This window comes from Telluria sp. RT2P19 (assembly GCF_059685725.1).
This window is the reverse complement of sequence record NZ_JCASIL010000015.1, coordinates 1-115,343: the sequence shown is the minus strand read 5'-3', so window position 1 is coordinate 115,343 and position 115,343 is coordinate 1. Positions and strand designations below refer to the sequence as shown.

General features: G+C 66.4%; 101 protein-coding genes and 1 riboswitch (1 of these 102 running past the window's edge). Of the genes, 53 read left to right on the top strand and 48 right to left on the bottom strand.

From position 1 onward, the window contains the following. The 8 genes from cheA to flhD all read right to left on the bottom strand — a co-directional run. On the bottom strand, positions 1-543 hold the 5' end (the start) of the coding sequence (gene cheA, locus AC56KW_RS18490) for a chemotaxis protein CheA (RefSeq protein ID WP_497172142.1). It extends 1,635 nt beyond the left edge of the window; the window shows 543 of its 2,178 coding nt (coding positions 1-543); the start codon lies at positions 541-543; the stop codon falls past the left edge of the window. Between the two features lie 48 nt (positions 544-591). Beyond that, positions 592-957 (bottom strand): response regulator, encoded by a 366-nt coding sequence (locus AC56KW_RS18485; protein ID WP_306397472.1) that lies wholly within the window; start codon positions 955-957, stop codon positions 592-594. Between the two features lie 71 nt (positions 958-1,028). Next, positions 1,029-1,577 carry a chemotaxis protein gene (locus AC56KW_RS18480; protein WP_497172141.1) on the bottom strand — a complete coding sequence of 183 codons (549 nt, stop codon included), beginning with the start codon at positions 1,575-1,577 and terminating at the stop codon, positions 1,029-1,031. Between the two features lie 23 nt (positions 1,578-1,600). After that, a complete protein-coding gene (gene motB, locus AC56KW_RS18475; protein ID WP_497172140.1) occupies positions 1,601-2,593 on the bottom strand; it encodes a flagellar motor protein MotB in 993 nt (330 codons plus the stop codon). Between the two features lie 52 nt (positions 2,594-2,645). Then, a complete protein-coding gene (gene motA / locus AC56KW_RS18470) occupies positions 2,646-3,497 on the bottom strand; it encodes a flagellar motor stator protein MotA (protein ID WP_497172139.1) in 852 nt (283 codons plus the stop codon). Between the two features lie 147 nt (positions 3,498-3,644). Continuing rightward, complete coding sequence (locus tag AC56KW_RS18465; protein WP_497172138.1) at positions 3,645-4,412, bottom strand: class I SAM-dependent methyltransferase; 768 nt, start codon at positions 4,410-4,412, stop codon at positions 3,645-3,647. Between the two features lie 19 nt (positions 4,413-4,431). Then, positions 4,432-5,025, bottom strand: coding sequence for a flagellar transcriptional regulator FlhC (gene flhC, locus AC56KW_RS18460; protein WP_497172137.1), 594 nt, complete (start codon positions 5,023-5,025; stop codon positions 4,432-4,434). Positions 5,026-5,079: 54 nt separating this feature from the next. Next, positions 5,080-5,397 (bottom strand): flagellar transcriptional regulator FlhD, encoded by a 318-nt coding sequence (gene flhD / locus AC56KW_RS18455; RefSeq protein WP_137173831.1) that lies wholly within the window; start codon positions 5,395-5,397, stop codon positions 5,080-5,082. A gap of 42 nt (positions 5,398-5,439) precedes the next feature. On the opposite strand from flhD, the gene AC56KW_RS18450 reads away from it, so the two are divergent. The 8 genes from AC56KW_RS18450 (at position 5,440) to AC56KW_RS18415 (ending at position 11,843) form a co-directional block, all read left to right on the top strand. Next, on the top strand, positions 5,440-5,817 hold the full coding sequence (locus tag AC56KW_RS18450; protein ID WP_497172136.1) for a hypothetical protein: 378 nt from the start codon (positions 5,440-5,442) through the stop codon (positions 5,815-5,817). 176 nt (positions 5,818-5,993) lie between these two features. After that, positions 5,994-7,250, top strand: a complete 1,257-nt coding sequence (kynU, locus tag AC56KW_RS18445; RefSeq protein WP_497172135.1) for a kynureninase — start codon at positions 5,994-5,996, stop codon at positions 7,248-7,250. A gap of 11 nt (positions 7,251-7,261) precedes the next feature. Then, positions 7,262-8,110, top strand: a complete 849-nt coding sequence (gene kynA, locus AC56KW_RS18440) for a tryptophan 2,3-dioxygenase (RefSeq protein WP_497172134.1) — start codon at positions 7,262-7,264, stop codon at positions 8,108-8,110. 63 nt (positions 8,111-8,173) lie between these two features. Next, positions 8,174-9,310, top strand: coding sequence for an acyltransferase family protein (locus AC56KW_RS18435; protein ID WP_497172133.1), 1,137 nt, complete (start codon positions 8,174-8,176; stop codon positions 9,308-9,310). Further along, positions 9,300-9,848, top strand: a complete 549-nt coding sequence (locus tag AC56KW_RS18430; RefSeq protein WP_497172132.1) for an RBBP9/YdeN family alpha/beta hydrolase — start codon at positions 9,300-9,302, stop codon at positions 9,846-9,848. Before AC56KW_RS18435 ends, AC56KW_RS18430 begins: the two co-directional genes overlap by 11 nt. Continuing rightward, positions 9,845-10,375, top strand: coding sequence for a GNAT family N-acetyltransferase (locus AC56KW_RS18425; protein ID WP_497172131.1), 531 nt, complete (start codon positions 9,845-9,847; stop codon positions 10,373-10,375). Before AC56KW_RS18430 ends, AC56KW_RS18425 begins: the two co-directional genes overlap by 4 nt. Then, on the top strand, positions 10,372-10,770 hold the full coding sequence (locus AC56KW_RS18420) for a GFA family protein (RefSeq protein ID WP_497172130.1): 399 nt from the start codon (positions 10,372-10,374) through the stop codon (positions 10,768-10,770). The genes AC56KW_RS18425 and AC56KW_RS18420 overlap by 4 nt, the downstream gene beginning before the upstream one ends. A gap of 95 nt (positions 10,771-10,865) precedes the next feature. Further along, complete coding sequence (locus AC56KW_RS18415; protein ID WP_497172182.1) at positions 10,866-11,843, top strand: IS1595 family transposase; 978 nt, start codon at positions 10,866-10,868, stop codon at positions 11,841-11,843. 67 nt (positions 11,844-11,910) lie between these two features. Here the strand turns inward: AC56KW_RS18415 and htpG are convergent, their stop codons facing one another. Beyond that, positions 11,911-13,830, bottom strand: coding sequence for a molecular chaperone HtpG (gene htpG, locus AC56KW_RS18410; RefSeq protein ID WP_497172129.1), 1,920 nt, complete (start codon positions 13,828-13,830; stop codon positions 11,911-11,913). 199 nt (positions 13,831-14,029) lie between these two features. Here htpG and AC56KW_RS18405 point away from each other — a divergent pair, with 199 nt between their 5' ends. Continuing rightward, positions 14,030-14,521, top strand: coding sequence for a VOC family protein (locus AC56KW_RS18405; RefSeq protein ID WP_497172128.1), 492 nt, complete (start codon positions 14,030-14,032; stop codon positions 14,519-14,521). Between the two features lies 1 nt (position 14,522). On the opposite strand, the gene AC56KW_RS18400 is transcribed toward AC56KW_RS18405, so the two are convergent. Continuing rightward, a complete protein-coding gene (locus AC56KW_RS18400; protein ID WP_497172127.1) occupies positions 14,523-15,950 on the bottom strand; it encodes an aminotransferase-like domain-containing protein in 1,428 nt (475 codons plus the stop codon). Between the two features lie 111 nt (positions 15,951-16,061). Between AC56KW_RS18400 and AC56KW_RS18395 the strand changes: the two genes are divergently transcribed. The 5 genes from AC56KW_RS18395 (at position 16,062) to AC56KW_RS18375 (ending at position 20,845) form a co-directional block, all read left to right on the top strand. Beyond that, positions 16,062-16,979, top strand: coding sequence for a DMT family transporter (locus AC56KW_RS18395; protein WP_497172126.1), 918 nt, complete (start codon positions 16,062-16,064; stop codon positions 16,977-16,979). A gap of 72 nt (positions 16,980-17,051) precedes the next feature. Next, a complete protein-coding gene (locus AC56KW_RS18390) occupies positions 17,052-17,513 on the top strand; it encodes a RidA family protein (protein WP_497172125.1) in 462 nt (153 codons plus the stop codon). Positions 17,514-17,678: 165 nt separating this feature from the next. After that, positions 17,679-18,872: an aminotransferase-like domain-containing protein gene (locus tag AC56KW_RS18385; RefSeq protein WP_497172124.1), complete on the top strand. Its 1,194-nt coding sequence runs from the start codon at positions 17,679-17,681 to the stop codon at positions 18,870-18,872. 219 nt (positions 18,873-19,091) lie between these two features. Beyond that, positions 19,092-20,453 (top strand): diguanylate cyclase, encoded by a 1,362-nt coding sequence (locus AC56KW_RS18380; RefSeq protein WP_497172123.1) that lies wholly within the window; start codon positions 19,092-19,094, stop codon positions 20,451-20,453. Then, positions 20,450-20,845, top strand: a complete 396-nt coding sequence (locus AC56KW_RS18375; RefSeq protein ID WP_497172122.1) for a GFA family protein — start codon at positions 20,450-20,452, stop codon at positions 20,843-20,845. Before AC56KW_RS18380 ends, AC56KW_RS18375 begins: the two co-directional genes overlap by 4 nt. Before the next feature lie 4 nt (positions 20,846-20,849). On the opposite strand, the gene AC56KW_RS18370 is transcribed toward AC56KW_RS18375, so the two are convergent. From AC56KW_RS18370 to AC56KW_RS18360, 3 genes are read right to left on the bottom strand one after another with little or no spacing between them, the layout of a single operon-like run. Continuing rightward, positions 20,850-22,424 (bottom strand): FGGY-family carbohydrate kinase, encoded by a 1,575-nt coding sequence (locus AC56KW_RS18370; RefSeq protein ID WP_497172121.1) that lies wholly within the window; start codon positions 22,422-22,424, stop codon positions 20,850-20,852. Between the two features lie 9 nt (positions 22,425-22,433). Next, positions 22,434-24,068 (bottom strand): glycerol-3-phosphate dehydrogenase/oxidase, encoded by a 1,635-nt coding sequence (locus AC56KW_RS18365; RefSeq protein WP_497172120.1) that lies wholly within the window; start codon positions 24,066-24,068, stop codon positions 22,434-22,436. After that, a complete protein-coding gene (locus AC56KW_RS18360; RefSeq protein ID WP_497172119.1) occupies positions 24,065-25,672 on the bottom strand; it encodes an FAD-binding oxidoreductase in 1,608 nt (535 codons plus the stop codon). The genes AC56KW_RS18365 and AC56KW_RS18360 overlap by 4 nt, the downstream gene beginning before the upstream one ends. 88 nt (positions 25,673-25,760) lie before the next feature. Here AC56KW_RS18360 and AC56KW_RS18355 point away from each other — a divergent pair, with 88 nt between their 5' ends. Continuing rightward, the gene (locus AC56KW_RS18355; RefSeq protein WP_497172118.1) at positions 25,761-26,798 is read left to right on the top strand and encodes an AraC family transcriptional regulator; all 1,038 of its coding nucleotides are present in this window, start codon (positions 25,761-25,763) and stop codon (positions 26,796-26,798) included. Between the two features lie 43 nt (positions 26,799-26,841). Continuing rightward, the gene (locus AC56KW_RS18350) at positions 26,842-27,297 is read left to right on the top strand and encodes an ATP-binding protein (protein WP_497172117.1); all 456 of its coding nucleotides are present in this window, start codon (positions 26,842-26,844) and stop codon (positions 27,295-27,297) included. 39 nt (positions 27,298-27,336) lie between these two features. On the opposite strand, the gene AC56KW_RS18345 is transcribed toward AC56KW_RS18350, so the two are convergent. Together AC56KW_RS18345 and AC56KW_RS18340 are read right to left on the bottom strand one after the other, a co-directional pair. After that, positions 27,337-28,293 (bottom strand): hypothetical protein, encoded by a 957-nt coding sequence (locus AC56KW_RS18345; RefSeq protein ID WP_497172116.1) that lies wholly within the window; start codon positions 28,291-28,293, stop codon positions 27,337-27,339. Positions 28,294-28,361: 68 nt separating this feature from the next. Further along, on the bottom strand, positions 28,362-29,135 hold the full coding sequence (locus tag AC56KW_RS18340; RefSeq protein WP_497172115.1) for a YoaK family protein: 774 nt from the start codon (positions 29,133-29,135) through the stop codon (positions 28,362-28,364). Positions 29,136-29,285: 150 nt separating this feature from the next. Here AC56KW_RS18340 and dapC point away from each other — a divergent pair, with 150 nt between their 5' ends. The 7 genes from dapC (at position 29,286) to AC56KW_RS18305 (ending at position 37,337) form a co-directional block, all read left to right on the top strand. Next, positions 29,286-30,500, top strand: coding sequence for a succinyldiaminopimelate transaminase (gene dapC, locus AC56KW_RS18335; protein WP_497172114.1), 1,215 nt, complete (start codon positions 29,286-29,288; stop codon positions 30,498-30,500). 47 nt (positions 30,501-30,547) lie between these two features. Beyond that, positions 30,548-31,372: a 2,3,4,5-tetrahydropyridine-2,6-dicarboxylate N-succinyltransferase gene (dapD, locus tag AC56KW_RS18330; RefSeq protein ID WP_497172113.1), complete on the top strand. Its 825-nt coding sequence runs from the start codon at positions 30,548-30,550 to the stop codon at positions 31,370-31,372. 85 nt (positions 31,373-31,457) lie between these two features. Beyond that, positions 31,458-32,600: a PilT/PilU family type 4a pilus ATPase gene (locus AC56KW_RS18325; RefSeq protein ID WP_497172112.1), complete on the top strand. Its 1,143-nt coding sequence runs from the start codon at positions 31,458-31,460 to the stop codon at positions 32,598-32,600. Positions 32,601-32,745: 145 nt separating this feature from the next. Next, a complete protein-coding gene (locus AC56KW_RS18320) occupies positions 32,746-33,105 on the top strand; it encodes an ArsC family reductase (protein ID WP_497172111.1) in 360 nt (119 codons plus the stop codon). After that, positions 33,102-34,250, top strand: a complete 1,149-nt coding sequence (gene dapE, locus AC56KW_RS18315; RefSeq protein WP_497172110.1) for a succinyl-diaminopimelate desuccinylase — start codon at positions 33,102-33,104, stop codon at positions 34,248-34,250. Before AC56KW_RS18320 ends, dapE begins: the two co-directional genes overlap by 4 nt. Before the next feature lie 22 nt (positions 34,251-34,272). Continuing rightward, on the top strand, positions 34,273-35,166 hold the full coding sequence (prmB, locus tag AC56KW_RS18310) for a 50S ribosomal protein L3 N(5)-glutamine methyltransferase (protein WP_497172109.1): 894 nt from the start codon (positions 34,273-34,275) through the stop codon (positions 35,164-35,166). 155 nt (positions 35,167-35,321) lie between these two features. Continuing rightward, on the top strand, positions 35,322-37,337 hold the full coding sequence (locus tag AC56KW_RS18305; protein ID WP_497172108.1) for an ATP-binding cassette domain-containing protein: 2,016 nt from the start codon (positions 35,322-35,324) through the stop codon (positions 37,335-37,337). Between the two features lie 169 nt (positions 37,338-37,506). On the opposite strand, the gene AC56KW_RS18300 is transcribed toward AC56KW_RS18305, so the two are convergent. From AC56KW_RS18300 to AC56KW_RS18290, 3 genes are all read right to left on the bottom strand, one after another. Next, entirely contained in the window at positions 37,507-38,004 is a 498-nt protein-coding gene (locus AC56KW_RS18300; RefSeq protein WP_497172107.1) for a chemotaxis protein CheW, read from the bottom strand. Positions 38,005-38,110: 106 nt separating this feature from the next. Further along, entirely contained in the window at positions 38,111-40,024 is a 1,914-nt protein-coding gene (locus AC56KW_RS18295) for a flagellar assembly protein A (RefSeq protein ID WP_497172106.1), read from the bottom strand. A 279-nt stretch (positions 40,025-40,303) separates the two neighbouring features. After that, positions 40,304-40,672 (bottom strand): hypothetical protein, encoded by a 369-nt coding sequence (locus tag AC56KW_RS18290; RefSeq protein ID WP_497172105.1) that lies wholly within the window; start codon positions 40,670-40,672, stop codon positions 40,304-40,306. A gap of 200 nt (positions 40,673-40,872) precedes the next feature. Here AC56KW_RS18290 and ompR point away from each other — a divergent pair, with 200 nt between their 5' ends. Next, a complete protein-coding gene (gene ompR, locus AC56KW_RS18285) occupies positions 40,873-41,640 on the top strand; it encodes an osmolarity response regulator transcription factor OmpR (RefSeq protein WP_497172104.1) in 768 nt (255 codons plus the stop codon). Further along, on the top strand, positions 41,640-43,013 hold the full coding sequence (locus AC56KW_RS18280) for a sensor histidine kinase family protein (RefSeq protein WP_497172103.1): 1,374 nt from the start codon (positions 41,640-41,642) through the stop codon (positions 43,011-43,013). The genes ompR and AC56KW_RS18280 overlap by 1 nt, the downstream gene beginning before the upstream one ends. 53 nt (positions 43,014-43,066) lie before the next feature. Here the strand turns inward: AC56KW_RS18280 and AC56KW_RS18275 are convergent, their stop codons facing one another. The 5 genes from AC56KW_RS18275 to AC56KW_RS18255 all read right to left on the bottom strand — a co-directional run bounded on the left by AC56KW_RS18275 (position 43,067) and on the right by AC56KW_RS18255 (position 46,957). Further along, positions 43,067-44,035, bottom strand: a complete 969-nt coding sequence (locus tag AC56KW_RS18275; RefSeq protein WP_497172102.1) for a threo-3-hydroxy-L-aspartate ammonia-lyase — start codon at positions 44,033-44,035, stop codon at positions 43,067-43,069. 113 nt (positions 44,036-44,148) lie between these two features. Continuing rightward, the gene (locus tag AC56KW_RS18270; RefSeq protein ID WP_497172101.1) at positions 44,149-44,679 is read right to left on the bottom strand and encodes a hypothetical protein; all 531 of its coding nucleotides are present in this window, start codon (positions 44,677-44,679) and stop codon (positions 44,149-44,151) included. 8 nt (positions 44,680-44,687) lie between these two features. Next, positions 44,688-45,197 carry a hypothetical protein gene (locus tag AC56KW_RS18265; RefSeq protein WP_497172100.1) on the bottom strand — a complete coding sequence of 170 codons (510 nt, stop codon included), beginning with the start codon at positions 45,195-45,197 and terminating at the stop codon, positions 44,688-44,690. Between the two features lie 91 nt (positions 45,198-45,288). Beyond that, positions 45,289-46,281: a 2-hydroxyacid dehydrogenase gene (locus tag AC56KW_RS18260; protein ID WP_497172099.1), complete on the bottom strand. Its 993-nt coding sequence runs from the start codon at positions 46,279-46,281 to the stop codon at positions 45,289-45,291. Between the two features lie 34 nt (positions 46,282-46,315). Further along, entirely contained in the window at positions 46,316-46,957 is a 642-nt protein-coding gene (locus AC56KW_RS18255) for a helix-turn-helix transcriptional regulator (protein WP_497172098.1), read from the bottom strand. 135 nt (positions 46,958-47,092) lie between these two features. Between AC56KW_RS18255 and AC56KW_RS18250 the strand changes: the two genes are divergently transcribed. Continuing rightward, positions 47,093-47,479, top strand: a complete 387-nt coding sequence (locus AC56KW_RS18250) for a DUF4124 domain-containing protein (protein WP_497172097.1) — start codon at positions 47,093-47,095, stop codon at positions 47,477-47,479. A 2-nt stretch (positions 47,480-47,481) separates the two neighbouring features. Here AC56KW_RS18250 and AC56KW_RS18245 read toward each other — a convergent pair whose 3' ends face one another. From AC56KW_RS18245 to AC56KW_RS18235, 3 genes are all read right to left on the bottom strand, one after another. Beyond that, positions 47,482-50,421, bottom strand: coding sequence for a putative bifunctional diguanylate cyclase/phosphodiesterase (locus tag AC56KW_RS18245; RefSeq protein WP_497172096.1), 2,940 nt, complete (start codon positions 50,419-50,421; stop codon positions 47,482-47,484). A gap of 182 nt (positions 50,422-50,603) precedes the next feature. Continuing rightward, positions 50,604-51,386 (bottom strand): N-acyl amino acid synthase FeeM domain-containing protein, encoded by a 783-nt coding sequence (locus AC56KW_RS18240; RefSeq protein ID WP_497172095.1) that lies wholly within the window; start codon positions 51,384-51,386, stop codon positions 50,604-50,606. Between the two features lie 190 nt (positions 51,387-51,576). Next, entirely contained in the window at positions 51,577-52,413 is an 837-nt protein-coding gene (locus AC56KW_RS18235) for a PhzF family phenazine biosynthesis protein (RefSeq protein WP_497172094.1), read from the bottom strand. A gap of 162 nt (positions 52,414-52,575) precedes the next feature. Here AC56KW_RS18235 and AC56KW_RS18230 point away from each other — a divergent pair, with 162 nt between their 5' ends. From AC56KW_RS18230 to AC56KW_RS18220, 3 genes are all read left to right on the top strand, one after another. Beyond that, positions 52,576-52,968, top strand: coding sequence for a hypothetical protein (locus AC56KW_RS18230; protein WP_497172093.1), 393 nt, complete (start codon positions 52,576-52,578; stop codon positions 52,966-52,968). An 83-nt stretch (positions 52,969-53,051) separates the two neighbouring features. Continuing rightward, a complete protein-coding gene (locus AC56KW_RS18225; RefSeq protein ID WP_497172092.1) occupies positions 53,052-53,339 on the top strand; it encodes an autorepressor SdpR family transcription factor in 288 nt (95 codons plus the stop codon). Then, on the top strand, positions 53,336-53,986 hold the full coding sequence (locus AC56KW_RS18220; protein WP_497172091.1) for an SdpI family protein: 651 nt from the start codon (positions 53,336-53,338) through the stop codon (positions 53,984-53,986). Before AC56KW_RS18225 ends, AC56KW_RS18220 begins: the two co-directional genes overlap by 4 nt. Positions 53,987-53,989: 3 nt before the next feature. On the opposite strand, the gene AC56KW_RS18215 is transcribed toward AC56KW_RS18220, so the two are convergent. Further along, positions 53,990-55,144 (bottom strand): MFS transporter, encoded by a 1,155-nt coding sequence (locus tag AC56KW_RS18215; protein ID WP_497172090.1) that lies wholly within the window; start codon positions 55,142-55,144, stop codon positions 53,990-53,992. On the opposite strand from AC56KW_RS18215, the gene AC56KW_RS18210 reads away from it, so the two are divergent. Together AC56KW_RS18210 and AC56KW_RS18205 are read left to right on the top strand one after the other, a co-directional pair. Then, positions 55,143-55,994: a response regulator gene (locus AC56KW_RS18210; RefSeq protein ID WP_497172089.1), complete on the top strand. Its 852-nt coding sequence runs from the start codon at positions 55,143-55,145 to the stop codon at positions 55,992-55,994. The genes AC56KW_RS18215 and AC56KW_RS18210 overlap by 2 nt on opposite strands. After that, on the top strand, positions 55,879-56,115 hold the full coding sequence (locus AC56KW_RS18205; protein ID WP_497172181.1) for an ATP-binding protein: 237 nt from the start codon (positions 55,879-55,881) through the stop codon (positions 56,113-56,115). Before AC56KW_RS18210 ends, AC56KW_RS18205 begins: the two co-directional genes overlap by 116 nt. A 1-nt stretch (position 56,116) precedes the next feature. Here the strand turns inward: AC56KW_RS18205 and AC56KW_RS18200 are convergent, their stop codons facing one another. Beyond that, positions 56,117-57,010: an alpha/beta fold hydrolase gene (locus AC56KW_RS18200; protein ID WP_497172088.1), complete on the bottom strand. Its 894-nt coding sequence runs from the start codon at positions 57,008-57,010 to the stop codon at positions 56,117-56,119. A 315-nt stretch (positions 57,011-57,325) separates the two neighbouring features. Continuing rightward, complete coding sequence (locus AC56KW_RS18195) at positions 57,326-58,381, bottom strand: glycosyltransferase family 2 protein (protein ID WP_497172087.1); 1,056 nt, start codon at positions 58,379-58,381, stop codon at positions 57,326-57,328. 11 nt (positions 58,382-58,392) lie between these two features. Between AC56KW_RS18195 and AC56KW_RS18190 the strand changes: the two genes are divergently transcribed. From AC56KW_RS18190 to AC56KW_RS18180, 3 genes are all read left to right on the top strand, one after another. Beyond that, positions 58,393-58,602, top strand: coding sequence for a hypothetical protein (locus AC56KW_RS18190; protein WP_497172086.1), 210 nt, complete (start codon positions 58,393-58,395; stop codon positions 58,600-58,602). Positions 58,603-58,771: 169 nt separating this feature from the next. Then, positions 58,772-61,267 (top strand): TonB-dependent receptor plug domain-containing protein, encoded by a 2,496-nt coding sequence (locus AC56KW_RS18185; protein ID WP_497172085.1) that lies wholly within the window; start codon positions 58,772-58,774, stop codon positions 61,265-61,267. Between the two features lie 153 nt (positions 61,268-61,420). Continuing rightward, complete coding sequence (locus tag AC56KW_RS18180) at positions 61,421-63,775, top strand: putative bifunctional diguanylate cyclase/phosphodiesterase (protein ID WP_497172084.1); 2,355 nt, start codon at positions 61,421-61,423, stop codon at positions 63,773-63,775. Here the strand turns inward: AC56KW_RS18180 and AC56KW_RS18175 are convergent. Continuing rightward, a complete protein-coding gene (locus AC56KW_RS18175; RefSeq protein ID WP_497172083.1) occupies positions 63,772-64,668 on the bottom strand; it encodes a LysR family transcriptional regulator in 897 nt (298 codons plus the stop codon). The two genes, AC56KW_RS18180 and AC56KW_RS18175, sit on opposite strands and share 4 nt — an antisense overlap. A gap of 124 nt (positions 64,669-64,792) precedes the next feature. Between AC56KW_RS18175 and AC56KW_RS18170 the strand changes: the two genes are divergently transcribed. Both AC56KW_RS18170 and dkgB read left to right on the top strand, forming a co-directional pair. Beyond that, positions 64,793-65,998 carry an MFS transporter gene (locus AC56KW_RS18170; protein WP_497172082.1) on the top strand — a complete coding sequence of 402 codons (1,206 nt, stop codon included), beginning with the start codon at positions 64,793-64,795 and terminating at the stop codon, positions 65,996-65,998. Positions 65,999-66,020: 22 nt separating this feature from the next. After that, positions 66,021-66,821: a 2,5-didehydrogluconate reductase DkgB gene (gene dkgB / locus AC56KW_RS18165; protein ID WP_497172081.1), complete on the top strand. Its 801-nt coding sequence runs from the start codon at positions 66,021-66,023 to the stop codon at positions 66,819-66,821. A gap of 2 nt (positions 66,822-66,823) precedes the next feature. Here dkgB and AC56KW_RS18160 read toward each other — a convergent pair whose 3' ends face one another. After that, positions 66,824-67,537, bottom strand: a complete 714-nt coding sequence (locus tag AC56KW_RS18160) for a glutathione S-transferase (RefSeq protein WP_497172080.1) — start codon at positions 67,535-67,537, stop codon at positions 66,824-66,826. A gap of 66 nt (positions 67,538-67,603) precedes the next feature. On the opposite strand from AC56KW_RS18160, the gene AC56KW_RS18155 reads away from it, so the two are divergent. From AC56KW_RS18155 to AC56KW_RS18145, 3 genes are all read left to right on the top strand, one after another. Further along, the gene (locus AC56KW_RS18155; RefSeq protein WP_497172079.1) at positions 67,604-67,828 is read left to right on the top strand and encodes a hypothetical protein; all 225 of its coding nucleotides are present in this window, start codon (positions 67,604-67,606) and stop codon (positions 67,826-67,828) included. Between the two features lie 542 nt (positions 67,829-68,370). Beyond that, entirely contained in the window at positions 68,371-69,264 is an 894-nt protein-coding gene (locus AC56KW_RS18150; RefSeq protein WP_497172078.1) for a DUF535 family protein, read from the top strand. A gap of 62 nt (positions 69,265-69,326) precedes the next feature. Then, positions 69,327-69,424, top strand: a riboswitch (TPP riboswitch). Positions 69,425-69,505: 81 nt separating this feature from the next. Further along, positions 69,506-71,647, top strand: coding sequence for a TonB-dependent receptor (locus tag AC56KW_RS18145; RefSeq protein WP_497172077.1), 2,142 nt, complete (start codon positions 69,506-69,508; stop codon positions 71,645-71,647). 524 nt (positions 71,648-72,171) lie between these two features. Here the strand turns inward: AC56KW_RS18145 and AC56KW_RS18140 are convergent. From AC56KW_RS18140 to AC56KW_RS18080, 13 genes are all read right to left on the bottom strand, one after another. Further along, positions 72,172-72,690, bottom strand: coding sequence for an AAA family ATPase (locus AC56KW_RS18140; RefSeq protein WP_497172076.1), 519 nt, complete (start codon positions 72,688-72,690; stop codon positions 72,172-72,174). Beyond that, a complete protein-coding gene (pnuC, locus tag AC56KW_RS18135) occupies positions 72,687-73,289 on the bottom strand; it encodes a nicotinamide riboside transporter PnuC (protein ID WP_497172075.1) in 603 nt (200 codons plus the stop codon). The genes AC56KW_RS18140 and pnuC overlap by 4 nt, the downstream gene beginning before the upstream one ends. Before the next feature lie 92 nt (positions 73,290-73,381). Next, positions 73,382-75,520 carry a S46 family peptidase gene (locus tag AC56KW_RS18130; RefSeq protein ID WP_497172074.1) on the bottom strand — a complete coding sequence of 713 codons (2,139 nt, stop codon included), beginning with the start codon at positions 75,518-75,520 and terminating at the stop codon, positions 73,382-73,384. Between the two features lie 579 nt (positions 75,521-76,099). Beyond that, positions 76,100-76,912 carry an EcsC family protein gene (locus AC56KW_RS18125; RefSeq protein WP_497172073.1) on the bottom strand — a complete coding sequence of 271 codons (813 nt, stop codon included), beginning with the start codon at positions 76,910-76,912 and terminating at the stop codon, positions 76,100-76,102. 39 nt (positions 76,913-76,951) lie between these two features. After that, complete coding sequence (locus AC56KW_RS18120; RefSeq protein ID WP_497172072.1) at positions 76,952-77,929, bottom strand: HDOD domain-containing protein; 978 nt, start codon at positions 77,927-77,929, stop codon at positions 76,952-76,954. Between the two features lie 64 nt (positions 77,930-77,993). Beyond that, positions 77,994-79,400 (bottom strand): efflux transporter outer membrane subunit, encoded by a 1,407-nt coding sequence (locus AC56KW_RS18115; RefSeq protein ID WP_497172071.1) that lies wholly within the window; start codon positions 79,398-79,400, stop codon positions 77,994-77,996. 35 nt (positions 79,401-79,435) lie between these two features. Next, complete coding sequence (locus tag AC56KW_RS18110) at positions 79,436-82,705, bottom strand: efflux RND transporter permease subunit (RefSeq protein ID WP_497172070.1); 3,270 nt, start codon at positions 82,703-82,705, stop codon at positions 79,436-79,438. Then, on the bottom strand, positions 82,702-85,797 hold the full coding sequence (locus AC56KW_RS18105) for an efflux RND transporter permease subunit (protein ID WP_497172069.1): 3,096 nt from the start codon (positions 85,795-85,797) through the stop codon (positions 82,702-82,704). Before AC56KW_RS18105 ends, AC56KW_RS18110 begins: the two co-directional genes overlap by 4 nt. A 46-nt stretch (positions 85,798-85,843) precedes the next feature. Beyond that, entirely contained in the window at positions 85,844-87,220 is a 1,377-nt protein-coding gene (locus AC56KW_RS18100) for an efflux RND transporter periplasmic adaptor subunit (RefSeq protein ID WP_497172068.1), read from the bottom strand. 251 nt (positions 87,221-87,471) lie between these two features. Beyond that, the gene (sppA, locus tag AC56KW_RS18095) at positions 87,472-89,328 is read right to left on the bottom strand and encodes a signal peptide peptidase SppA (RefSeq protein WP_497172067.1); all 1,857 of its coding nucleotides are present in this window, start codon (positions 89,326-89,328) and stop codon (positions 87,472-87,474) included. Positions 89,329-89,357: 29 nt separating this feature from the next. Continuing rightward, positions 89,358-90,824 (bottom strand): sodium:solute symporter, encoded by a 1,467-nt coding sequence (locus AC56KW_RS18090; protein ID WP_497172066.1) that lies wholly within the window; start codon positions 90,822-90,824, stop codon positions 89,358-89,360. 80 nt (positions 90,825-90,904) lie between these two features. After that, a complete protein-coding gene (locus AC56KW_RS18085) occupies positions 90,905-91,336 on the bottom strand; it encodes a hypothetical protein (protein WP_497172065.1) in 432 nt (143 codons plus the stop codon). A 121-nt stretch (positions 91,337-91,457) separates the two neighbouring features. Further along, complete coding sequence (locus tag AC56KW_RS18080) at positions 91,458-92,975, bottom strand: NYN domain-containing protein (protein WP_497172064.1); 1,518 nt, start codon at positions 92,973-92,975, stop codon at positions 91,458-91,460. Positions 92,976-93,211: 236 nt separating this feature from the next. Here AC56KW_RS18080 and AC56KW_RS18075 point away from each other — a divergent pair, with 236 nt between their 5' ends. After that, positions 93,212-95,143, top strand: a complete 1,932-nt coding sequence (locus tag AC56KW_RS18075; RefSeq protein ID WP_497172063.1) for a PAS domain-containing hybrid sensor histidine kinase/response regulator — start codon at positions 93,212-93,214, stop codon at positions 95,141-95,143. Positions 95,144-95,213: 70 nt separating this feature from the next. Beyond that, on the top strand, positions 95,214-95,639 hold the full coding sequence (locus tag AC56KW_RS18070; RefSeq protein WP_497172062.1) for a DUF7684 family protein: 426 nt from the start codon (positions 95,214-95,216) through the stop codon (positions 95,637-95,639). Between the two features lie 14 nt (positions 95,640-95,653). Here the strand turns inward: AC56KW_RS18070 and AC56KW_RS18065 are convergent, their stop codons facing one another. Further along, positions 95,654-96,073 carry a DUF1810 domain-containing protein gene (locus tag AC56KW_RS18065; protein WP_497172061.1) on the bottom strand — a complete coding sequence of 140 codons (420 nt, stop codon included), beginning with the start codon at positions 96,071-96,073 and terminating at the stop codon, positions 95,654-95,656. Between the two features lie 65 nt (positions 96,074-96,138). Here AC56KW_RS18065 and AC56KW_RS18060 point away from each other — a divergent pair, with 65 nt between their 5' ends. The 3 genes from AC56KW_RS18060 to AC56KW_RS18050 all read left to right on the top strand — a co-directional run bounded on the left by AC56KW_RS18060 (position 96,139) and on the right by AC56KW_RS18050 (position 98,212). Next, complete coding sequence (locus AC56KW_RS18060) at positions 96,139-96,360, top strand: DUF3820 family protein (protein ID WP_497172060.1); 222 nt, start codon at positions 96,139-96,141, stop codon at positions 96,358-96,360. Positions 96,361-96,433: 73 nt separating this feature from the next. Continuing rightward, positions 96,434-96,832: a response regulator transcription factor gene (locus tag AC56KW_RS18055; protein ID WP_497172059.1), complete on the top strand. Its 399-nt coding sequence runs from the start codon at positions 96,434-96,436 to the stop codon at positions 96,830-96,832. Between the two features lie 63 nt (positions 96,833-96,895). After that, positions 96,896-98,212: a hypothetical protein gene (locus AC56KW_RS18050; protein WP_497172058.1), complete on the top strand. Its 1,317-nt coding sequence runs from the start codon at positions 96,896-96,898 to the stop codon at positions 98,210-98,212. A gap of 99 nt (positions 98,213-98,311) precedes the next feature. Here the strand turns inward: AC56KW_RS18050 and AC56KW_RS18045 are convergent, their stop codons facing one another. Then, positions 98,312-100,624 carry an ATP-binding protein gene (locus AC56KW_RS18045; protein ID WP_497172057.1) on the bottom strand — a complete coding sequence of 771 codons (2,313 nt, stop codon included), beginning with the start codon at positions 100,622-100,624 and terminating at the stop codon, positions 98,312-98,314. Between the two features lie 241 nt (positions 100,625-100,865). Here AC56KW_RS18045 and ribA point away from each other — a divergent pair, with 241 nt between their 5' ends. From ribA to AC56KW_RS18030, 3 genes are all read left to right on the top strand, one after another. Continuing rightward, the gene (gene ribA / locus AC56KW_RS18040; RefSeq protein ID WP_497172056.1) at positions 100,866-101,555 is read left to right on the top strand and encodes a GTP cyclohydrolase II; all 690 of its coding nucleotides are present in this window, start codon (positions 100,866-100,868) and stop codon (positions 101,553-101,555) included. An 82-nt stretch (positions 101,556-101,637) separates the two neighbouring features. Continuing rightward, positions 101,638-103,107 (top strand): S1 family peptidase, encoded by a 1,470-nt coding sequence (locus AC56KW_RS18035; protein ID WP_497172055.1) that lies wholly within the window; start codon positions 101,638-101,640, stop codon positions 103,105-103,107. A 56-nt stretch (positions 103,108-103,163) separates the two neighbouring features. Further along, on the top strand, positions 103,164-104,135 hold the full coding sequence (locus tag AC56KW_RS18030) for an FHA domain-containing protein (protein WP_497172054.1): 972 nt from the start codon (positions 103,164-103,166) through the stop codon (positions 104,133-104,135). Positions 104,136-104,159: 24 nt separating this feature from the next. Here the strand turns inward: AC56KW_RS18030 and AC56KW_RS18025 are convergent, their stop codons facing one another. Continuing rightward, the gene (locus tag AC56KW_RS18025) at positions 104,160-106,574 is read right to left on the bottom strand and encodes a hybrid sensor histidine kinase/response regulator (RefSeq protein WP_497172053.1); all 2,415 of its coding nucleotides are present in this window, start codon (positions 106,572-106,574) and stop codon (positions 104,160-104,162) included. Positions 106,575-106,676: 102 nt separating this feature from the next. Between AC56KW_RS18025 and AC56KW_RS18020 the strand changes: the two genes are divergently transcribed. From AC56KW_RS18020 to AC56KW_RS17995, 6 genes are all read left to right on the top strand, one after another. Further along, positions 106,677-107,759, top strand: coding sequence for a sensor histidine kinase (locus AC56KW_RS18020; RefSeq protein ID WP_497172052.1), 1,083 nt, complete (start codon positions 106,677-106,679; stop codon positions 107,757-107,759). A 21-nt stretch (positions 107,760-107,780) separates the two neighbouring features. Continuing rightward, entirely contained in the window at positions 107,781-108,506 is a 726-nt protein-coding gene (locus tag AC56KW_RS18015) for a LytR/AlgR family response regulator transcription factor (protein ID WP_497172051.1), read from the top strand. A 79-nt stretch (positions 108,507-108,585) separates the two neighbouring features. Further along, positions 108,586-109,821, top strand: coding sequence for an acyltransferase family protein (locus AC56KW_RS18010; protein WP_497172050.1), 1,236 nt, complete (start codon positions 108,586-108,588; stop codon positions 109,819-109,821). A 434-nt stretch (positions 109,822-110,255) separates the two neighbouring features. After that, positions 110,256-111,701 carry a serine hydrolase domain-containing protein gene (locus AC56KW_RS18005; RefSeq protein WP_497172049.1) on the top strand — a complete coding sequence of 482 codons (1,446 nt, stop codon included), beginning with the start codon at positions 110,256-110,258 and terminating at the stop codon, positions 111,699-111,701. Between the two features lie 549 nt (positions 111,702-112,250). Continuing rightward, positions 112,251-112,889, top strand: coding sequence for a class I SAM-dependent methyltransferase (locus tag AC56KW_RS18000; RefSeq protein ID WP_497172048.1), 639 nt, complete (start codon positions 112,251-112,253; stop codon positions 112,887-112,889). A 531-nt stretch (positions 112,890-113,420) separates the two neighbouring features. Beyond that, a complete protein-coding gene (locus tag AC56KW_RS17995; RefSeq protein WP_497172047.1) occupies positions 113,421-114,092 on the top strand; it encodes a hypothetical protein in 672 nt (223 codons plus the stop codon). 398 nt (positions 114,093-114,490) lie between these two features. Here the strand turns inward: AC56KW_RS17995 and AC56KW_RS17990 are convergent, their stop codons facing one another. Beyond that, positions 114,491-114,802: a hypothetical protein gene (locus AC56KW_RS17990; RefSeq protein WP_497172046.1), complete on the bottom strand. Its 312-nt coding sequence runs from the start codon at positions 114,800-114,802 to the stop codon at positions 114,491-114,493. Positions 114,803-115,343 lie beyond the last annotated feature (541 nt).

Here is a 115,343-nt window from a genome sequence, read left to right as displayed (position 1 = left end):
GCCCATCAGGCCAAGCTCGTCGACCAGGGCATTGATGTCGCGCTGCGCGACCTGCGGCAACTCGATCTTGTAGCGGTGCGCCCCTTCCGTCGAGTGTTCAAGGCGTGGCGGGGCAGTCAGGTAGGACGGCGCCACCACCGGCGCGGCCGGCACCAGGCCCTCGGCCAGGTCGTGCAGGGCCATGCGCACGTTGGCGATGGCTTCGTTGTCGACCGCCGCGCCATGGCGATGGCCGTCGAGCTGCATCTTGAGCCCGTCCTTGGCCGCCAGGAAGGCGTCCACGTGGTTAGCGGTCAGCGCCATCTCGCCTTTGCGGATGCGGTCCAGCAGCGACTCCAGCACGTGGGTCACGTCGCACATGTCGGTCAGCCCGAAAGTCGATGCACCGCCCTTGACCGAGTGGGCGGTACGGAAGATCGCATTCAGGTCTTCCACATCCGGCGCGGCGACATCGACGCCCAGCAGCAGGCGTTCCATTTCGGCGAGCAGTTCTTCTGCTTCGTCGAAAAAGACCTGGTAGAACTGGCTGATGTCGATGGTCATGTGGCCGTCCGCTCGGATGGGGGCAAGGTCAGGGCGTCGCGCATGGCGTCAGCCGATCACTTTTTTGACCACCTCGATCAGGCGCTGCGGATCGAAGGGCTTGACCAGCCAGCCGTTGGCGCCGGCGGCGCGGCCCTTGTTCTTCATCTCGTCCGACGATTCGGTGGTCAGCATCAGGATCGGGGTCTTGGCGTAGCCCGGCAACGTACGCAGGGTCTTGATCAGCTGCAGGCCATCCATTTTCGGCATGTTCTGGTCGGTCAGCACCAGGTCCACGGTCTGCAGCTTCGCCTTGTCCAGGCCGTCCTGGCCGTCAACCGCTTCCACCACGTTGTAGCCCGCCGCCTTCAGGCTGAACGCCACCATCTGGCGCAGCGAACTGGAATCGTCGACCGCGAGAATCGTTTTTGCCATTCTTTGCTCCTGCTGTTTTGTATCCGGCTTCATGCCGGTTGAATTGTTTATTGTTGCGATCCGTGCGGGGCTCAGAACAGCTCGACGTCGCCGCTTTCCAGGTGTTTCTGCTCGACCGAGCGGCGCAGCATGCTGCGCAGTTCGAGCGACTGGATCGCCAGCGCCATGCTGACCTTGCCGAGCCGCTCGACGATTTCGTCGCTGTCGGTCTCGGGGGCGATGTCGGCGCCATGCTCGCTGAGCGTGCCCAGGAAGTCGCGCAGGCCCGTCACGCGTCGCAGTGTACGTTCAATCAGTTGCGCCGTCATGTCCTGGAACTGCATGCTGGTGATCGCCGTGTTCACGTGCGAGCCCACTTCGGACGACATGGACGACAGCAAGGACCGATCGTCAAGCGATAGCGTGCCGCCGTCCAGCAGTCGCCCGATCGCTTCCTGGCGCGCGCCGACCGCGGTGTGCACGGCCATGAAACTGGCGGTCAGCTTGTCGATCGCTTCCTCGAGCAGCAGTTCGGTCTGCAGCAGGTCGGTCTCGACCTCGGTCAGGTGGCGCCGCCCGTGCACGGACACGCCCGACAACAGGCGCTTGACGTGCGATCCCAGTATTTTTTTTCTTGTCATTCTTCTCTCCAGTCCTGACTGGCCTACTTCTTGACCGCGTCCAGCGTCGCCGTGGCCGCCGCTTCGGGAGCGCCCGCCGCGGGAGCGCCCGCCGCAGGAACGCCCGCCGCGGGAACGCCCGCCGCGGCATCTTCCGCCGGCACGTCCAGCGTCGCCGCGTCGCGGCGCACCGCATCCTCGGTGCGCTTGTTCATGACGATGATGCTGATGCGGCGGTTGATCGGGTTGAACGGGTCCTTCGCGTCCAGGTGGGCGGCCGAAGCCAGGCCCACGACCCGCAACACCTTGTCGTCCTGCAGGCCGCCCAGCACCATCTCGCGGCGCGAGGCGTTGGCGCGGTCGGCCGACAATTCCCAGTTGCTGTAGCCCGATTCGCTGTAGTACGGCGTCGAGTCGGTATGGCCCGAGATCCCCAGCTTGTTGGGCACTTCGTTGAGCACCATGCCGATGATGTGCAGGATTTCTTTCGTATACGGCTGCAGGTCGGCCTTGGCCAGCGCGAACATCGGGCGGTTCTTCTCGTCCACGATCTGGATCCGCAGGCCTTCGCTGGTGATATCGAGCAGCAGCTGGTTCTGGTACTTCTTGAGCATCGGGTTGACCTCGATGGCCGACTCGATGCGCGCCTTGAGCATTTGCAGGCGCTCGCCTTCGGCCCGCGCCAGCGCCGCCTTGGCCGCCTGCAGGTCGTACGATCTGCGCTCGGGCGGCGAATCGCCGCGCTTGACCTGGCCGGCGGTGCGGGTCAGGTCTTCGCCGCCGCCCTGGATCACCGACGACGAGTCGCCCGAACCCGAGCCGCCCGCCATTGCCACCTTCAGGGGCGTCTTGAAGTATTCGGAAATACCGACCAGGTCGCCCTTGGCGGTCGAGCCCAGAAGCCACATGAGCAGGAAGAACGCCATCATCGCGGTCACGAAGTCGGCGTAGGCGATTTTCCAGGCGCCGCCGTGGTGGCCGCCGGCCACCTTCTTGATGCGCTTGATGACGATGGGCCGCGCGTTGTCGTCAGCCATGCTCGCCTCCGTTCGGGCGACGGGACGTGAGATCGAATGCGGTCATCGCGGCTTACTTCTTCTTGATGTGCTGTTCGAGTTCGGCGAAGGTCGGACGCTCGGTCGAGTACAGCACCTTACGGCCGAATTCGACGGCCAGCGCCGGGGCATAGCCGTTCAGGCTCGCCAGCAGCGTCACTTTCACGCACTGGAACATCTTGGTCGACTCTTCGAGCTTCTGTTCCAGCACGCTCGCCAGCGGGGTGACGAAGGCGTAGGCCAGCAAGATGCCCAGAAAGGTGCCGACCAGCGCCTTCGCGATCAGGATGCCCAGCTCGGCCGGCGGCAAGCCCACCGATTCCATGGTGTGGACCACGCCCATGACCGCCGCCACGATGCCGAAGGCCGGCAGGCCGTCGCCGATCTTGGCGATCACATGGGCCGGAATGGCGCCCTCGTGATGGCGGGTCTCGATCTCGTTGTCCATCAGGTTTTCGATCTGCATCGCGTCCATGTTGCCGGACACCATCAGGCGCAGGTAATCGGTCATGAATTCGATGATGTGGTGGTCGGCCAGCACCGCCGGGTACTTGGAGAACAGCGGCGACGATTCCGGCGCCTCGATGTCGCCCTCGATCGACATCAGGCCTTCCTTGCGCACTTTCGACAACACGTCGAACTGCAAGGCCATCAGCTCCATATACATATCCTTGGTGAACTTGGAGCCTTTGAACACGGTCGGCAAGGCCTTCATGGTGGCCTTGATCGACTTGCCGTTGTTTCCGACAAAGAAGGCGCCAAAGGCGGCGCCGCCGATCATCAACAGCTCGATCGGCTGCCACAGCGAGGCAAGGTGACCACCCGCGAGCGCGAACCCGCCGAAGACGCAGGCGCAGACGATGATATAACCGACAATCACTAACAAGGAATTTTGCTCCAGAAAAGCTGGTCCAGACCTCGTCCTGAGGCCCCAAAACCAGTAATTTCAGAAAAAGTTTATGCAGGGAACTACTCTAGCTGGAGAATGGCCCACGGGCAAGCAAAACCACCCCGAATACTTGCCGTGTGTCGCCTAAAAGTCCCATATATACAGCGCCGGACCGTCTATGGTCGGATGGATAACACGGCTCGGTGGCCGCTCGTCGATGATGAATTCGTAACTGAAAAGCATCGACCCGGACCGCATCTCGCGCCCGGCCTTGCGCCACAGCGCACTCATCGCGGCCGGCGAGAGATAAGCGAACACGGCGTCATACTCACCCAGGTCGAGTTTTTCATAATCGCCGCGGATGAAACGGGCGCCGCCGTGGCTGGCCAGCGCCCGCAGATAGCTGGCCAGCCACGGCAGCGGCGCCAGCTCGATGCCCTCGATGCGCGACTCAGGCCGGCGGCGTTGCAGGTCGAGCACCAGCCCGCCGACGCCGCTGCCGATATCGATCACGCGCACTGGCCGGTCTTGCGGCAGTGCGGCGGCTACCGCATCCCAAACCCTGCGGCCCGACGGGTAGTACGGCACTTGCGTCCGGTAGGTCGACCAGTACAGCAACAGCAGGAACAGGAAGATGGCGAGGAAGGCGGCCGGCGGGATGGCCAGTTGGCTGGCGCCGAGCAGCGCCAGGGGGAACGCGAACTGGATCGCGCGCCACCAGCTTGCCAGGCCGCGCCACCAGGACAATAGCGCGGCGAGCGCGCCCTGCACCAGCGCCACGTGCCAGTACTGGAACACGGCCCCATTACTGGCGAGCAGGTAGATGATCGCGAGAGTGAGCGGAAAGGCGGCGAGCTGGACCAGGAGCGCCCGGACCGCCGGAAACCGCAGGAAGCGGAAAGAGAGGCGCAAGGAGGTCCGTGCGTCCGACTCAGGCGCTGTCCCGGCCGTCGGCTTCCTCGTCGGCGCCCGACATGGCGCGCTCGGCCGCCTCGCGGGCATCCTTGGCCTTGCGTGTCTTGCCGGCGCGCGAAGGCATGTGGCACAGGCCACACAGGTAGTCGGCATTCAGGTCGAGGGCGTTGACGATGAACTTGCCCTGGCAGCGGCTGCACGGAGCGAGCAACAGCATGCCGCTCTGGAAGAAGCGCACCAGGGTCCAGGCGCGGGTGAGCGAGAGCAGCGGCTCTTCGCCCGGCGCTGGCGGCATTTGTTCGAGATAGAGCTTATAGGCCTTCATGACGGCCTGGATGCCGGCGGCACCGGCATGCTCCACCAGGAATTGGTGGATATTGATGAACAACGAGGAATGGATGTTCGGTTGCCAGGTCAGGAACCAGTCGGTGGAGAACGGGAGCATGCCCTTGGGTGGAGAGACACCCTTGAGTTCCTTGTACAGCTTGAGCAAGCGTTCGCGCGACAGCGACACCTCGGTCTCCAGCAACTGCAGGCGTGCGCCTAAATTGATCAGTTCGATCGCGAGCTGGATTTCCTGCGCTTCGGATACGACGCTTTTTTTGCTCATGTACTACTCCTGCCCTGGTTCGATGCGGCCCCACCAAGTGGCCACTGGCAAGAATTATACGATCTCTTCGACCGGCTGGCCGGCCATCAGGATGGCGGCGTGCGACTGCGCCAGGCTGCGTTCCTTGGTATGGCTGGTCAGCATGCCCAGGATGGCGCTGTCGTCGAAGCGGAAGCGTGCCAGCATCATGTTGCCGCCGGCGAGCTTCAGGATCTGGGCATTGCTCATGCCTTCGATCAGGTCGGCGATCTCGGCCGACACGCCCAGGCGGAAGATGGCGGTGACTTTATCGGCACGGATCATCTGCTGGGCCAGCATCAGGTAGCTCAGGTTTGCATCGCGAATCTCGGCCATCATGTCATTCATCGTCATCTTCTCTCTCCGTTGGTTGGCTCGGCGTTTTTCGTATTGCCGATGAGATACATTCTGACCGTGAGGAAACTTTCCAGGTATTGGATAAAGTCTGTATTTTACATGGGGGAACGGCGAGGGGAAGCCGTAGGAGTTTGTCTGACAAACACCTCTGGCTCCCTATGGAAACCCGGCTGGAAAACGGGCTGCAACGACGCGGGGAAGCGCCTTGATTTTGATCTACGCCAGACAAGTGTTGTCGCAGATTTACTACAGGTTTTACTGAATTTATCTTTGGAAACTCAGTCTTTTGCGTTTCGTGGTGTCGCGGCTGTTGCCGGCAACCGCCTTACTCATCCATTAACGGCGCTGAAAAAGCCGACTTTAGGGTTGTTTGAAAATATTTTTCATTATTTTTTTGACCCCTTGCGCCCTTCCTGACTTGTTATCGGACTGCTCATCAGGAACTTTAGGGTTGATTGAAAAAAATATTGAAAATTTTATCTGGTCGATTTGATGTCGTAACAGCAATCTTTTCAAGCCGGCGACGCGCGGACTTGTTACACTGCCGACCTGCGCGCAACTCTTGAAGCGTCAACTATCGATATGGAATCCGCATGACCGCATCCATCACCCGCGCCGACTGCCTGGCGCGCGATGCGCACGACCCGCTGGGGGGACTGCGCACCCGTTTCGACCTGCCCGAGGGCGTCATCTACCTGGACGGCAATTCGCTCGGCGCCCGCCCCGCCTCTGCCCTGGCCCGTGCCCAGGACGTCGTGGCGCGCGAATGGGGCGCCGACCTGATCAAGAGCTGGAACACGGCCGGCTGGTTCGACATGCCCAAACGGCTGGGCGACCGCCTGGCCCCGCTGGTCGGCGCCGCCCGCGGCGAAGTGGCGGTCACCGACACTACTTCGCTCAACCTGTTCAAGGCGCTGGCCGCCGCGCTGCGCATCCAGGCGGAAGGCGCCACGGCCAATCGCCGTGTCATCGTCACCGAACGCAGCAACTTCCCGACCGATATCTATATGGCCGAAGGCCTGAGCCGCTGGCTCGAGCGCGGCTACCGGGTGCATCTCGTCGACAGCGTGGACGAGATCCCGGCCGCCCTCGACCTTGACTGCGCGGTATTGATGCTTACCCACGTCAATTACCGCACCGGCTACCAGCACGACATGGCGGGCCTGACCCGCCTGGCGCACGCAGCCGGCGCGCTGGTCGTCTGGGACCTGGCCCACTCGGCCGGCGCGGTACCGGTCGACCTGAACGCAGCCGGCGCCGACTTCGCCGTCGGCTGCACTTATAAATACCTGAACGGCGGACCGGGCGCCCCGGCCTTCATCTGGGTGCCGCAGAAGCACCAGGCCAGGTTCGACCATCCGCTGTCCGGCTGGTGGGGACACGCTGCGCCATTCGCCATGGCGCCCGCCTTCGCCCCTGTCGCCGGCATCGGCCGCGCGCTGTGCGGCACCCAGCCGATCGTATCGCTGGCGCTGGTCGAATGCGGCCTCGAGATCTTCGAGGCGACCGACATGGCGGCGATCCGCGCCAAGTCGCTCCTTCTTACCGACCTGTTCATCGAGCTGGTCGAGGCCCGCTGCGCCGACCATCCGCTGGAGCTGGTGACGCCGCGCGAGCACGCCCGCCGCGGCAGCCAGGTCAGCTTCACCCATCCGCACGGCTACGCGGTGATGGCGTCCCTCATTGCGCGCGGCGTGATCGGCGACTACCGCGAACCCGGGATCATGCGCTTCGGCTTCACGCCCCTGTATACCAGCTTCGCCGACGTCTGGGATGCGGTGGAGATCCTGAAGGACATCCTGGACCGCAAGGACTACGACGTCGCGGCCGAACGCAGCGCCGTCACCTGAAAGGCAGCACCATGAACCAGGAAAACAACGCGGACCGTCCCGCCGAATGGCATGGCGCCAGGATGGACTTCAAGGAAGCCATGAACTACGGCGACTACCTGGGCCTCGACCAGATCCTGAACGCGCAGCACCCGCGCTCGCCGAACCACAACGAGCTGCTGTTCATCGTCCAGCACCAGACCAGCGAGCTGTGGATCAAGCTGATGCTGCACGAACTGCAGGCGGTGCGCCGCCATATCCGCGAAGGCGAGCTGCCGCCCGCCTTCAAGATGCTGGCGCGGGTGGCGCGCATCATGGACCAGCTGGTGCATGCCTGGGACGTGCTGGCCACCATGACCCCGCCCGAGTACACGGCGATCCGTCCCTACCTGGGCGCCTCGTCGGGCTTCCAGTCCTTCCAGTACCGCGAACTCGAATTCATCCTCGGGAACAAGAACGCGGCCCTGCTGGCGGTGCACGAGAAGGCGCCCGAGGCCCACGCCCTGCTGGCGCACGAATTGCAGCTGCCGTCGATCTATGACGAGGCCGTGATGCTGCTGGCGCGCAGCGGCTTCGAGATCGATCCGGCGCGGCTGGCCCCCGACTGGACCGCGCCGACCCGCGCCGACGATTCCGTCAAGGCGGCCTGGCTGCAAGTGTATGGCGACACGCAGCAGCACTGGGCGCTGTACGAGCTGGCCGAGAAACTGGTCGACCTGGAGACGGCTTTCCGCTTCTGGCGCTTCCGCCACGTCAGCACCGTCGAGCGCATCATCGGCTTCAAGACCGGTACCGGCGGCACCGCCGGCGTGAGCTACCTGCGCAAGATGCTGGACGTGGTGCTGTTCCCGGAACTGTTCGCGCTGCGCACCGAACTGTAGGCGGGTCCATCGGCGGCGCGAGCCGGCGGCCCCGGCGATTGTTTTTGCATTACTATTAACGCCATGCGCGCCGCCCCCTCTCCGCTCGACCCGCCGTTCTCGGTATATCTCGACCTGGTCCGCTTCCTGGCGGCGCTGGCGGTCGTCCTGATGCACCTGCGCCAGTTCGGCCTGGTGGAGGCGCCTGGCGCCGACCTCCTGACCCTGCTCGGACGCGAAGCCGTGATGGCCTTCTTCGTGCTGTCGGGCTTCGTGATCGCCTACACCACCGAACAGCGTCGCCCAAGTGCGCGCGAGTATGCGCTGGCGCGCGCCGCCCGCATCTATTCGGTGGCGCTGCCGGTGCTGCTGCTGGCCTTCGCCTGCGCCAGCCTGGTCCCGCCCTACCTGGCCGGCGACATGCGCCAGCACTACCAGCTGGCCAAGCCCTGGCTCTACATCCCGTTCCACCTGCTGTTCCTGGGTGACCTGTGGATGCTGTCCGAGGTGCCGCTCTGGCTCGGCCCCTGGTGGTCGCTCAACTTCGAGGTCTGGTACTACGTGCTGTTCGGGGTCGCCTGCTATGTGCGTGGGCGGTGGCGCCTGCCGGTGCTGGTCCTGGTGCTGGCCATCATGGGCATCAAGCTGTGGCTGCTGCTGCCGGTATGGCTGGCCGGGGTTGCGCTGTACCACTGGCAGGTGCGGCGCACGCTTGCGCGCGGCCTGGCGCGCCTGGGCTGGGTCGCCAGCCTGGCGCTGCTGGTGGCCTACGAAGCCAGCAGCGTCGAAGAGACGCTGCGCCTGGCCGGCCGCGCTTCGTGGATCGGCCAGGCCTTCGTCCTCGGCAACGGCGACCGCTTCCTGGCCGACTACGTGTTCGGCCTGATCGTCTGCCTCAATTTCGCCTGCGCGCGCTTCGCCGGCTTCCATGCCCTGCTGCGATGGGCGCCGCCGATCCGGCGCCTGGCCGCGTACACCCTGACGCTCTACCTGTCGCACACGCTGGTGCTGTCCGCCTGGCCGGCGCTGTATCCCCACGATCCGCGCAGCATGGCCGACGTGCTGGCCCTGGGCGCCGCGATCGCGCTTGCCACCGCCATCCTCGGCATGCTGACCGAACAGCGCAAGGACCTGTTCCGCGACCTGCTCGCGCGCCTGGCCGGCGGCGCCAGGCGCCCGGCCTGCTGCCCCCAACAAGGAGAAGCCAAAAATGAACTGTGACGTCCTGATCCTGCCCGGCCTATGGAATTCGGGCCCGCGCCACTGGCAATCGCTGTGGCATGAACGACATCCGCACTGGCGCCGCGCCGAACACCGCGACTGGACCAATCCCCATTGCGATGAATGGGTGGCCGAGCTGGACGCGGCCATTGCCGACTGCCAGGGCGCGCCGATCCTGGTGGCGCACAGCCTGGGCTGCATGCTGGTCGCGCACTGGGCGCTGTCCGGTTCGCCGCTCAAGGTGGCGGGCGCCTTCCTGGTCGCGCCGAGCGACGTCGAAGCGCCGTCCTATCCGGCCGAGCCGAATTGCTGGTCGCCGATCCCGCTGCAGCGCCTGCCCTTCCCGAGCCTGGTGGTGGGCAGCGCCAACGATCCGTTTGCCGACCCGGAGCGCACCAGCGCCTTCGCCAGCGCCTGGGGCAGCCGCCTGGTCGAGATCGGCGACGCCGGCCACCTGAATACCGAGTCCGGCCATGGCGACTGGCCCGACGGCCTGCGCCTGCTGGAACAGTTCTGCGACGAGATCTCCGGCGCATGACCATCCTGCACAGCGCGCGCCTGCGCTTCGAGCCGATGAGCGACGCCCACTACGACGGCCTGCGGGTGCTGAACGGCGACCCGGAAGTGATGCGCTACATCTCGGGCCAGCCCGAGACACCCGAGGACACGCGCGCCAGCATCGCCCGGGTTCAGGCCCGCTGGGACACCCTCGGCTACTCCTGGTGGAGCCTGATCGAGGAACACTCGGGGCAACTGGTCGGCGCCGGATGCATCCAGCACCTTGGCCACGATCCCGCCAATGCCCATGAAATCGGCTGGCGCCTGCGGCCCGACCGCTGGGGACGCGGCTACGCCATCGAAGCCGCCGAGCGCATGGCCCGCTTCGCCTTCGACGCCCTGGAAGCGCCGCTGCTGTGCGCGATCTGCGATCCGGCCAACACGCGTTCGTCGCGCGTGATGCACAAGCTCGGCATGGCGCTGCGCGGTGAAGAAGTCTGGCATGGACAGCCGGTGCTGGTGTACCAGATCGACCGCGCGGCATGGTCGGCCCGCGCCCGGCGATGACGACCTTCCACGGCAGTTGCCACTGCGGCGCGGTGCGCTACGAGGCCGACATCGAGCTGGCGCGCGGCACGCTCAAGTGCAACTGCTCGATCTGCAGCAAGATGCGGTTCTGGGCCGTGCAGGTCGAACCCGCCGCCTTCCGCCTGCTGCAGGGCGAAAGCGTCTTGCGCGAATACCGCTTCCATACCCGGCGCGACGGGCACTACTTCTGCGGCGAGTGCGGCATCAATGTGTATTCGACCGGCGCCACCGCGCGCACGGGACCGTTCGTCGCCGTCGCCGTCGCCAGCCTGGACGACGCGCCGCTGGATGATTTGCTTGCGGCGCCGGTGCGCCATATCGATGGCCGCAACGACAACTGGACCACACCACCGACCGACATCCGCCACCTCTGACGCCTCGTCTTTGGCGCTGTTCGCGTTAATTATGCGAACCTTTCCCATTCGCGCCGGTCTCAGCCACTGTCGAGTTAACTCATCAGGTGGCAATGATGCAAGGCTTGGTCTTCGAAGAAGTATTTGCCGCGCTGACCTCCCTGCACCTGCATACCGACGAGGTAGCCAGGTTGCGCGCCTGGATCGCGGCGATCGTTCACCCTGGCGAGTGCCTGCACCTCATCGCCCAGGCGGCGGCCACCCCATGCTGCCCGCATTGCCAATGTCCGCGTGTCCATCGTTGCGGTGCGGCCAGCGGCCTGCAGCGCTGGCGCTGCCTGGCTTGCCGGCGCAGCTTCAATGCGCTGACGAACACGCCGCTGGCGCGCCTGCGCAAGAAGGCCGCCTGGCTACCGTACCTGCAATGCGTGCTCGATTCGCGCACGGTCCGCGCAGCAGCCGAGCTCGTCGGCGTGCACCGCAGCACCAGCTTCCGCTGGCGCCACCGTGTCGTGCCGGGGGCGGCGAGCAAGCGTCCCGCCCGCCTTGAAGGCATGGTCGAGGCGGACGAAACCTATCTGCTCGAATCGCAGAAGGGCTCGCGCCACCTGACGCGTCCAGCACGGCGGCGCGGCGGCGCAGCCAGGCGGCGCGGCATCAGCCGCGAACACGAGTGCCTGCTCGTCGCACGCGACCGGGACCGGCGGACACTGGACTTTCATACTGGCCGCGGGCCGGTCAGCGCCGTGAAGCTCATCGCCTGCCTGCGGCCGGTGCTGGCGCCAGGCGCAGTGTTGATCAGCGATTCGGAGGCCGCTTACCGGGTCTTTGCCGCCGACGCCGGTATCGCGCACGAGGCGGTCAATCTGCGCGCCGGGGTCAAGGCGCGCGGCGCGATCCACCTGAATAACGTCAATGGCTGGCATGCCCGCTTCAAGACCTGGATCAAGCGTTTCAATGGCATCGCCAGTCGCTACCTGGTGAACTATTCGGGCTGGCAGCGCTTCCTGGATGACGGCGCTTTGCGTACGCCAGCGCAATTGCTGGTCGCAATCATCCAGTGCGCAACGTGCCGTCGGAAAAAAACGAATTAACGCGCACAGCGCCAAAAAAAGCCGCCCCCACGCAAGCGGGGACGGCATATTTACGGGCCGCCGAAAATTACTTGGCCGTCGCCAGCAGCATCTCGTTCAAGCGCTTCACGAACGATGCCGGATCGGTCAGGCTACCACCCTCGGCCAGCATCGCCTGGTCGAACAGGATGTGCGACCAGTCGGCGAAACGCGCGCCGTTCGCGTCTTCGTACTTCAGGCGCTGCACCAGCGGGTGGGTCGGATTGATCTCGAGGATCGGCTTCGACTCCGGCGCTTCCTGACCGGCCGCCTTCAGCATGCGCAGCAGGTTACCCGACAGTTCGTTCTCGTCCGCCACCAGGCAGGCCGGCGAGTCGGTCAGGCGGAAGGTCACGCGCACGTCCTTGGCTTTCTCGCCCAGGGCGCCCTTCATGCTCTCGACCAGTTCCTTGTAGCCGGCTTCGGTCTCGGCGTGTTCCTTTTTCTCGGCCTCATCTTCCAGCGCGCCCAGGTCCAGGCCGCCCTTGGCGACCGACACCAGTTCCTTGCCTTCGAACTCGGTGAAGAACGACAGCATCCACTCGTCGACGCGGTCGGTCATCAGGATGACCTCGACGCCTTTCTTGCGGAAGATCTCGAGGTGCGGGCTGCTCTTGGCCGCCTTGAAGCTATCGGCCGTGACGTAATAGATCTTGTCCTGGCCTTCCTTCATGCGGCCCACGTAGTCGGCGAACGACACGGTCTGCTCGTCCGACTCGCCGGCGGTCGAGGCGAAGCGCAGCAGCTTGGCGATGCGGTCCTTGTTGGTGGCGTCCTCGCCAATGCCCTCCTTGAGCACCTGGCCGAATTCCTTCCAGAAGGTCGCGTACTTGTCCTTGCCGGCCTGTTCTTCCGAGTTCGCCATTTCTTCCAGCATGCCCAGTACGCGCTTGGTCGAGCCTTCGCGGATCACGCGCACGTCGCGCGACTCCTGCAGGATCTCGCGCGAGACGTTCAGCGGCAGGTCGCTTGAATCGATCACGCCCTTGATGAAGCGCAGGTAGGTCGGCATCAGCTGCTCGGCGTCGTCCATGATGAACACGCGCTTGACGTACAGCTTGATGCCGCCGCGCTTGTTGCGGTCCCACAGGTCGAAAGGCGCGTGCGCCGGCACGTACAGCAACTGGGTGTATTCGCTGCGGCCTTCCACCCGGTTGTGGGTATGGGCCAATGGCTCCTGGAAGTCGTGCGAAACGTGCTTGTAGAACTCGTTGTACTGCTCTTCGGTGATCTCGCTCTTCGAGCGTGCCCACAGCGCGCTGGCCTGGTTCACGGTCTCGAATTCGTCCTTGATGACCGTTTCTTTCTTCTCTTCGTCCCACTCCTCTTTCTGCATTACGATCGGCAGCGAGATGTGGTCCGAGTATTTACGGATGATCGACTTGAGCTTCCACGACGACAGCAGTTCCTCTTCGCCTTCGCGCAGGTGCAGGATCACGTCGGTGCCGCGGCCGACCTTCTCGATCTGCTCGATCGAATAGTCGCCCTCGCCGCGCGATTCCCAGCGCACGCCCTGTTCGGCGAAGGCGCCGGCGCGGCGGGTATTGACGACGATCTTCTCGGCCACGATGAAGCCCGAGTAGAAGCCCACGCCAAACTGGCCGATCAGGGCCGCGTCCTGCTGCTGGTCGCCCGACAGCTTGCTGAAGAATTCCTTGGTGCCCGACTTGGCGATGGTGCCCAGGTGGGCGATCACTTCGTCGCGGCTCATGCCGATGCCGTTGTCCGAGATCGTGATGGTCCTGGCAATCTTGTCGAACGAGACCTTGATCTTCAGTTCGTGGTCGTTGCCGTACAGGGCGTCGTTATTGATCGCCTCGAAGCGCAGCTTGTCGGCCGCGTCGGACGCGTTCGAGATCAGTTCGCGCAGGAAGATTTCCTTGTTCGAATACAAGGAGTGAATCATCAGTTGCAGCAGCTGTTTTACTTCTGCCTGAAAGCCAAGGGTTTCTTTTTCGGCGTTTGCCATCTTGTTCCTCGTTAAAATCATAGGGGGTTGGTCAGACTCGGAGACATATATGGCTGCCACAAGGGATTTCAAGAGATATTTTTGACAAGCATCCCTCCGCCTCGAAGAAAGTGGCACTTTCACGCATGGGCCGTGTCGAATCCTCCTTTTTCCGTTCGTCGTAGCGATGCAGTCCCCGTCCACTACACAGGAGCACACCATGAACAAGTCAGCGCGTCCCATTCCGGAAGGCTACCGTACCGTTACGCCCCACCTGATCTGCGAACAGGCGCTCGAAGCGATCGAGTTCTACAAAAAAGCCTTTGGCGCTGTCGAGATCGCCCGCATGGCAGGGCCGGACGGCAAGATCATGCACGCGGAGATCCGCATCGGCGATTCGCCCATCATGCTGGCGCAGGATTATCCCGAATTCGGCAGCCTGGGGCCGCTGGCCCTGAAAGGCACGTCCGTGGTCATCCACCTGTACGTGGAAGACGCCGATGCCGCATGGGCCAGGGCGGTGGACGCCGGTGCCGAGCCGCTGATGCCGCTAGCCGACATGTTCTGGGGCGACCGCTATGGCCAGGTCCAGGACCCGTTCGGCCACCGCTGGTCGATCGCCACCCACCAGCAAGACCTGACGCCAGAACAGATCAAGGAGGGCATGGACAAGATGATGGCGAGCGGCTGTCCGGGCCAGCAATCGGGCTGATTCAGGCCACGCGCATTCCCGGGAGCTGGGTCTGCAGGAAATGCCAGACGCCCGGGTCTTGCAGCGCCGCGAGGTTCAGCCGCATGCGGGTCGAAGGCTGCTGGCTGGGCGAGAACAGGCTGCCCGGCGCCAGCAGCAAGTCCTGCTGCATGGCGCGCGCCGTCAGCGCATTGGTGTCGACGCCGGCGTCGACCCACACGAACATGCCGGCGGCCGGCGCGGGGTCGACCCGCATCCCGAGCGCCTCGAGCCGGCGCAGCGCGCCAGGGCGCAGCGCATCCAGGCGGGCGCGGGTGCGGTCCAGGTGCTTGCGGTGATGGCCCTCCGCCAGGATCTTGTAGACCACCCGCTCGCCGATATCGCTGGTGCTGAGGGTGGCCAGCATCTTGCGGTCGGCCAGGCGCTGCGTGCGTTCGCGCGAGGTGGCGATGAAGCCGACCCGCAGGTTGGCCGCCATCGATTTCGAGAAGCCCCCGAGGTAGATCACCCGCTGCAAGCCGTCCAGCGCGGCCAGGCGGGTGGCGCCGCCAGGGTGCAGGTCGCAGTAGACATCGTCCTCGACCACGAGAAACTCGTGCTGCTCGGCCAGGCGCAGCACCTGGAAGGCCTTGGCGGCCGACACCGAGGTCGAGCTGGGATTGTGCAGCACCGAATTGATGACGAACAGGCGCGGGCGATGCAGCGCCGCCAGCGCCGCGAGCCGGCCCAGGTCGGGGCCGTCGGCCAGGCGCGGCACGCCGACCACCTTCAGGCCCATCGCCGCGAAAGAACCGAACATCAGGAACCAGGCTGGATCGTCGACCAGCACCGTGTCGCCCGGCTGGCAGAATTCGCGCGCCACCAGGTCGAGCGCCTGGGTGGTGCCGAGCGTCGTCACCAGCTGCTCGGGCGGCGCCTCGATCTCGAGCTCGGCCAGCTTCCGCTGCAGCTGTTGCCGCAGCGGCAGAAAGCCGTGAGGCGAACCGTAGTTGAGCAGGCCGTCGCAGTTCTGGCGGCTCAGTGCGCGCAGGGCGTTGGCGAGCGCCGCGCCGTCGAGCCAGTCGGCCGGCAGCACGCCCGAGCCCGGCGCCAGCCCGAGCGGGGCCTGGCGGAACATGCTGCGCACCAGCCAGGCGATGTCGAGCGCGGCCGGCACCGGCGCCGGCTGCGCCAGCATGGCGGTGCGCGCCGGCGCCGGCTGGCGTTCGCGCACGAAGAAACCGGCGCCGCGGCGCGATTCCAGATAGCCCTGCGCCACCAGCCGGTCGTAGCTGGCCACGACGGTGAACGGCGACACCCCGTGGCTGGCTGCGAACTGGCGGATCGACGGCATGCGCGCGCCGGGCCGCAGCAGGCGCTCGTCCACCCGCGCGGTTACCGCGCGCACGATCTGGCCGGCCAGCGGTTCGCGGGAATCGCGCGCCAGCGCAAAGGCAGGTGTATTGGTCATTTCGCCATCACAGTCGGCAAACTATCGGATGAAGTGTACTGGGACTGTATTGGTCCCGGCGATTAGGATAGTCCCACTCCCCAGTTGTCGCAAGCCCAGCCAAGGACCGTGATGAACACTCTCGCCCGCCCCGTTTCCACGACTGACAGCCAGGACGAGACGCGCGGCATGCTGCTCGGCCTGGTGGGCGTCGCCATGTTCAGCCTGACGCTGCCGTTCACCCGCATGGCGGTCGCCGAGCTCGACCCACTATTCGTCGCCCTGGGCCGGGCCCTGGGCGCTGCGCTGCTGGCCGCCGCCTGGCTGGCCTGGCGCCGTACGCCACTGCCACCGCGCACCGCGCTGTTGCCGCTGGTGCTCGTCATGCTGGGCGTCGTGGTCGGTTTCCCACTTCTGAGTTCAATGGCGCTGCGTCATGTTCCTGCGTCCCACGGCGCAGTGCTGGCCGGCCTGCTGCCGCTGATGACGACCTCGTACGCGGCGCTGCGCGGCGACGAACGGCCTTCTCGCGCCTTCTGGCTGATGGCCGTGCTCGGCGCCGCCCTGGTACTGGCCTTTGCGCTGTTCCAGGGCGGCGGCGCGCTGCACCTGGCCGACCTGCTGATGTTCGGCGCACTGGCCGCCGGCGCTGTCGGCTATGCCGAAGGCGGCAAGCTGGCGCGCATGCTGGGGGGACCCGAGACAATCTGCTGGGCCTTGCTGCTGTCGCTGCCGCTGGTGGCGCCGCTGCTGGGCTGGCGGTTCGGCGCCGACGCCTGCACCGGCGTCGGTCTGGCCGCGTGGGCCGGACTGGGGTACGTCACCGTGTTCTCGATGTTCATCGGATTTTTCTTCTGGTATCGCGGCCTGGCGCTGGGCGGGATCGCCCGGGTCGGCCAGGTGCAGCTGCTGCAGCCCTTTCTGAGCCTGGTCGGCGCGGCCCTGCTGCTGGGAGAAGCGCTGACCCTGCACAACGCGCTGTTCGCGCTGGCCGTGATCGGCGTCGTGTGCGCCGGGCGCCGGCTGCAGGTCGGGCGCCGGCCCGCATAGGCGCCAGCCTGTGTGCATGACCCCGGCACGACGTACAATACCGCCTTCATTCAACGCAAAATGGAAAACACCATGTCCGTCTACGACAAACTCAAGGAACTGAACATTACCCTGGAAGCGCCGGCCACCCCGGCCGCAGCCTACGTCATGTACGTCCAGACCGGCAACCTCGTGTTCATCTCGGGCCATATCGCCAAGAACAAGGATGGCAGCATCGACACCGGCATCCTCGGCCGCGACAAGACCACCGCTGATGGCCAGGCCGCGGCGCGCTCGGTCGCGATCGACCTGATCGGCACCCTGCAAGAGGCAGTGGGTGGCGACCTGAACCGCGTCAAGCGCATCGTCAAGCTGATGAGCCTGGTCGCGTCGACTCCGGACTACAACGAACAGCACCTGGTCACCAATGGCGCCTCCGAACTGATCGGCGAGGTGTTCGGCGACGCCGGCAAGCACGCCCGTTCGGCGTTCGGTGTTGCCGCCCTGCCGCGCGGCACCTGCGTCGAGATCGAGATGATCGTGGAAGTGGCATAAAGCCGGCGATAAGCCATCAACAACCGGCATTAATTTGTCGGTAATTCAATTACTGTTGTATATCGGGTGGCGCTGACCCGGCGCCATTCGCCGACATGAAGCCGCCTACCCGGCGTGTTTTATATAATGGCCCGGCACGACCGTGCACCTTCCTGTGAGACGAGTATGAAAATCGAAAACCCCAATCCCATCCAGTGGCAGTTCTCGGAACGCGCCCAGCAGCTGCAAAGCTCTTTCATCCGCGAGATCCTGAAGATCACCCAGCGTCCAGAGATCATCTCGTTCGCGGGCGGCCTGCCATCGCCGGCCACCTTCCCGGTCGAGCGCATGAAGGCGGCCTACGACAAGGTCTTGACCGACAGCGGCAAAGTGGCGCTGCAATACGGCCCGACCGATGGCTATGCGCCGCTGCGCGAGTGGATTGCCGGTTCGCTGTCGACCCCGGGATCGCAGATCCTCCCGGAACAGATCCTCATGACCTCGGGTTCGCAGCAGGCGCTCGACCTGCTGGGCAAGGTGCTGATCGACGAAGGCAGCCGCGTGCTGGTCGAGACCCCGAGCTACCTGGGCGCGCTGCAGGCATTCTCGGTCTACCGTCCCGAGTTCAAATCGGTCGACACCGACGAACACGGCCTGGTGCCGTCGTCGCTGGAAGGCGTCGCGCAAGGCGCGCGCCTGCTGTACGCGCTGCCGAACTTCCAGAACCCGACCGGCCGCTCGCTGTCGGTCGAGCGCCGCCAGGAGCTGGTGGAAACCTGCGCCCGCCTCGGCGTGCCGCTGATCGAGGACGATCCTTACGGTTCGCTGTCCTACCGCGGCGAGCCGAGCCCGAAGATGGTCGCGATGAACCCGGACGGCGTCATCTACATGGGATCGTTCTCGAAGGTGCTGACCCCGGGCATCCGCCTGGGCTACGTCTGCGCGCCGCTGCCGCTGGTGCGCCGCCTCGAGCTGGCCAAGCAGGCGGCTGACCTGCACACCGCCCAGCTGACCCAGATGGTGGTGCACGAAGTCGTCAAGGACGGTTTCCTGGACCAGCATATCCCGACCATCCGCCAGCTGTACGGCGACCAGTGCCAGGTGATGCTGGACGCGATGCAAGAGCACTTCCCGGCAGGCGTGAGCTGGACCAAGCCGGAAGGCGGCATGTTCATCTGGGTCACCCTGCCGCAGCAGATCGACGCCATGAAACTGCTGGAGCAATCGCTGGCGGCGCGCGTGGCCTTCGTGCCGGGCGCACCGTTCTACGCCAATGACGCGCCTACCAATACCCTGCGCCTGTCGTTCGTGACCGTGCCGCCGGAACGCATCCGCGAGGGTATCGCCGTCCTCGGCAAGCTGATCGCCGGCATGCTGTAACGCCAAAGCGCGCGGTGCCCCGCCCCGCGCGCTAACCGTTTTTAGATCGACTGTCAGTCGATTCTTCATTTAGCTATAGGAAAATCCTGAACCTGTGGCTGGGCGGTTGCGACAGTGCAACAATAGCATCGGGACTTGGATTTTAGGCAAGGTTAATTTTCCTGAAGTGGCGTCTAAAGTGTATGATTTCTCGTCACTGATGAGGTCTATTCGACACCGATGATGCACCCTGCCCTAGCGCTCGCCGCACCGGCGCGCCAATCCGCGATCCTGATCGTCGACGACGCTCCCGACAGCCTCGGCCTGCTGCAGGACATCATGCGCCAGCAGGGCTACCAGACCTTCGTGGCCGATTCCGGCAAGCGCGCCCTCGACATCGCCACCCGCGTCCAGCCCGACCTGATCCTGCTCGACGTGATCCTGCCCGACCTCGACGGCCTGGAAATCTGCCGCCGCCTGAAGCGCCAGCCCGCCACCGCCCACATCCCCGTGATCTTCATCAGCGCCTGCTGCGAAACCGAGGACATCGTCGCCGGCTTCGACACCGGCGCGGCCGACTACATCGCCAAGCCGCTGCGCATGGCCGAGGTCTGCGCGCGGGTGCGCGCCCAGCTGCGCCTGCGCAGCAGCAGCGAAACCCAGAAGCAGCAGGCCGAGCGCCTGCAGAGGATCGTCGACGGCATGGACGAAGGCCTGTTGCTGGTCGACCGCGAGGGCCGCGTGGTGTATGCCAACCCGGCCTGCGAGCGCTTCCTGGCGCGACCGAGGGAACTGCTCGAGGGGGAGGCGCTGGCCGACCTGATCGAGCCGCCGGCGGCGCACGACTACGCCGACTACTTCGCCGACCCGGACGACCGCGAGGCCGTGCAGCGCTGCCGCGGCACGCGCGAAGTGCTGGTGCGACAGGCCGACGGCGCCCTGCGCGCGATCGACCTCGGCCTGTCGCCGATGGCCGGTGGTGAAGCGTTGTTCGTCGCCCTGCTGCATGACATCACCCACCACAAGCAATCCGAGACGGCGCTGCAGCGCGCGGCCATGGTCGACCCGCTGACGCGCATCGCCAACCGCCGCCACTTCGACGCCCTCCTCGACAAGGAATGGCAGCGCGCGGTCCGCAGCAGCCAGCCGTTGTCGCTGATTGTCCTCGACGTCGACCATTTCAAGGGGTATAACGACAGCCTGGGCCACGCCGCCGGCGACGCCTGCCTGCAGGCGATCGCCGAGGCGCTGCAATCGCACGCGCTGCGTCCCACCGACCTGGCGGCGCGCTACGGCGGCGAGGAGTTCGTGGTGCTGCTGGCCGACACCCCGTCGTCGACAGCGGCGCGGCTGGGCGAGGCGATCCGGGCCCATATCGAGCGCCTCGCGATCCCGAACCCGCGCGCCGGCGAGCCGGGCGTGGTCACGGTCAGCGTGGGGGTGACCTGCATCGTCCCGACCCTGTTCGACGACATCCGCTTGTTCTTCGTCTCGGCCGACCGCGCGATGTACGAAGCCAAGGCGCGCGGGCGCAACCAGGTGGTGGCGATGCAGGCCGGGACGGCGTGCGAACAGGCGCACGGCGGGTTGGCACGGAGATGACGACGCGCACCGCCTCGTGCAGTTGCGGCGCGCTGACAGCGCAGGTGAGCGACGCACCGCTGCGCGTGTCGATCTGCCACTGCCTCAATTGCCAGCGGCGCAGTGGCAGCGTGTTCGCGGCGCAGGCCAGGTTCGCGCGCGAGCAGGTAGTCATCTCCGGCGCCTCGACGGCTTATGCGCTGGTGGGCGACGAAGGGTCGCGCGCGCATTTCCATTTCTGTCCGACCTGCGGCGCCACGGTCTATTACCAGACCGTAGGCGCCGAGGAAACGGTCGCCATCCCGACCGGCGCCTTCGCCGATCCCCTCTTCCCCGCGCCGACGGTGTCGGTGTACGAGGATCGCATGCACGCGTGGGTCGTGCCGCCACGAGACGCCGAGCACATCCCTTGACGGGTCAAGCGCCGCGCGGATAGCCGGTGATGCGTGCGATGTCACGGTACATCGGCCGCAGCCGCCGGTACATCCGCAGGTACACGTCCCGGTACAGGCGCTGGTAGACCTTGCGGTTGCCGGGAATCGGCGTGAACACCTTGCCTACCCGCGTCATGCGGGCGATCGCGGAGGGGAAATCCGGATACAGCCCGAGCCCTACCGCCGCGTCGATCGCCGCCCCCAGCCCAGAAGTCTCGTACACGTGTGGCCGCGCCGTCGGCAGGCCGAAGATGTCGGCCGTGAGCTGCATCGCCGCGTCGCTCTGCGAGCCGCCCCCGGAGACCCGCAGCTCGGTGATGCGCACCCCGCCGCGCCGCTCGATCCGTTCCTTCCCTTCGCGCAGCGCGTACGCCAGTCCTTCCAGGATCGCGCGGTACACGTGGGCGCGGGTATGGACGTCGCCGAAGCCCACGATCGCTCCTTTCGCCTCGCGGCCCGGCAGGCGGATGCCCGGCGTCCAGTAAGGCTGCAGCATCAGGCCCATCGATCCGGGCGGCACGCTGCTGGCCAGCGCGTCGAACAGGTGTTCGGGCGCCACGTCTTCGAGCAATGCGCGCGACTGTTCGTGGTGGCCGAATTGCTCCTTGAACCAGTTGACCATCCAGTAGCCGCGAAACACCTGCTGTTCGATGCTGTAGGCGTCCGGCAGTGCGCTCGGATACGGCGGCACGAAGCGCACCGCCTCGACGTAGCGCCTGGACGTGATATTGATGGTGGCGGTGGTGCCGTAGCTCAGGCAAGCCACATGCGGTTCGCAGCAGCCGGCCCCGATCACCTCGCAAGCCTTGTCGGCGGCCGCCGCCAGCAGGGGCAAGCCTTGCGGGATGCCGGTATCGATCGCCGCCTGGGCGGTGACGGCGCCCAGGCGCGTGCCGGGCGGCGCCAGCTCGGGCAGCATGGATGGCCTGACTGCGAGCGCCTGCCATTGCCAGGCGCGCGGCCCGGCCCAGCGCAGGCGCCGGTAGTCGAAGGGGATATAGGCGACTTGCGAACCGCTCGAATCGACGAAGCGTCCGCCGAGGCGCCAGTTCAGGTAGCCCGACAGCAGCAGGAACTTGTCGGTCGCCTCCCAGACCTCGGGCTGGTGGGCGCGGATCCAGTTGATCTCGGCCTCGCCGGCCAGGTGGCGCATGGTGCCGGCCACGCCGGCCATCTGGAACGCGGCGCGCCACAGTGCCCCTGGTTGGGGAACGACGTCGGTGTGGCGCTGGTCGAGCCAGGTCATGGCGGGGCGCAGCGGACGGCCTTCGCGGTCGAGGTTGACCACGGTGCCGCGCTGGGTGGTGACGGCGACGCCGGCCACGCGCGCGCGGTCGAAGCCGGGCAAGGTCCACAACTGGCGGCAAGCCCGGCACAGCGCCTGCCAGTAGGCGTCGACGTCGTGCTCGTGCCAGCCGGGCTGCGGCGAGCAATACGCGTCGAGGGCCACCTGCGACCTGGCCACGAGGTTGCCTTCCAGGTCGAACAGCAAGGCGCGCACGCTTTGGGTGCCGTTGTCGATCGCCAGCAACAGCGGCGACTGCGCAGTGCCAGGCATCGGGTCCGGTCAGGCGGCGGACGGGATGCCGTACTGCTTGCGCCACTGGGCCAGGTAGCGCCGCTCCTGCGCCTCCCAGTGGGCGTCCGGCCAGCCGAGTTCGATTTGGCAGATGGCGCGGATGCGCGTCATCTGGTCGAGGCCACCCTTGGGCAATTGCAGGCCGAGCCGGGTGCGGCGCAGCAGCAGGTCGTCGAGCTGGTAGACCTGCTCGGAGCGCGCGGCCCAGCGCAGCTCGGCCCACAGCGTCTGCGTGCCGGGGATGCACTCGAGCTCACCCGTTTTGGCCGCGAGCAGCAAATCCTTCGCGTGCGCGCCGTGGCGCCCGGACAGGCGGCGCAGCACGGTGGCCGGGACGTCGTGGCGCGCCGGCACCGGTACCCGCGCGAACACCGGCCCGCGTTCGGAACGCAGCTGCCAGCCGGGCAGTTGCTGCGACACGTGGCGCAGCACGTCGAGGGCGATCGAGCGAAAGGTGGTCAGCTTGCCGCCGGTGACCGAGACCAGGCCGGGTTCGGACCACACGAAATGGTCGCGCTTTTCGGACGACGGCGCGCCGTGCGACCCACTGTCGATCACCGGCCGCACGCCGGCGAAGGTGGCGACCACGTCGGCATCGGTGAGATCGAGCAGTGGGAACTGGGCGTGCAGGGCCGCCATCAGGTAGTCGAATTCATGGCGCGTGATGCGCGCCTCGGCATCCACCCCTTCCTCGTGGTCGACGTCGGTAGTGCCGACCAGGGTCACGCCCTCCCACGGGAAGGCGAACACGGGCAGGCTGTCGGCCGGGTGCAGCAGGCTGACCGCCTGCGCCAGCGGCAGGCGCCAGGCCGGCAGCACCAGGTGGCTGCCGCGCAGCGGGCGCAACCGAGGCGCGCGGTCGGGTTTGCCTTCGCCGCCCAGCAAGGTCGACCAGGCGCCGGTCGCGTTGATCACCACGCGCGCGCGCACCGCCGTCTCGGCCTTGCTGCGTTCGTCGCGCAGCATGGCGCCATGCACCTTGCCGCCGTCGCGCACCAGCGCCTGGACGGTCACGTAGTTGCAGGCCACCGCGCCGTGGGTGCGCGCCTCGTCGAGCACGCGCAGCACCAGGCGCGCGTCGTCGGTCTTGGCGTCGGTGTAGCGGATGCCGCCGGCCAGCTGCGCCTCGCCGATGTTCGGGGCCAGCATGCGGAACGCGTCCGGCCGCTCCCAGTGCGGCTCGCGGCGGCCGGCCAGCATGTCGTACACGCGCAGCATGGCCAAAAAGCCCAGGCGGCGCTTGATGTCGGTGCCGTGGTCGGCGAAGGCGAAGCCCTGCGGCTCGACCAGGCCGGGAGCGGCGCGCAGCAGCGCCTCGCGCTCGCGCACCGCGTCGCGCGTCAGGCGCAGGCTGCCGCTGGCCAGGTAGCGCAGGCCGCCATGCACCAGCTTCGACGAGCGGCTCGACGTGCCCCAGGCGAAGTCCTTCTGCTCGACCAGCAGCGTCTTGAGGCCGCGCCGCGCCGCTTCGAGCAGGATACCGGCGCCGGTGATGCCGCCGCCGATCACCAGGAGGTCCCAGTCGCGTGCCGGCGGGAAGGCGTGGGGCCTGCCGATCGCATTGGTCCCATTGTTGGCGCCATGGTTGGCCCCGTTGTTTACCGCGTTATTGGCCCCATTCATGGCGTCACCAGCTTGCCGGGGTTCATGCGGCACTCGGGGTCGAAGTGGCGGAACAGCGCGCCCATTGCACCCAGTCCCAGCTCGCCCTTCTCGGCCGCCAGCCATGGCGCATGGTCGATGCCAACGCCGTGCTGGTGGCTGATGGTGCCGCCGCAGCCGACGATCGCGCTCGACACCCGGTCCTTGAGCTGGCGCCAGCGCGCCAGGTCGGCCTGGTAGTCGCCGGCCAGCCGGTAGACGAAGGTGGAATACACGCTGGCGCCCTGCGGATACAGGTGCGACAGATGGGTGTAGGCGTGGACCCGTTCACCGAACGCCTCCAGCGCAGCCGCCGCGGCCTGCTCGATCGCCCCCACCGCGTGCGTGACGTGCGGCCAGTCGAGCGCCGTCTCCACCGTGTCGATCGCATAGCCCTGTTCCCAGGCCGCGTTGCGCAGGTAGACGCTGCGGAAGCGGTTCTGGCGCCAGCGTTCGCCCAGCGCGCGGCCGACGTGCACGCCGCGCTGGCGCCGCGCCAGCGCCACCGCCGTGCGCAGCGCCTCGCGCGCCTGGCCCCTGGCGCCGCTGGCGCCCACCAGCAGCATGCATTTACCCTGGCCGCAGCCGCGCCAGCCCAGGTAGCGCTCCAGCATGCCCACCTGGCCGCCGTGGCCGGCCAGCGCCAGCATGGTCTGCGTCTCGCTGGCGTTCGACAGGCGCAGCATCGACAGCCCCAGGCGCGCCTGGGCCAGGATGCGCACTGCCTTTACCGCCTGCTCCCAGCTTGGGAAGAACAGCGCGTGAAAAGCCTCGTGGTCGGGAAGGCGGTTGATGCGCACCACGGCGTGGGTCAGCACGCCCATCCGGCCTTCGGAACCCAGCACCATCTCGCGCAGGTCGATGCCGCTGCTCGACGCCGGGAAGGTCGGGATGTCGAGGGTGCCGGACGGCGTCTCGATGCGCCCGCCCGCGAACAACTGCTCGATGCGGCCGTAGCGCAGCGACTGCTGCCCCGACGAACGGGTGGCGACCCAGCCGCCCAGCGTGGAGTATTCGAACGATTGCGGATAGTGGCCCAGGGTGTAGCCGTGGGCGCGCAGTTGCGCCTCGAGGTCGGGGCCGGCCACGCCGGCCCCGAAGCAGGCCAGCAACGCTTCGCGGTCGAGCGAGATCATGGCGCGCATGCGGCCCATGTCCATGCTCAGGGTCGGGCGCAGGCCGCCATTGGAACTGTGGCCGACGTCGAGGTGGCCGGCCACGCTGGTGCCGCCACCGTAGGGAATGACCACCGCGTCGTGCCGGGCGGCGAAGGCCAGCAGCTCACGCACCTGGGCGCCGGATTCGGGAAAGGCGACGCCGTCCGGCACATCGCCGAGGCGCCCGTGGCGCAGGCGCAGCCAGTCGGGCAGGCTCTGGCCGAGGGCGTGGCGGGCGCGGGTGGCGGGGCTGGCGTCGATCAAGGGATGGGCCGGCAGGCGGCCGGGCGGCAGGCCGGCGCACGCCTGCTCGAAGGTGGCGTCTTGCGGCGCCGTGCCCCGGCCCAGGCGTGCTCCGAGAAAGGCGCGGGCCTCGCCTTGCAACTGCACCGTAATCGACTCGTCACCCCAACCGTTCCAACGCCGCATCAATGACTTTCCGTTATACTGCAAGTTGTTATTTTTGCCAGCTCGAGTATCACATTAAAACGCTCTCCGCCCACCGTCTTGCGCTTTCATGACACAGCCTTGCTCTATCACGCCACCCCCGGGCGGCGCGCGCGTGACCGGTGCCTACCTGCAGCCCCTGCTGGAAACCGCCCTGGAGCGCGGCCTACCCCTCGCCGCATTGGCCGGTGCCGCCGGACTGGCGCCGGATGCACTGGAGCCGCTGCCCGACAGCCTGCCCGTGGGACGCTACATCGCCTTGCTCGAAGCCGGCGCGCGCCTGGCGCATGATCCGTTCTTCGGCCTGCATGTGGGAGAGAAGGCCCGTCCCGCCACCTACAGCGCCTATGGCATGTTGTTGCTGGCCTGCAGCAACTTCGGCCATGCGCTGGAGCTGACCGAACGTTACGAGTCGCTGGCCCACGACCTGGGCCGCAGCCGGCTGGCGCTTCACGGCGCCCAGGCGCACTACGAATGGATCAGCCACCATCCCGACGCCACGCGTCACCTGGTGGAAAGCGTGTTCGCCGGCATCCGCGTGTTCGGCAGCTGGCTGGCCGGGCGGCCCCTGGTGCCGCTGGCGCTGCGCCTGCGCCATCCCGATCCGGGCCACGGCAGCGCCGAATACCTGCGCGTGCTGGGCGTGGCGCCCGAGTTCAACGCGCCGCTCGACTGCGCCGTGGTCGATGCGGCCCTGCTGGCGATGCCGGTACCGAACGCCGACACCAGCCTGTATCCGGTGCTGCGCCAGCACGCCGAACGGCTGCTCGAAGAACGCGCCGCGCAAGAAGAGCACATCGTGGCGCTGGTGCGGGCCGCGCTGCTGCCGCGCCTGGCTGGCGGCGAGGCGCGCCTGGCGCCGGTGGCGACGGCGCTCGGATTGTCGCCACGCACCCTGCAGCGCAAGCTGGCCGAGGCCGGGTCCAGCTACCAGGAAGTGCTCGACGCGCTGCGCTTCGGCCTGGCCCAGGACTACCTGCGCCGGCGCGAGCTGGGACTGGTCGATATCGCCTTCCTGCTCGGCTTTCAGGAACAGAGCGCGTTCACCCACGCGTTTCGCGAATGGAGCGGCATGAATCCTGGCGCCTGGCGCGAGCAGGTCGGCTGATAAGGCCGGATAGCTGGACCAGGACGGATTCAGCCACCTTCGAGTGATGGCCATTAACGAGCGCGGCGTACCCGGGCCCGTCACCGCCCTGTCCTGCCACATCCCGCCGCGCCTTTTCCAGGCCTGGGGGTTCCTGGAAGCCTGCGTGCTGGCGCTCCTGCTGGTCTCTGTCCAGGCCCACCGCCTGCGCACGCGCCGGCTGGCCGAGCGCATCGAAGGCGAGCTGCTGGCGCGCCTGCGCGAGCGCGAATCGATCGCGCGCCCGGCCGGCGCGGACCATCGCGTACTCGTGCTCACCGTCAGCGACGCTGGCCAGGCGCCGGGCGGCTGCGCCGGGGACCGGCCCGGCCACTTCGGCGCGCAGGGCATGCGCGAGCGCGCCGCCCGGCTCGGCGCGCGGCTGCGCATCGAAAGCGGTCCCGAAGGTACCGGCTCACGCCGGGGATTCCGGTCGAGCCGGACCAGGCAGCGCAATCGCGCCACGCTTCCTCCACGGTGAGCGCAGACACCCGGGCCGTCGGCGCGGTGCGCTGCCGCGTCAAGCCGGCTGCGTCGGCTGGCCCTTGCTGCGCGCCAGGCCAACGCACACGGCAAGCGGCACCAGGAAGGGATACAGCCCCCAGACCAGCCGCCCCTCGACCCGCACGCTCAATGCCGCATACAGCTGGGGCAAGGTCATCAACACGAGCAGGCCGACAAGCGGGCGCAGTGGCGCCGGGGCGTGGCGCCAGCCGAGGCCGGCCAGCGGCACGACCAGGATCGCCGTTCCCACGATCGAGGCCAGCGAGCGCAGGTCGCGCAGGGCCGCCATCACGGTCCCGGCATTCGGCTGCCAGGTATAGCTCGGCAGGCCGGTGATCAGGTGCCAGCGCACCAGCACCATCCAGCCGCCAGCTGCGGCCAGGAAGGCCACTCCCGGCAGCACGGCGATCCGGCGCGTGGCGACCAGCCACACCAGCAGCAGCACGTTTTCTTCGCGGATCGCCGAACCCGCCAGGCCCGCCAGCGCGGCCAGCCAGGGCTGGCCGGACAGCACCGCCAGCACGAAGGCGGCGCGCGCGCAGATCGAACCCGGGTCGACCAGCAAATAAGGCGCATACCAGAAAGTCGGCAACGAGACGATCATCAGCAGGCCGGCCGCGATGGCGCGCTTGTGGTCCAGGCCCGCCCGCAGGACGGCGGCCGACATGCAGCAGGCGCCGGCGACGACCAGCAGCCAGTTCAGCAGGGCGAAGCTGTTGCGCAGGTCGCCCGGCATGCTGGAAGCCACCGCAGGCACCAGCAGGCGATAAGGGAATGGCGCGCGCAGCTCGCTGGCGGCGAGCTCGCCGCGCAGGTAGCGCGCGGTGTCGAAATACGCCTGCGAATCCTCGACCGTGCCGCCCCAGCGCCAGCACATGACGGCGTAGGCGAGGATGGCGAAGGAGATGGCGATGAAAGGCCAGCTGAGCCGGCGCGTGGCCGGTGTGGCGGGTGGAAACGATGCATGGCGCATAAAAGGCAGGTGGCGCAAATCGAGATGATAACCGCATTCGCGCGCACTACCGCGTGTGCGTGCGATGCTCAGGCGTCGCGCCCCGCCCCGCCCCGCCGGCCCAACATGCGCACGGCGTCGTCGACCACCGGCACGATCGCCAGCACGCACAGGAAGGCCGCCAGCGGCACCGTGGACAGGTAGCCCAGGTGCTTGAAGCCCAGCGCGCCGACCACGCCGCCCAGGCAGAACGCGCCCAGCAGCGACAGCATCAGCAGCAGGCGGCCAAGGTTGGCGGTCACCTTCGGCCCGCGCGCCCGGCGGTCGCCGTTCCAGTAGGCCATCTTGCCCAGCTCGATGCCGATGTCGGTCACGATGCCGGTCATGTGGGTGGTGCGGATCTCGGCACGCGAGACCTTGGTGATGACCGCGTTCTGCAGCCCCATCATGAAGCACAGCAGCATCACGGTGAGCGGAATGAACAGGGCGTCGATCCCGGCCAGTCTTGCGCCGAGGATGCCGAACACCAGCAGCAGCACGGCTTCGAGCAACAGGGGCAGCGCAAAGCCGCTATGAAGGCCGCGGCGCCGGATATAGTTGACGAGGATGGCGGTGCAGGCCGCGCCGAGCAGGAAGCTGAGCAGCGCGCCGAGCGCCGCCAGCACCAGGTCGGTGTCGCCCAGCACCAGGTGGTCGGCCGCGCTCGAAACGATGCCGGTCATGTGCGAGGTATATTCACGCACCGCCAGGAAGCCCCCGGCGTTGATCGCGCCGGCCACGAAGGCCAGGGCAATGCCCAGGTGCCGGTTGGCGCCGGGCGTACGTTCATGTCCTGTCAGGCTGCGCGCGTAACTGATCGGCACGGCGAATCGCTTTCGAAATGAAATCGCTGGTTGGTGTGCCTTTGATGTTACCGCAAATCACTTGCCGCGCACTGTGAACGCTATTCATTCATGGAGCTATAATAAAAAATTATCGAAAACCGCACACTGCGTAACGCGCACAAGACTGCCGTGAATCCTCATCTCGACAAGCTGCACCCCTACCCGTTCGAAAAACTGCGCCAGCTGTTTGCGGGAGTGACCCCGAACCCGGCGTACGGCGCCATCAGCCTTGGCATCGGCGAGCCGAAGCACCCGACGCCGGCGTTCATCGAAAAAGCACTGACGCATGCGATTGCCGGCCTGGCCAACTATCCGAGCACGGTCGGCGCCGAGCCGCTGCGCGCCGCGATCGCCGCCTGGCTGGAACGCCGCTACGGCATCCCGGCGCTGGACCCGGCCACCATGGTGCTGCCGGTGAACGGCTCGCGCGAAGCGCTGTTCGCCATTGCCCAGTGCATGATCGACGCCTCGAGACCCGACGCGCTGGTGATGTGCCCGAATCCGTTCTACCAGATCTACGAAGGCGCGGCCTACCTGGCCGGTGCCACGCCGTACTTCGTCAACTCGGAACCGGCGCGCAACTTCGCGCCGGGCTTCGACCGCGTGCCGATGGATGTCTGGCCCCGCGTCCAGCTGCTGTATGTCTGCTCGCCCGGCAACCCGACCGGCGCCACGCTCGGCCTGGACGACTGGCGCCAGTTGTTCGAGCTCGCCGACCGCTGGGGCTTCCTGATCGCGGCCGACGAATGCTATTCCGAGATCTATACCGGCGCGGCGCCGCCACTGGGCGCGCTGGAAGCGGCGCACCAGCTGGGCAGGAGCAGCGGCGGCCGGCCGTATCGCAACCTGATCGTGTTCTCGAGCCTGTCGAAGCGCTCGAACGTGCCGGGCATGCGCTCGGGCTTCGTCGCGGGCGACCCGGCGGCAATGAAGAAATTCCTGCTCTACCGCACCTATTGCGGCGGCGCGATGTCGCCGCCGGTGCAGGCGGCCTCGATCGCGGCCTGGAACGACGAGCAGCACGTGCAGGACAACCGCACGCTGTACAAGGAAAAGTTCGGCCTCATCACGCCGCTTTTGAAGCAGGTGATGGACGTCGAATTGCCCGACGCCGGCTTCTACCTGTGGGCCGACGTGCGCAGGAGCGGCCTGTCGGATACCGACTTCGCACGCCGCCTGTACGCCGACTATAATGTGACGGTCCTCCCGGGCAGCTACCTGGCGCGCGAAGCACACGGCGACAATCCGGGGCGCGACCGTATCCGCATGGCCCTCGTGGCCGGCGTCGACGAAGGACTGGAAGCGGCCAACCGCATCGTTCAGTTCTGCCGGGGCCTCAAGTAAAGCGCCCACGCATCCCCTTTGAATCATCCATCACCACGACGAACATCATGACCCAACAACTGCAAACCATCATCGACACCGCCTGGGAACAGCGCGCCGACATCAGCCCGAACAGCGCCAGCGCCGAAGTGCGTGACGCCGTCGCCCACGTCCTTGCCGGCCTCGATGACGGCAGCCTGCGCGTGGCGCAAAAGGACACCGGCAGCTGGGTCGTGAACCAGTGGATCAAGAAAGCCGTGCTGCTGTCGTTCCGGCTCGAGAACAACGTGCCGGTCGCAGGCGGCGACATCCAGTTCTACGACAAGGTGCCGACCAAGTTCGCCGACTACACCCCGGAAGATTTCGCACGCGGCGGTTTCCGCGTGGTACCGCCGGCCGTCGCCCGCCGCGGCAGTTTCATCGGCAAGAATGTCGTGCTGATGCCGTCCTACGTCAACATCGGCGCCTACGTCGATGAAGGCGCCATGGTCGACACCTGGGCCACCGTCGGTTCGTGCGCGCAGATCGGCAAGAACGTCCACCTGTCGGGCGGCGTCGGCATCGGCGGCGTGCTGGAACCCATGCAGGCCAACCCGACCATCATCGAAGACAACTGCTTCATCGGCGCACGTTCGGAAATCGTCGAAGGCGTGATCGTCGAAGAGAACTCGGTGATCTCGATGGGCGTGTACATCGGCCAGTCGACCAAGATCTACAACCGCGAAACCGGCGAAGTCACCTATGGCCGCGTGCCGTCGGGTTCGGTCGTGGTGTCGGGCAGCCTGCCGTCCGCCGACGGCAAGTACAGCCTGTACTGCGCGGTGATCGTCAAGCGCGTGGATGCGCAGACGCGCTCGAAGACCGGCATCAACGAGCTGCTGCGCGGCGATTGATCAGCGCAGTTGCGCATAGCGTGGGCGGCGCTGCCGTCCACGCGTTCAACCAGCTTTACAACACCTGAACCACGGAGACGATGCGATGGCCATGGACCGCCTGTTCCAGCTGATGAAAGAGAAGAACGCCTCCGACATGTTCTTCGCCGTGAATTCCCCGGTGCACATCAAGATCAACGGCGCCCTCATCCCCATCAATCAGCATCGCCTCGAACCCGAGAATATCCTGTCGCTCCTGTCCGAGGTCACCACGCCCGAACAGCTGGCCGAACTCGAGCGCGACAACGAACTGAACATGGCTGTGTCGGTCCCCAGGCTGGGCCGCTTTCGCCTGTCGGCCTTCCGCCAGCGCGGCTCGATCTCGGCCGTGCTGCGCTTCGTACCGGCCGATATCCCGCCGCTGGGCGGCCTGGGCCTGCCGTCCGTGCTGTCCGAACTGATCATGGAAAAGCGCGGCCTGCTGCTGGTGGTCGGCGCCACCGGATCGGGCAAGTCGACCACCATCGCCGCCATGCTCGACCACCGCAACGAAGAGCGCACCGGCCACATCCTGACGCTCGAAGACCCGATCGAATACCTCTTCAAGAACAAGAAATCGATCGTCAGCCAGCGCGAGATCGGCAGCGACGCCAGCAGCTTCGGCATCGCGCTCAAGAATTCGATGCGCCAGGCGCCCGACTGCATCCTGATCGGCGAGATCCGCGACCGCGAGACGATGGCCGCCGCCCTAGCCTACGCCCAGTCCGGCCACCTGGTGCTGGCCACCCTGCACGCCAACAACAGCTACAACGCGCTGAACCGCATCATCAGCTTCTACCCGATGGAAAACCGCGGCGCCCTGCTGCAAGACCTGGCGTCGAGCGTCAAGGCGATCGTGTCGCAGCGCCTGGTGAAATCGGCCGCCGGCGGCGCGCGCCAGGCGGCGGTGGAAGTAATGCTGAACACCCGCTACATCGCCGACCTGATCGAAAAAGGCGAGATCGGGCAGATCAAGGAAGCGATGGACAAGAGCCTGTCGCCCGGCTCGCAATCGTTCGAAGGCGCACTGCTCAAGCTGGTCAAGGATGGCCTGGTGACGCAGGACGAGGCCCTGGCCAACGCCGATTCGGCCACCAACCTGCTCTGGCTGCTCAACAACAGGCCGGAAAGCCAGGCCCAGCAGGAAGAGCAGAAGCAGCCGAGCGAGCCGCAGGGCGCCTCGTTTACCGAGTTCACGCTCAATTCCTGATCCCGGTTGTTCGCCGCGTCAGGCGGCGCTACCCTGCGCCTCATCTGTGTACAATCTCCGTGAAGGACCTTGTGCGCCGCCGCGCCCATACACTATCCTCTCGCCTTTTCGACCGCTCACGCCGCCCCGGCGGCCAAGAATGCCCATGACCACGACCCTGTACGGAATCCCCAACTGCGACACCGTCAAGAAAGCCCGCACCTGGCTGCTTGAGAACGGCCACGACTTCACCTTCCATGACTTCAAGAAACAGGGCCTGAGTCGCGCACTGGTGCAGGACTGGTTGAAGGACGTCGACTGGGAAACCCTGGTCAACCGCAAGGGCATGACCTGGCGCAACCTGTCCGATGAGCGCAAGGCGCAGGTCACCAACGCCGACAGCGCCATCGACCTGATGCTGGAAAATCCTTCCGTGATCAAGCGCCCGGTCCTGCAAGGCGTCGGCCCGGTCTCGGTCGGCTTTTCAAACGCCGCCTACGCCAGCAAGTTCGAGGGCGCCAAGTGAAGCCATCCCGCACTCTGCTGCTGGCCGAAGAGCTGATCGCGCTCGAATCGATCACGCCGAACGACAAGGGCTGCCAGCAGCGCATGATCGACCTGCTGGCCCCACTGGGTTTTCATTGCGAGACCATCGAATCGAACGGCGTGACCAACCTGTGGGCCCGTAAAGGGAGCGAAGCGCCGGTATTCGTCTTCGCCGGCCATACCGACGTGGTCCCGGCCGGTCCGCTGCACCACTGGGAGTCCGAACCGTTCGTGCCGACCCAGCGCGACGGCAGGCTGTATGGACGCGGCGCCTCCGACATGAAGACCTCGATCGCGGCCATGGTGATCGCCTGCGAGGAATTCATCGCCGAGCACCCAGAACACATGGGCTCGATCGCCTTCCTGATCACCAGCGACGAGGAAGGACCGGCGGTCGACGGCACCGCGCTCGTGGTCGACCTGCTGGAAGAACGCGGTGAGACGATCGACTACTGCCTGGTCGGCGAGCCGACCTCGAACCACGTGCTGGGCGACACGATCAAGAACGGCCGCCGCGGTTCGCTGTCGGGCCACCTGGTGATCAAGGGCATCCAGGGCCACATCGCCTACCCGCAGCTTGCGCGCAACCCGATCCACCAGGCCGCGCCGGCGCTGGCCGAGCTGACGGCGCAAGTCTGGGACGAAGGCAACGAATACTATGCGCCGACCAGCTGGCAGATCTCGAACATGGCGGCCGGCACCGGCGCCACCAATGTGATCCCGGGCCAGTTGACGATCGACTTCAACTTCCGCTTCTCGACCGCCAGCACGGCCGAGGGACTGGAGGCGCGCGTGCACGGCATCCTCGACCGCCATGGCCTGGACTACGACCTGGAATGGACGCTGTCGGGCCAGCCATTCCTGACCGAAAAGGGAGCGCTGTCGGACACCGTGTGCGGCGCCATCAAGGAAGAGCTGGGCGTGCAGGCCGAACTATCGACCACCGGCGGGACCTCGGACGGCCGCTTCATCGCCCGCATCTGCCACCAGGTGATAGAATTCGGCCCACCGAACGCCAGCATCCACAAGATCGACGAACACATCGAGCTGCGCTACATCGATCCCCTGAAGAACATCTACCGCCGCACACTCGCAAGCCTGCTGGGTGCCCGCATTGGCAGCTAATCATCAACAAGAGAACATCGCCATGACCAACACCACCTTCAGTACGCCGCGCGACCTGCTGCGCTACGCCATCACCCGATTCAACGGCGCGAAACTGTTCTTCGGCCACGGCAGCGCCGAGGCCTTCGACGAAGCCGCCTACCTGATCCTGCACACCCTGAAACTGCCGCTGGATCAGCTGGAGCCGTTCCTGGATGCGAAGCTGCTGGCCGACGAAGTGCTGCAAGTGCTGAGCGTGATCGAGCGCCGCGTCACCGAGCGCGTGCCGGCCGCCTACATCACCAAGGAGGCCTGGCTGGGCGACTACCGTTTCTACGTCGACGAGCGCGTGCTGGTGCCGCGCTCGTTCATCGCCGAACTGATTCCGCAGCAGTTCAGCCCCTGGCTGACCGACCCGGACGGCGTCGAGAACGTGCTCGAACTGTGCACCGGCAGCGGCTGCCTGGCGATCATGATGGCCGACACCTTCGAAAACGCGGTGGTCGATGCGGTCGATATCTCGAAGGACGCGCTGGCCGTGGCCGAGCACAACATCCGCGAATACAAGTTGGAGGGCCGCGTCAATCCGATCGAATCCGACTTGTACGAGAACGTGCCGTTCAAGAAGTACGACCTGATCATCACCAATCCGCCGTACGTGAATTCGGAATCGATGCGCACCCTGCCGCCGGAATACCTGAACGAACCGCAGATCGCGCTGGCCGGCGGCGAGGACGGCATGGACCTGGTGCGCAAGATCATCGCCGGCGCCGCCGAGCACCTGACCCCGGACGGCATCCTGGTGGTCGAGATCGGCAACGAGCGCGACTACGCCGAAGCCGCCTTCGGCCACCTGGGCCTGACCTGGCTGACCACCAGCATCGGTGACGACGCGGTGTTCCTGCTCACCGCGGAACAGCTGCAGACCGCGCAGTAGAATACGCAGTTCGCCGGCGACGGTGAATCGCGCCAGCGCCGAAACGTCGTCCCCGCGAAGGCCCGGGCCCGGGCATGCATGCCTGGCTCCCCGCCTTCGCGGGGACGACGTTTGCAAGCCAACGATGTAATTTAGATTTTCACAAGAATTCGACCATGATCCGTATCCAGAACGTCAGCCTGATGCGCGGCACCAAGCCGCTGCTCGTCGACGCCGACCTGACCCTCAACCCGGGCGACAAGATCGGCCTGATCGGCGCCAACGGCGCCGGCAAATCGAGCCTGTTCGGCCTGCTGCGCAACGAGCTGCATCCGGACCAGGGGCAGATCGACTTTCCCGCCAAGTGGCGCATGGCCTACGTGGCGCAAGAGACCCCGCCGCTCGACCGCGCGGCGCTCGACTATGCGATCGATGGCGACGTCGGCTTGCGCCGCCTCCAGGCCGAGCTCGAAGAACTCGAATCGCACCCGGATGTCGACGCCCACGGCATGCGCCTGGGCGAACTGCATGCGATGCTGGCCGACGCCGACGCCTACACGGTGCAGTCGCGCGGCGAACAGCTGCTGCTGGGCCTGGGCTTTTCGCTGGAGCAGATGAACCAGCCGGTGGCCAGCTTCTCGGGCGGCTGGCGCATGCGCCTGAACCTGGCGCAGGCGCTGATGTGCCCCTCCGACCTGCTGCTGCTCGATGAACCGACCAACCACCTGGACCTGGACGCCATCATCTGGCTCGAGGACTGGCTCAAGCGCTATCCCGGCACCCTGATCATCATTTCCCACGATCGCGACTTCCTCGACGAGATCGTGAACGTGATCGTGCACATCGACGACCGCAAGCTCAAACGCTACGGCGGCAACTACTCGAGCTTCGAGCGCCAGCGCGCCGCCCAGCTGGTGCTGCAGGCATCGGCCATCGAGAAGCAGAATCGCCAGCGCGCCCACCTCGAATCGTTCATCAACCGCTTCAAGGCGCAGGCCACCAAGGCGCGCCAGGCCCAGAGCCGGATCAAGGCGCTCTCGAAAATGGAAGAACTGGCGCCGCTGCGCGCCGCCGCCGAATTCTCGTTCGAATTCCGCGAACCGCTGGCCGCGCCGAACCCGCTGCTGGTGCTCGACGGCGTCGATGCCGGCTATCCGCTGCTCGACGAGCATGGCGACCAGGTCGGCGCCAAAACCATCGTCAACCACATCGATTTCTCGCTCACGATCGGCCAGCGCATCGGCCTCCTGGGCGTGAACGGCGCCGGCAAGTCGACCCTGATCAAGACCGTGGCAGGCGAACTCAAGCCGCTGACCGGCGAAGCGACCATTGGCAAGGGCCTGTCGATCGGCTACTTCGCCCAGCACCAGGTCGAGATGCTGCGCCACGACGAATCGCCGCTGTGGCACCTGGCGAAGATCGCGCCGACGGTACGCGAGCAGGAATTGCGCAACTTCCTGGGCAGCTTCAACTTCCCCGGCGATATGGTGACCAGTCCGATCAAGCCGTTCTCGGGCGGCGAAAAGGCGCGCCTGGCGCTGGCGCTGATCGTGTGGCAGCGCCCGAACCTGCTGCTGCTCGATGAACCGACCAACCACCTGGACCTGGAAACGCGCGAAGCGCTGACGATGGCGCTGGCGCAGTTCGAGGGCACGCTGGTCGTGGTCTCGCACGATCGCCACCTGCTGCGCGCCACCACCGACCAGTTCATCATCGTGGCCGACGGCCGCCTGCAGCCGTTCGACGGCGACCTGGACGACTACAAGGACTGGCTGTTCAAGACCAAGCTGGGCAAGGGAACCGACGCCCTGCCCGGCGCCGCCGCGCAGGCCAGGGCGGCGCAACCGGCCGCGAAGGCCGTCGCTGCCGTCCCCGTGCCGACCGCCTCGCCGGCCGAGCGCAAGGAGCAGAAGCGCCTGGACGCCGAAGAGCGCCAGCGCCTGGCGGCGCAGCGCAAGCCGCTGGAAAACCGCGTCAAGCGGCTGGACGAGCAGATGGCCAAGCTGGGCGCGAAGAAAGCGGCGATCGACGCCGAGCTGCTCGATCCGGTGATTTATGAGGCGGCGAACAAGGATCGCCTCAAGGCGCTGGTCGCCGACCAGGCGTTCGCGGTGCGCGACCTGGAAGCGCTCGAGATGGAGTGGCTGGAGGTGCAAGAGCAGCTGGAGGCGTTGACGGCGCCGGCAGCATAAGCCGGTCCTTGCCGCCACCGGCGGCAAGGATTTCGCGCAAAGGCCGAACCCGGGTCGGTTCGCATGAGCCAGATGGGGAAACTCGACAAGACGCTCGCGGCCCGGGTTTCGGCCTGCGCGAGGACGTCGCCGGGCTTGGGGGAACAGGGCGCCGGCGCCGCGCCATCCATCACGCAACCCTCAAAGGCCGCCTCGGCGACAACGCCATCAAGCGCTCGATATCGATCAACACCACCGGCCTTCCATCGACCCGGGCCATGCCGATCAGGTAAGCCGTATCGGTCCCGCCCGGCAAAGGCTGCACCGCCTCGGGCCTCACGTGCACGATCCCGGTCACACCTTCCACCACCATCCCCACGATCCCGCTCGACAGGCGCAGGATGATCACGTCGGTATCCGGCGCCGCCCGCCCCGGCCCCGCCGGGGCGGCATGCACGCCGCCGGAGCGCATGTCGACCACCGGCATGATCACCCCGTGCGACAGCGCCACGCCGCCGATGATCTCGCCGTCGGCGGCGATACGCTCGAAGGATCCCAGCAGCTTGAGTTCCTGCACGCGCGCGCAATCGAGTCCGTATTCCTGGCCGTCGAGCATGAAGCTGAGGAACTGCCTGGGAGGCGCATGCCTTGGCGCCGGAAAGCGCGAAACGCTGGACGAGGTGAGCATGGTGGATCCTTTGTGAGTACGCCCACCATCGTATGCCCGCCCCTCACCTGCGATGTTGACTGCAGTCAACTTCAACCTTGACCCCGCGGCATGGCGCGGCTCAAGGTCAGGCCGGCGCCCGCGCCTCGCCGACGGCCGTCGCCGTGTCCCACGACCACGCGCCGTCGCTGCCCGAGTACAACACTTCGGCGCCCTTGGTATCGCGCAGGCGCAGTTTGACGTCGCGCGGCGCCATGTCCCAGGCGCAGCCGTGATCCGGCTCGTAGGGCAGCGCCAGCACCTGGACCTCGCCCGCCAGCTGTCCGAGCGCGATGCCGGCCGCGCCGACGCGCTCGAAGCGCTGCGCGGACAGGCGCTCCAGCAGCGCCAGGCCGCCCTGGCGCTCGCCGTCGAGCGACCTGGCCTCTTGCGACAGCCGGCCCAGTTCCTTGAGCGCCGGCGCCACGCTGGCCGCCAGGCGCCGGAATTGCGGCTCCTGTTCCGGCGTGAGCACGAGTTCGCCCTTGCGCAGGCGCGGCGCCAGCAGCAGGTATTTACGCATCCCGGGCTGGCCGGCGAGTGCTTCCATCGCCGTGCGCTGACGCGCCGCCAGCTGGACGAACTGCTCCACCCGCTCGCGCACCTGCGCCATCGCCGTGTCGATGCGCGCGCAGTCGGGGCGCAACAGCCAGACCAGCATCTCGCCCTGCTTCCACGGCCCCGCGCTGCCGATCGCCACGCGCCGCCCGGCGATCGCGCTGCCCTCGGCGTGCGCCACCTCGACCTCGTCGCCGATGATCTCGCAGTTGATCGCCGTCTCGATCCGGATGCGCGCGCCCGAGATCACGCAGTTCTCGGCGCGGCCCAGGTGAATTTCTCCCTTGGGCGCCTGGATCGTCGCCGTCGACGCCACACCCAGCACCCGCACCCCGCCGTCCTGGTTGCGCGCGCTGCCCCCGACCAGGTTGCGATGCAGGACGATGGCGCCGCCGCGCGAGACCACGTGGCCATACACGTCGCCGTGCACGGTGATGCCTTCGCCCTCGATGCTGCGCTGCTCCTGCACTTCGCCGAATTCCTCGTAGTCGCCCGACAGGCTCAGGTTGCCGGTGGTCTTGGCGCTGACGCCGTCACGGCTGACGATCTTGTCGGTGATGGCGATGCGGCTGCTTTGCGGGTCGACGTTCAGGAAGCCATCGCGCCGCGCGACCAGGAATTCTCCTTCCGGCGCCAGGTCGACCGCCGTGCCGTCGGCCGTATAGGCGGCCAGGTCGAGGTCCCTGGCGGTCGCGGGTGCGATCGGGATGCCATTCAGGTCGAAGCCGGGACTGCCGCTGGTACGCGGCACCTTGCGCAGCAGGCGCGCGCCCTCGGCCACCTGCGGGAAGCGGTTCTGGAAGCTCATCAGGTCGAGCTTGCCGTTGGCGAGCTGGCGCGGGGCATCACTGCGGTGCAGCTCGCTCGTGACTTCCTCGACGCGCGCATCCTCGCCGTTGCGCGGCTCCAGGCGCCGCGCAACCACGTGGCGTCCGGCTGCGCTGCTCTCGATGTGGTCCCGGACGGCGGCGACATCGACGCCGAAGCGGATGCCCTTGACCCAGATGTCGGCGATGAATTCGTCGATGTCGAGTGTTGTCTGGCGCTCTTCGCCATCGGCGTCGCGCGCAAACACGGGCTCGAAACAGTATTCGGCCTCGCCGCCGGCGATCCTGACCGAACGGTATAGCGCCCGGCGCTGCGGCGCGAACGGCACGATGTCGTCGGCGATGCGCACCGACACGCGGCCGCCCGCATCGCGCGGCAATTCGGGGCCGTGACCGTAGAGAGCCTTGATCAGGACCGGGTAATCAAGGCCGGCAAAATAATGGTTCGAGCGCAGGATGCCGTCGACCGCCGCCACCAGCGTGGTGCCAAGCACTTCGGGATCGGCATAGACGCCGTCGCCCCGCCTGGCGATGCAATGTTCCGGCCCGCTGGCGCTGAAACGGACGGCAGCAGCCTCGTCAGGAGGTGCGTCGGGAAGTACGGCAAGGTCGGACACGTGCACGCTCCAGTCGACGAAGGTGTTGGCGTCGATGTCCCCGCCAACGATAAGGTGGAGGTAAACATAGCATGTCGCACAGCCGAAATGAACATATGGCAACTAGATTTCTAAAAAGAAAATTTGTGGCGCAACGGACAGCTTCGACAGGTCATGAATTTTCGCGAACATCCGGCAAAAACGCACTAGGTACGGCAGAGACGCCGCAGGTGAATTGTGAAGTTCCAGAAACGACAACGGCGCCATCGGCGCCGTCGTTCTACATTACCTGCCGCTTTCTCAGCGGCGGCGGGTGTTCGGATACAGGTCCGCACCTTCCTTGATCTGGCGGCGCAGGTCGCGCCGCTCGTCCGGCGACAACCGGCCGCGGCGACGATCGTCACGCGCCGCGTCGGACTGGGACTCCATCGCACGGCGTTCCTGGTCGCGCATCTCGTAGGCGCGCGCATCCTGCTGGGCCTGCATCTGGTAACGTTCGCGCATCTGGGCCGCCTCTTCGCGGCGTGGATCGCGATCCTGGTTTTGCGCGAGTGCACCGGCTCCGGTGCCTGCCAGCACGCAAGCGAATACACCAAGGCGCGCGAGCCGGGCGAGCCGGCTGCCATTGGCGCCGAGTGCTGCTGGTTTGTCGATGTGCGCGTGGTTCATGGTGTTCCTCTTCCGCGATGCCTGATAAACGGATAAGCTGTGTTGATCACTTGACGCCAGTGTAGGTGCATACCGAATGCGGAGTAAGGCTTATTGGGTAAAGTTTGTAACACATTGTAATGGCTGAGCTGAGACGTGCTGCCGGTCCCTCCATAAGAAGTTACCATAGCGACATTCATCTGACAATTCTGGACAGCTCTATGACTTCATCGACTTCGAACAATAACGCGGGTACGGGCGCAGCATCGAGCCACTCCGCCAAGATCATGGTCGTGGATGACGACGTGCGCCTGCGCGACCTGCTGCGCCGTTACCTGACCGAACAAGGCTTCCAGGTCGTGACCGCCGAAAGCGCGCCCGCGATGAACAAACTGTGGCTGCGCGAACGCTACGACCTGCTGGTGCTCGACCTGATGCTGCCCGGCGAAGACGGCCTGTCGATCTGCCGCCGGCTGCGCGGCGCGGGCGACCAGACCCCGATCATCATGCTGACCGCCAAAGGCGAGGACGTCGACCGCATCGTCGGCCTCGAGATGGGCGCCGACGACTACCTGCCCAAGCCGTTCAACCCGCGCGAACTGGTGGCCCGCATCGGCGCCGTCCTGCGCCGCAAGGGTCCGGACGAGATCCCGGGCGCGCCATCCGAAACCCCGCAGACCTTCGAGTTCGGCGACTTCGTGCTCGACCTGGGCACGCGCACGCTCAAGAAGAAGGGCGAGACCGTGCCGCTGACCACCGGCGAATTCTCGGTGCTGAAGGTGTTCGCGCGCCATGCGCGCCAGCCGCTGTCGCGCGAGAAGCTGATGGAACTGGCGCGCGGCCGCGAGTACGAGGTATTCGACCGCTCGCTCGACGTCCAGATCTCGCGCCTGCGCAAGCTGATCGAGCCCGATCCATCGAGCCCGCTGTACATCCAGACCGTGTGGGGCCTGGGCTATGTGTTCATCCCTGAAGGCCAGCCGCGCTAGTGTTCACGCCAATCGCCCAGGCGCGGCGCGCGCTGCGTTTCGCGTGGTTCAGGAGTGGCCTGTTCTGGCGCACCTTCTTCCTGATGTCGGTGCTGACCGCGGTCTCGATGCTGGCCTGGATCGGCATGATCAGCGTCTTCCAGCGCGATAAGCAGGTGCAGCAGACCGCGGAGCTGGTGGTCTCGGTGGTGACCATCACCAAGGCCGCGCTCACCCACTCGGCGCCCGACCTGCGGCGCGAACTGCTGCTCGAACTGGTGTCGAACGAGGGCATCCGCATCTTCACGCTCGAAGACACCGACGTCATCGACCCGCCGCCGCACAATCCCCTGATGCCCGAGATCGCGGCCATGGTGCGCGAGCGCCTGGGCTCCGACACGCGCTTTTCAAGCGGCGTGAACGGCGTGCCGGGCTTTTATATCAGTTTCAATATCGAGGACGACAAATACTGGCTGATGCTCGAACGCGAGCGCCTGGCCGGCCTCACGCGCGTGCAGTGGCTCGGCTGGGCCACGGTCGTGGGCCTGCTGTCGGTGGTCGGCGCGGCGCTCATCTCGAGCCTGGTCAATCGTCCCCTGGCGCGTTTGACGGCGGCCGCGCGCGCGATTGCCAAGGGCGAGCGTCCGGCGCGCCTGCCCGAAAAAGGGTCGCAAGAGATCATCGAGGCCAACCGCAGCTTCAACCAGATGGTGGAAGACCTGGTGCAGGTGGAGAAAGACCGCGCGGTGATCCTGGCCGGCATCTCGCACGACTTGCGCACGCCGCTGGCGCGCATGGGGCTCGAGGTCGAGATGGCCAACCTGTCGCCCGAGGCGCGCGAAGGCATGCAGTCGGACATCGCGCAGATGGACGCCATCATCGGCCAGTTCCTCGACTATGCGAAACCGACCGAGGCGGCGACCTTCGTGCCCGTGAACCTGTCCGAGATGCTGTCCGACGTCGGCCGCGAGGCGGCGCGCATTCCCGACCTGCACGTCAAGACCGACCTGATGCCGGGCGTGCATGTGATGGGCAATGCGACCGACCTGCGGCGCGTGATCAACAACATCATCGAGAACGCGCGCCGCTACGGCAAGACACCGGAATCGTCATGCACCGACATCGACATCGTGCTGCGCGTGAAAGCCACCGGCCACGGACGGCGCGCGGTGATCGAGATCGGCGACCGTGGGGTCGGCGTGCCGCCGGACCAGATCGCGCAGTTGATGAAACCCTTCACGCGGCTGGACAGCGCGCGCGGCCAGGCAAATGGCGCCGGGCTCGGATTGGCGATCGTGGAGCGGGTGCTGACGCGGCACAATGCGGGGCTGGAAGTGCGCAACCGCGAAGGCGGCGGCTTCATGTTGCAGGTGGCGTTGCCCCTGGCGGCCTGAATCACCAGCAGGGGCTTGTCGTGGCGCGGGCGGCGATGCCTTCCGCGCCAGGCTCAATCGCCGATCAAGGCGGCAAAGCGCCCCAGGTCGATATTCCCGCCACTGATCAACACCCCGACCTTCTTGCCTTTCAACTGCTCCTTCATGCGCCGCGCCGCCGCGAAGCCGAGGCAGCCGGTCGGCTCCACCACGATCTTCATGCGCTCGGCGAAGAAACGCATGCAGGCGACCAGCTCATCATCGCTCACGGTCAGGATGTCGTTCACATCGCGCTGGATGATCGGGAAGGTCAGCTGGCCGAGGTGCTGGGTCTGCGCGCCATCGGCGATCGTGCGCGGCGTGTCGATATGGACGATCTCGCCCTTGCGCAGCGATTGCTGGCCATCATTGCCGGCCTCCGGTTCGACGCCATACAGCATGCACCCCGGCGACAGTGCACGGGTAGCCAGCGCGGAGCCGGACAGCAGCCCGCCGCCGCCCAGGCAGACGAAGAAGGCGTCCAGCGGCCCGACTTCCTCGAACAATTCCTTGGCCGCCGTGCCCTGCCCCGCGATCACGTCAACGTGGTCGTAGGGCGGAATCAGCGTCAGGCCGTGCTTCTCGGCGAGCTCGCGTCCGATCTGTTCGCGGTCCTCGGTATACCGGTCATAGGTCACCACGCTCGCCCCATAGCCGCGGGTGGCGGCCACTTTCGCGGCCGGCGCGTCCTGCGGCATGATGATCGTGGCCGGCATGTCCAGGATCCTGGCCGACAAGGCGACCGCCTGGGCGTGATTGCCCGACGAGAAAGCGACGACGCCGGCGCGGCGCTGCTCGGGACTGAACTTCGCCAGCGCGTTATAACCGCCGCGGAACTTGAACGCCCCCATGCGCTGCATGTTCTCGCACTTGAAGAACACCTCGGCGCCGAATTCCTCGTTGACGGTGCGCGACGTCAGCACCGGCGTGCGGTGGGCCGCGCCCAGGATGCGCTCGGCGGCCTGGGCGACGTCTTCATAGGTGGGAAGCTGGAGCGAGGTCATGGTGGAGTCCTTTCAGGTGCGCGATGACGTAGGCGGAAATCTGATCCAATATTAGACATATTATCCAATCCTGGAATGGCCGTCAAACCGTCGGCGCCACGATCCCGCCAGCATCAGAACCTGAAGTAGAGACTCAGGATGCCGGTGATCCAGCCGCGCACCGACATCGGCGGGTCGTTGCCCGATCCGGGTGGCGCGGCCGGCGCGACATCGCGCAGCGCCTGGTCGACCAGTCGGTTGCGCTCGCGCGCGCGCCGCACGAAATACACCGCCCCCCACAGGAACAGGACCAGCACCGCCAGCGCCGCCCAGCCCCCGAAGAACAGGAGCGCACCGAAGATGAAGAACGGCCCGAACCAGTACAAGGTCCAGGCTTGATCATGCGCGACGTCCCACGCGGTTTCCGCCAGCACCACCTTTGGGGTGGACAGGTCGCGCCAGCCGATGACCTTTTGCCAGTTACCCTGCTCCACCAGGGCCACTGCATAGCGCGCTCCATCGCGCGGCACGGTGCCGTCCGCAAAGCTGACGCCATACTCCTTCCTGCCGCCGCTTTCAAAGCTGAACATGCGTCCCTGCACATCGAACACCCGGTCAAAGGTGATCTGCACGATCTGCGCAACATCTTCCACGCGTCGAGTCATCGCTTTCCTCACTTCCACAAGACAGGCGCGAGCGCCCAGATCGAGCGCGCGAACCGCGACGGCTCGCGTTTGCCGGTTGCCGGCGGCACTGCCGGATGCACGTCCCGCAGTGCCTGCGCCGCCTGCCGGTTGCGCCAGGCGGCGCGGTAGATGCAGGCGCCGACCACCAGCAGCATCAGCGCCGCCACCGGCACGGCCGCCCAGTAGCCGCCAAGCGCCAGGGAAACCCCGTAGGGCACCGGGATCATCAGGTAGCCATAAGGAAGCTGCGCGATGGCCAGCGCCCAGGCGGATCGCCTGATCCCGACCTGCGGCGTCGCCAAATCGCGCCAGCCGATGACCGTGTTCCAGTTGCCCGCTTCGGCAAACGCGACGGCGTAGGTCGCTCCCTCGCGCGCAATGCCCATGGCGCCGGCGTTGACGCCATAGACCGGCCAGCCGCCGTCCTCGAAGCTGAAGTCGCCAGTGCGTTCCTGGACGTCGAACACCCGGTCGAACCGGACCTGCCTGATATGCATTACTGAGCCTCGCTACGCATCGCCGATGCCGCGAACCCTAGCGCACAAGGGGCGGCATGTCCAGTCAATGGGCCAATCCATGCACGACGCATCAGTCCGGGATGCGGTTGACCAGTTCCCCGCCCTGCTCGAAGGCGCTGATGCTGTCGATGGTCGTGCGCATGATCTGCCCGATCGCCTCGACCGTGAAGAAGGCCTGGTGGCCGGTCACGATCACGTTCGGGAACGACACCAGGCGCTGGATCACGTCGTCGGTGATGATGGTCGACGACAGGTCCTGGAAGAACAGGCTCGCCTCCTGCTCGTAGACGTCGATCGCCAGTCCGCCCAGCTGCCCGGTCTTGAGCGCCTGCACCGCGGCCTCGGTGTCGACCAGGCCGCCGCGGCTGGTATTGACCAGCACGCAGCCGCGCTTGACCCGCGCCAGCGCGGCGGCGTCCACGATGTGGTGGGTATCTTCCAGCAGCGGACAATGCAGCGACACCACGTCGCTGCAGGACAGGAGTTCGTCGACGCCGATATAGCGCCCGCCCAGCGCCTCGAAGGCCGGACTCGGATACCGGTCGTGGCCGACCAGGGTGCAGCCGAAACCGGCCATGATGCGGGCGAAGATGGTGCCGATCTTGCCGGTGCCGATCACGCCGACCGTCTTGCCGTGCAAGTCGAATCCCATCAGGCCGTCGAGGTCGAAGTTGCCCTCGCGCGTGCGCACGCTGGCGCGCGCGATCTTGCGGTTCACGGCCAGCAGCAGGCCGACCGCGAATTCGGCGACCGAGTGGGGAGAATAATCGGTGACCCGCACCACCGCGATGCCGAGTTTGCCGGCCGCCGCCGCATCGACGTGGTTGTAGCCGGTCGAGCGGGTCGCCACCAGGCGCGTGCCCTGGCCGGCCAGGACGCCCAGCACTTCGGCGTCCACCGTGTCGTTGACGAAGACGCACACCGCCTCGCAGCCATGGGCCAGGATCGCCGTCTCGCGGCTCAAGCGGTCTTCGATGAACAGCAGCGCGTGACCGGCGCCCCCGTTGGCCATGGCCAGCATGGTCTTGTCGTAGCGGCGCGCGCTGAATACGGCGGTCTTCAAGGCGATCTCCCGAAGTGGACGGTACAGCCCGATTCTATTTGATGTCGTTGTAGGCAGTCGCCCGCGAAATGCCGAGATGGGCCGCCGCCACTTCCATGGCGCGGCGCACCTCGAGGAAGCCGCCCTCTTTCAGCTCGCGCATCAGTGCGCGCCGTTCGTGCGCCTTGAGCAGCTGGGGCGAGGACGCCAGGCGGGCGGCGTAGGCATCGATGCGGCGCCGGATGGCGTCGGCGTTGGCCGGATCGAGCGACTCGCCCAGCGGGGCCTGGCCCAGGGCGTTGAACTGTTCCAGGATGCCCTGCATCGACCGGAACAAGGTCAGGTCGACGTTCAGGCACAGCGCCGCGACGTAGTTGCCGTCGGCATCCTTGATGCCGATCGAAGTACTCTTGGCCGGGCGGCCGTCGGGAAACTGGTTCGGATAGTTGGCGACCACCTGCGGATAGGCGCTGTCGGCGATGCGCGCCAGTCCCAGTTCGGTGGCCGGGTCGCCCGCCGCGCGGCCGGACAGCCTGTTGTGGATCGCCAGCACCGCGTGGCCAGGGTCGCGCAGGTCATGCACGACCACTTCGCAGAACGGCGCGAAGGTCTGGGCCAGGCCGTCGGCGATCTGCCGCACCTGCTCGATGAGCGTGGATTCTTCCTTGCTCGGCAATGTCTTGGTCATGCTGGACATTTTATCCAAGACTGGCGATTCTGTAAAAAAGGACGGCGTTCAGGCCTACACCGGCACGTGAAGTGGCGAACAGAAGCAGAGTGATGCAAGGAAGACAATGAAATCCCTGAACATGGATTCCTCCAGGAGCCAACCATGAAGCGTCATTTGAGCCACCTCTGCCTGCTGGCCGCTGCCACGATGGCCGCACCGAGCGCCTTTTCCGAGTCCGTCATCGTCAAGTGCGTCGACAGCGCCGGTCGCGTCACCCTCACCGACCGCCCTTGCGAAGCGGGCGCCGCGACCCTGCGCACGGCGAGCCTGGCGCCGGACGAGGGCGTGACCCGCGTCGCGCCCTACCCTTTGATCGCCAAGCAGGATGTGCTGCCGCCGGCGCGCGAACTGCAGCGCCGCGCCGTGCCGACGGCGCGCGTCAAGGCAGAGCACCTGTCCAGCGACGTCGCCACCCTGAAGGCGGCGCGCGCGCAATTCCTGCTCGACGACGTGGGCGGCGGCAAGGACACCCTGGCCGGTCTTGAATAAGCTCAGTGCAGCCGGCTCACGCTGGCCAGGTGAGGCGCCGGCGGATTCTCCAGCTCCTGCAGCAGCGCCAGCAGCTCTTCATCCTCGATGAAGCCCGCGCTCGAGCGACCTTCCAGGATGCGCTCGGGAGGCATCGACCGCGCCACCACATAGCCCTGCACATAGTCGACGCCGATCTCGTGCAGGGTCTGCACGGTGGCCGCGTCCTCGGCCCATTCGGCGATCGTCTTCATGCCCAGGTTCACCGCCAGGCTGACGATCGCCTCGACGATGGCCACATTGGCAGGATGCGCATTGATGTTGACGATGAAATTACCGTCGATCTTCAACACGTCGGCCGGCAGTTCCTTGAGATAAGAGAACGAGGTGTACCCCGCGCCGAAATCGTCCAGCGCCACCTTGACGCCGAAGCCGCGCACCTGGTCGATGAAGCGGCGCGTGTTGTCCAGGTCGTGCAGCGCCACGCTCTCGGTAATCTCGAGGCACAGGCGGCTGGCCACGTGCACGTAGCGGCCCAGGATGTCGAAGGTGTCCTGCACGAAGCGCTCGTCGTTGAGCGACGCGCCCGACAGGTTCATGCACACGAAACGGGTATTGACCAGTTCCTCGGCATGTTCGGCGATCCAGGCCAGGGTCGAGTTCAGGACCCAGCGGTCGATCATGCTGGCGCGGCCGCTCTTCTCGGCGGCGGCGATCACGGCGCCGGCCGGCACCACGCGGCCGCCGGGTTCGCGCATGCGCAGCAGCACCTCGAAATTGAGTGATTCGTTCGGCGCGCGCAGCGACATGATCGGCTGCATCTCGAGCAGCAGATTGTCGGTCGCGTTCGGGCCGGACAGGCGCTCGACCAGGTCGAGTTCGGCGGCGCGCTGGCGGAAGGCGTCGGCGCCGCGCTCGTACACCACCAGGCCGTCGCCCAGGCCGGTCTTGGCTTCGCGGCAGGCGCGGTCCGAGGTCGAGACGGCGTCCTTCATCGGCATGCCCGGCACCACCTCGATCAGGCCGACCGAGGCGCGCACGTGGAAGGCCTTGTCGCCCACCCGGTACGGCGTGTTGCCGAGGCGGTCGACGATGCCGCGGCAGATGATGGCCGCCAGCGGGATCGCCGTCTCCGGCATCACGATCACGAATTCGTCGCCGCCCACGCGGCCGATCTGCTGGCCGCCGGCCAGCATCGTGCCCATGCGCTCGCACACCTGCTTGAGCACTTCGTCGCCCGCCGCATGGCCGAACAGGTCGTTGATCAGCTTGAAGCGGTCGAGGTCGACGTAGGCCAGCGCCATCGGCCGGCCCAGCGCCAGGCTGGCGGCCGCGCTGTTGAATTCGCGCTCGATGCCGCGCCGGTTATAGACCTTGGTCAGCGGATCATTATTGGCCATGAAGCGCAGCTGCTCGGTGGCCTTGTGCTTTTCGGTGGTGTCCTGCAGCACGCCCTCGATGCGCGAGCGCGCCAGCGTGGCGCTGACCAGGAAGCGCTGATTGCCGTCACGGCTGGCCAGCTCCATCTCGGCCTCGGCCTTGGCGTGCACCTGCTCGTGCAGGTTGGCCCAGCTGGCCTCGGTAAAGAATTGGCGCCAGGCGGTGCGGCCGGGCGTAAAGCCGCTCATGCCGAGCATTTTCTGCAGGGCCGGATTGACGCTCAGGAAATGGCCGTACATATCGAGGGTGAACAGGCCGACCGGCATGGCCTGGTAGGCGTGCTCGAGTTCCTCCTGCGCTTCCTGGCGTTTCTCGGTTTCCATGCGCATCTGCTCGGCCACGGCCAGCGCCGCAAGCAGGCTCGACGCGAGCGCCGCGGTGACGCTGTTGATCACGCCCAGCAGCTCGCGCATGCCGAGCGCGGCCGACAATACCTCGGCCAGCGAGGCCAGGAAGGTGACCGCGAACGATGCCGCGAACCAGGCCGCGACCCGGGTCCGCGACTCCACGATAATCTTGAACAGGCCCACCGTCATCAAGGAGAAGCAGCACACCAGGATGCCCCACAGCAACGGCAGGTACATGCCGTAGGGAAGCAGCATGGCCGCCGCCAGCATCGGCATGCACAGCCATTGCATGACGCGCATCGGCAGCACGTAGCGCATCTCGGCCAGGTGCTCCTTGAGCAGCGCCTGGTACAAGGTCAGCGTGGCGATGCCGTACAGCGTGATCGTCACCGCGCGGCTGCGCAGCAGCCATTCGGACGGCACGGTCTGGCCCAGCCACTGGATGTCCCAGCCGGCAGACAGCGCGCCGACACGCAGGTTCAGGATCAGCCAGCCGGCAAACAGCACGTACAGCGGCTGGCGGTTGATCAGGGCGGTGATGATGATGAACAGTGCCAGCACGATCATGCCGCCGTCGAGCAGGCCCGACTTGCGATGGTATTGCTTGACCGACAAGGCGAATTGCTCGGCCGGCCATTGCAGCACCGCCAGGCGCGCCGGGCCCGAGAAGCCGGCGCGGCACAGCAGCTGGCGCGGCAGGGGCGCCATGCGCAGCGCGAAGCCGGCCTTGTCGGCCTGCAGCGCGCCGTCCTGGCTGCTGCGGGTGGCGGCGCCGAGCGGCAACATGGTGCCCGCGTCCCAGCAGGCGATGTCGAGCGCGTGGCGTGACGGGAAGTCGATCACCTGCTCGCCGGCGCGCGGCATCGGTTCGAAGGCGAACCAGACCGGGGCTTCGGACAGGTGGGTGTCATGGCTGTTGGTCAGCGGCGTGGCGCGGGCCAGCGCCAGCGCATCGACCGGGGCCAGGCCGGCCGCCTGGTCGACCGTGACGTGCATCGCCAGCGGCACGTCGTCGCCGGTGCGGTACTCGTCGTGCCAGAACACGAGCGCGATCAGCGAGACGATGCCGATCCCGACCGGGATCAGGTAGTAGGCGAAGATCTTCAGTACCAGCTCGACGGCCGCGTGGAGCGTGGCCGGCAACGTTGCACGGAGCTGATGTGTGAGGTTGGGCATGGACGATCTAGGTGGAACTGACGACACTGCGCTGGAAGCGGCGGCCATTAAAGCGCAAGGATACAGCTTTACGCTAGTGCCGTCATGCAATTATTGGGCCAGCGAAGCCCATTTCGCAACGATGTGCCGGGATGCGACAGAACGCGGCCCGCCCTGGACCGCATTCCGTTTCTTTCAACCGATCAGGCGAAGGCCAGGTCGCGTGCCCGGGCGGCCGGGGCCGTTACCTGCCCTGGCAGCGCCAGCGTCGGCGGCGGCGCGACCGGGCCGATGTCGATGTCGGGGTGGTGCGTGTTGAAGAAGAAGTTCAGCATCGGATGGCGCGCCTCGGACCAGCGCTGCTGGAAGGTGGCGATCTCGAAGGCCATGACGCGGTGCGGAATATTGCCCACGTGGCGCAGCGGCACCAGGCCCTGTTCCGGGAACACGTCGACGAACAGCAGTTGCTGGTATTGCTTGTCCACCGGCGGACGGCCGGTCGCAACCGAATAATCGATGGCGTTGTCTTCGCAATACATGAAACAGGCCTTGACCAGTGCAATCTTGACCATGCGGCCGACACGGCCTTCATCGATGCCGAGGCGGGTCGCTTCGACCAGGCGCTTGCCCTGCAGCCAGTCGGGCAGGACGATCGATTCCTCGACGCCCAGCGGACGGTAGAGATTGGTGCGAATGCGGGTGCTGCCGATCGGCGTGCCGTCGAGCTTGGACTCGGCCAGCAGGACGATGGTGTCGGCATCGTAGTCCGCACCCTCGGGCTGCGCCAGGCTGCGGGCGAACTCCGGGACGTGGCGGGCATAGGCCGCATGGCGGATGCGCACGGCCTTGAGAAGATCCGCTTCGGTTTCGACCCGGCGGACAGTGAACGGCAAACGCTCGATCGCGCCTCCAGCGACCGGGGCGCGCGCGGTACGCGGGCGGGACGCTTTCGAGGGGTTGAACACAGCTGCGGGGAACAGCTCCATGGCGGTACTCCTGGGTTGATGTTATTGAAACAGGCTTGGTCTGAAACAAATTATCAATCCGCTCATGGAAAATCGAACTGCTGAGCAGGTGTACTTTTATCCCTCTATTTGATTCTCCGTAAACACATGCAGCAATGACAAAATAGGTGGGTTTACGGCGCACGGCTTGTGCGGCGCCGCAAAACAGGATTTACATCATGCGCGCCGTACCCGATACGCGGATCGAGCCGCCCCGCGCAGGTCCAATCTCGGCCGTCAAACGCGACCGCATATTCATGTCTTCGCCCTGCACGACCTCGATGCGTCCTGCGTGCGGCCAGCCGATGTCGCGCAGGTAGCCGGCCAGCGCCGCGGTGCCGGCGCCGGTCGCCGGGTCTTCGTACACACCGCCCGAGGCGAACGGATTACGCGTGTGAAATAACTGTGGCTGTTCGGCCCAGGCCAGCACCACCGTCACCAGTCCATGGTCGAGCATCAGCTTGCGGCCGGCATCGAGCTCGTAGCGCATCGCCGCCAGGGCCGCGCGGCTGGCCAGCGCCAGTACCAGGTGGTCGGCGCCGCCATGCGCGAGCGCGGGCGGGATGCGCGGATCGAGGTCGGCGCGGGTATAGCCGAACAGCGCGAGCGCCGCATCGGTCAGGGTCGCATCGGCCGCACTGCTATGGGTCGGCGGCGACTGCAGCGCCGCCAGCACCCGGGCGCCGTCGCGCCGCCCCTCGACCGTGATCGCGGCTGCGTTGAGCTGCAGCGCATAGCGGCCGTCGCCATGGGCACGCGCCAGCGCGGCGCCGAGGGCGATGGTCGCATGGCCGCAGAACGGCACCTCGGATTCGGGCGAAAAATAGCGCACGCGCCAAAGCTCGCCTTCCGGCGCGGCGAAGGCGGTTTCGGAGAACCCGACGTCACGGGCGATGCTTGCCATCTCGGCCGCCGGCGGCAAGCTGGCGCCGATCCAGACCCCGGCTGGATTGCCGCCCTGGCCATGGTCGTCGAAGGCGGCGATGCGCTGGATGTCGTTGGGCTGCATGGGCGATTCCTCGGCAATTGAAAACATCCATCATAGCGGCTGCGCCAAGCGCCAGCCAGCGCGCCGACCGGCGCCGACCCGGCTGCGAACCGGTGTACAGTGCAGGAGCGACACGGTACGACCCACGCCCGGCCGGCAACCATCATCCCTACAGGAGTATCCATGTTCAGCCCCGACGATTTCGCCCAACTCGATTTTTTGGCAGGCCGCTGGAAAGGAGAAACCCCGGATGGCAAGCCCTTCTATGAAGAGTATGACCGCCCCGAACCGAACGTCTATCGCTCGCGCCGCTTTACCGACGCCACTTTCAGCGAGTATGGCGACGGCAGCACCATCACCCTCGAGGAGGGCGAGGTAGTCTCGCAATGGGGCGAATTCACCTGGCGCGCATCGCGCATCGCGCCGGACGCCGCCAGCTTCGACCCGGTGAACGCACCCAGCCATTTTTCATGGCACCGCATCGGCGCCGACACGCTCGAAGCCAGGCAGCGCTGGAGCGCCGACGGCAAGGAGCAGCACTACACGATCACGATGGTCCGTATCGCGCGCGACTAGCACATCGGGCAGCCACGCCCGGCTTGACACCGGCTCGGCGCCGGCCTAGTATTTAGACGTTCATCTAATTAGAAACCCGTCGAATGTCTGTTCCCCTCAATGATGTCTTCAAGGCGATCGCCGATCCGACCCGGCGCGAGATCCTGCGCCTGTTGCGGCATGAAGAGATGAACGCGGGCGAGGTGGCGGCGCATTTCGACATGACCAAGCCGACCATGTCGCACCATTTCTCGGTACTGAAGGCGGCTGGCCTCATCACCAGCCGGCGCGAAGGCCAGACCATCTGGTATGCGCTGAACACGACCGTGCTCGAAGACGTGCTGGCCTGGACCATGGAGCTGGCACAAGCCAAACAAGGAGAGAAGCAATGAACAAGCGGTTCCTGGTGCTGTCCGGCCTCTTGACCCTGGCGGCGCTGGCCTTCTGCGCCTGGCTGTATCCGGCCATGCCCGCATCGATCCCGACCCACTGGAACGCCGACGGCGTGGCCGACGGCTTCAGTCCGCGCACGGCGATCTTCGTGTATACCGGACTGATGCTGGCGACGATCGGCGCCTGGAGCCTGCTGCCCTCGCTGTCGCCCCGGCGCTTCGCGATCGACGCCTTTGCCCCGACCTGGTGGCAGGGCGGCGTGATGCTGGTGGCGTTCATCGCTTATGCGCAATGCCTGCACGCCTGGTCGGCCTACAGTGGCGGCGTGGACATGGGACGGGCCATGCTGGCCGGCCTGGCGCTGCTGTTCGCCTTCACCGGCAATGTGATGGGCAAGGTGCGCCGCAACTTCTGGTTCGGCGTGCGCACGCCCTGGACCCTGGCCTCCGAACGGGTCTGGTATGCCACGCACCGGATGGCGGCGCGGTCGATGGTGGCGGGCGCCGCACTGGCGCTGCTGCTGCTGTTGCTGCGCGCACCGACCGGCTGGGCAATCGCGATCCTGGCCGGCTCCGCCCTGCTGCCGGCCGCGTGGTCGCTGCTGTACTACAAGCGCCTGGAACGGCGCGGCGCGCTCGGGTCCTGAGCGCTAGCGTTTCGCGCCTTCGACCTGCGGCAACAGCGCCGCCATGATGCCCAGCAGCGGCAGGAAGGACGCGATCCGGTACACCTGGTCGATCCCGTGAATGTCGGCGATATGGCCCATGGCCGCCGCCCCCACGCCGCTGATGCCGAACATCAGGCCGAAGAAGACGCCCGAGATCAGGCCGACCTTGCCCGGCACCAGCTCTTGCGCGAAGACGACGATGGCCGAGAAGGCCGACGACATCACCAGCCCGATCACCACCGACAGCACGCCGGTCCAGAACAGGTCCGCGTACGGCAGCGCGATGGTGAACGGCGCCGCACCCAGGATCGAGAACCAGATCACGCGCTTGCGGCCGATCTTGTCGCCGATCGGGCCGCCGGCAAAGGTGCCCGCCGCGACCGAGGCCAGGAACAGGAACAGGTAGAGCTGGGCGGTGCCGACCGGCAGGTGGAATTTCTCGATCAGGAAGAAGGTGTAGTACGACTGCAGGCTGGCCATGTAGATGTACTTGGAGAACACCAGCAGCGCCAGCACCACCAGCGCCTGGATCACCTTCTTGCGCGGCAGCGCCGGGCCGGCGTGCTGGGCGGCTTTCTTGATCATGGTCATCAGGTGGTTGCTGTACCAGCGGCTCACGCCGACCAGCACCGCCACCGCGACCAGCACCAGCAGCATGAACCAGGCAATCTCTCCCTGCCCGCGCCCCACCACGATGGCCGCGGCCAGCAGCGGGCCGAGCGCCGAGCCGGCGTTGCCGCCAACCTGGAACAGCGACTGCGCGAAGCCGAAGCGTCCGCCCGACGCCAGCCGGGCGACACGCGATGCCTCGGGGTGGAAGGTGGACGAGCCGATGCCGATCATCGCCGCCGCGACCAGCAGCATCGCGAAGCTGCCGGCCCAGGCCAGCACGCCCACGCCCAGCAGGGTGACCGACATCCCCGCCGGCAGCAGGAAGGGAATCGGGCGCTTGTCGGTGTACAGGCCGATCCAGGGCTGCAGCAGCGAGGCGGTGCACTGGAATGTCAGGGTGATCAACCCGACCTGGGTAAAGGTCAGGTCGAATTCATGCTTGAGCAGCGGGTAGATCGACGGCAATACCGCCTGCACGCAGTCGTTCAGCAGGTGAACGAAGGCGACCGAGAACAGGATCTGCATGACGGTGCCGGAGGCGGCGGGCGAGATGGTGGAAGACGGTGAAGATGGTGTAGACATGGACGACCAGGTGCGGATTGCGCCAACAAAGTATGGGACAGTCCGACAGGATATGCTAAAACGGCCGTTCGCGTGCGACGGCCGTTCGAGGGCGCCGCGCGCCGCCCCCGCAAGATTATGTGACCGGAACCAGGCGGTTCGCCCGGCCGCCGCCGGGCGCCGTCGGCGATGCGGGTCGCGCACACGGGACGAGGCCTTTGACGCGGTGGTGCTCGACCTCGGCTTGCCCGACGGCGACGGCAACCACCTTCTGCGCATCCTGCGCGCCGACGGCGTACGCCTGCCGGTATTGATCATCAGCGCGCGCGACAGCCTGCAAGAGCGCCTGAAAAGCGTCGACCTGGGCGCCGACGACTACCCGATCAAGCCGTTCAACATCCCCGAGCTGCCGGTGCGGCTGCGCGCCATCGTGCGCCGCAGCCACGCCACGCTCGAAGAAAACCTGTGGACGCCGGTTGACATCGTGCTGGACGAGAACCGCATGGCGGTAACGCGACCGGGCGGCGGCGCGGCCCATCTGGCGGTGCAGCGCAATATCGAGATCGAGCTCCACGCCGACGGCGACGGCAGCGTGCCGCTGCACCTGGAAAGGATGGGCTCGGCCGTCGATAACCTGATCAGCAAATGCGATCAAGTATTCGCCCCAGGATGGCCGCATCGCGGTGCGCCTGGCGCGTATCGGGCACATATACCGCCATGCGATCGCCGACCAGGGACCGGGCATCGCGCCGGAGTTGCGCGACAAGGTATTCGACCGCTTCTACCGGGTGCCGGGGCGGGAGCAGTCGGGTAGCGGCCCGGGGCTGGCCATCGCCGCACGCGGCGCGGCGCGCAACGGCGGCATCATCGTGCGGTCGGATGGCGAAGGTGGCCGCGGCTTGACGGCGGCCATCGAATTCGCCGGCGCCGCCTGAATCACCCCTGGGTCAGGAACGGCAGCGCGCGCTCGAGCAACGCGTCCGGCGCTTCCTCGGCGATATAGTGACCGCAGGGCAGCGCCCCGCCCTGCACGTCGTCCGCGACCCGAGCCCATTCGCCGAGCGGATCGAAGCAGCGGCCGACCACGCCCTGCTCGCCCCATAGCGCCAGGAGCGGCACCTGGAGCTTGCGGCCGGCGTCACGATCGGCGCGGTCGTGTTCAAGGTCGATCCCGGCGGCGGCGCGGTAGTCCTCACAGATGCCGTGGGCGGCGCCCGGCAGGGCCAGGCAGCGCTGATATTCGGCCAGGGCACGCGGATCGAACGGCGCCAGCCCGGCGCTGCGCTTGCCCATGACGTCGCGCACATAGGCGCCTGGATCAGCCTCGATCAGGCGTTCTGGCAGCGGCGCCGGCTGGATCAGGAAGAACCAGTGCCAGTAGGCGCGCGCAAATGCTTCCGAGGTCTGTTCGTACATCGCCAGCGTCGGCGCGATGTCCAGCAGCGCCATGCGTTCGACGGCCTGCGGATGGTCCAGCGCCAGCCGGTGCGCGACGCGCGCGCCGCGGTCGTGGGCCAGCACCTTGAACTCGGCAAAGCCAAGCGAGCGCATGACGGCCAGCGCATCGAGCGCCATCGCGCGCTTGCTGTAGTTGGCGTGTCCAGGGGCGCCGGCGGGCTTGGAGGAATCGCCATAGCCGCGCAGGTCGCAGGCGACGAGCGTGAAGCGCTCGGCCAGTCGCGGCGCGACCTTGTGCCAGATGGCGTGGGTTTGCGGGTGGCCATGCAATAGCAGCAGCGGCGGGCCGGAGCCGCCGACGATGGCGTTGATGGTGGTCGCAGGGTCGACCTCGACCCGCAAGGAGCGGAAATCCGGGAATAACGTTGTCATCGATTCTCTGCCAGTATGGGGGGTTCCTGAACTGCCGGGAGACTATACACGTCGCCGGCCCCGATCGTGGCGAATGCGATCCCAAGCCTGGCGCCAGGGACTGTCAGCGCGGCCACCACACCGAATCTTGAACGTACTTCCTCGCGCGTTTCCCGGCATGCCTGAACCGGCACCGTATCGGCAAACATCATTTCTGGTCGGTCGCCGCGGCGCGGCGGTATTTCATTCGGTATGCGGTGTTGATGGTCGATGCCATGCAGTTGTTGCACGCCGATGTTTTGAATCGCGCAACAGTGCATGTGGGCGGCTCGTGCCTCAGGAGGTGACCGGGCGCAGCGAATCGAGTTTCTTGCGGTTCAGTTTAGCCGATACGCTTGCTGCTGCCCGCAGCCACCATGCGACTTTTCGGTTCAATACCGGAGGGCCAAAGCGTCCACGGATAAAATCTTCAATCGCCAGCAACATCACGTCACTCTGCTCAGGAAGGCCACGGTCGCGGCGCCGGTTCGCTTCAAAAAACGCCATATCGATCAGTCGCAAATACAGCTTGTTGCGATACGGCGCTGGCGTGTTCTTGTAAAAGAACAGCATGTGATTGCGCTGCAGCAGGTAGACCAGGTAGAGCGGGTATTCTTCAAAGGTGTAACGCACGTCATGATATGCCGTGGCCGTGAACACGCAACGGCTATGCCAGCCTTGGCGCGACAGGCGCGCGCCGATGTCGTCGTCGTCGTAGTACGCGAAAAAGCGGTCATCGAGCGGTCCGGTCTGGATGAGCGCCTCGACGCGAAACAGGATGGCGGTGCCGTCGAGCCAGACTGAGGCTGGGGCCGCTTCTTGCAGGCGCCGTGCCTCCTCGACCACGACGATGCGATCGCTTGCGCGACCTATCCAGTTATGCGTATTCACGCAGCGTATGATCGAGGCACGGTCATCGCTATTGCGCAACATTGGCGATACCGCACCTATCTTGTCGTCGAGCAAAATCTCATTAACTAATTGGAGCAAGGTGCCGGGTAGTACCTCGGCATCATTATTGAGCAGCCAAATAAAGTTATAACCTTCGGCAACTGCAGAAGCAATGGCAATATTGTGACCTCCGGTGAAGCCCAGGTTGTTCGGTAGACATTGCAATGTAGCAAATTCCGGCATGCCCGCCTGTAAAGCGGCGCGATCCTCACTACGCGAGCCGTTATCGATCACCAGCACGGAAACCTCGGCCACACTGCTGGTCGTCGCCAGCTCACCCTGGATCGAGGCCAGGCAATGCAAGGTCTTCGCAGCACCGTTCCAATTCAAGATGCTGACCAAAACTCTCGGCTTGGCCGTTGCCGAAACAGCTGCGGAGTTAACTTCGGATGAAGACATCATGGGTGTAAGTTATGAAGAGTCCAGAAGCGGCCACGACCGTGGCCGTGGAGTCGAAATCAGAAAAGCAGGAAGCTGTCTTTATCATAATACTTTCCATTACCGGCACAGGTAGGAAATATACAAAAACTGGGATAGCCGAGACCAAAATTTTTACTGATGGCAATTCCGGCCCGCCGGCACTGGCGACCGCCCCGCCACACACCCGTATGCATCCCACCTAAGCACACGGCTGTCCTTACACGAACCTGACAATTCGGCAATTGTTGTAAATACGCATTGATCTGTGTTAACGAATTGACACTCTGCATTGTGCTGCGCAGTATGAACTTGAGGCCGACGCCTCATCCTTCCCAGGACCACCGCCGCACAACGACAAGAGGAACCAGCACCATGCAGAGAAACAGGACGGAAAAGACAGCACTCGCCCTCGCAGTGGCCGCGTTATGCGCCGCCGGCGCCCAGGCACAGGAGGCTGCATCCCAGGCCGACACGGCCGCCAGCGCCGCGACGGTGGTGGTCACCGGCACCCGGGTCGCCAACCGCACGGCGCTCGACACCGCGGCGCCGGTCGACATCATCTCGTCCGAAACCCTCAAGAATGCCGGCAGCACCGAGATGAACCAGGCGCTGTCGCTGGCCTTGCCCTCGCTGAACTTTCCGCGGCCTTCGATCACCGACGGCACCGATACCATCCGCCCCGCCACCCTGCGCGGCATGGCGCCCGACCAGACCCTGGTGCTGATCAATTCCAAGCGCCGCCATGCCTCCTCGCTGGTGAACGTGAACGGCTCCATCGGCCGCGGTTCGGCGGCGGTCGACCTCAATACCATCCCGACCGCGATCGTGAAATCGGTCGAGGTGCTGCGCGACGGCGCTGCGGCGCAATATGGTTCCGACGCCATCTCGGGCGTGGTCAATATGCGCCTGCGCACCGACCGCGATGGCGGCGAAGCGAGCGTGACCTACGGCGCGCGCAAGTCCGAATACGACCTGTGGAACGACGCCGTGCCCGCCGGCGGCACCTGGTCCGGACCGGATTCGCGCAAGCGCACCGACGGCCAGACCGCCACTGTCAGCCTGTGGAAAGGCTTGGCGCTGGGCGAATCCGGCTTCCTGACCCTGGCCGCCGAATACCGCGACCAGAACCGCACCGAACGTGGCGGCTACGACATGCGCCAGCAGTATCCGCGCGTGAATGGCGGCTTCGATCCGCGCGAAAACACCATCAACCGTTTCAATGCCTGGACTGGCGAGCCGGAACTCGACCAGGCCACCCTGTTCGCCAACGCCGGCAACGACCTGGGCGGCGGCGTCAAGGTGTATGGCTGGGCCAGTTACCAGGACCGCGACGCCACCTCGTCCGGTTACTTCCGCCCGCCGCAGGACGCACGCAACATCCTGTCGATCTATCCGGACGGCTTCCTGCCGCTGATCTCGCCGACCGTGAAGGATTTCTCGCTGACCGGCGGCGTGACCTGGCAGGCAGGCGAGTGGGACATGGACGCCTCGCTCGGCTACGGCAAGAACAAGATGGAGTACACGATCGAGAACACGCTGAACCGCTCGCTCGGGCCGACCAGCAAGACCGCGTTCTATGCCGGCGGCTATTCCTATGACCAGGCCGTGTTCAACCTGACCGGCGTGCGCAGCATCGAGCTGGCCTCGCTGTCGTCGCCGCTGAACGTGGCGGTGGGCGTCGAGGCGCGCCGCGAAGGCTATGAACTGTTCGCCGGCGAAGAGCAGTCGTGGAGCTATGGCGGCCAGGTGCTGCCCAACGGCACGCCGGCCGCGCCCGGCGCCCAGGTGTTTCCGGGCTTTCGCCCCGCCAATGAAGTCGACGCCCATCGCAACGCGGTCGGCGCCTTCATTGATCTCGAGGCCAATGTCACACCCGAGCTCCTCGCATCCGCAGCAGTGCGCGCCGAAAAATACTCGGACTTCGGCAACAGCGTGGCCGGCAAGCTGGCGCTGCGCTACGACTTCACCAGGTCGTTCGCGCTGCGCGGCGCGCTCCAGAACGGCTTTCGCGCGCCGTCGCCGCAGCAGCAGCACTTCACCGCGACCTCGACCAACTTCATCAACGGCATCCCCTACGAGATCACCACCTTCAAGCCATCCGACCCGGTGGCCGTGGCCCTGGGCGCCAAGCCGCTCGACGCCGAGGAATCGGTCAACGCCTCGCTCGGCGCCGTGTTGCGGCTGGGCGGCGTGAGCGTGACGGTCGACGCCTACCGCATCGACATCGACGACCGCATCATCCTGTCCGAAAACCTCACGCAAACGAATGTGCGCGACTACATCGCCAGCCAGGGCTTCATCGGCGTCGGTGGCGGCCGCTTCTTCATCAACGGTGTGGATACCACGACCAAGGGTGTCGACGTGGTGATCAACTGGTTGCATGACGCAGGCGCGGCGGGCCGCTTCGACTTCACCCTGGCGGGCAACTACACCAAGACCGAGGTGACCAAGGTGCCAGTGACCGAGCAACTGTCGAACCTGAGCCCGTCGCCGGTACTGTTCGATCGTATAAATGTGCTGTCGCTCGAGAAAGGCCAGCCGAAGAACAAGATCAGCGCCAACGTCAATTGGAAGCTGGGCCCGTGGGGTGCGACCCTGCGCGCCACACGGTATGGCGAGGTGCTGTCACCGGGCACCACGGCGGCCTTCGACTTCGAGCTCGGCGCCAAGACCGTGGTCGACCTGGAAGGACGCTTCGCCGTCACGCCCAAGCTGACCCTGGCGCTGGGTGCGGACAACGTCTTCGACCAGTACCCCGAGACGCTGCCACCGTCGATCAACACCACCAGCAACATGCCGTTCTCGACCTACGCGCCGTTCGGTCGCTCCGGCCGCTACATCTACGGGCGCGCCACCTACGCCTTCTGATCCGGCCCCATGACACGGGTGGAATGCCGTCGGCATGACTACCCGTGCGGTACATCGCGTGGCGACGACTATGCAACACATGCATGCCAATTGTGCGTCCCATCAACGGCCGAGCTGATATCATGTTTCTTTAAGACAATTTTGATTGTCAGAATGGAATCTGACATCCACCCGAAAGTACTCATGCTGGCTCACGACGATCTCGCGCAGTGGCGCGCACGTGTTTTCACGTCATTGATGTCGGTCGTCCTGGTGCTGGCCTTGATGGCGGCGGTGCCGAGCGCGGCGCTGGCCATCTACCGCGACATGCCGGCGGTGGCCTTGATGGACACCGCCGCCCTGGCGTGGATCCTGGCCATCTGGCGCCTCGACCGCCTGGCCTACCGCACCCGGGTCCTGAATTTCCTGGCCATGCTGTATGGCGTGGGCATGGGGTCGATGCTCGCCGCCGGCGCGATCGGCCTGTTCTACCTGTTCGCCGCGCCGGCGCTGGCCGCCGTCCTGCTGGGCACGCGCCATGCAGTGGCGGCGCTCGTGCTCAGCGCCGCCATGCTGCTGGTGCTCGGGCTGACCGGGCAGAGCGAGATCGCGGTCGGCCACTACGCCCACGACTCGCTGCCCAGTGTGCTGATCCTGACCCTCAATTTCACCTGCGTGGGCGCGCTGATCATCCTGACCTGCGGCACCCTGCTCAAGGGCCTGGCCGGTTCGCTCAAGAATGTGCGCACGGTCGCCGGTTCGCTCGAGGAAGGCCAGACCCTGCTGCGCGCCATGAACGGCGAACTGCGCCTGACGTCCGCCGCCCTGGCCGCCCTCAACGAGATGGTCTTGATCGTCAAGGTGACCGACCGCCCTGGCGCCAGCTTGCCCATCATCTTCGCCAACCGGGCCTTCGAGCAGCGCAGCGGCTACTGCGCCGACGAGATCATCGGCCGCAGCATGCGCATGCTGCACGGGCCCGAGACCGATCCGGCAGTGGTGGCGCGCATCGTCCAGGCCATGGGTCGGCGCGAGCCGGTGTCGGCCGAACTGGTCAATTATTCGAAGGCGGGCGAGCCGTGCTGGGTCGAGATCGACATGGTGCCGTTCGCCGCAGAAGGCGGTCCGATCACGCACCTGGTGGTGGTGGGGCGTGACATCACCGAGCGGCGCCGCTCGGCCGACGCCATCGAGCAACTGGCTTTCTACGACGTGCTCACCGGCCTGCCGAACCGGCGCCTGCTGATGGAGCGCCTGCATGCGCTGGTCGAACAGGCGCATGCCGGCCGCGGTCAGGGCGCGGTGCTGTACATCGACCTCGACAACTTCAAGAGCGTCAACGATGCGCGCGGCCACGCGACCGGCGACGCACTGCTCAAGCACGTCGCCGCCCACCTGGGCGAAGCGGTGCGTAGCGGCGACACCGTGGCGCGCCTTGGCGGCGATGAATTCGTCATCCTGGCCGCCAACCTCGGCGCCGACGCCGACGGCGCCACCGCCGCCGCCCTGGCCCTAGCGCAGCAGGTCGGCAAGGCGCTGCGTCGTCCCGCCACCATCGAGGGCCAGGACTATCACTCGTCGGGCAGCATCGGCGTCGCGCTGCCGCTGCGCCAGGGACAGACCATGCACGACCTGCTGCGCGAAGCCGATACCGCGATGTATCACGCGAAGGCGGCGGGGCGCAATGGCGTCGCGCTGTTCGAGACCACGATGCTGGCGGCGGCCGAGAATGTCCTGACGCTCGAACGCGACCTGGCCACCGCCATCGAGAACAACGAGCTGGCGCTGCACCTGCAACTGCAGGTCGACCCGCAAGGCGCGGCGGTCGGCGCCGAAGTGCTGCTGCGCTGGCGCCGCGCGGACGGCGTGCTGGTGCCGCCCGACGCCTTCATCCCGGTCGCCGAAGAGACCGGCCTGATCGTTTCGCTCGGCGCCTGGGTATTGCGCCATGCCTGCCTGGCCTGGCGCGAACTCGATCAGCTCGGGCACACGCTGCCGCTGTCGATCAACGTCAGTCCGCGCCAGTTCCGCCAGCCCGACTTCGTGGCGGTGGTGCGCGACATCGTGCGCGAGACGGGCGTGCCGCCGCAACAGCTCATCTTCGAAGTCACCGAGGGCCTGCTGGTCAACGATATCGACGACACGGTCAGGCGCATGCACGAGCTGGCGCAGCTGGGCATCCGCTTCTCGATCGACGACTTCGGCACCGGGTATTCGAACCTGGCCTACCTGCGCAAGATGCCGCTGTACGAGCTCAAGATCGACAAGGGCTTCATCCGCGACATGCCGGACGACAGCAACGGCACGGCGCTGGTGCAATCGATCCTGGCGATGGCCGGCCAGCTGGGCCTGCGGGTCGTGGCGGAAGGCATCGAGACGCCGGAGCAGGCGCGCTTCCTGGCCGGCCATGGCCAGCCGTACATGCAGGGTTACCTGTTCTGCCGCCCGATGCCGCTGGCGGACCTGGTCAAGCGCCTGGCGAGCGCCGGCCGGGCCGACGCCGTGGAAGCCGTCGAAAGCGTCGCTTAACGCGCCAGCACCTCGCCCAGCCTGCGGGCGAGGAAATCGACCAGCGCCGCCACCCGCGGCGCCAGCGCGCCCTGCTTGTAGAACACGGCCCACACGGGCTGGGTCCACGCCAGGGTGTGCTCTTCCAGCACCGGCACCAGCCGTCCCGCCGCCAGGTCGGCGCGCACCAGGAATTCTCCCATCGACCCGATGCCGGCGCCGTGCAAGACCAGGTGGCGCACCGTCTCGCCGCTCGAGGCCAGCACCTGCGGCGTCACCGTGTAGCCGTCGCCACCTTCATGCAGCAGCGGCCAGGTATTGAGCGAGGCCGGCGCCGTGAAGCCCACGGTGCGGTGCAGCGCCAGCTCGCCCGGCGCGCGCGGCACGCCGTGGCATTCCAGGTAGGACGGCGACGCGACTACCCGCAACCTGCCACTGCCCAGGCGCCGCGCATTGAGCGTGGAATCGGGCAGCGCGCCGATGCGGATCGCCAGGTCGGCCCGTTCCTCGATCAGGTCGACATAGGTTTCGCCGCTGGTCAGTTCCAGCTGCACCAGCGGATACGCCTCCAGGAAGTCGGGCAGCAAGGGCGCCAGCAGGTGGTCGAAGGCGGGCGTCGAGGCGTTCACCCGCACCAGCCCCGATGGCTGCGAGCGGCGCGCCTGCGCCTCGGCCTCGGTATTGGCCAGGTCGGCCAGGATGGCGCGGGCGCGCTCGAGCAGCCAGGCGCCTTCCTCGGTCAGTTGCAGGCGCCGCGTCGTGCGGTGCATCAGCGTCATGCCCAGGCCGTCCTCCAGGCGCGAGATGGTGCGCGAGACGCCGGACGGCGTTTGCCCAAGGCGTTCGGCGGCGGCAGAGAACGAACCGGAATCTATGACTGCGACAAATACAATCAAGCCGTCCACATCGATCATTGATGACCCCAGATCAAAGATCCATTGTATAGCGGCGTATTTTTCCTTGCAGCCAAGCACGGCACACTGCATGCCTGCGTCATTCTTGCCCTTCAACGGTATCAGCTACACCAAGGAGTATCGTATGCCACTCGCACTCTGGGCGCTCACATTGAGCGCCTTTGCCATCGGGACGACCGAATTCGTGATCGTCGGCCTGATCCCCACCATCGCCGCCAGCCTCGACGTGTCGGTGCCCTCGGCCGGCCTCCTGGTCAGCCTGTACGCGCTGGGCGTCGCCATCGGCGCGCCGGTGCTGACCGCACTCACCGGCCGCGTGCCGCGCAAGCAGCTGCTGCTCGGCCTCATGGTGCTGTTCACGATCGGCAACCTGGTGGCCTGGATGGCGCCCAACTACCCGGCCCTGGTGGCCGCGCGCGTGCTCACGGGCCTCGCGCACGGCGTATTCTTCTCAATCGGTTCGACCATCGCCACCAGCCTGGTGCCGAAAGAAAAAGCCGCCAGCGCCATCGCGCTGATGTTCACCGGCCTCACGGTCGCCCTGGTCACCGGCGTGCCGCTCGGGACCTTCATCGGCCAGCACTTCGGCTGGCAGGCGACCTTCCTGGCCGTCTCGCTGCTGGGCGTGATCGCCTTGATCGGCAGCGCCATCCTGGTGCCGTCGAATATCGCCGGCAGCAAGCCTGCGCGCCTGCCGGCCCAGCTCGCGGTGCTCAGGAAACCACGCCTGCTGCTGGTCTACGCCATGACCACGCTGGGCTACGGCGGCACCTTCATCGCCTTCACCTACCTGGCGCCGATCCTGCAGGAAGTGTCGGGCTTCGCCGCCTCGACCGTCAGCCTGGTGATGCTGGTGTACGGCGTCTCGGTCGCGGCCGGGAATATCTGGGGCGGCAAGCTGGCCGACCGCCAGGGTCCGGTGCGCGCGCTGCAGATCGTGTTCGCCCTGCTGGCCGTGGTGCTGCTGGTGCTGACCTTCACCGCGCCGAGCAAACCGCTGGTGCTGCTCACCGTGCTGGCCTGGGGCGCGGTCGCATTCGGCAACGTGCCCGGCCTGCAAGTGTACGTCGTGCAGCGCGCCGAACGCGATGCACCGCAGGCGGTGGACGTGGCCTCGGGCCTGAACATCGCCGCCTTCAATGTCGGCATCGCGCTTGGCGCCTGGGGCGGCGGCCTGATCGTCGCCAGGCTGGGCCTGATGGCCACGCCGTGGATCGGCGCCCTGATCGTCGTCGCCGCCCTGCTGCTCACGACCCTCGCCGGCTGGCTCGATCGGCGCGAAGGCGTGCCGGCCAAGGCAGCCGTGCGCGGCGCCGTCGTCACCCATTGACAAGTCGACAGGATACATGATGATGAACATGCCACAACTTGGCCTCGGCACCTTCCGCCTGCAAGGACAGGCAGCCATCGATTCGGTCGCTACCGGCCTCGAACTGGGCTACCGCCATATCGACACCGCCCAGATCTACGGCAATGAAGCCGAAGTCGGCCAGGCGCTGGCCGCGTCAGCCGTGCCGCGCGGCGAGGTCTACCTGACCACCAAGATCTGGACCGAGCACCTGGCCGCCGACAGGCTGGCGGCGAGCCTGAAGGACAGCCTGCACAAGCTGCGCCTCGAGCAGGTCGACCTGACCCTGATCCATTGGCCGTCTCCTGGCGGCGCCGTACCGGTGGCCGAATCGATGCAGGCCCTGCTGGCCGCGCGCGCGGCCGGCCTGACCGGCGCGATCGGCATCTCGAACTTCCCGGTGGCGCTGATGCGCGAAGCGGTGAGCGCCGTCGGGGCGCCGAACATCGCCACCAACCAGGTCGAGCTGCATCCCTACCTGCAAAACCGCAGCGTGGCCGCCTTCGCCCGCGCAGCCGGCATCCACGTCACCGCCTACATGCCGCTGGCCTATGGCAAGGTGATGCGCGACCCGTTGATCGGCGAGATCGCGCGCCGCCATGGCGCGACGCCGGCCCAGGTGACGCTGGCCTGGCTGCTGGCCAAGGGCTACGCCGTGATCCCGTCATCGACCAGGCGCGAGAACCTGGCCGGCAACCTGGCCGCGCACAAGCTCGTGTTAGGCGTCGACGACAGCGCCGCCATCGACGCGCTCGACGATGGCGCCCGCCTGGTCAACCCTGACTTCGCGCCGCACTGGGACTGAGCCTACTGGTCCAGTTCCGGATAGCGGCGGAAGATGCCTTCTTCATTGAACGGAATCCGCCGCTCCGACGCAAGATACGCGGCGATATTCGGCCGCGCGGCTACCCGGTCGCGCAGCCCGGTGAGCACGGGATACTCTTGCTCGATCGTCTTCATCGCATTCGGGAAGGCGTAGCGCAAGCCCTCGATAACCTGGAACAGCGACAGGTCGGCGTAGGTCACCTTGTCGCCCGTGAGGTAGACGCGCGGCTCGGGATTGGACAGCAGGCGCGCGAAATAGCCCATGAACTTGGGGACGCGCGACTCGATGAAGTCGGCCGAACGGCGCAGCGCCTCGGGCTTCTGGTCTTCGTAGTACAGGCTTGATGCGATCGGGTGATGGGTGTCATGGGCCTCGGTCACCAGGTCGGCGATGGTCAGCTGCAGCTGGTGCACCCACAGGCGGCCCGGGTCGGTGCGCGGCGCCAGGCCGTGCTGTTCGCCGAGGTACAGCAGGATATTGGCCACCTGGCCGATCACCAACTCGCCGGATTTCAGGAACGGCGGCGCGAACGCCGGGTACTCCTCGACCTCGAGCGCCGCCATCAACAGGTCGACGCCCCCTTCGCGGCGCGCCACGTCGACGTAGTCGGCGCCCGCCTCTTCGAGCGCCAGGCGGACGAATTCTCCGCGTCCCTGGATGCTTGGCCAATAGAACAGTTTGTACGGTTCAACCATGATGAATATCTCCCGTGTCCGTGAGCGAGCCATGGTAGCCGTAGCGGCCCGTACGTGCTGCACGGGATGAATCAGTGGCTGCTGCCTGTATGGTCGGTATCGCGCTTCATTCATGCATCCCGGAATTTCGTTGAAGGCTGCGACAGGGAAGTACCAGCCAGTGCCGCCGCCATGCAGCAGGGCATGGCCCCGGAAATTGATGGCACTGCCCGGTACGATGACGGCACGGGCGTGCTCGAAAGCGGGTGGCCTGGTGAAGCGGGTGAACCTGACATCGCCAATGTATGGTGAGGGTTTGGACTTGTGCGCGCTTGCCTGCATCGCGCTTCGTTGACCTCCCCATTGCAGCGCCCATGATGCTTGCATGTCCGGGTGCGCCGCGCTGGCCTGCGTTCTTGCAGGGAAAGTCACATCGACGGTGACAAGACTCACTTGGAAAGAGTTGTCGCTGCTCAGCAATACAGCAGCGGAGCGGGAACAACGGGCCTGGATGCAAGAGCAAGCCCGACTGGCGCGGGCGACTGCCCGATGGCACCCCAGCCCGCGGACGGGCCCGCCGGCGGAATGACGATGATGGGCTTGGCCGGCCGCAAACATGGTAGTCTTGTCATGCATGTCAAAAATAACCATAAGTTAATACGTCCAGAGAGCGCACCATGACTATCCACCCCTGCCCTGGTTCCCAAGCGCTGTTTGCCCTGCGTCCGGGCACGAGTTAGCATTTCGGCACATAATTGCACAGCGGAATTATTATTGCTATTACGCTGACCATGGCCCGCAATCGTCCAGCGGGTAGTTTGCAAGACAAGCCTTTATGCCGAATGGAGCGCTCGATGATCTTCGCTCGATTGACCCAACGCTGGCACGCGCTGCGCTATTGGCGCGAGCACCAGTCCCTGTCCCGCCTCAAGCTCGTGCGCCGCCTCGAGAACGCACCCGACGACGACCTGTTCCGCCATGTGAGCGGCCGCGATTACCTGGCGCGCGGCCTTGGCGTACGCGAACGCATGCGCTGCGTGCTGGCCCATTACCGCTTCGAGGAAGCCACCTTCAACGCGGCCTGGCGCCAGGCCGCGCATCATGGCGGCCTGGTGCTGTGGCAGCACGAGGACGATGGCGGCAGCTTCGTCATGCGGCTCGAGCACGCACCGCGCATCGACCCCGAGGGCGAGCTGACGATCTCGCTGGTCGTCGACGGCACGGTCCTGCACCGCCTGTCCTGGACCTGGGTCGAGGGCGCGGTGGTGGGCGTCGAGCCGCCGATCATTCCTTTCATCTCGCGCAACGCCGGCCTGTGGCGCGACGCCGGCGGCGCCTTCGATGCGTTCGAGCGCGTGTTCCCCAATAATTCGCCGAGCTTCTTCTGCTTCGCCGCCCTCCAGGGCGCGGTGCAGGCGCTGGGCTTCGACCGCGTGGTCGCGGTGCGCGGCAACGCACATGTGGCCTATGAGGCAGAGCAGGACAAGGCGTTCGAGAACGCCTACGACGGCTTCTGGCGCATCCTGGGCGGCGCCGAACTGGATGCGCGCAGCTATCTGGTCCCGCTGCCGTTCTACCTCAAGCCGCTGCAGGACATGCCGTCCAAGCACCGCAAGCGCGCGGCCCAGCGCCGCGAGCACTGGCGCGCGATCGGCGACGCGGCGTGCAGCGTGCTGCTGCGCCATCTGCTGACGCCGGCCGCAGCCCAGCCGGTAGTGGACGAAACGCCATCGACCGCCAGGGCTTGATCCTCGCGCATCAAGCCGTCTTGACAGATTCACCACGGCCACATTGGGCCGTGGTACACTCGCGCATTCGCTAGGGGTCCTGGAACACATTTCCGGGTGAGAGATACCCTTCGTACCTGATCTGGATAATGCCAGCGAAGGAAAGCGCAAAGCAGCACCCCGGTTCGTTTGCCCTTCCCCCACGTTGGCTCCGGCTTTGATAAAAGCTGCGCGCCGTGTGGCGCGCGAACACGAGCAAACCATGACATTCACTTCGAAGCACACCGTCCTCGCCTGCGCCATCGTGCAGGCGTTTTCCCTATCGTCGCAGGCATCCGCGCAACAGGCTGCGCCCCCACCCGTATCATCGGTCGTCGTCACCGGCAGCAAGTGGATCGCCCTCGACCGCGCCAGCGTCGGCGGTTTCTCCGACATGCGGCTGCTCGACTCCCCGGCCTCGATCACCTCGATGAGCCAGGGCCAGATGCAAGACCTGTCGATCCGCAGCGCCACCGACGCCGCCCGCTACGACGCCTCGATCGGCGACGCCTACAATGCGATCGGCTACGCCGAGCAGTTCTCGATCCGCGGCTTCGCGCTCGACAACGCCACCAGCTATCGCAAGGACATGATCGCGATCTCGGGCGACACCCAGATCCCGCTCGAGAACAAGGAACGCATCGAAGTCCTGCGCGGCCTGGCCGGCCTGCAGGCGGGCGTCGCCGCGCCAGGCGGGATGATCAACTTCGTCACCAAGCGCCCGACCAATGCGCCGCTGCGCCAGGCGACGGTCGAAGTGCGCGAGCGCGGCACTGTGTATGGGGCGGTCGACCTGGGCGGGCGCTTCGGGGACCGCCGCTTCGGCTACCGCATCAACGCGGCGGCGGAAGACCTGAAATCGTATGTGCGCGGCGCCGACGGCGAGCGCCAGTTCGCCTCGGCCGCCTTCGACTGGCAGATCACGCCGGACGCCCTGTTCCAGATCGACCTCGACCACCAGCACAAGGCGCAGGTCACGGCGCCGGGCTACCAGCTGATCCGCAATGAAGTCCTGCCGACGGGGATCTCGGCCAAGACCCTGCTCAACGACCAGCCCTGGACCCGTCCGGTCGACACCGACAGCAGCAATCTGGGGCTGCGCTTCGAGTACCGCATCAGCGATGCCTGGAACGCGACCCTCAGCGCCAACAAGCACTGGTTCAAGCGCGACGACTTCACCGCCTTCCCTTACGGCTGCAGCAACGAGGGCGACGGCTTCTATCCGGGTTATTGCTCGAACGGCGACTACGACGTGTACGACTTCCAGAGCACGGGCGAGCGCAAGACGCCGTGGGGGCTGCAGGCGATGCTGCAGGGCCGCGTCAACACCGGCGCGATCGGCCACGCGCTGACCGTCGGCGGCGCATATGCCGAACGCCACGACAGCTTCGGCGAGTACGTCTACGACTACGTCGGCTCCAGCAATATCTTCAACAACGCCATCGTGCCGCCGGTAGCGAGCGAGCGCGTGACGGGCCCGGTCATGGAGCGCCGCAGTACCGAAGAGCGTTCGCTGTTCGTGCAGGACGTGATGACATTGTCGCCGCAATTCTCGCTGCACGCCGGCGTGCGCTACGTGAAGCTCAAGCTCGACGCACTCGAGGAAATCGAGGGCGGCTGGGTGCACACGAAGGATTCGTTCGCGCTGCCGAACGTGGCGCTGGTGTATGCGCCGGCCCAGGACTGGCGCGTGTACGGCTCGATCAGCCACGGCCTGCAGTATGGCGGCATCGCGCCGATGGAAACCACCAACCAGAACACCGCCCTGCCGCCGAGCCGCTCGAAGCAGCTGGAGTTCGGCGTCAAGCGCAATGTGAACGAGCAGCTGGCGCTGTCCGGGGCGCTGTTCGAAATCCGCCAGGGCCTCGAATACACGAACGCCGCCAACACCTTCGTGCGCGCCGGTGAGCAGACCCATCGCGGCGTGGAGCTGTCGGCGATGGGCAAGGCCACGCCGAGCCTGAACTACAGCCTGTCGCTGATGGCGCTCGATACCGACCAGAAGGACACCGGCGACGCTGCGACCGAAGGCAAGCGCGTGACCAATGTGCCGGAGCTGCGCACCACGGCGTGGGTCGAGTATGCGGTGCCGCACGTAGCGGGCCTGAAGCTTGACGCGCAGTGGCAGTATTCGGGCAACAAGGTATTCGATCCGGCCAACCGCGTGAAGGTGCCGGGGTATCACGTGGCCGGCTTCGGCGCGTCCTACCTGCTGCGCGCGGGCGGGCTGAACACGATCATCCGCGCGCGGGTGGACAATGCCTTCGACAAGTTCTACTGGCGCGATGTGACGCAGTCGCTGGGTGGGTATTTGCTGCCGGGGGCGCCGCGCACGTTCAGGTTGTCGGCGCAGATCGATTTCTAAGAGCGTTATCGCCTCGCGGATCACTTCGGCCACCAGCACCAGGTCGCGCCCGACCGGGGCCGGCAATGCACTGGTCGGAGTGTTTTCCTCGGCCAGCGCGGTGAACAGCTGCGACGCCGGCTCGGAAATGCGCGGCACCAGGCCCGACGCGCAGCCGGGGCGTCGCCGAGAAGGTCGCGCCGCGGGCGGCGCGCAAGCTGCTGCAGGATGCGGCGAAGGACCAGGTCGCGATCATCGCCTTCCTCGGCGGCGGCGCGCTGCCCCGGGTCCATGGCGGCAAGGTGGACAAGCTGATGGCGGCCGGGGGCCGCTTCAACGCGCCCGATCCGGACTTCAACCCACGCCAGCGCGCTACGCAGCAACGACGTGGTGCGCCGCACCGGCGCCGCTTCGGTCGAGGTCTTCGGCGACCCGGGCGATCTGGTGGTGAGCTTCTTCGGCGTGCGCGAGCGCGGCAAGCCACAGCCGCAATCGTGGCGCGCTGGCGGTCAGCCTGCCGAAGGCGTCGCTCTTTCGGCCGGCCGTCACGGCCGGCCGAGCAGCCCCTCGACTTCCCGCATCCGCTGCGGCAGGTCGCCCGCCAGGAGCGTGTAGCCGATGCCGCGCACGGCCAGCGTCTCGAGCAACATCCGGTGCACCTGCTGGCGTACCTCCTCCGATTCGCGCTGCAGGCCATCCGGCTCCCACGGCGTATCGGGCGCGGTCACGAAGGTCCATGCATAGTCATGCCCGGCGTCGAGCGCCGCCAGTTGCACATCCACCCTGTCCCAGTACACGCGGCTGTACAGCGCCGTCATCAGCGGCGTGGTATCGCAGAACAGGAAGCGGCGTGCGTCCAGGGCCGCCGCATCCTCGCGCGCGCGCTGGGTCAGCGCGATGCCGTACTGGTCTTGCTCGTGCGGCACGCGTTTCCGGGTATCGACGAACTCGCGCAGGTACTCGGGCACCCACACCGTGCCGTAGCGGCGCGCCAGCGCCTCGGCCAGGGTCGACTTGCCGGACGATTCGGCGCCGAGGAGCGCGACCCGTTGCACGCCGCTCATGGCTGCCTGCGCGCCAGCGCCGTCCAGGTGCGCAGGCCGGCGACCGCCAGCAGCACGAACACGCCGTACAGCACGGCCGTGAGCACCAGGCCCTTGTACAGGTAGAGGCCGACGTACAGGATGTCGACCGCGATCCACACATGCCAGTTCTCGACCTTCTTCTTCGCCAGCAGCAGCTGGCCAACCAGGCTGCCCGCGGTCAGGAAGCCGTCGGCATGCGGCACGTCGGTGTCGGTGAAGTTGTCGAGGAAGGTCGACAGGATCACGAAGCCCAGCAGCCAGGCCGCCAGCGACCAGGCGCGGCCGCCCGCTTCGAGGAAGGTGGGCGCCAGCGGCGTCGCGCTGGCGCCCGCGCTGCCGTGCAGCCACTGGTACCAGCCCCAGATCGAGGCCGCGACGAACACGAACTGCAGCCCCATGTCGCCGTACAGGCGCGCATCGTAGAACACCACCGCATAGGTCGCGGACGAGGCGATCGAGAACAGCCAGGCCCAGTGGACCTGGCGGATATTGAGGATGACCGTGGTGGCCGCCAGCAGGAAGGAGATCAGTTCCAGCGGCGAGGTCGTGAGACCGGCGAGGATGAGGGGTTCGTTCATAGTGTTCACGTAAGAACGTCGTTCCCGCCTGCGCGGGAACGACGTGTGTGGTGCAACTCAGGGGTCCGGCGCACCGACCTGCGAAGTCCCGGTTACTTCTTCGGGTACTTGATCGTCATTTCCTCGAGCAGGTTGTCGGCATGGTCGACTTCCTTCATTACCCACAGCATGTAACGGATGTCGACGTGGATCGCGCGCGTGATGGCGGTGTCGAAGTACCAGTCCTTGGTGATCGATTCATAGGTCGAATCGAAGTTCAGGCCAATCAGTTCACCGTTCCTGTTCATCACCGCCGACCCCGAATTGCCGCCGGTGGTATCGGCGCTCGACAGGAAGTTGACCGGTACCGTGCCCAGCGCCGCATCCTTGAACACGCCATGGCGCCTGGCCTGGATCGCTTCCTTGAGCGGGGCCGGCACGATGAACGGATCCTTGCCGGTTTCCTTTTCCAGGATGCCCTCGACCGTGGTGAACGGACCCTTGACCAGGCCGTCGCGCGGCGAGAACGCCGACACGGTGCCGAAGGTCACGCGCAAGGTCGAGTTGGCGTCCGGGTAGACTGGCTTGCCCTGCGACTTCTTCCATGCGATCACGGCCGACATGTACTGCGGGATCACGCGTTCCAGGTTGCCGTCGATCTCGTTGCGACGCTCTTCCAGCGCCATGCCGGCGTCGTGCAGGCGCACCGCGAGCTGGATGAACGGGTCGCCCGACTTGCGGAAGGCGTCCGGCTCCTTGCCGATCCACGCCAGGCGCTTGGCGGTGTCGGACAGCTCGCTCGACTTGTACAGCGTGCCGAGCGCGTCGTGCGCCGGCAACAGCGCATCCACGCCCTGCGGACGCAGCTTGGCATCGATGCGGGCATAGCGCACCAGCGCGGCGGCGTAGCGCGCCTGGTCCACCTGCGGCACGAACGATTGCTCCAGGCGGGTCAGGCGCGCCTTGATGAACGACAGGTCGCGTTCCTGGTAGCCGCTTTCGCGCTGGGCGTCCGGCTTCTGGCGCTCCAGCGCCAGGCGGTACAGCGTACGCGCGCTCTTGAGCAGATCGCTGTGGGTGGCTTCGAGCCAGGCCGCTTCCTGGCGCTGCAGCGCCATGTCCTGCGCGATCACGCCGTCGAGTTCCGCCAGCAGCCTGGAATTGGCGCCCGCATGCCCCTTCTGCCAGCCGCGGAATTCGGCGTCCTGCACGTCCTTGATGGCGGCGATGTCCTTGCGCGCGAAGCCGTCCAGCAGGCCCCTGGTCTTCTTGAGCACGTTGTTCAGGCCCTTGTCGACGCTGGCGTACGCTACACCCCAGGCCGGATTGCCCTGCGTCGCGGCGGCGATCACCGCCAGGTCGGCGGTGATGCTCGCGGCCTTGGCCGGCAGGTCGACATCGCGCGCGAAGCGGATCTCGCTCGGTAGCTTGTAGCGGCTGGTGCGGCCCGGGTAGCCGGCCAGCAGGATAGGATCACCATCCTTCAGGCCCTCGGCCGAGACCACCAGGAAATCCTTCGATTTGTAGGGCACGTTGTCGGGCGACGGGTCGGCCGGACGGCCATCCTTGCCGACGTAGGCGCGATAGAAGGCATAGTCGCCGACATGGCGCGGCCATTCGTAGTTGTCGATGTCGCCGCCGTAGTTGCCGATGCGGTCGGACGGCGCGTACACCAGGCGCACGTCGCGGATCATCAGCTGCTTGATGCGGTAGTACTCCAGGCCGCGGTGGAAGGCCGGCACCGAGCAGCGCGTCGACTTGTCGGTTTCGCACTCGGCCACCAGGTCCTTGATGCGCGACTGGACCAGCGCATGGCGCTCGCGGCCCGACATCGCGGGCGTGAGCCCTTTCAATACGCGCTCGGTCACGTTCTCGACCTTCTCGGTCACGTACACCAGCGTGTTCGGGCCGCCCGGCAGTTCGTCGGCGCGGGTCTTGGCCAGGAAGCCATCGACGATGTAGTTCTTCTCGGGCGTCGCGTTGCGCTGGATCGCGCCGTAGGCGCAATGGTGGTTGGTCACCACCAGGCCATCTGGCGACACGAAGGATGCCGAGCACCCGCCCAGCGATACGATCGCGCTCATCGGATGCTTGCCCAGGTCGGCCAGTTTCTCGGCCGGCATCGTGATGCCGATGCGTTTCAGTTCGGATTTCAGTTGCGGCAACTGGTGCGGTTGCCACTGGCCTTCGTCGGCGAAGGCGGCGCCGGCCAGCCCCAGGAGGGCGACAGGCAAGAAGACGGATTTGAACAAGACAGGTCCCCGAAAACAAAAAAACGATGCGCGAGTATATCGCCGTTGTGTAACAGTCGGGGAGTTTTGTGCCGTAATGACAGGCGCCAGGAAGGGTACCCGGTCGGCTTCGACATTGCCTCGTATTGGCGCGCGAAGGAGCTGCAGCACGACCTGGTCGTGATTCCCGACGGGTATCGACGCCAGGATGCGCCAGGGCAGGTGCCGAAGGAGCATATCGAGGCCGGCCCGGTGCGCGAGAACGTGCTGCTGCAGCGCCGGCCGGGCGACAGCGGCGGCATGCCCGACACGCGGCTGGCCAACCACGCCGCACGATCCGCGCCAGCAAGGCCCCGATCGGCAACGACCGCGCTGCGCTGCGCCAGGCCTTCGGCGCGGCCGAGTTCCAGGTCGCGCGCGACGGCCTGCGGCGCTTTTCGTAGTGGCCGGTTGGCCGGGTTTCCCGGGTACGGTAGCGAAAATCCGCTGTCCTTGCGGGCGGATGCGATGCGGTACACGGCCAGGGAAAGCGGCCGCGTTCGGGTCTGCCCCGATCTGTCGACGCAATCACGGTACGGTCGACGCGGCTACGCCGCCAACCTATGTGAGCAGTCCGGGCGGCTGGCGGTCCAGGGCGATCGCCTCGTACTGCCGCCTTACCACCCCCTCCCCATACAGGCGCTCGAGCCTGCGCACCGCGAAATGCCCGCGGCTCATGTTCTGGAAATGATCGACGAACAGCAGGTTGACGGTCGCGCCGCCCACGGCGCCGAGCGCTGGCACCAGCATCGCGGCCGCCTTGTGCGTCACCTGTACCTGGAAACGCGCCGCAACCGTGGCGATCAGGCGCAGCAGCGCCGGCGCGGTGGCGGCATTCACCGACTTGGCCGCCAGCGCCTGGGTCGCTTCGCTGACCGCGCGCGCCAGCGCGATGCGCATCGCGAAATAACCCGAGTCGGCCGCATCGTCAGCGCCGCCCGGCCCACCCATGGCCAGGATGCGCAGGCATTCCAGCCGCGTCTCGACATCCTGCGGCCGCTCGCCGTTGGCGCGCGCGATCTCGGCGACCGAGCGCAGCATGATCACGGTGGACAAAGGCAGGTCGACCAGCAGCCCGGGCAGGCCGAAGGCGCCGCCCACGCCCCCCGACACACTGGCGGCGAACTTGTGCAGGCGTGGATATGCCGTTTGGCTGCCGCCGTCCGGCAGCGTCGACAAGGCGCCGGTCATCGCATACTGCAGCGCGCTCTCGGTCGCCCCGCCGACGCGCTTTTGCCACGGCGCCGGCAGGCGTTCGATGACCGCCTCGATCGGCGAGCCGACCAGGTTGCTGATGCGCGCGGCCAGGCCGGGATTCTCGAGCAGGCGCTTGGCCTCGTGCAGCTCGGCCAGGTGTTCGGCATTCATCTTCATGGCGATCTCCCTTTGAAAAAAGGTGATGCGGCGCGGCAATCAGCCCGGCAAGTCGGTCAGCTTGCCCAGGCAGCGACGTTCGACACTATCCAGCCCCTCGGTGGCCAGCGCGTCGTCCTCGCGCAGCACATGGGCGTCGAGCAGCACACGCAGCTTGGCTAGCTGGTCGCCGCGTTCAACGGCGCGCGCCAGCGGCGATGCGTCCGGCTGGCCGGCGCCGGCGATGCCTTCCACCACGTCGCGCGGGAATTCCCAGGTCGCGGCAATCGCCGACGACAAGCCACGGCTGACATCGAACAGCCGCCGTCCGAAGTCGCTGGAGCCGGGGATCCTGCCAACCTCGTTGCCCGACTCCACCGCGCGCTCGGCCAGGCGAAACGCCACCACCAGCCCCAGGCTCTGCATCAGGCCGGCCAGGTAGGCTTCGAACACGCCGGCGCCCAGGCCCGGCGCCAGCAGGCTCGACGCCAGCGCGCATTTCTCGGACTGGTTCCAGACCAGGGGCGCGGCGTGGCGCGCGAAGCCCTGGTCGGCCATCTTGATCAACGGCCGGAAGGCGATCCTGGCCAGCAGCATGCGCAGGCCGTTCTGGCCGATCATCATCAGGGCGGCGTCGAGCGATTTCACCGCCTGCAACGGCCGGTAATAGGCGCTGTTCGCCTCGCGGATCACCTCGGCCACCAGCACCAGGTCTTGCCCGACCTGGCGCGCCAGGTCGCCGTTCGAGACCTCGTCGCCGGCCAGGTCGCGCAGCAGCTTCGGGATCAGCTCGGGCACACGCGGCACCAGGCCGCTGGCGGCGAGCGGGTCGGCCGCCAGGGTGCGCACCAGGTCGAGGATGTGTTCTTCGACCTCCGGGCCGGCCTGGTAGCCGCCCGCTGCGGTGAGCCAGCGGTAATAAGCGGCGTCGACCTGGACGCCGTAGTCGTCTTGCGCCGCTTTTACCTGCGCGGCAGCGCCGGCGGCGGCGGGCGCCTTGTCGGCGCTGCCCGACATACGATTGATCCAGTTTTTCATGGCCTGTGCCTGACGATCGTTAATCGCAGCATTGTAATGCCTGGCGCATGCGACGTCGCGCCGGCTAGCGGGCGGCCGTCGCCAGCGCGCTGTCCTGCCAGCCGCCGCCCAGGGCCTGGATCAGCGACACCGCCGCCGTCTGGCGGTCGGCCTGCACCTGCACCAGCGAGCGGCGCGCATTGAGCGCCGTCACCTGCGCCTGCACCACCTCGGTGTAACTGACCTGCCCCGCCTTGTAGCGGTTCAGGATCTGCTCCTCGACCAGTCCCGCCGCCTCGGCCGCCTCGGCCCGCAACTGCTGCTGCTGTTCCAGCACGCGCGTGGCCGACAGGCCGTTCTCGATGTCGGCGAACGCCGTCAGCACCACCTGGCGGTAGCGCGCCACCGTGGCCTGGTGGCGGGCCTCGGCGCCTTCCACGCTGGCGCGGGTGGCGCCGGCATTGAAGATGGTCTGGGCCGCCGACAGGCCGAACGACCAGGCGGCGGCGGACGCCGAGAACAGGTCGCCCACGCGGCTGCTGGTGTTGCCATAGTTGGCCGACAGACCGAAGTTGGGGAAGTAGGCCGAGCGCGCGATGCCGATGTCGGCATTGGCCGCCGCCACGTCGCGTTCGGCGGCGGCGATGTCGGGACGGCGCTGCAGCAGCGTCGACGGCACGCCGACCGGCACGTCCGGCACCGACACATGCCATGGCGCCGGCGGCAGCGCGAAGGTCGAGGGGGTCTGGCCGACGAGCACCGCGATCGCATGTTCGAGCTGGGCGCGCTGGTTCTGCAGGCCGAGCGCGTCGCTGCGCGCATTGGCGAGCTGGGTCTGGGCCTGCAGCACGTCGGAGCGCGCCGCGATACCGGCCTCGAAACGGTTCGAGGTGATTTGCAGTACCCGCTCGTAGCCTTCGATGGTCGAGGCCAGCATCTCGCGCTCGGCGTCGGTCTGGCGCAGCGAGAAGTAGTTGATGGCCAGCTCGCCCTGGGTCGCGAGGATGGCGCTGGCCAGGTCGGCGGCGGTGGCCTGCGCGCTGGCCTCGGCCCCGGTCACGGCATTGCGCAGCCGGCCGAACACGTCCGGCTCCCAGCTGGCGCCGATCTGCAGGCGGTAGGAGTTCGCCGCGCCGCGGTTGACGCCGTTGTCGCCGCCGCCTGAGCGGTCGGCGCCGGCGCCGAGCGACACCACCGGGAACAGCGACGCGCGCTGCTGCGCCACCAGCGCGCGCGCCTGGGCGTAGTTGGCCAGCGCCACCGCCACGTCCTGGTTGGCGCTTTCCACCTGTTTCGCCAGGCGATCGAGCTCGGGGTCTTCGAACAGGGTCCACCAGGGGCCGCGCGCGAGCGCATCGGCGGGCGCCGCCGGCACCCAGCCTTCGGCTTCCTTGTAGGCCCCCGGCAGCGCGGCGCCGGCGGCAAGCGGCTCGGGACGTTCGTAGGCGGGTCCGACGGCGCAGCCGGTGATGGCTGCCGCGAGAGCGAGCATGGAAAGACGCAATGGGAGCTTATATGGCATGGGAATCATGGTTTGACCAGCGATGGACCCGTGTCGTCGTCATGCGGATGACGGGTCAGGTTGTGTTCGTCGGGCTTGCGGGTACGCAGCTTGTCGAGCAGGACGTAGACCACTGGCGTGGTGAGCAGGGTCAGGAGCTGGCTCGCGACCAGGCCGCCGATGATGGCGATGCCAAGGGGGCGGCGCAGCTCCGAGCCTTCGCCGAAGCCGATCGCCAGCGGCAGCGCGCCGAGGGCCGCGGCCAGGGTCGTCATCAAGATGGGACGGAAGCGCAGCATGCAGGCTTCGCGCACCGCCTCCATCGCGCTCAAGCCCCGCGCGCGCTCGGCCTCCAGTGCGAAGTCGATGATCAGGATCGCGTTCTTCTTGACGATGCCGATCAGGAGGAAGACCCCGATCAGCGCGATGATCGAGAACTCCATCTTGAACAGCAGCAGCGCCAGCACCGCGCCCACGCCGGCCGACGGCAGCGTCGACAGCACGGTGATCGGGTGCACCAGGCTCTCGTAGAGGATGCCCAGTACGATATAGATGACGATGATCGCCGCCAGGATCAGGAGCGGCTGCTCCTTGCTCGACTCTTGCGCCGCCGCGGCGGCGCCGGCGAAGCTGCCGCGCACATTGGTCGGCATGCCGATGTCGGCCTCGGCCTGGCGCACCGCCGCTTCGCCGTCGGCCAGCGTGAAGCCCGGATTCAGGTTGTACGAAACGGTGGTCGACAGCTCGCCGTCCTCATGGCTGACCGAGGTCGGCGTGGAGCTTTCGGCGAAGCGCGCGATCGCGCTCAGCGGCACCATCGTGGCGGCGTTGCCGGCCAGGGCCTGGCCGCCGGACGGATCGCGCGCCGCGGTCAGGTTCGCCGTCGCCGAAGTCGATGCGCCCGCTGCGCCGGCGGCGGCGGCCGTGCCGGTGCTCGCCGACACCACGCCCGAGGATCCGCCGGTCGGCCGTGCCGGCACGTAGACATCCTTCAACGCCTCGGGCGACTGCGCATAGTTCTGCGCCACGCCCATCACCACATGGTACTGGTTCAGCTCATCGTAGATGTTCGCCACCTGGCGCTGGCCGAAAGCGTTGTAGAGGGCATTGGTGACGTCGCGCGTGCTGATGCCCATGCGCGCCGCCGACGCCTTGTCGATGGTGACGAAGGTCTCCACCCCATTTTCTTCCAGGTCGGTGTCGATGTCGACCAGCGCCGGCTGGGCCTTCATGGCCTCGCCCAGGCGCGCCGCCCACGACTTGAGCGCTTCGGCGCTGTCGCTCTTGAGCGTGTACTGGTAAGTCGAGTTGCTCGAGCGCCCGCCCATGCGCAGGTCTTGCACCGGATTGAGGAAGATCGTGATGCCGGTGATCTTCGCCATCTGCGGACGCAGGCGCGCGATCACGGCCTGGGCCGCGACGTCGCGCTCGCCCACCGGCTTCAGGTTGACGAACATGAAGCCTCCGCCGGCGCGGCCGCCGCCGGTGAAGGCGACCACGGTCTCGACCGCCGGGTCCTTGCGGATGATCTCGACCAGCTGGTAGATCTTGGCCTGCATGGCCGTGGACGAGATACTCTGGTCGGCGCGGATGCCGCCATTCATCTGGCCCGAATCCTGCTGCGGGAAGAAGCCTTTGGGGGCGCTCGAGAACAGGTAGACGTTCAGCGCCACGGTGAACAGCAGGATGATCATCACCAGCAGCTTGCTGTCCAGCGCCCAGTCGAGCGCGTGCTCGTAGACGCGCAGCACGCGCGCGAAACCGTTCTCGGACCAGCGCGCCAGGCGGCCGGGCGGCTTTTCCTTGTCATCCTTGCGCAGCAGCCAGGCGCACATCATCGGCGTCGTGGTCAGCGAAATCACCAGCGAGATCAGCACCGCCGCCGACAGCGTCACGGCGAACTCGCGGAACAGCCGGCCCACCTGGCCGCCCATGAACAGCAGCGGGATGAACACCGCCACCAGGGACAGCGAAATCGACAGCACGGTGAAGCCCACTTCGCGCGCGCCCAGCAGCGCGGCCTGCATGCGGTCCATGCCGTTCTCGATATGGCGCGCCGTGTTTTCCAGCACCACGATGGCGTCGTCGACGACGAAGCCGGCGGCCACCGTCAAGGCCATCAGCGACAGGTTGTTGAGCGAGAAGCCCAGCGCGTACATCACGCCGAAGGTGCCCAGCAGCGACACCACGGTCGCCACCGCCGGCACCACCGTGGCGCGCAGGCTGCGCAGGAACACGCTGACCACGCCGACCACCAGCACGATCGAGAGCACCAGTGTGAATTCGATCTCGTGCAGCGAGGCGCGGATCGAGTTGGTGCGGTCCGAGGCCACCGCCAGGTTGATATCGCCCGGCAGCTGCGCTTGCAGGGATGGCAGCAGCGCGCGGATCCCGTCCACGGTCTCGATCACATTGGCTTCGGGCTGGCGCGTGACCAGCACGATCACCGCCGGCTGGCCGTTGAACAGGCCCAGCGTGTAGATGTTTTCGGGGCCATCGAACACGCTGGCCACGTCCGACAGGCGCACCGCGGCGCCGTCGCGCCAGGCGACGATCAGGTCCTTGTAGTCGCTGGCGCTGCGGCCGTCGCCGCCGGCCGGCTGCGAGTAGATCTGCAAACGGTTGCCGCCGGCCTCGATCGACCCCTTGGGGCGGTTCGGGTTGCTGGCCTGGATCGCGGCGCGCACATCCTCGCTTGATACCCCATAACGGTTCATCGCGTACGGAATCAGTTCGACCCGCACCGCCGGCAGCGAGCCGCCGCCGATTTCCACTTCGCCCACGCCCTTGACCTGGGCCAGGCGCTGCTGCACCAGGTTCGATACCGACTCGTAGATCTGGGCCGGGGATCTGGTTTTCGAGGTCAGCGCCAGGATCAGCACCGGGGCGTCGGACGGGTTGGCCTTGCGATAGGTCGGATTGCTGCGCAGGGTCGCCGGCAGGTCGGCGCGCGAGGCATTGATCGCCGCCTGCACTTCGCGCGCGGCGGCGTCGATCTGGCGATTGAGCTCGAACTGCAGGTTGATGCGGGTCGAGCCGGTGCTGCTGCGCGATGTCATCTCGTTGACGCCGGCGATCACGCCCAGGCGCCGTTCGAGCGGCGTGGCGACGCTCGAGGCCATGGTCTCCGGACTGGCGCCCGGCAGCGAGGCCGACACCGACACGGTCGGATAGTCGACCTGCGGCAACGGCGCCACCGGCAGCACGAAATAGGCCGCGATGCCGGCCAGCGCCAGGCCCAGGGTCAGGAGGACCGTGGCGATCGGGCGCTCAACAAAAGGACGCGACAGGTTCATGCGCCCGCCCCTTCTGTCTTGTGCGGCGCCTTGCCGGTCCAGCGCCGTGCGGTGCGGTCGAACGCCAGGTAGATCACCGGCGTGGTAAACAGCGTCAGCAGCTGGCTCAGGATCAGGCCACCGAAGATGGCCAGGCCCAGCGGCCGGCGCAGCTCGGCGCCCTCGCCCGTGCCCAGCATCAGCGGCACCGCCGCGAACAGCGCGGCCAGCGTCGTCATCAGGATCGGGCGGAAGCGCAGCAGCGCGGCCTGGCGGATCGCGTCCAGCGGCGACTTGCCCTCCTCGCGCTCGGCCTCGATCGCGAAGTCGATCATCATGATCGCGTTCTTCTTGACGATGCCGATCAGGAGGATGATGCCGATGATGCCGATCACGCCCAGTCCCTGGCCGCTGACCCATAGCGCCAGCAGCGCGCCGACACCCGCCGACGGCAGCGTCGACAGGATCGTCATCGGGTGGATGTAGCTCTCGTAGAGCACGCCCAGCACGATATACACGCAAACGACGGCGGCCAGGATCAGCCACAGCTGGTTCGACAGCGAAGCCTCGTAGGCGCCGGAAGCGCCGAGGAAGGTCATGCTGACCGAGGCCGGCATGCCGATCTCCTCGGCCGCGGCGCGGATCGCGCTCACGGCGTCGCCCAGCGAGGCGCCCGATGCGGTGTCGAAGCCCACCGTCGCCGCCGGGTACTGGGCCACGTGGATCACCTGCAGCGGCGCCTGGCGCTCGCTGATGGTGGCGATCGCCGACAGCGGCGTCGGCTGGCCGGAACCGGTGCGCAGCTGCAGGCGGCCGAGGGCGGCGATCGACATCGCCTCATCCTGCTGCGCTTCCAGGATCACGCGGTACTGGTTGGTCTCGGTGAAGATCGTGGACACGATACGCTGGCCGAAGGCGCTGTACAGCGCGTCGTCGATCGAGGCGGCCGTGATCGACAGGCGCGAGGCGGTGTCGCGGTCGATGTCGATGAAGGCGGCGGCGCCCGTCGCGCCGGCATCGGTGACGGCCGTGCGCAGCTCCGGCAGGCTGCCGATTCTTTGCGTGAGCTTGCGCGCCCATTCGTTGACGGTGGCCTCGTCGGCGCCCTCGATCGACAGCCGGTACTGGGTCGGTCCGCTCTCGGCATCGATGGTCAGGTCTTGCGTCGGCTGCAGGAACAGCTGCAGGCCCGCCACATTGGCCACGCGCTGGCGCAGGCGCTGCATCGTCTCCATCTGGTCGCCGCGGTCGGCCTTCAGGTTGATCAGCATGGTGCCGGTATGCAGCATAGTGTTGTTGGCCGCATCGACGCCGACATACGACGCCACCGAGGCGACCTCGGGATCGGCCATGATCTGGCGCGCCGCTTCCTGCTGCAGCCTGGCCATGTCGGTGTACGAGATCGACTGGCGCGCCTGGACCCGCGCCTGCAGCTGGCCCGTGTCCTGGGTCGGGAACAGGCCTTTCGGGATGATCATCCACATCAGCGCGGTCAGCACCAGGGTGCCCAGCGCAACCAGCAGGGTCAGGCCCTGGCGTTTCAGCACCCAGCCCAGCATCACGTCGTAGCGCTCGATGACGCGGTCGAAGAACGCCTGGAACCGAACCGCGAACCTGTTCGGCTTCTCGTCTTCATGGCTGCGCAACCAGCGCGCCGCCATCATCGGCACCAGGGTCAGCGAGACCACGCCCGAGATCAGGATCGTGATCGCCAGCGTGACGGCGAACTCGCGGAACAGGCGTCCGACCACGTCGCCCATGAACAGCAGCGGAATCAAGACCGCGATCAGCGAGACCGTCAGCGAGATGATGGTGAAGCCGATCTGGGTCGCACCCTTGATCGCGGCGGCCATGGGCTTCTCGCCCTTCTCGATATAGCGCGCGATGTTCTCGATCATGACGATCGCATCGTCGACCACGAAGCCGGTGGCGATCGTCAGCGCCATCAGCGACAGGTTGTTCAGGCTGTAGCCGAGCAGGTACATCACGCCGAAGCTGCCGATCAGCGAGATCGGCACGGCGAGGCTGGCGATGATGGTCGCGCGCAGGCTGTGCAGGAAGGCGAAGATCACCAGCACCACCAGCACCACGGCCAGCAGCAGCTCGATCTGCACGTGCTTGACCGAGGCCCGGATGCCGGTGGTGCGGTCGCTCAGCACGTCCATGCGCAGGGCGGTCGGCAGGCCGGCCTGCAGCTCGGGCAGGCGCGCCTTGATGGCGTCCACGGTGGCGATCACGTTGGCGCCCGGCTGGCGCTGCACGTTGAGGATGATCGCCGGCTTCATATTGGCCCAGGCCCCCAGGCGCACGTTCTCGGCGCTGTCGACCACGTTCGCCACGTCAAGCAACTTGACGGGAGCGCCGTTACGGTAGGCGACGATCAGGTTCTCGTAGTCGGGGACGGTGACCAGCTGGTCGTTGGCGTTGATCGCATACGAGCGCGTCGGGCCGTCGAAACTGCCCTTGGCGCTGTTGGCGTTGGCCGCGCTGATCGCCGTGCGCAGCGTGTCCAGCCCCAGGCCGTAGGACGCGAGCGCCTCGGTATCGGCCTGGATCCGCACCGCCGGGCGCTGGCCGCCCGACAGCGAGACCTGGCCCACGCCCGAGACCTGGCTGATCTTGAGCGCCAGGCGTGTGTTGACGAGGTTCTGCACCTCGGTCAGCGGCAGCGTGTCGGAGGTGATGGCCAGGGTCAGCACCGGCGCGTCGGCCGGGTTGACCTTGGCGTAGACCGGCGGCGCCGGCAAATCGGTCGGCAGCAGCGAGCCGCCGGCATTGATCGCGGCCTGCACTTCCTGCTCGGCCACGTCGAGCGTCTCACCCAGCGCGAACTGCAGGGTGACGATCGAGACGCCGGCGGCGCTGGTGGAACTCATGCGGGTCAGGCCGGCCATCTGGCCGAACTGGCGCTCCAGCGGCGCGGTGACGGTGCGCGCCATCACTTCGGGGCTGGCGCCCGGGTACAGCGTTTGCACCTGGATGGTCGGGAAGTCGACCTGCGGCAGGGCGGAGAGCGGCAGGAAGCGGTAGCCGACCAGGCCCGAGAGCACGATCGCCAGCATCAGCAGTGCGGTGGCGACAGGGCGGTTGATGAAGGGGGTGGAGGGGCTCATGGAATGCTCCCATGGCCCGCACCATTTGCCCGGCGAGACCGCAACATCATTGCTGCGCTCCCTGGGCCGGGCGACCCTGGCCTTGGCCTTGGCTCTGTCCTTGACCCTGTCCTTGACCCTGGCCACGTCCCTGGCCTTGTCCCTGACCGCGCGCGCCCGCGCCGGCCGGACGATCGCCCGGCAGCACCACGCTCGCGCCATCGCGCAAACGGTCGGCGCCTTCGGTGATCACCTGCTCGCCCACTTTCAGCCCGCTGGCGATCTGCACCTTGTCGACCGTCGCCTGTCCGCGCGTGACGGTGCGCAGCGCGACCGTGCGCTCCTGGGGATTGAGCACGTAGACGAAGTCGCCATTGGCGCCATGGCGCAGGGCCGTCACCGGCACCACGACGGCATTTTGCAAGGTATTGACGGTCAGGCGCAGGTTGACGAACTGGCTGGGAAACAGCTGGTTGTCGGTGTTGGCGAAGCGCGCCTTGGCGCGCACGGTACCGGTTTGCGTGTCGACCTGGTTGTCGAGCGCGATGAAGCTGCCGGTCGCCAGCGCATCGGTGCGGGTGCGGTCCAGGGCGGTCGCCGGCAACTTGCCGCCCTGCGCGATGCGTGCCTGCAGCGCCGGCAGGTGGTCTTGCGGCACCGCGAATTCGACGTCGATCGGCGACAGCTGGGTGATGACGGCGATGCCGGCCGCGTCGCCACTGCCGACCAGGTTACCGACATCCACCGTGCGCAGGCCGACGCGCCCGCCGATCGGCGCACGCACCGTCGCGTAATCGAGGTTCAGCTGGGCCGTGCCCTCGGCCGCCTTGTTGGTCAGCACCGTGCCTTCGAGCTGCTTGACCAGCGCCGCCTGGGTATCGACTTCCTGGCGCGCGATCGAGTCCTGCTCCAGCAGGGTACGGTAGCGCGACAGGATCAGGCGTGCGCTCTCGAGCTGGGCCTCGTCGCGCTGGCGTTGGCCGCGCGCCTGCAGCAGCGCCATCTCGAACGGGCGCGGATCGATCGTTGCCAGCACCTGGCCGACCTTGACCAGCTGGCCTTCGGTGAAATGGATTTTCTGGATGACGCCCGACACCTGCGGACGCACGGTGGCGGTGGCCGCGGCGACCACGGTGCCCAGCGCCTCCAGGTTCACCGGAATATCCGCCTGCGCGGCAGTGGCCACGCCGACCGTGGTGGCCGGGCCGCCGCGTCCACCCGGACCGCCCGGACCGCGACCGCCGCCGGCGCCCCCAGGGCCTCCCGCCGCCATCCCCGGCCTGCCCGGACCGCCAGGCCCGGCCGCCGGCTGGTGCGTGAGCGACCAGGCCAGGTAGCCCAGCGCCGCCATCGACAGCACGGCGATCGCGCCGCCGATGATGCGGGTGCGCCTGGTGCGCGCTGGACGGCTGGTGGTTGGATGGGTCGGGGAATGCTGGTCCATGCTTATCCTTGTTCGCTATAAATGCTAATTGCACAATACGGGTCACGATGACTTTAGCATGGCCGTTTCGTGAGATATGTTTCGTAACGTACATTGCTCTTCCGTTGAAACCACCGTTCCGAGCCTCCTTTAACGCCGATTTACACGGTTCGCCCCTAATTAGGCGCAGTAAACGGAAAACGGGCGCGAAATTGCCTTCCGCGCCCGTATTTACACTGTATTAATCAGTTACAAACTGCTTACATCATGCCTTACCAATTGCCGCAGAAGCAGTGGGCCACGGCGGCGAATGGCTTGCGTTCGGCGGTCAGCTCGGACAGGAAGGCCATGTCCTGCGCCACTTGGCTGACCGGCCCGGCCGGGATCGCCTGCTCGACCAGGCCCAGCTTGACCTGGATCGTCATCGCCTGCGCCGCCGAGGCGCCCGCCATCTGCAGGAAGCGCTCGACGCGCGTCACCGGACGCTCGACATAGACCACGCGGTAATCCTTGGCCAGCTTGGCGCGGCCGGCGGCCGACGCCAGCGCGTCGTTGTAGCTCCCCAGGCGGTCGACCAGGCCACGTTCCTTGGCCTGGGCGCCGGTCCAGACGCGGCCCTGCCCCACTTCGTCGATTTTCGCCTGCGTGGTCTTGCGCGCCGCCGCCGCCTTGCTGGTGAAGTCGGCATACACGTTGTTGATGCTCTGCTGGACCAGCTTTTCGAAACGCGGATCGAGTGGTCGCAGCGGATTGTAGGCGTCGGCCAGCCAGGTGGTGGTCACGCCCCCGGTGCGCACGCCCAGCTTGTCGGCCACCTTGTCGGCGGTCGGCAGCAACGCGAACACGCCGATCGAACCGGTGATGGTGGCCGGGTCGGCGATGACTTCATCGGACGACATCGAGATCCAATAGCCGCCCGAGGCCGCGACGCTGCCCATCGACACCACCACCGGTTTGCCGGCTGCGCGCGTCAGTTCCAGTTCGCGCCGGATCAATTCGGAGCCATAGGCGCTGCCGCCGGGCGAATCGACGCGCAGCACCAGGGCCTTGATCGCATCGTCCTCGCGCGCCTGGCGGATCAGGTTCGCGGTGGCGCGGCCCCCGATCACGCCGGGACCGCCGTCGCCATCGGTGATGGTGCCGGAAGCAACAATCACGCCGACCGCATCGCCGAACGCTTTCTGTGGGTGGCGCGAAAGATAATCGTAGAAGCCGACCTGGCGGAACGACTTGATGCGTTTTTCATAGACGCCGCGCTTGATCATCAGGTCGCGCAATTCATCGCGGGTCTTGAGGCCGTCGACCAGCCTGGCCTGCAGCGCGACCTTGGCGGCGCTGCCACCGGCCGCCTCCATGCGCTCGGGCAGCGTGTCGATCAGCGCGCCCAGTGCGCCGCCGGGCAGCTTGCGGTTTTTCTCGACCAGGCCCGTATAGCCGGCCCACATCGCGTTGTACAGGAAGGCGTCGGCCTCGCGCGCGGCGTCGGAAGGGCCGTTGGCGATATACGGTTCGGCCGCGCTCTTGTAGGTGCCGACCTTGACCAGGTTGACCGTCACGCCGACCTTGTCGAGCGCGTCGCGGTAGTAGTTGCGGCGCCCGCCGAAGCCCTCGATCATCACCATGCCCATCGGGTGCACATACACCTCGTTGGCGTGCGAGGCGACCAGGTAGCGCTTCTGGTCGTACTGGCCGCTCCAGGCCACGACCGTCTTGCCGGCCTTCTTGACACGGTCCACCGCGGCGCCGAACTCGCGCAGCATGGCCATGCCGCCGCCGTTCATCTCGTCGAGCAGCAGCACCACGCTCGAGATGTTGGGGTCGCGCGCGGCGTTGTCGAGCACCAGGATCACGTCGCGCAGGCGCACGGTGCGCTTGCTGTCGCCACCCACGTTGTCAAGCACCGTGTCGCGCAGGGTGGTTTCGTACTGCTCGACCAGGTCGCCCTTGACCTCGACCACCAGCGCCGTTTTGTCCGACAGCGGCTTGACGCCGCCGCCGACGAACATCGCGATGATGATGATCAAGAGCAGCAGGAACAACAGGTTGAAGAAGGTGCGGCGGGTCACGTCGAGCGCGGTCCACAGGAACACGAACCCGCGCCGCAAGGCGTAGAGAGGCTTGAAGGCCATCGAAACTCCAGTAAAGGTTGAGGCAAAAATCAGGCCGGCCGTGCTGCCGTGGCAGCCGCCGGGCGCGAAATCGCATACAAGCCGGCAAACACCAGTATGCCGTTAATCATCAGCAACTCCAGCCCGAGTCGGTACGAGCCGAGCAGGTAAGCCTGATTGTACTCAAGGATCGCGCACAGGACGGGCGCGCCGATCGTCACCAGCGGTACCAGCCCGTCCTTCGGCATGCGCCCGGTCAGCATGCCGAAGGCGAACAGGCCGAGCAAGGGCCCATAGGTGTAGGCGGCCAGCTTGAGGATCACGCCGATCATGCTCGGGTTATCGGCCGCCTTGAAGCCCAGCACCAGCAGCAGGAACAGGAAGGCGAAGCCCAGGTGCACGCGGCGGCGCAGGCTTTCGGCCTGGGCCTGCGACAGGTCGGGGCGGCGCTTGATGCCCAGCAGGTCGATACAGGTCGACGAGGTCAGCGCCGTGATGGCGCCATCGGCGCTGGGGAACAGCGCCGAGATCAGCGCGATCAGGAAGATGATCTGGATTGCAGCCGGCAGGTGGCCCATCACCACGGCCGGGAAGATCTTGTCGCCGCTGGCCGTCACGCCGGCCAGCGGCGCATACAGGTACAGCAGACCGCCCAGGAACAGGAAGGACAGCAGCACCACGACCAGCACCGCGGTCAGGGTCAGCATGTTCTTTTGCGAATCCTTCAGGGTCTTGACCGAGATGGTCTTCTGCATCATCTCCTGGTCCATGCCGGTCATGGTGATCGTGATCAGCGCGCCGGCGATGATCTGCTTGAGCCAGAAATTGGGGCTGTCCACGTCATGCGTGAAGATGTTGGCCAGGCCCTGCGACTGCATCTTGGTCAGGCTTTCGGGCACCGACATATCCAGTTCGCCCAGCAGGATCCAGACGCAGGCGAACAGGCCGAACAGCATGCCGCTGGTCTGCAGCGTGTCGGTCCAGACGATGGTCTTGACGCCGCCCTGGTAGGTGTACAGCAGGATCATGCCCAGCACGACCAGGGTGCTGAGCCAGAACGGCACGCCCAGGCTGTCGAGGATGATCGCCTGCAGGATGTTTACGACCAGGTACAGGCGCGCGGTGGCGCCGAGCAGGCGCGAAACAATGAAGAATCCGGCGCCGCTCTGGTAGGCGCGCCGGCCGAGTCGCACGTCGAGGTAGTGGTAGATGGACGTCAGCTGCAGGCGGTAGTACAGCGGCAGCAGGACGTAGGCCACGGCGATGTAGCCGATCACGTAGCCGATCACGATCTGGGCGTAGCCGAAGCCGTCCACGCCGACCGCGCCCGGCACGCTCACGAAAGTCACGCCGGACAGCGTGGTGCCGACCATGCCGAAGGCGACCAGCATCCAGTTGCTGCTCTTGTTACCGATGAAGAAGCTGTCGTTGTTGGCGCCTTTCGAGGTGGCCCAGGCCACGCCGAGCAACAAGGCGAAGTAAGCGATGAGGATGCAGAAGAGGAGTAACGGGGACATGGTGTACCGAGGTTGATGTTTCGCTCAGCAATATACACCGTCCTCCGGCGTGGCCCAAGGGCCGGCGCTGCGGCTTGCCGTCAGATCTCTTCGCCGCGCACCCGCATGAAGGGGCCGATGCAGGCCTCGATCGACGCCTCTGCGCACAGCAGGAACAGCTTGCCCGTTGGGTGGAAACGCACGAAATGGGTGGCGTTGGCGCCCGGTTTCATGACGTTGCCTGAGCAATCGGGCTTGCCATTGTCCTTGGTGACGCGGTCGGTGAGGCGATAGAAGCCTTCGGCGTCGGGCTGGTTCGGAATCGTGTAGACGCTTTCGGAAATCTCGGCGGCGCTGGTGACCAGCGTGGTGCCGTCGGCGCGGAAGCGGTAGGTTTCTCGGCAGCCGGTATCGGGCACCTCGAGACGCCAGATGCCGAGGATGGGATGATCGGACGCCGGGCCCTTCTGCGCCAGCGCCGGCAGGCAGGCGCCATACAGGGACAACAGCAACAGGCTGGCAACTGCGCGCATGGCGGGCTCCTTCGACGCGGCCGGACGGCGCCGGTCCGGGAATCGGACGGGCGATGCCATTATCCCATCGCAGGTGGTGCGATGGCGCACGCGCGGCGCATGCCGCGCGTGGCCTCGGCAATCAGCCGTTCTCGGTGCCGGCCTTCGGCTTGGCCGGGCGGCGGCTGCGTGGCGCGGCCTTGCGCGCCGGCGCCTTGTGGGCCGGACGGGCGGATTTCTTGCGCTCGGATTTGGCGTCGGCTTCGGCTTCGCCGTCGGTATCGACCGGCTCTTCCGCTGGCGCGGCGACCGCCTCGAACTCCGGCTCCGCCGGCGCTTCGACCGCGGCTGGCGGCGCGGCTGGCGCTTCGGCGGCGGCTTCCAGCGCGGCCTGCTCGGCCAGCTTCTTGGCGGACGGCTTGCGCGGCGTGCGGCGGCGCTCCTTGACCGGGGCCGGAGCTTCTTCGGGCGCCGGCGCGGCTGCCCCGGCCCCCGGCGCTTCCGGCGCGCTCACGAACAGCGTCGGCTGCGATGCCGGCTGCTCGATGGCGTCGGACCGTGCCTCTTGCCCGGCCGCGGATTCGAGCGCCACCGGCTCGAGCAAGGCCGGAATCGGCGCGGAGCTCGACGCCGATTCGCCACGACCACCCTGCTTGCGGCCACCACGGCCGCGGCCGCGGCGGGTGTCCGGCTTGGCCGTTTCTTCGGGCTGCGCTTCGAGCGGGGCCAAGGCCTCGATCCCGTCCTGGCCTACGGCATCCGGGAACTGGACGACGTCCTGCAACGCGGACTCGACGCCCGGCGCCAGCAGCGGCGCGTTCGCGCTGCGGTAGACATAGGTGCCCGATTTCTCGTCGCGGCCGAATTCGAACAGGCCGCGGGTCTGCGCTTCTTCGAGCAGGTTGCCGAAGGTGCGGAAGCCGTAATACGTCTCGGAAAAGTCGGGGCGGCGGCGCTTGAGGGTGTCTTTCAGCAGCGAGGCCCAGATCTTGCCGGTATCGCCGCGTTCGGACACCAGGGCGTCGAAGGTTTCGACCACCATGTCCAGCGCCTGCACCTTGCGCGCCTCAAGTTCTTCCTTGCGCTTGTCGTCGCTCGCACCTGCCGTGGTGCCCGGGCGGCGATTCGACTGGCCCTTGCGCGCCTCTTGTTCTTCCTTGCGCTTGGCGGTGGCGCGGTTCTTTTCGCGTACCAGGTCATCGTAGAAGATGAATTCGTCGCAGTTGGCCACCAGCAGGTCGGACGTCGATTGCTTGACACCGACGCCGATCACCTGCTTGGCGTTCTCGCGCAGCTTCGACACCAGCGGCGAGAAGTCGGAGTCGCCGCTGATGATGACGAAGGTGTTCACGTGCGACTTGGTGTAGCACAGGTCGAGGGCGTCGACGACCAGGCGGATGTCGGCCGAATTCTTGCCCGACTGGCGTACATGCGGAATCTCGATCAACTCGAAGTTCGCCTCGTGCATGGCGGCCTTGAAGCCTTTGTAGCGATCCCAGTCGCAATACGACTTCTTGACCACGATGCTCCCCTTGAGCAGCAGGCGCTCGAGCACCGGCTTGATGTCGAATTTCTCGTAGTTGGCGTCGCGCACGCCCAGGGCGACGTTTTCGAAGTCGCAGAACACCGCCATGCTGATGTTGTCGGAAGATGAGGCCATAGATTGTTGTTTTCTGGTAATGAAAAGACGAGCGTACGGCGATTATACGCAACCGGGCCGCTTGTATACGGCTCTGGTCAACCGGAATGTGGCCAGGCCACGCTACATGGCCTTCGTTCCCGGCGCGACTTCTGGTACTCCCATGCGGGCGTAGCGGGATGACGAACGCCCCAATTGTCCCTTTGACACTCTCACTTTCGGCCTATAATTCCGGCTCCCGTGACCGGTTTTCGACGATGCTCCCTTCTACCCTGTTCGAGTCAGCCTTCAACAGCTCGCCCTTCGGGCACTACCTGCTGTCGCCCACGCCTGACGCGGTCATCCTCGCCGTCAACGATGCCTTCCTGAAGGCTTCCGCGCGCACGCGCGAGGAGCTGGTCGGGGTCAGCCTGTTCCAGGCCTTTCCCGCCAATCCCGACGATCCGGAGGATACGGGCGAGGCGGATTTGCGCGCCTCGCTCGCCAAGGTGCGCGCGACAGGCCTGCCCGACACCTTGCCGGCGGTGCGCTATCCGATCCCTGTCATGCTGCCTGGCGGCGAGACGGTGTTCGAGGAACGCTTCTGGACCGCGACCAGCACGCCGATCTTCGGCCCCGATGACCAACTGGTCTGCATTTCGCACAGCAACAGCGACGTGACGGCCCAGGTGCGCTCGGAGGCGGCCATGCGCGAAAGCGAGAAGCGTTTCCGGGCGCTGACCAATGCGACGGCCGAAGTCATCTATCGCATGAGTCCGGACTGGACCCAGTTGCGCCATCTCGAGGGACGCGGTTTTCTGAAGGACGCCGCCGACGCCACCAGCTTCTGGCTGGAAGAGTACATTCCCGCCGAGGACCAGGCGCGGATGCACGCGGAAATCGCACGCGCCATCCGCGACAGCGCGGTGTTCGAACTCGAGCACCGGGTACGGCGCGCCGACGGCAGCTGCGGCTGGACGCTGTCGCGCGCGGTGCCGATGTTCGACGCCGATGGCCAGGTCTACGAATGGATCGGCGCCGCCAGCGATATCACCGAGCGCAAGGCGTCGGAAGAAAAACTGCGCGAGGCCGACCGCCGCAAGGACGAGTTCCTGGCCATGCTGGCGCATGAGCTGCGCAATCCCCTGGCGCCGATCGGCGCCGCCGCCGAACTCCTGCAGCGCATGAAGCTCGACGAGGCGGTCATCAAGCGCACCAGCCAGATCATCGTCCGCCAGGTCGGCCACATGACGGCGCTGATCGAGGACTTGCTCGACGTCTCGCGGGTCACGCGCGGCCTGGTCGAGCTGGACTGCGCACCGCTCGACGTCGGCGCCGTGCTGCACGAGGCCGTGGAACAGGTCGCGCCGCTGATCCAGGCGCGCCGCCACGACCTGGCGCTGCGCATGCCGCCGCCGGGCACGACCGTCGCGGGAGACCGCAAGCGCCTGGTGCAGGTGGTCGCGAACCTGCTCAATAACGCCGCCAAGTACACGCCGGAAGGCGGGCGCCTCGAGGTCGCGTCGAACATCGATGCCGGGCAGCGCCTGTGCATCGACGTCATCGACAACGGCATCGGCATGGCGCCCGAGCTGTCCGCGCGCGCCTTCGAGCTGTTCGCCCAGGCCGAGCGCTCGTCCGACCGTTCGTCGGGCGGCCTGGGGCTGGGCCTGGCGCTGGTAAAGAGCCTGGTCGAACTGCATGGCGGCGCGGTCGCCTGCGACAGCGCCGGCGCCGGCCATGGCAGCCGTTTCTCGATCTGCCTGCCGCTGCTCGCGCGCCAGGGGGGCGACACCGCCCCGCCCGGCGAAGGACTGCACGCCGCCGCGGCGCCGGAGTTGCTGCGCGTGATGGTGGTGGACGACAACGTCGATGCCGCGGACACCCTGTCCATGCTGCTGGAATCAAGCGGCCACCGGGTGGCGGTCGAATATGATGCATTGCGGGCGCTGGATTGCGCGCGCCGATTCCTGCCCCAGGTCTGCCTGCTCGATATCGGCCTGCCCGAAATCGACGGGCTCGAGCTCGCGCGGCGTCTGCGCGCGCTGCCGGAAGCGAAGCCGGCGATGCTGGTCGCGGTCACCGGCTATGGCCAGGAGCGCGATCGCGAGCAGATCCTGGCCGCCGGCTTCGACCATCACCTGGTCAAGCCGATCGATATCGCGCGGCTGTTCACGCTGCTGGAAGGCGCGGCTGCGCCGGCCGCCTGAACGCGGCGCGTCCTTCCACGATCCGCGCCGGGCGGCGATAATGCCGCCAATCTTTTCCGGTACCCTCACCATGCAAGCACACAAAGCCCATTACCTGCAGCTGCGTCCCCACGACGCCCTGCCCGACCTGAAACACCTGGCGCCGTTCATGGCGGTGGTCGTGATCGACGACGACAGCGACGAGATGTGGCGCTGGGACGTGGCGCGCTGGCTGGTCGATGGCGGCTGCCGCTACATGCTGGCCTGGGGCAAGGAGTGCGCGAGCTGGAACGAAGCGGTCGAGGACGCCGCCCTCGAAGCGCATGACTACGACGACGTCGCTCCCGAGCAGACCGTGCTGACAACGGCGCACGAGGATGAGGACCTCGACGAGGTATTCTGGTTCGCGCGCCACCGCGCCAGCCATCCGGCGCTGCGCTTTTCCACGGCGCTGATCCTGCACGTGGCCGTGCGCGGCCGGCCGGACGAATTGCTGGCGCAGTTCGCCGACGCCTGAGCGCCATCTTTCAGCTACTGGACCCGCGCCAGCGTTTCAGGGTCCGGCTCGCCATCGAAGTATTTGTCGATGCAGGCCTGGAACACCGCCTCGTCCGGCGCCACGTCGGCGAACAGCGTCATCGACGAACGAAACTTGAGGTCATCCGGATGACCGAAGATGTCGTGCGCCGACGGCCCCTCGAGCGCCGCCACGATGCCGGCGCACTCGCGCAGGCGCCTGCCCAGCACCGGATGGGCCAGGTAGGCGGCCGCCTCGTCCTCCGAGGCGATGGCATAGCGCCGCGCCATCTCGCTGCTGCCCAGGCCCTGGAACTGTGGAAAGACGAACCACATCCAGTGGCTGCGCTTGTGCCCGGCCCGCAGTTCGGCCAGCGCGCCGGCATAGACCGGCTCTTGCGCCACGACAAAGCGCGCCAGATTGAATTCATCCATGATATTGCCCTCCCCTCGACACCGAAATGCTACAACGTGATCGTTGTTTGCTAAAGTGCCGCACGATGAACGCTGAACACCTGCACCTGCTCCTGGCCCGCGACATGCCCTATGGTAAATACAAGGGCCGCAAGCTCGCCGACCTGCCGGGCCACTACCTGGGCTGGTTCGCGCGCGAAGGCTTTCCACGCGGCGAACTGGGCCAATTGCTGGCCCTGATGTATGAACTCGATCACAATGACTTGCGCGGCTTGCTCGACCCGCTGCGCGCCATGCAGAATAGGTAGTACCCTCTAGCAAGAGACTTCCCGGAATTCGCTTGGGCATCGGTATAATCGAACATTCAACGAAGAATCCACCATGCTCAACGAACACGCTCCCGCGCCCCTGGTTCTGGTGGTCGAGGACGACGACCACATCGCCCAGGTATTGCGCTTCATGCTCGAACGCCAGGGCTATCGTGTCACGCACCTGGCCGACGGCCGCGCCGCGAGCGAGTACGTGGCCGCCCCGCCCGAAGTGCCCGACCTGGTCTTGATGGACGTGATGCTGCCCTATCTCGACGGCTTCGAGATCGTCGCCCTGGCCCGTGCAAGTGCGGTCTGGACAGCGGTGCCGATCCTGATGCTGACTGCCAAGAACACCGAGCGCGACACCGTGCGCGCGCTCGACGCCGGCGCCAATGACTTCGTCAGCAAACCGTTCCAGCCGAACGAGTTGCTGGCGCGCGTGCGGCGCCTGCTGCTGACGGCCGCCTGAGCCTTTCCATGGCCCCGTCCCAAGCGGGCGCGGCGGAACTTTTGCCTCGCTTACACTCGGGGCATGTCGAACTATCATCTTTTATCGCTTCCACTGCTGCTGTCGGCGCTGTTCGCGCCGGCCCAGGCAGCGACCCTGCTGCTCTGCCCCGGCGCCCCGCTCGCCTCGCCCGGCGCCGTCACCCAGGACTACACCACGCCCATGGGCAAGCGCATGCGCGCCATCGTCACCGAGGCGCCGGGCAAGCCGGCACCCGGCTGCAGCGCCGTGCCGCTGAAGGTGGCGGCCAGCGGCGTCCAGGCCTTGCACTTCCTGCCGCCCGACGCGGCGCCCGGCGCCACGATCCGGCTGCAGGGAGAAGAACAGAACAAGGAGTTCACCATCACCGGCCATACGCTCGGCAGCGAGCGGCCCGCGCCCGTGACGCCTGGCCTAGCCACGCAGCGGCCCGACGACGCCGCCGACGTGCGCGAGCGCGCCCCGCGCGCGACCTGGGCCTGGAGTCCGAACGCGTGGCGCGAACGCGCCGATGTCATGCTCGACTGGGCCGCCGGCCAGCAGATGGGAGAGCTGTTCATCAATGTGCCGGTGCGCGCCGGCCGCGTGGCCGAACCGCAAGCGCTGGCGGCCTTCGTGCGCCAGGCGGCCAGCCGCGGCATCGTGGTCACCGCCTTCGAAGAGGGCCCCGAACTGATCCTGCCGACCTCGCGCGACGACGCCATCGGGCGGATGCGCGCCTACGTCGCCTATAACGCGCAGGCCGGGGAAAATGAGCGCCTGGAGGGCGTGCAGTTCGACGTCCAGCCCCAGCTGCTTGGCGCCGACAAGCTGCCGCAGGCCGCGCGCGAGGGCCATTACCTCGACCTGCTGCCCGCGCTGCGCCAGGCGGCCGGCAAGATGAAGCTCGAATTCGTGGCGCCGGTAGCATGGAGCGGCGAAGAAGCACTCCTGCGCGGCCTGGCGCGCCATGCCGACGCGCTGACGGTGCGCAACTACCGCACCGATCCCGACGAGATCCGGCGCAATGCGGCGCCGTTCCTGGACTGGGGCGTCAAGCACGGCAAGACGGTGCGCATCGCGCTCGAGGCCGGACCGGCCGGCATGGGCGTGGAGCGCCACTACCGGCGCGTGGGTCCGGGCGCGAAAGGCGAGCTGCTGCTGTTCGACATCGGGGGGCAGAAGGTGTTGATGCTGGTGAAGGTGCCCGCGGCGCAGGACGAGGCACGGGCCTATGTGCTTGGTGGGCGGCGCGACATCGCCGGTTCTGCCACCACCTTCCATTTCGACAAACCCGCGCTCATGCGCCTGCTGCCGCAGCTCGAACGCACGTTCGGCGCGTGGAAAAGCTTTGGCGGGATGGTGGTGCACGAACTGCGCTAAGCCAGCTCGTGCGCAGTGCGCCATCCCCCGCGCCTGTTGTTTGTGGCGCTGTCACAGCCAGCTCTCGATGACGCCGAAGCACGGCTTGGCGTACCAGCCCTACGGCTGACTGGCCGGCGCCGCCTGCCCCACCGGCAACGGCAACTCCACCGTGAAGCGCGTCCCCATCCCGGCCCGGGTCTCGAAGCCGATCGTGCCGCCATGCTCCTCGACGATCGCCTTGCTGATGCTCAGCCCCAGCCCGGTGCCGCTGCGCTGGCGCGAGTCGGCCCCGTCGGCCTGGGCGAAGCGCTCGAAGATGCGGCCCTGGAAGGCGGGCGCGATGCCCGGGCCCTCGTCGGTCACGCTCAGGCGCGCCCAGCCCGGACGCTGGGCCAGGCCCACCGTCACCGTCTTGCCCGATGGCGTGAACTTGATCGCGTTCGACAGCAGGTTATTGAACACCTGCACCATGCGGTCATGGTCGATCGCCGCCTGCACCTGCTCGGCGCCCGGCGGCAGGTCGAAGCGCAGCGTCACGCCGGCTTGCCGCGCCTGGCCCTCCATCGTCTCGGCCGCATGCCGCAGCAAGGGCGCCAGCGGCTGCACATTGCGTCGGTACGCCATCTGGCCGGCCTCGATCTTCTGGATGTCGAGCAGATCGTTCACCATCCGCATCAGGCGGTCGCAGCCCTGGCTGGCTATATGGATCAGCTTGGCGGCATCGGGAGGCAGCTCGCCGGCCATGCCGGTGTCGAGCAGCGACAGCGAGGCGTGGATCGACGTCAGCGGCGTGCGCAGCTCGTGCGAGACGGTGGACACGAATTCGCTCTTCATGCGTTCAACCTTCTTGCGCTCGGAGATATCGTTCAGGAACAGGCTGAAGAAGGCGTCCTCGCCCTCGCCCGCCAGCGTCACCGTGACCTCCACCGTGAACTCGACGCCCTGGCGGTTGACGACGATGCGCTCCAGGCGCCGGTCGTACGAGAATTCGCCGCCCTGGTGGTGGCCGCGCAGCGCCTTGGCGATACTGGGGCGGTAGCGCTCGGGCAGGATCATCTCCGCCAGCGGCCAGCCCACGGCCTCCTGGTGCGTCCAGCCGAACATGCGCGCGGCGGCCGGATTCCAGTCGAGGATCATGCCGCGCATATCGGCCGCGATGAAGGCGTCGTGGGCCGCGCCGACGATGGTGGCGATGCGCTGCTCGCTGGCACGCACCGAGGCCAGCGCGCGCTCCAGTTCCAGCGTGCGCTGCTCGACCCGCACTTCGAGCGTGTCGTTCAAGGCCTGCAGCTCGCCACGCTGGCGCACCAGCGCGCTCACCAGCGCATTGAACGCACCCGACAACTGGCGCACCTCGGTATAGCCGCGCCGTGCCGGCACCAGTTCCTGGCTGTCGCCACGACGCAGGCGGTCGGCCGATGCGGCCAGCGCCTTCAAGGGGCGGGTGATGCGCCGCGCCAGCAGCAGGCCGGCCAGCGAGAACAGCAGCGCCAGCGCGGCGCCGCTCCACAGCGCGCGCGCGCGCAACTCGCGCACCGGGCGATAGGCGTCCTCGACGTCCTGGCGCACCAGCACGTGCCAGCCCAGTCCCGGGAAGTCACCCACCGCACGGGTGGCGGCATAGCCGACCAGGTAGTCGCGCCCGTCCGGCCAGCGCTCGACCGCGTAGCCGGTGCGTCCCTGGCGCGCCTCGGACAGGCTGGCCAGATCCACTTTCATGTCCTGAAGGCCCTCGGGCCCGAGCAGCACCACGCCCTCGGCGCTGACGATCAGGGCCTGCACCCGGTTGCGGGTCTGGACCGGCGCGATGATCGAGCGCTCGACGTCGCGCGCCCATTCCCACGACAGGTGGGTGCCCAGCACGCCGGCCGGCTGGCCGTTCGCGTCCAGCCAGGGAAAGGCCACATCCACGAAGCGGCGCGGCTCGCCTTCCTGCACCGGCAGCAGCTTGGCCAGCAGCACGGCCTCGTGGACGTCGCCGACATAGGTGCCCTGCAGGGCGTTGACGAACCAGGGCCGCTTGGCCACGTTCTTCCCTTCCAGCAGGCCGCGCGCCTCGGCCAGCACCGTGCCGTCGAGGGCGGTCATGCCGATCCATTCGTAGTAGCCGTAGGTCGACTGCATGTCGCCCAGGATGCGGCGCCGCTCCGCGTGGCTGACGCCCGGCGCCACCAGGTCGCCCCGGCGCGCCATGAGCCGCACTTCACGGTAGCGCTCGACCATGCCGCGGTCGAGCTTGTCGGCGGTCTGCATCGCCATCTCGCCCAGCCCGCTGCCGATGCTGCCCTTGACCTGGGCGGTCGCGAAGCGCTCGACCACCTCGACCAGCAGCAGGGTCAGAACCACGGTAAGGAGCGAGAACGCGAGCGCCAGCCAGGCGCCGAGGCCGCGCGGCGTCAGGCGAACTGGAAAACGGGGGAGGTTTGGCATGCGGCACCTGGACTTGTTTTTTTGCCAGCGTATCACGCCGCTCCCGGCTTTCTGCAAGAGAAGACTTGGTCAACCGCGCGTCACGACCGATTCCATCCTGCGCGCATAAGGCCAGCGGCTTATTCCTTACGGCAGAGCCTCCGGCGGCGCGGACCGAAAAGCGGGTGATTCCGCACGGCCACGCCCGATTTCCGGTAAACTTGACGGTGATAAGTACACGTCATCGATTGGAAACACCGTCATGCAAGCTTCCGCCGCCGCCCTTACCCCGCCATCCCTGCTGGACTATGCCACCTCGTGCGCGCTGCCGACGCCGTGGGCCCAGTTTACGCTGCACGCCTGGGTCGAGCCGGCGACCGGCAAGGAACACCTGGCGATGGCCCTGGGCGACCTGTCGACCGGGGCACCGGTGCTGGCCCGCGTGCACTCCGAATGCCTGACCGGCGACGTCATGTTCTCGCAGCGTTGCGATTGCGGCGCCCAGCTCGAAGGCGCGCTGCAGCGCATCGCCGAGGAAGGCCGCGGCATTTTGCTGTACCTGCGCCAGGAAGGCCGCGGCATCGGCCTGGTCAACAAGATCCGCGCCTACCGCCTGCAGGAAGCGGGCGCCGACACGGTCGAGGCCAACCTGCAGCTGGGCTTTCACGCCGATGCCCGCAACTACGAGTTGTGCCGTCCGATGCTGGAACAGTTCGGCATCAAGTCGGTGCGCCTGATGACCAACAATCCGCGCAAGATCGACGCCCTGAACCGCATCGGCGTCCAGGTCGCCGAACGCGTGCCGCTGCTGGTCAACCGCAATGCCTACAACAACAGCTACCTGAACACCAAACAGGCCAAGCTGGGCCACATGATGGCGCCGCTGACCGCCGTCGAGCAGGGCGAGCAGGCCGTGGTCGCTCCTGCCAGCGCGCCGGCTTCGGCATCGTAATGGCCGCAAACGTGCGCTAACGCGCGCAACGCTCGTTGATCCGGTGGCAAGATAGCATTTCATACCGCCATCACTATATTGCATGAAACGAGCTGTCCTGGCATTCCTGTTGACCTGCATCGCCATCGGCGCCGCCCTCGAGGCGACGTCGCCGCCGGCGGCTGCCCAGCCCCAGGCGCAGAACATGACGCCTCCGGTGCAGCGCGCGACCCAGAACACGGCCGCAGCAGGGTCCGGGGCCGCGGTCGGCGCGCCCCCGATGCCGGTCGATACGGCGCCGGCCGCGACGCCGAATGCGCCGCTGCCCGGCGAATCCGAAGCCCAGGACGCCCTGCCCGAACCTTCGTCCGGCGCCCAGGACTTGTACGAGTCGGCGCGCGGCGACCTGCTGCAGATCCGCATGCTGCTCAAGAACGGCCGCACCCAGTCGACGGTCGGCTCGGGCTTCTTGGTCGGCACCAGCAACCTGGCCCTGACCAACTACCACGTGGTGTCGCAGATGGCGCTCGACCCGGCCATCTACACCGCCGAATACATCGACACCGACGGCAATACCGGTCCGGTGGAGCTGATGGCGGTCGACGTGCTGCACGACCTGGCCGTGGTGCGCATCAACCGCAACGGCAGCGGCTTCTTCAAGGTGCCCGAGCAGCCGGTGCGGCTGCGCCAGGGGCAGCGCCTGTACTCGCTCGGCAACCCGCTCGACCTGGGCTTCGCGATCTCGGAAGGCGCCTACAACGGCGTGCTCACCCGCAGCTTCTACGACCGCCTGATCTTCAGCGGCCCGATCAACTCGGGCATGAGCGGCGGGCCAAGCGTGACCGCCAGCGGCACCGTCGCCGGCATCAACGTCTCGCGCCGCCGGGACGGCGAGTCGGTCAGCTTCCTGGTGCCGGTCAAGCATGCGCAGGAACTGCTGCGCAAAGTGGCCGAGCAGGCGGCGCCGCCCAGCGACTTCAATCCATTGATCGGCAAGCAGCTGCTGGCGCACCAGGGCAGCATGGTCGACAAGCTGCTCGAGGAACCTCTCACGCTCAAGGGCATGGGCCAGTACCTGGTGCCGGTGCGCGAATCGGGCGAGGTGCGCTGCTGGGGGCGTTCCAACGCGCGCGGCGCGGTCTACAGCGTCGATTCGATGAGCTGCGTGATGCAGTCGGCGGTGTTCGTGTCCGACGTCCAGCAGACCGGCAACGTGGCCATGACGCACCAGTACATCCGCAGCGGCACCATGGACCCGATGCGCTTCGCGGCGCTCGCCAGCGACACCTTCCAGGTCAATAACCTGGGCAGCACGGGCGACCCGCGCCTGACCAAGCCGTTCTGCACCGAGCGCTTCGTGCACACCCGCAGCCTGCCGATGCGCGCCGTCACCTGCGTGCGCGCCTACCGCAAGTTCGAGGGCCTGTACAACTTCACCCTGCTCACCGCCAGCACCGACGCCTCGCAATCGAGCCTGCAAAGCCGCCTCGACGTGTCGGGCGTCTCGTACGAGAACGGGCTGCGTGTCACGCGCGCCTACCTGGGCGCCTTCGGGCGCAGCGGGCGCCGATGAGCAATTCCATGGACGAGTCGATGAAGCAGCGGGCGAGTGGGTCGACGAGCGCGTCGATGAGCGAGCCTGCGAGCGCCCGCTTGCGTGGACCGTGGACCATCGAGACCCTGGCCCGCAACGGCGAGGTGCTGCACCGCCACCGCGTCATGGCGCTGCCGATCCGCGTGGGGCGTGCCTACGACAATGATTTCATCGTCGACGACGACTACGCGGCGGCCCACCACGCCGTGGTCGAGGCCGGGCCGGACGGCAGGCTGCGGCTGCGTGACCTCGGCAGCCGCAACGGCATCGTGCACAAGGGCCGGCGCATCAAGGACCAGTTGGCGATCGACGGCGGCACCGTGGTGCGCATGGGCCATACGACGCTGCGCATCCGCGGCGCGGGCCACCCGGTCCCGCCCGAGCTGGTCGACCGCACCATGCACGGCTGGGAAGGCATGCTGCCGGGCGGCGCCGGCATCGTGCTCGCGCTGCTGGCGGCGCTGCTGGTGGCGTGGCTGACCGACGCCAGCAACGACCTGGAACGCTATGCCCAGTTCCCGGCCGCCGCCGCCGGCACCGGCCTGGTGTGGAGCGGCCTGTGGGCCTTCGGCAACCGCCTGTTCGGGCGCCGCGCACGCCTCGGGCGCCACCTGTTCATCTTCGGCTGCGCGCTGGCGGCGCTGGTGGGTGTGCGCCTGCTGGCCAGCGTGGTGGCCTATGCCTGGTCGATCGAATGGCTGACGGCGTACGCCTCGCATGCGGCGGTGATCACGGTGGCGGTCGCGGTCTACTTCCACCTCGCCACCGTCACCCCGCAGTTCCGGCGCCGCTTGCGGCTGGCCTGCGGCGCGCTGGCGGTATTGTCGTCGATCCTGATCCTGGCCGGGAACATGCAGCGCCACGGCCGCACCGCCGACGAGCTGTACATGCCGGTGCTGCTGCCGCCCGAGCTGCGCGCCAGCCCCGACGTGCCGGTGGCCGACTACATCAACGAGGTCGGCGCGATGAAGAAAGAGATCGACGCCGAGCGTGGCGGCGCGCAGTAGACCGCGCCGCCGCGCTCCAAGCGCCTAGCCGAGCCGCCCGAGCAGGCGGCTCAGCGTCTCGGCCGCGATCGGTTTCGTGAAGTGGTGGTCGAACCCGGCCTCGCGCGCGCGCACCTGGTCTTCTTCCGAACCCCAGCCGGTGACGGCGACGATGGTGGTATGCGCCAGCGCCGGCAACGCGCGCAGGCGCTGCGCCAGCTCGTAGCCGGTCATGCCCGGCATGCCGATGTCGAGGAACGCGATGTCGGGCGTGAAGTCGCTTACCAGCGCCAGCGCATCGCGGCCGTTGGTCGCGGTGCGAATCTCGTGTGCGTTCAGCCGGAGCAGCAGCGACAGGCTCTCGGCGGCATCGGTATTGTCGTCCACCACCAGGATGCGGAACGACCGGCGCGGGACGGCGCGCTGCTCCGGCAACGGCGCCTCGCCCTGCCCGTCGGCATGCATGCCGAGCGGCAGGCGCACGGTGAAGGTGCTGCCCTGGCCCGCCCCGGCGCTGTGCACCGCAACGGCGCCGCCGTGCAGGGTCACGAGCTGGCGCACCAGCGACAGGCCGATGCCCAGCCCGCCCTGGGCCAGGCCGCCGCTGTCGCCGACCTGGCTGAACATCTCGAAGATCTCGTCGTGGTGCTCGGGCAAGATGCCGACGCCGCTGTCGCTCACCGCGATGATGGCCTCGCCCCCCTCCTTGCGCACGTCGAGATGGAGGTCGCCCCCGGGTGGCGTGTATTTGGCGGCATTGGTCAGCAGGTTGCTCACCACCTGGGCAATACGCGTCGGATCGATGTGCAGCAACAGCGCTTCGGGCCACAACTGGACGGCGAGCCGGTGGCGCGCGCCCTGGATCACCGCGTTGCTGGTTTCCACCGCGCTCGTCACCACCCGGTTGAGGTCAACCAGCTGCCTGCGGATCTCGATCTTGCCGCTGCTGACGCGGGCAACGTCGAGCAGGTCGTCGACCAGGTGCGACAGTTGGCGGGTCTGGCGCTCGAGCATCTCGCGCACGCGCACCAATGCTTCCGGGCTGTCGGCGCGCAGGCGCATGATCTCGAGGCCGGTGCGGATGGTTGCCATGGGATTGCGCAGCTCGTGCGCCAGCACCGCCAGGAATTCGCTCTTGCGCCGGCTCGCCTCGGAAGCTTCCTGGGCCAGGCGCCGCATGTTTTGCTCGATGCGTTTCCTTTCGCTGGTGTCGCGAAACACCAGCGCCACGTGGCGCGCCTCGGGTGCGCCGATGCGCGAGGCGTTGACCTCGAACCAGCGTTCGAGCTTGGGCGAATACTGCTCGAACAGGATCGAATCGCCGCTGAGGGCCACGGCGCCGTAGCGTTCCAGCCAGACCGATTCGAGGCCGGGCGCCAGTTCATGCACCGATCGCCCCCTGGCATCGACGATGCCGCTCTGGATCTCGAACATCGGATTGACTTCCAGGAACAGCAGGTCGATCGGCGCGCCATCGGCATCGAACTTCACCTCCAGGATGCAGAAGGCTTCGTCCACCTCCTCGAACAGCTTGCGGTATTTTTCCTCGGACTCGCGCAAGGCCGCCTCGGTGCGCTTGACACGGTCGATGTCGGTGATCACGGAGACCTGGCCGCTGACCCTGCCGTCGGCATCGAGGATCGGCACCGAGCTGATATGGGCCCAGACCTCGCGTCCGCCATCCTCGCGGTACAGGGCTTCCACGCCCGGCACCACACGCTCGCCGCGCAGCGCCCGCGCGCCGGGAAAATCGTGCCGGGCCACCGGCCTGCCCCCGGCATCGCGCAGGTCCCAGCGTTCGAAGCGCCGCTCATCCTGCGACGGCAAACGCTGCGTCGGCAGGTAGCGCACCATCGCGTCGTTGCTCAGCACGATCGCGCCGCTGGCGTCACTGACGGCGACGCCGACCGGCAAGCTGTCGAACAGGGCCGACAGGCGCGCGTCGCTGGCCTGGCGCGCCTGGTCGGCGCGGCGCGCTTCGAGTACGTGAGCGGTGATCTCGAACGCGGTGTGGACGAAGCCGCCCACCTTGCCGTCCGCGCCACGCAGGGGCACATAAGCGGCGCTGAACCACCGCTGGCAGTCCTCGTCTCCCGGCGCGGGCGTCACGCACAGTTCCTTGACGTGACCAGGCCTGCCGGCCATCGCGGCATCGGCCAGGGGTTGGACATCGGGCCACATGGTCGGCATGACCTCGCTGAGCGGCCTGCCGAACGAGATAGGATGACGCGCGCCCAGCAAGTCGGCGTACGCGTCGTTGTACAGCATCAGGTAACGACCGCTCCAGCATACCAGTGTCGGATGCGGCGAATCGAGCATCAGGTCGAGCGCTACCCGCAACTCGATCGGCCAGTCATTCTGGTCGCCCATGGGGCTCGTTCGCCAGTCAAGGACCGCGAACATGGCGCGCATCGACCGGGGATAGGTGGGATCGTCGTAGTTTCGGCCAAATTCGCTCATGATTCCATTGTCGCATGCAGAGGCTGCCAGAAGCGGCAATCGTCACGAATTGTCACATCGGCATTCGAGCACATCACTTTGACAACTTACGGCCGATGCCCGATGATCGGACTTGTCGCCTTTTTCTACCCGCACATGTCCTGGAACCGCAGCCTGGTCGTCGCCAGCATTGCCTGGGTCCTGTTCTGGACCCTGATGGTGCTGGTCGCGCTGGAAGATTACCGGCGCGACGGCGGCACGGCGCCCTGGCAGCCGATCCTGTGGGAGACCTCGTCGGCGGTCGTTGCGACGGTCCTGTTCTTGATCCAGCGCCGCTTCGGCAGCGCCGACGACGCGCTGCTTGCCACGCCGTGGCGCTGGTTCGGCCGCCAGCTGCGCTGGCTGCCACTGTACTGGTTCGGCTTCACGCCGACCGTGTTCGCGATCCGCCACGGCGTCTATTTCCTGGCCGGCGCCAGCTACGACCACGAGCCATGGTCCGAGGTCTTCGTCTACGAGGCGCTCAAGATCTCGCTGTTCTTCGGCCTGTTTACGACGATCGGCTTCGGGCTGCTGTCCTATCGCGAAATGATGAAGGAAAGGGTGAAGGCCGAGCAGGCCGGCGCCCTGCTGCGCGAAGCCCAACTCGAACGCCTGACGCGCCAGATGCAGCCGCACTTCCTGTTCAACGCGCTCAATACGATCTCGTCGCTGATGCATACCGACGTGGCGCGCGCCGACGCCACCCTGGTGCGCCTGGCCGACGTGCTGCGCGCCACGCTGGCGCTGGGCGAGCGGCCCCAGGCCAGCCTGCGCAACGAGCTGCGCCTGGCCCAGGGCTATGCCGCGGTGATGGCCGAGCGCTTCGAGGGCCGGGTGACGCTGGACTGGGATATCGACCCGGCGGCGCTGGACGTCATGCTGCCCGCGATCAGCCTGCAGCCGCTGCTCGAGAACGTGTTCAAGCACACGGTCGGGCGGCGGCGCGAAGCGACCGCGATCCGGGTCACGGCCGGCACCGACGGCGACATGATGGTCCTGCGGGTGGAGGACGATGGCGGCGTGCTGGCCGAGTCGGGTACGCCCGGCATCACGGTGGCCAACCTGCGCACGCGGCTGGCGGCCCTGCACGATGGGCGTGCAGGCCTGGACCTGGTTGCGCTGGCGCCCGCCGGCGTACGCGCCGAACTGAGGGTGCCATGTTGAGGATGCGAAGGTGATGGTGCAATGAGGCTGCTGATCGTCGACGACGAACGCCCGGCGCGCGACCGGCTGCGCCGCATGCTGGCGCTGGAGCCGGGCATCGAATCGGTCCGCGATGCCGTCGATGGCGTCGAGGCCCTGCGCATGGTGGAGAGCGAACGGCCGGACGCGCTGCTGCTCGATATCGAGATGCCGGAGCTGTCGGGCATCGACCTGGCCGCCTCGCTGCCGGCGCCGGCGCCGCTGGTGGTGTTCGTCACCGCCCATGAAGACTACGCGCTGCGCGCCTTCGACAGCGAAGCCGTGGACTACCTGCTCAAGCCCTTCGACCAGGCCCGCCTGCACCGGGCGCTCGACCGGCTGCGGGCGCGCCTGGCGGCGCCGCCGCAACCGGCGGCGGCGCTTTCCGGTGCGCCGCGCCAGCTTCTGGTGAGCGAACGCGGCGCGACCCGCGTGGTGCAGGTGGCCGACATCGAGTGGCTCGAGACGGCGGACAACTACGTGGCGCTGCACACGCCTGCCGGCGCGCCGCTGCTGCGCCAGAGCCTCGGCGCCCTGCTCGACCAGCTGGGGCCCGCCTTCGTGCGCTGCCACCGGCGCGCGGCGGTGCGGCTGGCGGCCATCGAGCGCATCGCGCCGCTGGACAGGGGCGACTGCGAACTCGTGCTGCAAAGCGGCGCCCGTGTGCCGTGCAGCCGCCAGCATCGGCCCGCCGTGCTCGAACGCCTGGAGCCGGCTCGCCCCATGTAGGACCCGGTTCGCCCCCTGGCGCTCGCCTTTTGCCCAGCCACACGCGATGCTGGCGTCTCCACCATCATCCGAGCACGCCATGCAACCAGCCCCTTCCGCCCGCAACCACCGCCTGTACTTCCTCGACTGGGTCCGCATCCTGGCATTTTTCGTGCTGATCGCCTATCACGTCGGCATGTACTACGTGAGCTGGGACTGGCACGTGAAGAGTCCGCATGCGGGCACGGGGCCCGAACCGTTCATGCTGCTGTCTTCGCCGTGGCGCCTGACCCTGCTGTTCTTCGTGGCCGGCGCCGCCTCGCATTTCCTGCTGCACAAGACCACGCCGGGCGCCTTCCTGCGTCGGCGCAGCCTGCGCCTGCTGCTGCCGCTGCTGTTCGGGATGCTGGTCATCGTGCCGCTCCAGCCCTATCTCGAGGTGGTCGAGAAACTCGGCTATGCCGACGGCATCAACGCCTTCATGCGCCTGTACCTCGCCGGCTACGACGGCTTCTGCAAGGACGGTTGCCTGATCCTGCCGACCTGGAACCACCTGTGGTTCGTCGCCTACCTGTGGGTCTATACCCTGCTGCTTGCCGCCTGCGTGGCGCTGCTGCCGGCCGGCCGCCTCGAGGCGCTGGCCCGGCGCACCGCGGCCGGCCTGCACGGCTGGAAGCTGATCGTGTTGCCGGCACTGTTCCTGGCCGCCGTGCGCATCCTGCTGGCCGACCATTTTCCATCGACCCACGCCCTGGTCGACGACTGGTTCAACCATGCCACCTACCTGCCGATGTTCCTGCTCGGCGCCCTGGTGGCGCGCAGCGAGCAGCTATGGGAAGGCATGGAGGGCGCGCGCTGGGCCGCCCTTGGCCTTGCCCTGGCCGGCTGGGCCGCTATCGTGGCATGGTATGCCGCGCCCCACCACCAACACACCGAGCAGTTCATGGCGCTGTGGGTGCCGGTCATGCGCTGCGTGTACACGCTGTGCGCCTGGAGCGCCATCGTCGCCGCCTGCGGCTTCGCGCGCCGCCACCTCGACCGCGACGGGCCGGCGCGCCGCTACCTCACCGAAGCGGTATTCCCGGTGTATATCGCGCACCAGACCCTCATCGTGGTGATGGCGCACGCCTTCAAGCCGCTCGGCCTGGCGCCAGGCGTCGAGGCGCTCCTGCTGATGGTGCTCACCGCCACCGGCAGCTTCGGACTGTACGAGGCCGTGCGCCGCCTGCCGTGGGCGCGGCCGCTGTTCGGGCTGGCGCCGCGGCTGCGAGCCGCGGCCACGGCAACCACGACGACCGCGGCATCGGCGCCGGCGCCGGCGCCGCTCACGCACTGATATCGGCCGACTCAATGCGTGCCGCCCACCTGTGGGCCCTGCTGGGCCGCCGGTGACCGGCATGCTGCGGCGACCACGCGGTCTGCGCCGCGCCATCGCTGCGCGGATCGATCTCACCGTCGGCCCGCGCGAACGGATCGGTCATGTGCCTGGGCACGAAGAATGAAGACTAAGCGCGTGTAATAAAACACCTTGCCTGCTCCGGTAGCAAACCCCATACACTGAGCCGGCGTCAGCTATCGGTCCAGGAGCGGACGTGAGGTCAGGCAAGGAGATGGCGCACGTTCACGGTTGCACGATAGGCGTGATGTCGTACGGCGGACGCACCATCTTCACCTTCAATATGCCCGTCGCATAGCTGCCGTTCGCTGCTTGTGCTGCTGTTTGCGTAGCGCCATAATGCTTGTTGTTTACACAAATCGCATAAAGAGCCGATGTCCGCCAAATATCCTGCAGCGCCCCGCTTTCTTCTGCTTGTCGCCGTGCTTGCGACGCTGTCCGCCCTTGCCCGCGCCGACGACGCAGCCGCCATCGCCCGCATCGAGGCGGGTCTGCGCCCGGCGATCGCGCTGTCCACCGTACCTGTCAAGACCGAGACGCTGCAGGACGCGATGGCGCGTCTGAACGTCCCGGGCGTGAGCGTAGCCGTGATCAAGGCCGGCAAAGTAGCCTGGTCACGCGGCTATGGCGTGGCATGGGTCGGTGGGCCAGCTATCACGCCCCGGACCCTGTTCCAGGCGGCCTCGGTCAGCAAGCCGGTCGCCGCCATGGCGGCGCTGCGCATGGTCGAACAGGGCCAGCTCGACCTCGATGCCGACATCAACACCGGTCTTACAAGCTGGAAGCTGCCGGAAGGTAAAGGCAAACCGAGCGTACGCCAGTTGCTGTCGCACACTGGAGGTATGACAGTGTCGGGCTTCCCTGGTTATGCGGCGGGGAAGTCGGTGCCGACGTTGGTGCAGGTGCTGGATGGCGCCTGGTCGGCCAATACCAAGGCGATCAGGGTCGATGCGGTGCCCGGATCGGCATGGCGCTATTCCGGTGGCGGCTACACGGTGCTGCAGCAGGCGATGATCGACCGCAGCGGCAAGCCCTTCGACGTGCTGCTGCGGGAATCGGTCCTGAAACCGCTGGGCATGAGCGACAGCAGCTTCTCGCAGCCGCTACCAGCGGCCTTGCAAGCACAGGCCGCCCGCGCCCATCGCCACGACGGCAAACCCTACCCTGGTGGCGCCCATACCTATCCCGAGCTGGCGGCGGCCGGCCTGTGGACCACTGCGGAAGACCTGGCCAAGTTCGCGATCGCAATCCAGCAAGGCGCAGCGGGCAGCAATGGCGTGATCTCGGCGGCCATGACGCGCACCATGCTTTCCCCTGTGATGGGCGACTACGCGCTAGGCCTGCAGATTCGCGACGGTGGCAAGGCCTTTGAACACAACGGCAGCAATATGGGCTTCAGGGCCGCCATGGTCGGCTCGACGGACAGCGGCGATGGCGCAGTGATCCTGACCAATGGCGACCAAGGCGGTGAACTGGCGGCGGGCCTGTTGCGCGCCATCGCGCATGAGTACCAGTGGGCGACCCACCAGACCCGGCTCCGTACCGCGGTCACGCTGCCGACTGAAACGGCCAAGTCGCTGATCGGCCATTACAAGCTCGAAGGCCTGCCCGACTTCCACATCGCCGAGCGCGACGGCCAGCTGATGATCGCTCCGCGCCCGGGCAAGTGGGAGCCGCTGTATGCGGAATCCGACAAACTGCTGTTCATCCTGTCGCGCAATCTCGAGATATTACCGACCGACGCCAACAGCGGCTACAACGTACTGGGCGCCTCCAAGCGCGCATACAAACGCGTAAGCAGTAGGAACCCGTTCTGGTAAGCGGAGTTGCTCCTGGCTCGGCTAAGCAGGAGCCTGCTCATATCAACGAGGTGCGGTGTACCGTACCTTCTAAGACTCCTCTGTAGTAAAGCTTTCTCTTCAGTCGTTACGCAGCATAGCGGTCACTGTCACCAAGGCCTGAACCGACCCCGGGCAGCCCCTCAAGATACAGGCAATTCCGGTCGGCCGATTCCGCATGCCTGGTTGCCATCGGTAAAAACTCTCCAACTGACAGACAGCGTCCGACACAGTCAATCCGATCTGCTGCAACTGTTCAGTCAACGCGACATAACCAGGAATTTCTGATGTGGCGAACGCCGGTCGGAGGCCAAGGCTACTACACTGATCCTGTCCATTTACGGCAAGGCTGCCGATGTCATTGCAGGCATCGCCTCATCACGGAAACCACTCATGCTCCGCATCCGCTTGCGCAATTGCCGCACCTCACACATTCATCGCACCCTACCCATCTTGCTGGTTTGCCTGTGGGCCCTAACGTTGCTGTCATCCGCTAGTTGCGATGCTGCGGTACCGGCAGCAGCCGCCGATATGCGCTACGAACGCGTCGCACGCAGCCCGGATGGCATCGGCAAGCGCTATATGGGCCGCGAGATCGCCGACGTGATGGGATGGGAGGGCGCCCAATGGCTCGAGCGCGAAAGCCGGGCACGTGAGGAGCGGCCGGAATTGCTTCTGCCGGAACTGGCGCTGGCGCCGGGCATGACGGTAGCCGACATCGGCGCCGGCACTGGCTACTATACCTGGCAGCTGGCGAAACAGGTCGGGCCGAGCGGACGTGTATATGCAGTCGACGTCCAGCCGGAAATGATTAGCATGCTCGACAGCCAGATGGCAAAGCGCGGCGTGCGCAATGTGGTGTCGGTGCTAGGCAGCGAGACCACCGTCAAACTGCCCCCGGCCAGCGTCGACTTGGCAATCATGGTCGATGTCTATCACGAGCTCGCTTATCCTTCGGAGGTCCTTGACAGCATCGTCGACGCCCTCAAGCCTGGCGGGCGCGTCGTCTTCGTCGAATATCGGGCCGAGGATCCGGCAGTCGCGATCAAGCCGCTGCATAAGATGAGCGAGCGGCAAATACGGCGTGAAGCCACTGCGCATGGTCTGAAGTGGGAACGCAGCATCAAATCGCTGCCGATCCAGCACGCGATCGTGTTTCGGAAGCCCTGAGCACAGATTTTCCTGCGAAATCGCGTGCTAAGGCAATGTGTCCCCAATGAAGTACTGCTGCTTACGACCCAAAGCAGACATCGGCGTGAGCATCTCTCGCCAGTGCAAGGGAAACTTTATAACAGATGTGTTGCACAGTAAGCAACTGCCCTGAGCGCTTAACAAAGTAGAGTTGCCAGTTGACAATTACAGTGACAAACTATGGTATCGCATCCATTCATCCTAGAGTGAAAACCTTAATCTAAGCTGCCGTAGCGTGTACCTATATGCTCATTTCGATCTGCGGCAGTGACCCCGATGCCAGCCGAAATGCCGCGTTGCAGTAATTACGCATACAGTGCTGTGCGCGAGGCTTACTACCGATACACCTGTTCGCTCAGGGAGCAGCTGATCATGTCTGCAGTAGGCGCCTTGCCAACCAAACGCGAGCCAGCAATGCTATGCAGATTGCTTTTATTAAACATATTGTGTGATACTCAAAAGCCGGCGGGCGATGCTTGCAGCATATCAAAACCATAACTAGGAAGTTGCATGATGTTTTCAAAAATAGCAAAGAAATTCATTCTGGTATTTCTTTTGGCGAGTAATTTCAGTGCGGCTTACGCTGCGGGACCAGCTAAAAGCGAGCCAAGTATTGTCATTGACGGGACGATTACTAAGATTAAAGCCCAGAAGTCCGGAGAGCGCGTGCTCGTTGACTTAAAAGACTTGGCCCAAGAAATGAACTGGAAGGTACAGACGTCGAAATCAGTTATAAGCATCCAGCGTCAAGAAAAAATTGCAGCAACCGCCTCAGTGTCAATTCCAGCGAAGATCAGTGGAGCGCTCGTCTATTATTTCAATCGGAACTTTGGATCTAAGCCAGACACAGGCTCGACAGTGCTTTTGGTAGATCAGAATGAAGAGTTTGAGCCCGCAGATGATGACTTCGTGCTTCCTACCTCAAGTAGCATAGTATGGAAAAAAAACGGTGCGGCTAACAGCGTAAATGTCCCGGTGAAATACGCGACAACCGCAGATGGCAGCGGCCGCTATGAATTTTCCGCTGTCTCCCCTGGTAATTATATGCTTGTGATGAAGTCGGCGCATTCTAAAGGAATGGGAATGCGAAATTTGATGGGAAAATGGTACATGGCAACCATCACCGTCAAACATGGTGACGTCATCGACAGGTCGCACGACTTTGGAATGTCCGACCATTGAGCAAATAATCTCTTCCGCTCGGAGGAGCTGTTACGCATTCGGATCCTCGTAAGTGGACATGCCTTTTCCTCGGTCAAAACAGTGCGGCCAACCGTTGTTTGAAGCGGTCTAGTGCGTCGGTTGACTAGGGAATGTCCGCTGTTGGCCGATTACCGACTCACCTGACCGTTGCAATTTTCGCGTCCAGGCTGCGAGATGGCTTGCATTCTCCATTAGAGGGTGTAGATAAATCAACGCCGCACGCCAACCTATTGAATAGCATACGCGCTTCTGCCGGACTAAATTTCTGATTGGCTGGCACCGACGGGCATCCAATGGCTCTGCTGATGTCGTCAGGTGCTGAAATCAGCCATATCCGACAGCGCATAAACGACGCTTGAGCCGCGTCTGGGTATATTTTACTGTTCAACAGCAAGTTTAGTATCTAGGTAATCTAGGCCGCCAGATAAACTCTTAACGATCTTCCGTAATTTTTGGAGCTCGGCTCGACGGTCCGAGAGTTTCCACCTCTCGGTTTCCTCCCATGCCTTTCGTGTTACTTCTTGCTGCATACAATGTTCGAGGATAATTGCTTCTCTGGTCCGGTGAGACGTCTCGTCTTCGTCGATTTCAAAAATCTTTAAATTAACGTCGATACTAAAGCGCTTCCCCCACCAAGCAAAGACAATAACACCCCGGACATTAGCATCGAGCCAGCTAAATTGCTCCATACAGGGCAATGCTACCTATTAACTCTATTAAATTTTTTTGAACGTATCCGCCTAACGGATGTATTCTCTCCGAGCTAATCTCTTCCATTATTTTGATAAGTGTAAATTTTAATAAAAAAGACATGTGGTCTAATACTGTCTTCATTGATGAATTTTCGCAATTGTCGTGTTGGTTGCGTATGCGCTACATCCAAACGTCAAGGGTGGACGCTTCTGGCTGAATGCAAACCTTCCGAGTCATCCTTTTTCATCTTACACGCGGCGAAATCTGATAACGTATTTATCGTTATCTATCTCCAGAACTTCGCCGACTAGATCATCGCGAAGAACGAACTCCTTTCGTATCATGCTGGCGTCTTCGCCATCTTCGATCCGCTCCACCTGATCGGTCTTCACAATGACTAGACGCACCACACGCTGCTCCTCGGTAAGCGTGCAGCCCACCCACCTGTAACGTAGCCGCGATGACGTGCAGACTCGAGGTTTTCTACTTCGAGGATTCCATGACCCGTCAACGCATTCCCGCATCGACCTGGCATGA

Coding starts and splice junctions, on each gene's coding strand:
- AC56KW_RS18245 (WP_497172096.1), bottom strand. CDS start 50,421: ATGCCCAACCTCACACATCAGCTCCGTGCAACGTTGCCGGCCACGCTC.
- AC56KW_RS18180 (WP_497172084.1), top strand. CDS start 61,421: ATGGAATCTGACATCCACCCGAAAGTACTCATGCTGGCTCACGACGAT.
- AC56KW_RS17990 (WP_497172046.1), bottom strand. CDS start 114,802: ATGGAGCAATTTAGCTGGCTCGATGCTAATGTCCGGGGTGTTATTGTC.
- AC56KW_RS18190 (WP_497172086.1), top strand. CDS start 58,393: ATGAAGAGTCCAGAAGCGGCCACGACCGTGGCCGTGGAGTCGAAATCA.
- AC56KW_RS18185 (WP_497172085.1), top strand. CDS start 58,772: ATGCAGAGAAACAGGACGGAAAAGACAGCACTCGCCCTCGCAGTGGCC.
- AC56KW_RS18070 (WP_497172062.1), top strand. CDS start 95,214: ATGCAAGCACACAAAGCCCATTACCTGCAGCTGCGTCCCCACGACGCC.
- AC56KW_RS18250 (WP_497172097.1), top strand. CDS start 47,093: ATGAAGCGTCATTTGAGCCACCTCTGCCTGCTGGCCGCTGCCACGATG.
- AC56KW_RS18355 (WP_497172118.1), top strand. CDS start 25,761: ATGACACAGCCTTGCTCTATCACGCCACCCCCGGGCGGCGCGCGCGTG.
- AC56KW_RS18175 (WP_497172083.1), bottom strand. CDS start 64,668: ATGATCGATGTGGACGGCTTGATTGTATTTGTCGCAGTCATAGATTCC.
- AC56KW_RS18100 (WP_497172068.1), bottom strand. CDS start 87,220: ATGGACCAGCATTCCCCGACCCATCCAACCACCAGCCGTCCAGCGCGC.
- AC56KW_RS18305 (WP_497172108.1), top strand. CDS start 35,322: ATGATCCGTATCCAGAACGTCAGCCTGATGCGCGGCACCAAGCCGCTG.
- pnuC (WP_497172075.1), bottom strand. CDS start 73,289: ATGAACGAACCCCTCATCCTCGCCGGTCTCACGACCTCGCCGCTGGAA.
- AC56KW_RS18390 (WP_497172125.1), top strand. CDS start 17,052: ATGTCCGTCTACGACAAACTCAAGGAACTGAACATTACCCTGGAAGCG.
- AC56KW_RS18005 (WP_497172049.1), top strand. CDS start 110,256: ATGTCCGCCAAATATCCTGCAGCGCCCCGCTTTCTTCTGCTTGTCGCC.
- AC56KW_RS18115 (WP_497172071.1), bottom strand. CDS start 79,400: ATGCTCGCTCTCGCGGCAGCCATCACCGGCTGCGCCGTCGGACCCGCC.
- AC56KW_RS18360 (WP_497172119.1), bottom strand. CDS start 25,672: ATGCGGCGTTGGAACGGTTGGGGTGACGAGTCGATTACGGTGCAGTTG.
- AC56KW_RS18220 (WP_497172091.1), top strand. CDS start 53,336: ATGAACAAGCGGTTCCTGGTGCTGTCCGGCCTCTTGACCCTGGCGGCG.
- AC56KW_RS18290 (WP_497172105.1), bottom strand. CDS start 40,672: ATGAACCACGCGCACATCGACAAACCAGCAGCACTCGGCGCCAATGGC.
- AC56KW_RS18060 (WP_497172060.1), top strand. CDS start 96,139: ATGAACGCTGAACACCTGCACCTGCTCCTGGCCCGCGACATGCCCTAT.
- AC56KW_RS18145 (WP_497172077.1), top strand. CDS start 69,506: ATGACATTCACTTCGAAGCACACCGTCCTCGCCTGCGCCATCGTGCAG.
- AC56KW_RS18030 (WP_497172054.1), top strand. CDS start 103,164: ATGAGCGAGCCTGCGAGCGCCCGCTTGCGTGGACCGTGGACCATCGAG.
- AC56KW_RS18140 (WP_497172076.1), bottom strand. CDS start 72,690: ATGAGCGGCGTGCAACGGGTCGCGCTCCTCGGCGCCGAATCGTCCGGC.
- AC56KW_RS18035 (WP_497172055.1), top strand. CDS start 101,638: ATGAAACGAGCTGTCCTGGCATTCCTGTTGACCTGCATCGCCATCGGC.
- dapD (WP_497172113.1), top strand. CDS start 30,548: ATGACCCAACAACTGCAAACCATCATCGACACCGCCTGGGAACAGCGC.
- AC56KW_RS18090 (WP_497172066.1), bottom strand. CDS start 90,824: ATGTCCCCGTTACTCCTCTTCTGCATCCTCATCGCTTACTTCGCCTTG.
- AC56KW_RS18010 (WP_497172050.1), top strand. CDS start 108,586: ATGCAACCAGCCCCTTCCGCCCGCAACCACCGCCTGTACTTCCTCGAC.
- AC56KW_RS18045 (WP_497172057.1), bottom strand. CDS start 100,624: ATGCCAAACCTCCCCCGTTTTCCAGTTCGCCTGACGCCGCGCGGCCTC.
- AC56KW_RS18200 (WP_497172088.1), bottom strand. CDS start 57,010: ATGACAACGTTATTCCCGGATTTCCGCTCCTTGCGGGTCGAGGTCGAC.
- AC56KW_RS18240 (WP_497172095.1), bottom strand. CDS start 51,386: ATGGAGCTGTTCCCCGCAGCTGTGTTCAACCCCTCGAAAGCGTCCCGC.
- AC56KW_RS18120 (WP_497172072.1), bottom strand. CDS start 77,929: ATGAAAAACTGGATCAATCGTATGTCGGGCAGCGCCGACAAGGCGCCC.
- AC56KW_RS18170 (WP_497172082.1), top strand. CDS start 64,793: ATGCCACTCGCACTCTGGGCGCTCACATTGAGCGCCTTTGCCATCGGG.
- AC56KW_RS18485 (WP_306397472.1), bottom strand. CDS start 957: ATGGCAAAAACGATTCTCGCGGTCGACGATTCCAGTTCGCTGCGCCAG.
- AC56KW_RS18265 (WP_497172100.1), bottom strand. CDS start 45,197: ATGCATATCAGGCAGGTCCGGTTCGACCGGGTGTTCGACGTCCAGGAA.
- AC56KW_RS18155 (WP_497172079.1), top strand. CDS start 67,604: ATGAATCAGTGGCTGCTGCCTGTATGGTCGGTATCGCGCTTCATTCAT.
- AC56KW_RS18320 (WP_497172111.1), top strand. CDS start 32,746: ATGACCACGACCCTGTACGGAATCCCCAACTGCGACACCGTCAAGAAA.
- AC56KW_RS18435 (WP_497172133.1), top strand. CDS start 8,174: ATGCGCGCCGCCCCCTCTCCGCTCGACCCGCCGTTCTCGGTATATCTC.
- AC56KW_RS18225 (WP_497172092.1), top strand. CDS start 53,052: ATGTCTGTTCCCCTCAATGATGTCTTCAAGGCGATCGCCGATCCGACC.
- AC56KW_RS18325 (WP_497172112.1), top strand. CDS start 31,458: ATGGCCATGGACCGCCTGTTCCAGCTGATGAAAGAGAAGAACGCCTCC.
- AC56KW_RS18235 (WP_497172094.1), bottom strand. CDS start 52,413: ATGCAGCCCAACGACATCCAGCGCATCGCCGCCTTCGACGACCATGGC.
- AC56KW_RS18125 (WP_497172073.1), bottom strand. CDS start 76,912: ATGAAGATGAATGCCGAACACCTGGCCGAGCTGCACGAGGCCAAGCGC.
- AC56KW_RS18065 (WP_497172061.1), bottom strand. CDS start 96,073: ATGGATGAATTCAATCTGGCGCGCTTTGTCGTGGCGCAAGAGCCGGTC.
- dkgB (WP_497172081.1), top strand. CDS start 66,021: ATGAACATGCCACAACTTGGCCTCGGCACCTTCCGCCTGCAAGGACAG.
- flhC (WP_497172137.1), bottom strand. CDS start 5,025: ATGAGCAAAAAAAGCGTCGTATCCGAAGCGCAGGAAATCCAGCTCGCG.
- AC56KW_RS18365 (WP_497172120.1), bottom strand. CDS start 24,068: ATGAATGGGGCCAATAACGCGGTAAACAACGGGGCCAACCATGGCGCC.
- AC56KW_RS18385 (WP_497172124.1), top strand. CDS start 17,679: ATGAAAATCGAAAACCCCAATCCCATCCAGTGGCAGTTCTCGGAACGC.
- AC56KW_RS18150 (WP_497172078.1), top strand. CDS start 68,371: ATGATCTTCGCTCGATTGACCCAACGCTGGCACGCGCTGCGCTATTGG.
- kynU (WP_497172135.1), top strand. CDS start 5,994: ATGACCGCATCCATCACCCGCGCCGACTGCCTGGCGCGCGATGCGCAC.
- AC56KW_RS18020 (WP_497172052.1), top strand. CDS start 106,677: ATGATCGGACTTGTCGCCTTTTTCTACCCGCACATGTCCTGGAACCGC.
- AC56KW_RS18300 (WP_497172107.1), bottom strand. CDS start 38,004: ATGCTCACCTCGTCCAGCGTTTCGCGCTTTCCGGCGCCAAGGCATGCG.
- AC56KW_RS18395 (WP_497172126.1), top strand. CDS start 16,062: ATGAACACTCTCGCCCGCCCCGTTTCCACGACTGACAGCCAGGACGAG.
- htpG (WP_497172129.1), bottom strand. CDS start 13,830: ATGGCAAACGCCGAAAAAGAAACCCTTGGCTTTCAGGCAGAAGTAAAA.
- AC56KW_RS18055 (WP_497172059.1), top strand. CDS start 96,434: ATGCTCAACGAACACGCTCCCGCGCCCCTGGTTCTGGTGGTCGAGGAC.
- AC56KW_RS18400 (WP_497172127.1), bottom strand. CDS start 15,950: ATGACCAATACACCTGCCTTTGCGCTGGCGCGCGATTCCCGCGAACCG.
- AC56KW_RS18275 (WP_497172102.1), bottom strand. CDS start 44,035: ATGACCTCGCTCCAGCTTCCCACCTATGAAGACGTCGCCCAGGCCGCC.
- AC56KW_RS18215 (WP_497172090.1), bottom strand. CDS start 55,144: ATGCAGATCCTGTTCTCGGTCGCCTTCGTTCACCTGCTGAACGACTGC.
- AC56KW_RS18105 (WP_497172069.1), bottom strand. CDS start 85,797: ATGAGCCCCTCCACCCCCTTCATCAACCGCCCTGTCGCCACCGCACTG.
- AC56KW_RS18380 (WP_497172123.1), top strand. CDS start 19,092: ATGATGCACCCTGCCCTAGCGCTCGCCGCACCGGCGCGCCAATCCGCG.
- prmB (WP_497172109.1), top strand. CDS start 34,273: ATGACCAACACCACCTTCAGTACGCCGCGCGACCTGCTGCGCTACGCC.
- AC56KW_RS17995 (WP_497172047.1), top strand. CDS start 113,421: ATGATGTTTTCAAAAATAGCAAAGAAATTCATTCTGGTATTTCTTTTG.
- flhD (WP_137173831.1), bottom strand. CDS start 5,397: ATGACGATGAATGACATGATGGCCGAGATTCGCGATGCAAACCTGAGC.
- AC56KW_RS18480 (WP_497172141.1), bottom strand. CDS start 1,577: ATGACAAGAAAAAAAATACTGGGATCGCACGTCAAGCGCCTGTTGTCG.
- AC56KW_RS18370 (WP_497172121.1), bottom strand. CDS start 22,424: ATGCCTGGCACTGCGCAGTCGCCGCTGTTGCTGGCGATCGACAACGGC.
- ompR (WP_497172104.1), top strand. CDS start 40,873: ATGACTTCATCGACTTCGAACAATAACGCGGGTACGGGCGCAGCATCG.
- AC56KW_RS18405 (WP_497172128.1), top strand. CDS start 14,030: ATGAACAAGTCAGCGCGTCCCATTCCGGAAGGCTACCGTACCGTTACG.
- AC56KW_RS18085 (WP_497172065.1), bottom strand. CDS start 91,336: ATGCGCGCAGTTGCCAGCCTGTTGCTGTTGTCCCTGTATGGCGCCTGC.
- AC56KW_RS18425 (WP_497172131.1), top strand. CDS start 9,845: ATGACCATCCTGCACAGCGCGCGCCTGCGCTTCGAGCCGATGAGCGAC.
- AC56KW_RS18210 (WP_497172089.1), top strand. CDS start 55,143: ATGACGGTGCCGGAGGCGGCGGGCGAGATGGTGGAAGACGGTGAAGAT.
- ribA (WP_497172056.1), top strand. CDS start 100,866: ATGCAAGCTTCCGCCGCCGCCCTTACCCCGCCATCCCTGCTGGACTAT.
- AC56KW_RS18195 (WP_497172087.1), bottom strand. CDS start 58,381: ATGATGTCTTCATCCGAAGTTAACTCCGCAGCTGTTTCGGCAACGGCC.
- AC56KW_RS18375 (WP_497172122.1), top strand. CDS start 20,450: ATGACGACGCGCACCGCCTCGTGCAGTTGCGGCGCGCTGACAGCGCAG.
- sppA (WP_497172067.1), bottom strand. CDS start 89,328: ATGGCCTTCAAGCCTCTCTACGCCTTGCGGCGCGGGTTCGTGTTCCTG.
- AC56KW_RS18080 (WP_497172064.1), bottom strand. CDS start 92,975: ATGGCCTCATCTTCCGACAACATCAGCATGGCGGTGTTCTGCGACTTC.
- AC56KW_RS18450 (WP_497172136.1), top strand. CDS start 5,440: ATGAGATACATTCTGACCGTGAGGAAACTTTCCAGGTATTGGATAAAG.
- kynA (WP_497172134.1), top strand. CDS start 7,262: ATGAACCAGGAAAACAACGCGGACCGTCCCGCCGAATGGCATGGCGCC.
- AC56KW_RS18430 (WP_497172132.1), top strand. CDS start 9,300: ATGAACTGTGACGTCCTGATCCTGCCCGGCCTATGGAATTCGGGCCCG.
- AC56KW_RS18075 (WP_497172063.1), top strand. CDS start 93,212: ATGCTCCCTTCTACCCTGTTCGAGTCAGCCTTCAACAGCTCGCCCTTC.
- AC56KW_RS18015 (WP_497172051.1), top strand. CDS start 107,781: ATGAGGCTGCTGATCGTCGACGACGAACGCCCGGCGCGCGACCGGCTG.
- AC56KW_RS18415 (WP_497172182.1), top strand. CDS start 10,866: ATGCAAGGCTTGGTCTTCGAAGAAGTATTTGCCGCGCTGACCTCCCTG.
- motB (WP_497172140.1), bottom strand. CDS start 2,593: ATGGCTGACGACAACGCGCGGCCCATCGTCATCAAGCGCATCAAGAAG.
- AC56KW_RS18025 (WP_497172053.1), bottom strand. CDS start 106,574: ATGAGCGAATTTGGCCGAAACTACGACGATCCCACCTATCCCCGGTCG.
- AC56KW_RS18420 (WP_497172130.1), top strand. CDS start 10,372: ATGACGACCTTCCACGGCAGTTGCCACTGCGGCGCGGTGCGCTACGAG.
- AC56KW_RS18230 (WP_497172093.1), top strand. CDS start 52,576: ATGTTCAGCCCCGACGATTTCGCCCAACTCGATTTTTTGGCAGGCCGC.
- AC56KW_RS18050 (WP_497172058.1), top strand. CDS start 96,896: ATGTCGAACTATCATCTTTTATCGCTTCCACTGCTGCTGTCGGCGCTG.
- AC56KW_RS18270 (WP_497172101.1), bottom strand. CDS start 44,679: ATGACTCGACGCGTGGAAGATGTTGCGCAGATCGTGCAGATCACCTTT.
- AC56KW_RS18345 (WP_497172116.1), bottom strand. CDS start 28,293: ATGCGCCATGCATCGTTTCCACCCGCCACACCGGCCACGCGCCGGCTC.
- AC56KW_RS18000 (WP_497172048.1), top strand. CDS start 112,251: ATGCGCTACGAACGCGTCGCACGCAGCCCGGATGGCATCGGCAAGCGC.
- AC56KW_RS18160 (WP_497172080.1), bottom strand. CDS start 67,537: ATGGTTGAACCGTACAAACTGTTCTATTGGCCAAGCATCCAGGGACGC.
- AC56KW_RS18255 (WP_497172098.1), bottom strand. CDS start 46,957: ATGTCCAGCATGACCAAGACATTGCCGAGCAAGGAAGAATCCACGCTC.
- AC56KW_RS18110 (WP_497172070.1), bottom strand. CDS start 82,705: ATGAACCTGTCGCGTCCTTTTGTTGAGCGCCCGATCGCCACGGTCCTC.